101 protein-coding genes, 7 tRNA genes and 4 pseudogenes (1 of these 112 running past the window's edge) are annotated in these 115,343 nt (G+C 61.3%); 53 read left to right on the top strand and 59 right to left on the bottom strand.

Annotated elements, in window-relative coordinates:
• Nucleotides 1–557 carry the 3' portion of a creatininase family protein gene (locus EK373_RS22675; protein ID WP_129646230.1) on the top strand. The gene continues 250 nt to the left of window position 1, outside the view, so 557 of the gene's 807 nt are visible here — the last part of the coding sequence; its start codon lies beyond the left edge, outside the window; its stop codon occupies nucleotides 555–557.
• Here the strand turns inward: EK373_RS22675 and EK373_RS22670 are convergent.
• Complete coding sequence (locus EK373_RS22670; protein WP_129646228.1) at nucleotides 554–1,579, bottom strand: GTP cyclohydrolase II; 1,026 nt, start codon at nucleotides 1,577–1,579, stop codon at nucleotides 554–556. The two genes, EK373_RS22675 and EK373_RS22670, sit on opposite strands and share 4 nt — an antisense overlap.
• Before the next feature lie 206 nt (nucleotides 1,580–1,785).
• Between EK373_RS22670 and EK373_RS22665 the strand changes: the two genes are divergently transcribed.
• Nucleotides 1,786–2,715: a RibD family protein gene (locus tag EK373_RS22665; RefSeq protein WP_129646226.1), complete on the top strand. Its 930-nt coding sequence runs from the start codon at nucleotides 1,786–1,788 to the stop codon at nucleotides 2,713–2,715.
• On the opposite strand, the gene EK373_RS22660 is transcribed toward EK373_RS22665, so the two are convergent.
• The 4 genes from EK373_RS22660 to EK373_RS22645 are packed head-to-tail and all read right to left on the bottom strand — an operon-like array spanning nucleotide 2,696 to nucleotide 5,947.
• On the bottom strand, nucleotides 2,696–3,511 hold the full coding sequence (locus EK373_RS22660; protein ID WP_129646224.1) for a class I SAM-dependent methyltransferase: 816 nt from the start codon (nucleotides 3,509–3,511) through the stop codon (nucleotides 2,696–2,698). The genes EK373_RS22665 and EK373_RS22660 overlap by 20 nt on opposite strands.
• Nucleotides 3,508–4,575 (bottom strand): glycosyltransferase family 4 protein, encoded by a 1,068-nt coding sequence (locus tag EK373_RS22655; RefSeq protein ID WP_129646222.1) that lies wholly within the window; start codon nucleotides 4,573–4,575, stop codon nucleotides 3,508–3,510. Before EK373_RS22655 ends, EK373_RS22660 begins: the two co-directional genes overlap by 4 nt.
• A complete protein-coding gene (locus EK373_RS22650; protein WP_129646220.1) occupies nucleotides 4,575–4,973 on the bottom strand; it encodes a 6-pyruvoyl trahydropterin synthase family protein in 399 nt (132 codons plus the stop codon). The genes EK373_RS22655 and EK373_RS22650 overlap by 1 nt, the downstream gene beginning before the upstream one ends.
• A complete protein-coding gene (locus EK373_RS22645) occupies nucleotides 4,973–5,947 on the bottom strand; it encodes a zinc-dependent alcohol dehydrogenase (RefSeq protein ID WP_129646218.1) in 975 nt (324 codons plus the stop codon). Before EK373_RS22645 ends, EK373_RS22650 begins: the two co-directional genes overlap by 1 nt.
• Here EK373_RS22645 and EK373_RS22640 point away from each other — a divergent pair.
• Genes EK373_RS22640 through EK373_RS22630 form a run of 3 tightly spaced genes read left to right on the top strand, consistent with a single transcriptional unit; the run spans nucleotide 5,946 to nucleotide 8,958 of the window.
• Entirely contained in the window at nucleotides 5,946–6,686 is a 741-nt protein-coding gene (locus tag EK373_RS22640; RefSeq protein WP_129646216.1) for a CDP-alcohol phosphatidyltransferase family protein, read from the top strand. The genes EK373_RS22645 and EK373_RS22640 overlap by 2 nt on opposite strands.
• Complete coding sequence (locus tag EK373_RS22635) at nucleotides 6,686–8,338, top strand: sulfatase-like hydrolase/transferase (protein WP_129646214.1); 1,653 nt, start codon at nucleotides 6,686–6,688, stop codon at nucleotides 8,336–8,338. Before EK373_RS22640 ends, EK373_RS22635 begins: the two co-directional genes overlap by 1 nt.
• Nucleotides 8,339–8,382: 44 nt before the next feature.
• The gene (locus tag EK373_RS22630; RefSeq protein ID WP_198683557.1) at nucleotides 8,383–8,958 is read left to right on the top strand and encodes a YceI family protein; all 576 of its coding nucleotides are present in this window, start codon (nucleotides 8,383–8,385) and stop codon (nucleotides 8,956–8,958) included.
• 22 nt (nucleotides 8,959–8,980) lie between these two features.
• Here EK373_RS22630 and EK373_RS22625 read toward each other — a convergent pair whose 3' ends face one another.
• Both EK373_RS22625 and EK373_RS22620 read right to left on the bottom strand, forming a co-directional pair.
• Complete coding sequence (locus EK373_RS22625) at nucleotides 8,981–10,390, bottom strand: GTPase/DUF3482 domain-containing protein (protein WP_198683556.1); 1,410 nt, start codon at nucleotides 10,388–10,390, stop codon at nucleotides 8,981–8,983.
• The gene (locus EK373_RS22620) at nucleotides 10,387–11,859 is read right to left on the bottom strand and encodes a DUF2868 domain-containing protein (RefSeq protein ID WP_157994495.1); all 1,473 of its coding nucleotides are present in this window, start codon (nucleotides 11,857–11,859) and stop codon (nucleotides 10,387–10,389) included. The genes EK373_RS22625 and EK373_RS22620 overlap by 4 nt, the downstream gene beginning before the upstream one ends.
• Nucleotides 11,860–12,505: 646 nt before the next feature.
• Here EK373_RS22620 and EK373_RS22615 point away from each other — a divergent pair.
• Nucleotides 12,506–16,372, top strand: coding sequence for an NAD/NADP octopine/nopaline dehydrogenase family protein (locus EK373_RS22615; RefSeq protein ID WP_129646206.1), 3,867 nt, complete (start codon nucleotides 12,506–12,508; stop codon nucleotides 16,370–16,372).
• 21 nt (nucleotides 16,373–16,393) lie between these two features.
• Here the strand turns inward: EK373_RS22615 and EK373_RS22610 are convergent, their stop codons facing one another.
• Nucleotides 16,394–17,299 (bottom strand): LysR substrate-binding domain-containing protein, encoded by a 906-nt coding sequence (locus tag EK373_RS22610; RefSeq protein ID WP_198683555.1) that lies wholly within the window; start codon nucleotides 17,297–17,299, stop codon nucleotides 16,394–16,396.
• A gap of 427 nt (nucleotides 17,300–17,726) precedes the next feature.
• Between EK373_RS22610 and EK373_RS22605 the strand changes: the two genes are divergently transcribed.
• From EK373_RS22605 to EK373_RS34390, 8 genes are all read left to right on the top strand, one after another.
• Entirely contained in the window at nucleotides 17,727–20,420 is a 2,694-nt protein-coding gene (locus tag EK373_RS22605; protein WP_198683554.1) for a TonB-dependent receptor domain-containing protein, read from the top strand.
• A 17-nt stretch (nucleotides 20,421–20,437) separates the two neighbouring features.
• Nucleotides 20,438–21,550, top strand: coding sequence for an NAD(P)/FAD-dependent oxidoreductase (locus EK373_RS22600; RefSeq protein ID WP_129646200.1), 1,113 nt, complete (start codon nucleotides 20,438–20,440; stop codon nucleotides 21,548–21,550).
• Nucleotides 21,551–21,584: 34 nt separating this feature from the next.
• Nucleotides 21,585–21,827, top strand: a complete 243-nt coding sequence (locus tag EK373_RS22595) for a (2Fe-2S)-binding protein (protein ID WP_198683553.1) — start codon at nucleotides 21,585–21,587, stop codon at nucleotides 21,825–21,827.
• Nucleotides 21,824–23,254 (top strand): FAD-dependent oxidoreductase, encoded by a 1,431-nt coding sequence (locus EK373_RS22590; protein WP_129646196.1) that lies wholly within the window; start codon nucleotides 21,824–21,826, stop codon nucleotides 23,252–23,254. The genes EK373_RS22595 and EK373_RS22590 overlap by 4 nt, the downstream gene beginning before the upstream one ends.
• Complete coding sequence (locus EK373_RS22585; RefSeq protein ID WP_129646194.1) at nucleotides 23,251–24,654, top strand: sodium:solute symporter family protein; 1,404 nt, start codon at nucleotides 23,251–23,253, stop codon at nucleotides 24,652–24,654. The genes EK373_RS22590 and EK373_RS22585 overlap by 4 nt, the downstream gene beginning before the upstream one ends.
• A gap of 57 nt (nucleotides 24,655–24,711) precedes the next feature.
• Entirely contained in the window at nucleotides 24,712–25,290 is a 579-nt protein-coding gene (locus tag EK373_RS22580) for an RNA polymerase sigma factor (protein WP_157994494.1), read from the top strand.
• Between the two features lie 81 nt (nucleotides 25,291–25,371).
• Nucleotides 25,372–29,691 (top strand): hypothetical protein, encoded by a 4,320-nt coding sequence (locus EK373_RS33140; RefSeq protein ID WP_157994493.1) that lies wholly within the window; start codon nucleotides 25,372–25,374, stop codon nucleotides 29,689–29,691.
• Entirely contained in the window at nucleotides 29,688–29,942 is a 255-nt protein-coding gene (locus EK373_RS34390; protein ID WP_407676213.1) for a FecR/PupR family sigma factor regulator, read from the top strand. The genes EK373_RS33140 and EK373_RS34390 overlap by 4 nt, the downstream gene beginning before the upstream one ends.
• 12 nt (nucleotides 29,943–29,954) lie before the next feature.
• Here the strand turns inward: EK373_RS34390 and sctV are convergent, their stop codons facing one another.
• The 19 genes from sctV to EK373_RS22480 form a co-directional block, all read right to left on the bottom strand.
• Nucleotides 29,955–32,027 carry a type III secretion system export apparatus subunit SctV gene (gene sctV / locus EK373_RS22570; protein WP_129646190.1) on the bottom strand — a complete coding sequence of 691 codons (2,073 nt, stop codon included), beginning with the start codon at nucleotides 32,025–32,027 and terminating at the stop codon, nucleotides 29,955–29,957.
• A gap of 39 nt (nucleotides 32,028–32,066) precedes the next feature.
• The gene (sctU, locus tag EK373_RS22565; protein WP_129646188.1) at nucleotides 32,067–33,131 is read right to left on the bottom strand and encodes a type III secretion system export apparatus subunit SctU; all 1,065 of its coding nucleotides are present in this window, start codon (nucleotides 33,129–33,131) and stop codon (nucleotides 32,067–32,069) included.
• Nucleotides 33,128–33,922 (bottom strand): type III secretion system export apparatus subunit SctT, encoded by a 795-nt coding sequence (sctT, locus tag EK373_RS22560; protein ID WP_129646186.1) that lies wholly within the window; start codon nucleotides 33,920–33,922, stop codon nucleotides 33,128–33,130. Before sctT ends, sctU begins: the two co-directional genes overlap by 4 nt.
• A gap of 9 nt (nucleotides 33,923–33,931) precedes the next feature.
• Nucleotides 33,932–34,198 (bottom strand): type III secretion system export apparatus subunit SctS, encoded by a 267-nt coding sequence (gene sctS, locus EK373_RS22555; protein ID WP_129646184.1) that lies wholly within the window; start codon nucleotides 34,196–34,198, stop codon nucleotides 33,932–33,934.
• Between the two features lie 75 nt (nucleotides 34,199–34,273).
• The gene (gene sctR / locus EK373_RS22550; RefSeq protein WP_129646182.1) at nucleotides 34,274–34,927 is read right to left on the bottom strand and encodes a type III secretion system export apparatus subunit SctR; all 654 of its coding nucleotides are present in this window, start codon (nucleotides 34,925–34,927) and stop codon (nucleotides 34,274–34,276) included.
• Nucleotides 34,921–36,117, bottom strand: a complete 1,197-nt coding sequence (locus EK373_RS22545) for a FliM/FliN family flagellar motor switch protein (protein ID WP_129646180.1) — start codon at nucleotides 36,115–36,117, stop codon at nucleotides 34,921–34,923. Before EK373_RS22545 ends, sctR begins: the two co-directional genes overlap by 7 nt.
• A complete protein-coding gene (locus EK373_RS22540) occupies nucleotides 36,114–36,638 on the bottom strand; it encodes a hypothetical protein (RefSeq protein WP_129646178.1) in 525 nt (174 codons plus the stop codon). The genes EK373_RS22545 and EK373_RS22540 overlap by 4 nt, the downstream gene beginning before the upstream one ends.
• A gap of 28 nt (nucleotides 36,639–36,666) precedes the next feature.
• Nucleotides 36,667–37,149, bottom strand: coding sequence for a hypothetical protein (locus EK373_RS22535; RefSeq protein ID WP_129646176.1), 483 nt, complete (start codon nucleotides 37,147–37,149; stop codon nucleotides 36,667–36,669).
• Nucleotides 37,149–38,492, bottom strand: coding sequence for a FliI/YscN family ATPase (locus EK373_RS22530; RefSeq protein WP_129646174.1), 1,344 nt, complete (start codon nucleotides 38,490–38,492; stop codon nucleotides 37,149–37,151). The genes EK373_RS22535 and EK373_RS22530 overlap by 1 nt, the downstream gene beginning before the upstream one ends.
• A gap of 3 nt (nucleotides 38,493–38,495) precedes the next feature.
• On the bottom strand, nucleotides 38,496–39,143 hold the full coding sequence (gene sctL / locus EK373_RS22525) for a type III secretion system stator protein SctL (RefSeq protein WP_129646172.1): 648 nt from the start codon (nucleotides 39,141–39,143) through the stop codon (nucleotides 38,496–38,498).
• Nucleotides 39,137–39,883 carry a SctK family type III secretion system sorting platform protein gene (locus tag EK373_RS22520; RefSeq protein ID WP_157994491.1) on the bottom strand — a complete coding sequence of 249 codons (747 nt, stop codon included), beginning with the start codon at nucleotides 39,881–39,883 and terminating at the stop codon, nucleotides 39,137–39,139. The genes sctL and EK373_RS22520 overlap by 7 nt, the downstream gene beginning before the upstream one ends.
• Entirely contained in the window at nucleotides 39,864–40,694 is an 831-nt protein-coding gene (sctJ, locus tag EK373_RS22515; RefSeq protein ID WP_232831222.1) for a type III secretion system inner membrane ring lipoprotein SctJ, read from the bottom strand. The genes EK373_RS22520 and sctJ overlap by 20 nt, the downstream gene beginning before the upstream one ends.
• A gap of 10 nt (nucleotides 40,695–40,704) precedes the next feature.
• Complete coding sequence (locus EK373_RS22510; protein WP_129646166.1) at nucleotides 40,705–41,100, bottom strand: hypothetical protein; 396 nt, start codon at nucleotides 41,098–41,100, stop codon at nucleotides 40,705–40,707.
• 7 nt (nucleotides 41,101–41,107) lie between these two features.
• Nucleotides 41,108–41,641, bottom strand: coding sequence for an HrpB1 family type III secretion system apparatus protein (locus EK373_RS22505; RefSeq protein ID WP_129646164.1), 534 nt, complete (start codon nucleotides 41,639–41,641; stop codon nucleotides 41,108–41,110).
• A gap of 12 nt (nucleotides 41,642–41,653) precedes the next feature.
• Nucleotides 41,654–41,863, bottom strand: coding sequence for a hypothetical protein (locus EK373_RS22500; RefSeq protein ID WP_129646162.1), 210 nt, complete (start codon nucleotides 41,861–41,863; stop codon nucleotides 41,654–41,656).
• Between the two features lie 64 nt (nucleotides 41,864–41,927).
• Nucleotides 41,928–42,167, bottom strand: a complete 240-nt coding sequence (locus EK373_RS22495; RefSeq protein WP_129646160.1) for a hypothetical protein — start codon at nucleotides 42,165–42,167, stop codon at nucleotides 41,928–41,930.
• On the bottom strand, nucleotides 42,164–43,273 hold the full coding sequence (locus EK373_RS22490) for an FHA domain-containing protein (RefSeq protein ID WP_157994489.1): 1,110 nt from the start codon (nucleotides 43,271–43,273) through the stop codon (nucleotides 42,164–42,166). Before EK373_RS22490 ends, EK373_RS22495 begins: the two co-directional genes overlap by 4 nt.
• Before the next feature lie 180 nt (nucleotides 43,274–43,453).
• Nucleotides 43,454–44,275: a hypothetical protein gene (locus EK373_RS22485; RefSeq protein WP_129646156.1), complete on the bottom strand. Its 822-nt coding sequence runs from the start codon at nucleotides 44,273–44,275 to the stop codon at nucleotides 43,454–43,456.
• 130 nt (nucleotides 44,276–44,405) lie between these two features.
• The gene (locus EK373_RS22480; protein ID WP_198683552.1) at nucleotides 44,406–45,650 is read right to left on the bottom strand and encodes a hypothetical protein; all 1,245 of its coding nucleotides are present in this window, start codon (nucleotides 45,648–45,650) and stop codon (nucleotides 44,406–44,408) included.
• A gap of 152 nt (nucleotides 45,651–45,802) precedes the next feature.
• On the opposite strand from EK373_RS22480, the gene EK373_RS22475 reads away from it, so the two are divergent.
• The 4 genes from EK373_RS22475 to EK373_RS22460 all read left to right on the top strand — a co-directional run bounded on the left by EK373_RS22475 (nucleotide 45,803) and on the right by EK373_RS22460 (nucleotide 47,799).
• On the top strand, nucleotides 45,803–46,006 hold the full coding sequence (locus tag EK373_RS22475) for a hypothetical protein (protein WP_129646152.1): 204 nt from the start codon (nucleotides 45,803–45,805) through the stop codon (nucleotides 46,004–46,006).
• A gap of 626 nt (nucleotides 46,007–46,632) precedes the next feature.
• Complete coding sequence (locus EK373_RS22470; protein ID WP_129646150.1) at nucleotides 46,633–46,962, top strand: Arm DNA-binding domain-containing protein; 330 nt, start codon at nucleotides 46,633–46,635, stop codon at nucleotides 46,960–46,962.
• Nucleotides 46,938–47,501: a hypothetical protein gene (locus EK373_RS22465; protein ID WP_157994488.1), complete on the top strand. Its 564-nt coding sequence runs from the start codon at nucleotides 46,938–46,940 to the stop codon at nucleotides 47,499–47,501. Before EK373_RS22470 ends, EK373_RS22465 begins: the two co-directional genes overlap by 25 nt.
• A 67-nt stretch (nucleotides 47,502–47,568) precedes the next feature.
• On the top strand, nucleotides 47,569–47,799 hold the full coding sequence (locus EK373_RS22460; protein ID WP_129646146.1) for a hypothetical protein: 231 nt from the start codon (nucleotides 47,569–47,571) through the stop codon (nucleotides 47,797–47,799).
• A 19-nt stretch (nucleotides 47,800–47,818) separates the two neighbouring features.
• On the opposite strand, the gene EK373_RS22455 is transcribed toward EK373_RS22460, so the two are convergent.
• The 12 genes from EK373_RS22455 to EK373_RS22400 all read right to left on the bottom strand — a co-directional run bounded on the left by EK373_RS22455 (nucleotide 47,819) and on the right by EK373_RS22400 (nucleotide 58,334).
• Nucleotides 47,819–47,895 (bottom strand) — tRNA-Asp (locus EK373_RS22455).
• Nucleotides 47,896–47,954: 59 nt separating this feature from the next.
• Nucleotides 47,955–48,029 (bottom strand) — tRNA-Val (locus EK373_RS22450).
• A gap of 87 nt (nucleotides 48,030–48,116) precedes the next feature.
• Complete coding sequence (locus EK373_RS22445) at nucleotides 48,117–48,389, bottom strand: HU family DNA-binding protein (RefSeq protein WP_116811090.1); 273 nt, start codon at nucleotides 48,387–48,389, stop codon at nucleotides 48,117–48,119.
• A gap of 192 nt (nucleotides 48,390–48,581) precedes the next feature.
• Nucleotides 48,582–51,029, bottom strand: a complete 2,448-nt coding sequence (gene lon / locus EK373_RS22440; protein ID WP_232831195.1) for an endopeptidase La — start codon at nucleotides 51,027–51,029, stop codon at nucleotides 48,582–48,584.
• A gap of 287 nt (nucleotides 51,030–51,316) precedes the next feature.
• On the bottom strand, nucleotides 51,317–52,633 hold the full coding sequence (gene clpX, locus EK373_RS22435) for an ATP-dependent Clp protease ATP-binding subunit ClpX (RefSeq protein ID WP_129646144.1): 1,317 nt from the start codon (nucleotides 52,631–52,633) through the stop codon (nucleotides 51,317–51,319).
• A 256-nt stretch (nucleotides 52,634–52,889) separates the two neighbouring features.
• Nucleotides 52,890–53,519 (bottom strand): ATP-dependent Clp endopeptidase proteolytic subunit ClpP, encoded by a 630-nt coding sequence (gene clpP / locus EK373_RS22430; RefSeq protein WP_129646142.1) that lies wholly within the window; start codon nucleotides 53,517–53,519, stop codon nucleotides 52,890–52,892.
• 118 nt (nucleotides 53,520–53,637) lie between these two features.
• Nucleotides 53,638–54,930 (bottom strand): trigger factor, encoded by a 1,293-nt coding sequence (gene tig / locus EK373_RS22425; RefSeq protein ID WP_129646140.1) that lies wholly within the window; start codon nucleotides 54,928–54,930, stop codon nucleotides 53,638–53,640.
• 71 nt (nucleotides 54,931–55,001) lie between these two features.
• Nucleotides 55,002–55,086, bottom strand: a tRNA-Leu gene (locus tag EK373_RS22420).
• A gap of 250 nt (nucleotides 55,087–55,336) precedes the next feature.
• Nucleotides 55,337–56,227: a dienelactone hydrolase family protein gene (locus tag EK373_RS22415; RefSeq protein WP_129646138.1), complete on the bottom strand. Its 891-nt coding sequence runs from the start codon at nucleotides 56,225–56,227 to the stop codon at nucleotides 55,337–55,339.
• A gap of 54 nt (nucleotides 56,228–56,281) precedes the next feature.
• Nucleotides 56,282–56,746, bottom strand: coding sequence for a rhodanese-like domain-containing protein (locus EK373_RS22410; RefSeq protein ID WP_129646136.1), 465 nt, complete (start codon nucleotides 56,744–56,746; stop codon nucleotides 56,282–56,284).
• 174 nt (nucleotides 56,747–56,920) lie between these two features.
• The gene (locus tag EK373_RS22405) at nucleotides 56,921–57,712 is read right to left on the bottom strand and encodes a siderophore-interacting protein (protein ID WP_129646134.1); all 792 of its coding nucleotides are present in this window, start codon (nucleotides 57,710–57,712) and stop codon (nucleotides 56,921–56,923) included.
• A complete protein-coding gene (locus EK373_RS22400; RefSeq protein ID WP_129646132.1) occupies nucleotides 57,705–58,334 on the bottom strand; it encodes a PadR family transcriptional regulator in 630 nt (209 codons plus the stop codon). Before EK373_RS22400 ends, EK373_RS22405 begins: the two co-directional genes overlap by 8 nt.
• A 151-nt stretch (nucleotides 58,335–58,485) precedes the next feature.
• On the opposite strand from EK373_RS22400, the gene EK373_RS22395 reads away from it, so the two are divergent.
• Nucleotides 58,486–59,235, top strand: coding sequence for a sulfite exporter TauE/SafE family protein (locus EK373_RS22395; RefSeq protein WP_129646130.1), 750 nt, complete (start codon nucleotides 58,486–58,488; stop codon nucleotides 59,233–59,235).
• A gap of 1 nt (nucleotide 59,236) precedes the next feature.
• Here EK373_RS22395 and EK373_RS22390 read toward each other — a convergent pair whose 3' ends face one another.
• Entirely contained in the window at nucleotides 59,237–60,124 is an 888-nt protein-coding gene (locus EK373_RS22390) for an SPFH domain-containing protein (RefSeq protein WP_157994487.1), read from the bottom strand.
• A 227-nt stretch (nucleotides 60,125–60,351) separates the two neighbouring features.
• On the opposite strand from EK373_RS22390, the gene EK373_RS22385 reads away from it, so the two are divergent.
• From EK373_RS22385 to EK373_RS22350, 8 genes are all read left to right on the top strand, one after another.
• Nucleotides 60,352–60,428, top strand: a tRNA-Pro gene (locus EK373_RS22385).
• A 490-nt stretch (nucleotides 60,429–60,918) separates the two neighbouring features.
• On the top strand, nucleotides 60,919–61,260 hold the full coding sequence (locus EK373_RS22380) for a hypothetical protein (protein ID WP_198683551.1): 342 nt from the start codon (nucleotides 60,919–60,921) through the stop codon (nucleotides 61,258–61,260).
• A 434-nt stretch (nucleotides 61,261–61,694) separates the two neighbouring features.
• The gene (locus tag EK373_RS22375) at nucleotides 61,695–62,327 is read left to right on the top strand and encodes a dihydrofolate reductase family protein (protein ID WP_129646124.1); all 633 of its coding nucleotides are present in this window, start codon (nucleotides 61,695–61,697) and stop codon (nucleotides 62,325–62,327) included.
• Nucleotides 62,328–62,548: 221 nt separating this feature from the next.
• On the top strand, nucleotides 62,549–63,145 hold the full coding sequence (locus tag EK373_RS22370; protein WP_129647329.1) for a TetR/AcrR family transcriptional regulator: 597 nt from the start codon (nucleotides 62,549–62,551) through the stop codon (nucleotides 63,143–63,145).
• The gene (locus tag EK373_RS22365; RefSeq protein WP_129646122.1) at nucleotides 63,142–64,014 is read left to right on the top strand and encodes a haloalkane dehalogenase; all 873 of its coding nucleotides are present in this window, start codon (nucleotides 63,142–63,144) and stop codon (nucleotides 64,012–64,014) included. The genes EK373_RS22370 and EK373_RS22365 overlap by 4 nt, the downstream gene beginning before the upstream one ends.
• Nucleotides 64,015–64,258: 244 nt before the next feature.
• Nucleotides 64,259–64,663, top strand: a complete 405-nt coding sequence (locus EK373_RS22360; RefSeq protein ID WP_129646120.1) for a YciI family protein — start codon at nucleotides 64,259–64,261, stop codon at nucleotides 64,661–64,663.
• The gene (locus EK373_RS22355) at nucleotides 64,660–65,946 is read left to right on the top strand and encodes an RNA polymerase sigma factor (RefSeq protein WP_129646118.1); all 1,287 of its coding nucleotides are present in this window, start codon (nucleotides 64,660–64,662) and stop codon (nucleotides 65,944–65,946) included. Before EK373_RS22360 ends, EK373_RS22355 begins: the two co-directional genes overlap by 4 nt.
• 10 nt (nucleotides 65,947–65,956) lie before the next feature.
• Nucleotides 65,957–66,403, top strand: a complete 447-nt coding sequence (locus EK373_RS22350) for a nuclear transport factor 2 family protein (protein ID WP_129646116.1) — start codon at nucleotides 65,957–65,959, stop codon at nucleotides 66,401–66,403.
• Nucleotides 66,404–66,770: 367 nt separating this feature from the next.
• Here the strand turns inward: EK373_RS22350 and EK373_RS34385 are convergent.
• Nucleotides 66,771–67,514 (bottom strand): annotated as a pseudogene (locus tag EK373_RS34385) (LysR family transcriptional regulator); the annotation flags it as partial.
• Between the two features lie 299 nt (nucleotides 67,515–67,813).
• Here EK373_RS34385 and EK373_RS22340 point away from each other — a divergent pair.
• From EK373_RS22340 to EK373_RS22330, 3 genes are all read left to right on the top strand, one after another.
• Complete coding sequence (locus EK373_RS22340) at nucleotides 67,814–69,187, top strand: MBL fold metallo-hydrolase (protein ID WP_129646114.1); 1,374 nt, start codon at nucleotides 67,814–67,816, stop codon at nucleotides 69,185–69,187.
• 329 nt (nucleotides 69,188–69,516) lie between these two features.
• The gene (locus tag EK373_RS22335) at nucleotides 69,517–70,065 is read left to right on the top strand and encodes a hypothetical protein (RefSeq protein ID WP_129646112.1); all 549 of its coding nucleotides are present in this window, start codon (nucleotides 69,517–69,519) and stop codon (nucleotides 70,063–70,065) included.
• Between the two features lie 793 nt (nucleotides 70,066–70,858).
• Nucleotides 70,859–72,397: an SDR family NAD(P)-dependent oxidoreductase gene (locus EK373_RS22330; RefSeq protein ID WP_129646110.1), complete on the top strand. Its 1,539-nt coding sequence runs from the start codon at nucleotides 70,859–70,861 to the stop codon at nucleotides 72,395–72,397.
• 481 nt (nucleotides 72,398–72,878) lie between these two features.
• Here EK373_RS22330 and EK373_RS22325 read toward each other — a convergent pair whose 3' ends face one another.
• Both EK373_RS22325 and EK373_RS22320 read right to left on the bottom strand, forming a co-directional pair.
• Nucleotides 72,879–73,157, bottom strand: coding sequence for a hypothetical protein (locus EK373_RS22325; RefSeq protein WP_129646108.1), 279 nt, complete (start codon nucleotides 73,155–73,157; stop codon nucleotides 72,879–72,881).
• Between the two features lie 171 nt (nucleotides 73,158–73,328).
• Nucleotides 73,329–73,544: a CsbD family protein gene (locus tag EK373_RS22320; protein ID WP_129646106.1), complete on the bottom strand. Its 216-nt coding sequence runs from the start codon at nucleotides 73,542–73,544 to the stop codon at nucleotides 73,329–73,331.
• A gap of 470 nt (nucleotides 73,545–74,014) precedes the next feature.
• Here EK373_RS22320 and EK373_RS22315 point away from each other — a divergent pair, with 470 nt between their 5' ends.
• From EK373_RS22315 to EK373_RS22300, 4 genes are all read left to right on the top strand, one after another.
• Complete coding sequence (locus EK373_RS22315; RefSeq protein WP_129646104.1) at nucleotides 74,015–74,452, top strand: hypothetical protein; 438 nt, start codon at nucleotides 74,015–74,017, stop codon at nucleotides 74,450–74,452.
• A 9-nt stretch (nucleotides 74,453–74,461) separates the two neighbouring features.
• Nucleotides 74,462–74,917 carry a hypothetical protein gene (locus EK373_RS22310; protein ID WP_129646102.1) on the top strand — a complete coding sequence of 152 codons (456 nt, stop codon included), beginning with the start codon at nucleotides 74,462–74,464 and terminating at the stop codon, nucleotides 74,915–74,917.
• Nucleotides 74,918–75,140: 223 nt separating this feature from the next.
• Nucleotides 75,141–75,413 carry an RNA recognition motif domain-containing protein gene (locus EK373_RS22305; protein ID WP_129646100.1) on the top strand — a complete coding sequence of 91 codons (273 nt, stop codon included), beginning with the start codon at nucleotides 75,141–75,143 and terminating at the stop codon, nucleotides 75,411–75,413.
• Nucleotides 75,414–75,473: 60 nt separating this feature from the next.
• Nucleotides 75,474–75,701 carry a hypothetical protein gene (locus tag EK373_RS22300; protein WP_129646098.1) on the top strand — a complete coding sequence of 76 codons (228 nt, stop codon included), beginning with the start codon at nucleotides 75,474–75,476 and terminating at the stop codon, nucleotides 75,699–75,701.
• Between the two features lie 27 nt (nucleotides 75,702–75,728).
• Here the strand turns inward: EK373_RS22300 and EK373_RS22295 are convergent, their stop codons facing one another.
• Nucleotides 75,729–76,055, bottom strand: a complete 327-nt coding sequence (locus EK373_RS22295; RefSeq protein WP_129646096.1) for a hypothetical protein — start codon at nucleotides 76,053–76,055, stop codon at nucleotides 75,729–75,731.
• A 545-nt stretch (nucleotides 76,056–76,600) separates the two neighbouring features.
• On the opposite strand from EK373_RS22295, the gene EK373_RS22290 reads away from it, so the two are divergent.
• Nucleotides 76,601–77,023 (top strand): hypothetical protein, encoded by a 423-nt coding sequence (locus tag EK373_RS22290; protein WP_129646094.1) that lies wholly within the window; start codon nucleotides 76,601–76,603, stop codon nucleotides 77,021–77,023.
• Nucleotides 77,024–77,210: 187 nt separating this feature from the next.
• Here the strand turns inward: EK373_RS22290 and EK373_RS22285 are convergent, their stop codons facing one another.
• Complete coding sequence (locus EK373_RS22285) at nucleotides 77,211–77,789, bottom strand: hemerythrin domain-containing protein (protein ID WP_129646092.1); 579 nt, start codon at nucleotides 77,787–77,789, stop codon at nucleotides 77,211–77,213.
• A gap of 325 nt (nucleotides 77,790–78,114) precedes the next feature.
• On the opposite strand from EK373_RS22285, the gene EK373_RS22280 reads away from it, so the two are divergent.
• Together EK373_RS22280 and EK373_RS22275 are read left to right on the top strand one after the other, a co-directional pair.
• Complete coding sequence (locus EK373_RS22280) at nucleotides 78,115–78,507, top strand: BON domain-containing protein (RefSeq protein ID WP_129646090.1); 393 nt, start codon at nucleotides 78,115–78,117, stop codon at nucleotides 78,505–78,507.
• Nucleotides 78,508–78,550: 43 nt separating this feature from the next.
• A pseudogene (locus EK373_RS22275) lies at nucleotides 78,551–79,063 on the top strand (DUF3341 domain-containing protein); the annotation flags it as partial.
• Nucleotides 79,064–79,301: 238 nt separating this feature from the next.
• Here the strand turns inward: EK373_RS22275 and EK373_RS22270 are convergent.
• On the bottom strand, nucleotides 79,302–79,613 hold the full coding sequence (locus EK373_RS22270; RefSeq protein WP_129646088.1) for a BON domain-containing protein: 312 nt from the start codon (nucleotides 79,611–79,613) through the stop codon (nucleotides 79,302–79,304).
• Between the two features lie 216 nt (nucleotides 79,614–79,829).
• Here EK373_RS22270 and EK373_RS22265 point away from each other — a divergent pair, with 216 nt between their 5' ends.
• Complete coding sequence (locus tag EK373_RS22265) at nucleotides 79,830–80,360, top strand: hypothetical protein (RefSeq protein WP_129646086.1); 531 nt, start codon at nucleotides 79,830–79,832, stop codon at nucleotides 80,358–80,360.
• A 222-nt stretch (nucleotides 80,361–80,582) separates the two neighbouring features.
• Here EK373_RS22265 and EK373_RS22260 read toward each other — a convergent pair whose 3' ends face one another.
• On the bottom strand, nucleotides 80,583–81,284 hold the full coding sequence (locus EK373_RS22260) for a hypothetical protein (protein ID WP_129646084.1): 702 nt from the start codon (nucleotides 81,282–81,284) through the stop codon (nucleotides 80,583–80,585).
• Between the two features lie 237 nt (nucleotides 81,285–81,521).
• On the opposite strand from EK373_RS22260, the gene EK373_RS22255 reads away from it, so the two are divergent.
• Complete coding sequence (locus EK373_RS22255) at nucleotides 81,522–90,083, top strand: GH36-type glycosyl hydrolase domain-containing protein (protein WP_129646082.1); 8,562 nt, start codon at nucleotides 81,522–81,524, stop codon at nucleotides 90,081–90,083.
• Here EK373_RS22255 and EK373_RS22250 read toward each other — a convergent pair.
• The 4 genes from EK373_RS22250 to EK373_RS33460 are packed head-to-tail and all read right to left on the bottom strand — an operon-like array spanning nucleotide 90,057 to nucleotide 92,887.
• The gene (locus EK373_RS22250; protein ID WP_129646080.1) at nucleotides 90,057–90,305 is read right to left on the bottom strand and encodes a BON domain-containing protein; all 249 of its coding nucleotides are present in this window, start codon (nucleotides 90,303–90,305) and stop codon (nucleotides 90,057–90,059) included. The two genes, EK373_RS22255 and EK373_RS22250, sit on opposite strands and share 27 nt — an antisense overlap.
• Nucleotides 90,306–90,340: 35 nt before the next feature.
• On the bottom strand, nucleotides 90,341–90,709 hold the full coding sequence (locus EK373_RS22245; protein ID WP_129646078.1) for a response regulator: 369 nt from the start codon (nucleotides 90,707–90,709) through the stop codon (nucleotides 90,341–90,343).
• Between the two features lie 14 nt (nucleotides 90,710–90,723).
• Nucleotides 90,724–92,502, bottom strand: coding sequence for a PAS domain S-box protein (locus EK373_RS22240; protein ID WP_129646076.1), 1,779 nt, complete (start codon nucleotides 92,500–92,502; stop codon nucleotides 90,724–90,726).
• On the bottom strand, nucleotides 92,396–92,887 hold the full coding sequence (locus EK373_RS33460; RefSeq protein ID WP_198683649.1) for a hypothetical protein: 492 nt from the start codon (nucleotides 92,885–92,887) through the stop codon (nucleotides 92,396–92,398). The genes EK373_RS22240 and EK373_RS33460 overlap by 107 nt, the downstream gene beginning before the upstream one ends.
• Here EK373_RS33460 and EK373_RS22235 point away from each other — a divergent pair.
• From EK373_RS22235 to EK373_RS33445, 4 genes and pseudogenes are all read left to right on the top strand, one after another.
• Nucleotides 92,862–93,719: a sensor histidine kinase gene (locus EK373_RS22235; RefSeq protein ID WP_232831220.1), complete on the top strand. Its 858-nt coding sequence runs from the start codon at nucleotides 92,862–92,864 to the stop codon at nucleotides 93,717–93,719. The genes EK373_RS33460 and EK373_RS22235 overlap by 26 nt on opposite strands.
• A gap of 279 nt (nucleotides 93,720–93,998) precedes the next feature.
• Nucleotides 93,999–95,778: pseudogene (locus EK373_RS22230) on the top strand (SLC13 family permease).
• A gap of 286 nt (nucleotides 95,779–96,064) precedes the next feature.
• Nucleotides 96,065–96,253, top strand: a pseudogene (locus EK373_RS34380) (fatty acid desaturase); the annotation flags it as partial.
• A 73-nt stretch (nucleotides 96,254–96,326) separates the two neighbouring features.
• Complete coding sequence (locus EK373_RS33445; protein WP_198683546.1) at nucleotides 96,327–96,986, top strand: fatty acid desaturase; 660 nt, start codon at nucleotides 96,327–96,329, stop codon at nucleotides 96,984–96,986.
• A gap of 1 nt (nucleotide 96,987) precedes the next feature.
• Here EK373_RS33445 and EK373_RS22220 read toward each other — a convergent pair whose 3' ends face one another.
• The 4 genes from EK373_RS22220 to nhaA all read right to left on the bottom strand — a co-directional run bounded on the left by EK373_RS22220 (nucleotide 96,988) and on the right by nhaA (nucleotide 100,117).
• Nucleotides 96,988–97,707: a Crp/Fnr family transcriptional regulator gene (locus EK373_RS22220; protein ID WP_129646072.1), complete on the bottom strand. Its 720-nt coding sequence runs from the start codon at nucleotides 97,705–97,707 to the stop codon at nucleotides 96,988–96,990.
• Between the two features lie 172 nt (nucleotides 97,708–97,879).
• Nucleotides 97,880–98,098, bottom strand: a complete 219-nt coding sequence (locus EK373_RS22215; RefSeq protein ID WP_129646070.1) for a hypothetical protein — start codon at nucleotides 98,096–98,098, stop codon at nucleotides 97,880–97,882.
• The gene (locus EK373_RS22210; protein WP_129646068.1) at nucleotides 98,095–98,688 is read right to left on the bottom strand and encodes a hypothetical protein; all 594 of its coding nucleotides are present in this window, start codon (nucleotides 98,686–98,688) and stop codon (nucleotides 98,095–98,097) included. The genes EK373_RS22215 and EK373_RS22210 overlap by 4 nt, the downstream gene beginning before the upstream one ends.
• 100 nt (nucleotides 98,689–98,788) lie before the next feature.
• Entirely contained in the window at nucleotides 98,789–100,117 is a 1,329-nt protein-coding gene (gene nhaA, locus EK373_RS22205) for a Na+/H+ antiporter NhaA (RefSeq protein WP_129646066.1), read from the bottom strand.
• 405 nt (nucleotides 100,118–100,522) lie between these two features.
• On the opposite strand from nhaA, the gene EK373_RS22200 reads away from it, so the two are divergent.
• Nucleotides 100,523–100,930, top strand: coding sequence for an OmpA family protein (locus EK373_RS22200; RefSeq protein WP_129646064.1), 408 nt, complete (start codon nucleotides 100,523–100,525; stop codon nucleotides 100,928–100,930).
• Nucleotides 100,931–101,047: 117 nt separating this feature from the next.
• Nucleotides 101,048–101,218: a hypothetical protein gene (locus EK373_RS33125; RefSeq protein ID WP_157994485.1), complete on the top strand. Its 171-nt coding sequence runs from the start codon at nucleotides 101,048–101,050 to the stop codon at nucleotides 101,216–101,218.
• Here EK373_RS33125 and EK373_RS22195 read toward each other — a convergent pair.
• Nucleotides 101,208–101,996, bottom strand: a complete 789-nt coding sequence (locus tag EK373_RS22195; RefSeq protein ID WP_198683544.1) for a Crp/Fnr family transcriptional regulator — start codon at nucleotides 101,994–101,996, stop codon at nucleotides 101,208–101,210. The two genes, EK373_RS33125 and EK373_RS22195, sit on opposite strands and share 11 nt — an antisense overlap.
• 76 nt (nucleotides 101,997–102,072) lie before the next feature.
• Here EK373_RS22195 and EK373_RS22190 point away from each other — a divergent pair, with 76 nt between their 5' ends.
• The 3 genes from EK373_RS22190 to EK373_RS22180 are packed head-to-tail and all read left to right on the top strand — an operon-like array spanning nucleotide 102,073 to nucleotide 104,976.
• On the top strand, nucleotides 102,073–102,678 hold the full coding sequence (locus EK373_RS22190; RefSeq protein WP_157994484.1) for a DUF4398 domain-containing protein: 606 nt from the start codon (nucleotides 102,073–102,075) through the stop codon (nucleotides 102,676–102,678).
• A gap of 31 nt (nucleotides 102,679–102,709) precedes the next feature.
• A complete protein-coding gene (locus EK373_RS22185) occupies nucleotides 102,710–103,519 on the top strand; it encodes an OmpA family protein (RefSeq protein WP_157994483.1) in 810 nt (269 codons plus the stop codon).
• Nucleotides 103,516–104,976 carry a GAF domain-containing protein gene (locus EK373_RS22180; RefSeq protein ID WP_129646058.1) on the top strand — a complete coding sequence of 487 codons (1,461 nt, stop codon included), beginning with the start codon at nucleotides 103,516–103,518 and terminating at the stop codon, nucleotides 104,974–104,976. Before EK373_RS22185 ends, EK373_RS22180 begins: the two co-directional genes overlap by 4 nt.
• Here EK373_RS22180 and EK373_RS22175 read toward each other — a convergent pair.
• The 3 genes from EK373_RS22175 to EK373_RS22165 form a co-directional block, all read right to left on the bottom strand.
• On the bottom strand, nucleotides 104,934–105,326 hold the full coding sequence (locus EK373_RS22175) for a hypothetical protein (RefSeq protein WP_129646056.1): 393 nt from the start codon (nucleotides 105,324–105,326) through the stop codon (nucleotides 104,934–104,936). The genes EK373_RS22180 and EK373_RS22175 overlap by 43 nt on opposite strands.
• 2 nt (nucleotides 105,327–105,328) lie before the next feature.
• Nucleotides 105,329–105,793: a hypothetical protein gene (locus EK373_RS22170; protein WP_129646054.1), complete on the bottom strand. Its 465-nt coding sequence runs from the start codon at nucleotides 105,791–105,793 to the stop codon at nucleotides 105,329–105,331.
• 713 nt (nucleotides 105,794–106,506) lie between these two features.
• The gene (locus EK373_RS22165; RefSeq protein ID WP_129646052.1) at nucleotides 106,507–107,025 is read right to left on the bottom strand and encodes a PAS domain-containing protein; all 519 of its coding nucleotides are present in this window, start codon (nucleotides 107,023–107,025) and stop codon (nucleotides 106,507–106,509) included.
• A 206-nt stretch (nucleotides 107,026–107,231) separates the two neighbouring features.
• Here EK373_RS22165 and EK373_RS22160 point away from each other — a divergent pair, with 206 nt between their 5' ends.
• From EK373_RS22160 to EK373_RS22140, 5 genes are all read left to right on the top strand, one after another.
• On the top strand, nucleotides 107,232–108,812 hold the full coding sequence (locus EK373_RS22160) for an arylsulfatase (RefSeq protein ID WP_198683542.1): 1,581 nt from the start codon (nucleotides 107,232–107,234) through the stop codon (nucleotides 108,810–108,812).
• Nucleotides 108,813–109,666: 854 nt separating this feature from the next.
• Nucleotides 109,667–109,743: transfer RNA gene (locus EK373_RS22155), tRNA-Arg, on the top strand.
• Between the two features lie 131 nt (nucleotides 109,744–109,874).
• Nucleotides 109,875–109,950: transfer RNA gene (locus EK373_RS22150), tRNA-His, on the top strand.
• Nucleotides 109,951–110,070: 120 nt separating this feature from the next.
• Nucleotides 110,071–110,146 (top strand) — tRNA-Lys (locus tag EK373_RS22145).
• A gap of 904 nt (nucleotides 110,147–111,050) precedes the next feature.
• Nucleotides 111,051–115,094 (top strand): NACHT domain-containing protein, encoded by a 4,044-nt coding sequence (locus EK373_RS22140; RefSeq protein WP_129646048.1) that lies wholly within the window; start codon nucleotides 111,051–111,053, stop codon nucleotides 115,092–115,094.
• Nucleotides 115,095–115,343 lie beyond the last annotated feature (249 nt).

Below are 115,343 nucleotides of genomic sequence, written 5' to 3'. Positions count from 1 at the left end.
TGAGCATCGCAGCTGAACCGTTGCTTGCCGCCTGGCTGGAGATCGGCCGCAGTGTGGCGCGAGCCGGTTTGCGTAAGCTCATCATTCTCAACACGCACGGCGGCAACATTCCGCTCGTACAACTCGCGGCGCTTCGTTTGCGGCAGGAACTGCAAATGCTGGTCTTGCGGGCCAATTACTTTTCGTTTGGCAGCCCGCCCGGGCTGTTCAGCGACGAAGAATTACGGCACGGCATCCATGGCGGCGAGATGGAAACATCGTTGCTGCTGCATCTCAGGCCGGATCTGGTTCGCCAGGAGCTATTGGCCGATTTCAGAGCCCTCACTCACGGCATGGCAGCGCGGAACCAACTGCTCGGCCCCGAAAAACCGATCGGGTTCGGCTGGATGAGCGAAGATCTCCACGAACATGGCGTCTGCGGAAATGCAGCGCGAGGCGATGCGAAGCGTGGCGCGATTCTGTTGTCCCATCTGGCCGAGCAGTTAGCCGCGCTGATCGCCGAGTGTCAGTCCACTCCTCTAGCCACGTTGCGACCGCAGCCCGATCGCGGTGACTAAAGAATCTCGTCGAGATTGATCGCGGGCATGAGGTGGCCGGCGCGCTCGCGCTTGGCATGCACGTAGCGGGCGTTGTGCCGATTCACGGCGCCGATCAAACGTTGACCGCCGACGACTTCGATGCCCGCACTTCGCAGCGCTTCGATTTTCTCGACGTTGTTGGTCAGCAGTTGGATGCGGGTCATGCCTAGATGTCTCAACATGCTCGCCGCCACGCCGTAACTACGCTCGTCCGCACCGAAACCCAAGCGACCATCGGCCTCGATGGTATCCAAGCCGGTATCCTGCAACTCGTAGGCGCGCAGCTTGTTTGCCAAGCCAATGCCGCGCCCCTCTTGCGCGAGGTACAGCAGCACGCCGCCGCCGGCCGCCGCCAGCTGCTTGACCCCGCTGCGCAATTGATCGCCGCAATCACAGCGAAGACTGGCGAGCAGGTCTCCAGTTAGACAGGCCGAATGCAATCGCACCGAGACCGGGGCGGACTTCGGCGCGCCGATGAGCACGGCCACGTGCTCGGACCCATCGCGGCTGTCCCGAAACAACACCAGCCGGCAATCTTCGTGACCCGCCAGAGGAACGCGCGCTTCGCTGATGCGCTCCAGCTCGACGTTCGTCGACGGCTCCCATCGCTCCAGCTGAGCTGTTGTGATGGTCAACGCGTGATCGAGCGGCGCCGACGGGACCAACAATACCGCCGGCAACAGACGGGCTTGTTTGGCGAGTTTCATGCTCGCGGTGGCGATGGCATCGGCCGCCTCCACCGCCAAGCGGCGATCCAATGCGATCGGGCCTGAATCGCTCGGCAGAACGCCAGCGAGTTGCTTCACAAACGCTACGGAGCTCAGCTGCGATCCTCGCAACAGCAGCGCACCTTGCTCAGCACTCGATGAAGAAGACGAGGCAAGCCCCAGTGCGTTACCTCGTTGGCGCGTAATCGCCAGCGACAGCCCGTCTTGCCCTGCCAATCGTTCCAGGTGCACAAGCAGAGTTGGCGTGGCTGTCTCGACGGCTGCGATGAGCATGCCGCGCCGAACTGCCCCGGAAGGCTTCGTCTCGCAGCAGTACAGAGCCCGGCCGCAACGTAATTCGTAGATGGCGCGCTCGATGGCAACTAGCGCCGGATCACCGTTAATTTCCTGCACTTCTGGGTCTTCGCAATGGTAAGGACGTGCTCGTTGACGTAGCCTCCCTGCGAGGGTCAGCGTACCGCGACCCGCCGACCGGGTCTATGACGAATCTTTACACGCAGGCATGGCCGCTCATTCGCGCGGTCGTGGACATTGCCCGCAAGGGCGAGCGCATCGAGCACGGTGCACGCTTCGCCTTTGACGGCCAGGCTCTGATTGCGACGACGACCGGCGCAAATCCGCCGATCCTGGCGTTCGATCACGGCTGGCAATCGCTGTTGCCGGGCTCAGACCCGCGCCAGGTCTACCTGGACCTCTACCTGCCGCTAATCGCAACTCGCACCGATCCACCCCTCGTACTTGCTCAACTCGGCCAGAGCCTCGATGGTTTCATTGCCACTGCAACGGGGCATTCGCACTTCGTGACCGGGCCTGCGAGCATCGCGCATCTGCATTGTCTGCGCGCGCTCAGCGATTGCGTAATCGTCGGTGCGGGCACGATCGCCGCCGACAATCCGCGCCTGACGACACGATTGGTGGATGGTCCGAATCCCGCTCGAGTTGTGCTCGATCCGCAGCTACGGCTGCCGATGACGCATGGCGTGTTCATCGATGGTCAAGCACCAACGCTGCGAGTTCGTGCGCGCGGGGTGTCCCTACCGCCCCGGCTGTTCTCCGACAACGTCGAGGATCTCGAAATCGATGCTGTCGCCGGCAAACTCGATCTGCGTGCGCTGTTGACTGAGCTGCGCTTACGCGGCATGCGCACCGTTCTCGTGGAAGGCGGCGGTGTCACCGTTTCGGCATTTCTGGCTGCTCAGTTGATCGATCGTATGCATATCGTGATCGCGCCGTTCGTCATCGGCGAAGGGCGGCCCGGGCTGCGCATCCCTTCGCCCGAAATGCTTCACGATTGCGTGCGACCGCCGCCGCGGGTCTTTGCACTCGGCGGGGATGTGCTGTTCGACTGCGACATGCGCAACGATGCGCCGCTCGAGGACGTCCCGACTCTCATCCGGCGGATGATTTAGGCCACGCCATGAAGTCCTGATGGCCCACGCTGATCAGCAACTCGCCCGCGTCCAAGTGCGCCTCGCGCCGTCTGCCCCATCGATCGATGCGCTGACACTCGGCAGGCGCTACTTCGCGAGCCGCACCCATCCAGCCTGCCATCAGTTCCCTCTGCATTGCCCGTTCCGCAGAGTCGATCTCCCAATCGCTCGGCACTACGCGCCATTCGTAGTTCAATGCTGCAAACACCTGGCGCGCATGCTCCGTGGCGTCAGGCCCCAACGCAGGCCCGAACCCTTTATCGCCTCGCTGATGCAAGTTCACGAGGCCGATCAACCACTCGTCGTCCGGATCCCGTGGTAGACACTGCACTCGCCCGTCGTAGCTCAACGAGAACAGCACCGTCGCGCCCAGCGCCGCGCATCGCGAGGCCAGCAAGGCGAACCAACTGGCCGAGACCAGATCTAGCAACGCCGAAGCAGTCACGAGCTGGCAACCCGAAAGCGGCAGCGAGCTGAGATCCGCGACGAGATCCAGGCAACGCGACGTTACGCTGCATTGAAAGCTTGCCGACTCGATGGACGAAGGTTGCCGCTCAATCAACTTCGGATCGTTGTCGACAGTGATCCAACGCTGCTCGCCGCCGAGGAGTGGGGCCATGTAGCGCACGTTCGCACCGGTGCCCGCGCCCAGGTCGACTACTTGCAGCGGTCGCAGCGGCAGCAACGAACGCAAGCCGATCACCAGCTCCTGACTGCGAGCACGAACATCGCAAGGTTCACGCAACTGCAGCCACTCGAGGCTGAACCCGGTCACCGCAACGCTCCGGCCAACCCTTCGGACATTCGCTCGGCAGCGACTCTCCAGTCCGGAAGTCGGGTGCCACGACGCCGCGCGCCATCAGCAAGGCGGCGGCGCAAATCAGCATCGACCAGTACTCGTGATAGCGCCGCCCGCAACCCCGCACGGTCGCCGGGCTCTACCAGCATGCCGGCCTCGGGCGGCACCAATTCCTCGATCGCTCCAGTGCGAGTACTGATAATCGGCAATCCGTGGACGAGGGCTTGCGCCACGGCCATGCCATAGCCTTCGTAACGGGTGGCGAGCACGAACAGATTGGCCGCACGGAACTGTCGCTGCAGCGTGGCTTCGTCAAGTTCACCGGTCAGCACGACTCGATCTTGCAAGCCGAGCGTCTGGATTTGCATTTTCAATGCACGCACGATCGCGGGGCTGCGATCGACGCTGCCCACGCAGGTGAGCGTCCAACTTTGATCCCTCAGTTCGCTGAGCGCATCGATGAGCAAGTCATGGCCCTTGCGCTCAGTGATGGTGGCGACACATAACATGCGCATCGAAGCGGCTGCGTCGTCGACCCGACCATCAGCCGCGTGCGCTCGATCTACGCCTGGCTCGACCACGACCATGCGGTCGGCCGCGACATCGTAGTCAGCCAATGCGTTCCGGGTGCGCTGACTCGTCACGACGATGAGGCGCATGGATTGCAAAGCACGACGTTCCGATATGAACAGTTCCCGTGCCAGATCGGGCGGCAATCCGGTTTCCGCCGCGAGTGGATGATGGACCAAGCCGACCATGCGCAACCGATCTTTGTGAGCGTGCACTACGTCCGGCATCGCGCCCAACGCGAGCCCATCGATCAACACCAGACTCTGTGCGGGCAACGCGGAGAGCTGTCGTTGCGCGTCGGCCAATGCCGCCGGGGTCGGAATGGGAAAACTGCTATCGAGCGCTCCGACCTGAGCGCTCCAGCCGAGCTGTCGCAACCCTGCGAGCATGCGTCGATCGTACTCGTAGCCGCCGGTGGCGGTGAGCGGATCGCCCGGCAGCAGGAGCGTCAGCGTACGCTCGTCGAACATCAGAGTTTGTTTTCGTAAGCCGCCCAAGCAACGTGCGACTCATGCAGCGTCACGCGCAACGCCTCGATGCCGCGCGCGCCGTCACCGAGCTTGCCCGCATGCACGCTGGCCGCGAGCCGATCGAAAATCACTTTGGCGAGAAACTCGGTCGTCGTGTTGCGCCCGCTGAACTCGGGCACGTCATCGAGGTTGCGATAGTTCAGCGCCGCCACGATCGCTTTCAGCTCCTCGCCGGCGCGCCCGATATCCACCACGATCGAATCCGCATCGAGCTCGCGCCGGCGGAACTCGACATCCACAACGTAAGTCGCGCCATGCAGCCGCTGCGCGCGCCCGAACACTTCGCCCCTGAAACTGTGCGCGATCATCATGTGCTCGCGAACGCATACGCTATACATCAGTCGTACCTCACCCGGTGCATGATCACCTCGCCCGGCGCGCTGCACAGCTGCTCCATGGTCCGCGGCAGGTCCCTGAAACGGCCTTCCGAGTTGATCAGTCGATCGAGAGCAGCATCACTCAACAGCGACAGGGCGAGTTGTAGCCGCGATTGTAGCGTGCGACGTGCGCGCCGCGCGGTGGCGACCGCACCGACTTGTGACGATTTCAGTACCAGACGGCGCGAGTGAAATGCTTCGCCAAGCGGCACGCTGACCTGTCTATCGCCATACCAGCTCAGCTCCAGAACGGTGGATTCGAAGCCGGCGAGCCGCAGCGCGAGCGTGAGGCCCGCATCCGAACCGCTCGCATGGATGACGATGTCGGCTTCGCCACGCGCCTCATCAGGCGATGCGAAGCCCGCGCCGAGATCGTATGCGATCGCTTTACGCGCCGGATTGACGTCCACCAGTTCCACCTCGCACCCGGGAATGCGAGCGGCCAGCCACGCTACCAGGCACCCGACGCTGCCTGCGCCGATGACGCTCACCCGATCACCGGGAAGAACGCCGGCGTCCCAGACGGCGTTCAGCGCCGTTTCCATGTTAGCCGCGAGTATGGCGCGCTCGGCGGGCACGTCCGGCGGCAAAACCTGCACGGCCGAGCTCGGAACCACAAAGCGATCTTGATGAGGATGCAGGCAGAAGACATCGCGCCCCTGGTAATTCGCGGGACCTCGCAGCACCTGGCCGACCATGCAGTAGCCGTACTTCACCGGTGTCGGGAAGTCACCTTCCTGGAAGGGAGCGCGCATGCGGGAGTATTCCGACGGCGGCACTAGACCTTTGAACACCAGCGACTCGGTCCCGCGACTGACACCACTGAAGCGCGCCTGTACGATGAGCTCATCGACCCCGGCGGCGCCGAGCGGCGCTTGCCGGATCTCGCCGCGAGCCGGCCCGGTAACCCAGAACGAATGAGAGCGATCTGACATGCTGGAAGAGTGGCCGCGGCCGCTGCTGAAAAATGCGCTGCTTGGCATTCTATCGATAATGCTGCCCGCGGTGATGCTGGCTTGGATCATGGACACTGCGCTCGAGCTCGCCGGCACGCTGCTTTCCAGAACTGTGGTTCTGATTGCCATCGGCGCCCTGCTGGTGCTACGTCCGTTGCGAGAGCATCACCCGTTCGAGCGCATTGGCGCGGCCAATTACATCACCATGGCACGTGGCTGCCTGGCGCTGCTGCTGCTGGGCATGTTGGGCATCGAATCGACACCCCAGCTCCAGGCTGCCGCGTTGGGCATCGCGATGATCAGCTCGTCACTCGACGCAGCGGACGGCTGGGCGGCGCGTCGAACGCAGATGAGCAGCGCATATGGGGCACGCTTCGACATGGAAACCGATGCCCTGCTGATACTGACATTGAGCCTGCTCGCGTGGCAGTTCGACAAGGCCGGTGCCTGGGTGCTCCTTTCGGGCTTGCTCCGCTATGGCTTTGTCGTCGCCTCTTGGCTGCTGCCGTGGCTGCAGCAGCCGCTGCCACCGAGCTATCGTCGCAAGACCGTGGCCGCACTACAGACCATAGCGCTGGTGATTGCGATCGCGCCATTCATCCAGAGGAACATCACTGCGCCGCTGTGCGCGTGCGCTCTCGCCATCCTCGTATGGTCTTTCCTCGTGGACATCGTGGCGCTCAACCGGCGCAGCTCGAATTCAACGGCGATCAGTTGATGACTCGTCTACTGCATGTCGCGGCGGCCTTGGCCGGCTTGTGGCTACTCAATGCATTGGTCACGTTTCATAACGTCTGGCCGACCGTCTTCATCAGACCCTCGAGCGAGTTGTCGATCGAGCTGGCCGGCATCCTGTTGCTGATGGCCGCTTGGATGCAGCTGGGCGGCAGGATACCGGGGCGAGTGCTTGCCGGCCTCGCGGTGCTTTTCGTCATAGGCGCGCTAGGTCGCTACGCTGAGGTGACCGCGCCCGCACTCTACGGGCGAGAGGTCAACCTCTACTGGGATCTGCCGCATTTGAGCTCGGTCGCTGCGATGCTGACGCGTGTCGCATCTCCAGGTCTGCTCGTTGCGGGGCTGCTCGCAATCATCGCGGCGCTGGCGTTGCTGTATTTCCTTGCGTTGTGGTCGTGGCGAGGCGTAAACGGCGCGCTGCAGTTGCCGGCGACTCGCTCGGTGGTCGCCCTCGCCGCGGCCGGCGTCATCATCGGCTTCACATTTGAGAACCTGGCCGCGCAGCGTCCCGCGATTCCGCGATTCTCGATGCCCATCGCCAAAACCTACGGCGAACAGTTTGCGAAAGTGGGCGCGGCGATGCTGGAACGCGGCACCGTGCGGCAGCTACCGTCTTCACCGGTCCTTTCATCTACCCTGTCTCGCATCCAGGGCAGCGACGTGTTGATCGTGTTCGTTGAGTCCTATGGGCGCGTCGTTTACGACAACCGCGGCATCTTCGAAACACTCGCACCTGCGCGCGCCGAACTGGCTCGCGCCATCGACGAGACGGGTCGGGCGGTCGTCTCCGGCTACGTGGAGTCGCCCACCTTCGGCGGCGGCTCGTGGCTTGCGCACTTGAGCTTTCTCACTGGCATCGAAATGCGCGACGCCAGCCGTGCGCAATTGCTGATGACGCAAAGCCGTCGTTCGTTCGGCCACGCCATGGCCGAGCACGGCTATCGACGAGTGGGCTTGATGCCGGGATTGAAAATGCCCTGGCCCGAAGGCGTGTTCTACGATTTCGACCGCATATATGACGACGCCGCGCTCGATTATCGCGGCCCGGCTTTCGGCTGGTGGCGCATCCCCGATCAATTCTCGCTGGCTGCGCTGACGCAACTGGAGCTGACAGTGCGAACCGGCGCGCCGAACGATCGCAAACCGGCTTTCATATTCTTTCCGACCGTTACCACGCACACGCCGTTTCGGCCGACGCCGCCCTATCAAGCGGACTGGTCGCGCATGCTGAGCACCGACCCCTTCGATGAACCGTCGTTACGCAATTCATTATCGCAATTGCCCGAATGGAACAACCTCTCGCCGAGCTATACGGACGCGGTCGCCTACGAGCTGCAGACTTTCGCGGGGTACTTGCGCACGCAACCTCGGAACGATCTGATCGTGGTGATCGTTGGCGATCATCAGCCTCCGGCCATGGTGAGCGGAGCCAACGCGTCCTGGGACGTCCCGGTTCACGTCATCAGCAGCAATCGAGCTTTGCTGGATGTGCTCGGCAAGTGCGGTTTTGTTTCAGGCCTCACCCCGGCGCCCGAGACGCTGGGTCGCATGCATCAGCTGGGACCTGCTCTGCTCCAAACATTCGGGACGTCCGCGTCGCGCTGTCCCATGGAATACCAGGAACCGAGGAGTTGATTGAGATGCTTTCGTACAGCACATCCGCTCGCTGGCTCTGCGTTGTGTTTTGGACCGCACTGCTCGGAGCGCCATCGACACATGCTGCCGATGCGCGTTATGAGCTCGACCCGGAACACTTGACCATCGGTTTTCTCGTCAGCCACATCGGCTACGCGGATGTCCTGGGCTTCTTCACGAAAGCCACCGGCTCTTACACGTTCGACGAAGCGACGCGGACGCTCAAGGACGTGCGCGTCGCGGTTGAAAGCAAGAGTGTGTTCACAGGACATGACAAGCGCGACGGTCACTTGCGCGGCTCGGACTTCCTCGATGCCTCGCGGGCGCCGCTGGTGGTCTTCACCGCCGATTCCGCGGAATGGCGCGATGACAAGACATTCGTCGTCAACGGTGAGCTGGAGCTTCTTGGCAAACGGCGTCCGCTGCGACTCACCGGCACGTTGAACAAGAGCGGCATCTATCCCATCGGCGGCGCCTCGAAGCCCTACGTCATGGGCGCCTCGCTACGTGCCACGGTGAAGCGCAGCGACTGGGACATGAACTACGCAGTCGCAAATGGCTGGGTCGGAGATGATGTCGAACTGATTATCGAATTTGAAGCGAGACGAACCGCGCCGTGAAAACCTTCAGCTCCTCGGGAGCTCATCGAACACCGCCCAACTCGTCCATCGCCGCGACGACGTGCGAGACCAATTCCTCTCGCTGATGAGTCGATAGGCCGCTCTGCTCGCGGATCCGCTCAAACAGCCGCGCCACATGACGTCGTCTCCCAGCATCGATCGTGCCAGCCAGATGCTCGCCGGCATCCACGTCCACCACCAGCGACTCGCGACGCGCGTGATTCGTCTCTGCGACCAATCGATGATGAAGGAGCGCTCGGCCGAGAATGACCCAGGGCAGATTGGGGGATGAGATCGGACCGACAATGAGCCGATGGCCGCCGAGCGGCGAGCCGAGCACTTGAACCTTCGCCAGCCGATTCGAGCCGAACATGACGCCCAGGCCGCCGACAATGGCGCCGATGCCGGCGCCGAGCAACAAAGAAGCGCCGCCTACGGCTGCGTCCACAGCCCCGCCGGCGAGTGCGCCTGTGACCGCTCCGGTCATCGAGAGCTGCGCGTTCGACAATCCGAACACTGAAAAGCTGCGCTCGGAAAACAGGTCCTCGGTGAGCAGATCGAACTCCGAGGACTGCATCTGCAAGGAGCGATGCCGATACAGATCCTGCACGACCCGTCGCGCCGAGTGTTCTCTTTGTCGAACGCGCTTGCGCAGTCGCTCAGTCAGCTCCTTGCTGAGCTGCGCTTGATCGGCGCCTTCGGCGCATGCGGCGGACTCGCTCAGTGCAAGTACTTCGATGAGCAGGTCCGCGATCTCGGTAGCGGCGCGCCTCTGTCGCGCCTTGCGATCGTTCTGGAGAACCTCGACCGCTTGCTCGAGCGATCGAGCCCACAACTGATCAACCTCGGAGAGCTCACGGAACGCACGCAGCAGTTCCAGACGCTTGGCAAAATCCGCGCGCAACGCGTCGAACACTCGCACGATTGAAAAATACTGATTCAGTGCGCGGCGCCATTCCTCCACGTGATCGCCCGGCCCGATCATATTGATCAGCGCCATGCGCGGTTGTCCGGTCCAGCGCAGGATCTCCATCTCCGCTTCGTACTCGGCTCCGTACGGATGCGCGCCATCGACAACATAGAGGATGCCCGCGCCCGCCAAGATCGGACGCAACAACTCGCATTCGTTCTGGAAGCGCGGGTCGCCTTCGTGAAGTGCCACGAACTCACGCACCACCGCCGGCCGTTCGCTGGCGCTACGTTCGTGCGATTGCAGCCATTCGATCAGCGCTCGCGGCCGCTGAAACCCCGGCGTATCGATGAGCTCATAGAGAACACGGTCGTCGTTCTGCATCCGAAAGCCGCGGGCTTGTCGTGTGGTGCCGGGATCGGGCGAAACTACGACGGTTTCATCTTCGGCCAGCGTGGCGACGATGCTGCTCTTGCCTTTGTTGGGATGGCCGACGACGGCAAACGTGGGATGTGTGCTCACGCGCCGCTCTCCAGATACAACGCAGGATCTCCGACCCGCGCCGTCCAACGCGACCATGTCGATCGCTGCGACTCGCTGGCGACATCGCCGTTCGCGCCGACCGGTACTACAACCACCGAGCACTGTGGACCAACCTTCGCGCGCAGCGCCTGGATGAAATCCTGCAGTTCGAGAAGCGGCGCCTCCCAGCCACGAACGAACACGATCACCGGGTTCATTTGGAGAGTCGCCACGCGATCGATCACGGCGGCGTCGGCCGCGATGGTTCGACTCCCGGCCTCTAGTGTCTCGACCACTCGCCATCGCAGATGCTTCGCCGTCCAAGGTGCCACGTCGGGCATCCGCAAGGCACCAGACCAGACAATGACGACGGCATCTCCACTCATGGCCGGCGCGCTCTGCGCGTTCCGATCTGGGAACGCCGCAGCTGTTTCCTCTACGTTCGAGCCTAGCTGCATCTCCTCCGCGTTCATTCGGTCAAGCAACGCTCGGACACGCGGATCATCCAACAGCAGATTGCGAGTGGCGGCTCGCAGGCGGAAGACGGCGAGCAGCAACAAACAGCAACGCGGAAACAAACCGTAGGTCGTCACGGCCGCGAGCAGAAATGGCCACCAACCTGTCAGTTCGGATGCAGCGATCGCGGTCGGCGCGGACGCGGCTAACCGGAAGAATCGCGACTGCTCGATCAGCTCGGCGGTTGGAACGGCGGCCGGCCAGAGGTCGCGCCAGGGCGTAGACAGCAGCCGAGTCAACCGAAGGATGTCTTCGCTGTCGAAGCGCAACGTCGAGCTCCAGCCGAACGCGAGATCGGTAAATGTGATCAAGCCGAGCGCACACACCAGCGCCGCAACGTTGAACGCGACTGCCGCGCACTGCGACCAAACCACTATCTGCCAACGGGCAAACCGGCTCGCGACAGGCCCCCGAGCTTGGTGCAAGACCAACAGGCTCGCTCGCTGGTCGTGTTGCCGCCCCACTCGCCTGTATGCGGCCGCCGCGATGGCCGCGGGGTTGAGGGCACCGAGTACACTCTGCAGGGCGCGCAGCCCCGGAATCCTCGGCAACATCAAAATGAGTGTCGCTGCGATCAGCGCGATCTGCAGCAGCACCAGGACGGCGAACGCCGTAACAACGTTTATTGGCCACGTGCCGTCGTATCGGAACACCGCCAGGCTGGCGCCCGCACCAGCCAGCGCGCCAATGAACAGCATCGAGAAAGTGATGATGACCCGAGCTCGCGACAGGCGGGTCGCAAGTTCGGTGTCATGGGCCGCGGATGGCGTTTCCCTCCGAACGACCTGCCACCAATGGCGCACTCGATCGACCGTGTCGGAATCGGAAATGCTCGCTGCAATCTTGCGATCCCGGTGCAGCCTTTGATCGAACGGCCGGTCCCGGTCGGCTTCCAACCAAGCAGAGATCTCCAGGGCCTCCTGGAATAGTGAGCCACGCCGGGCGTTGTGCATCCGGCGATGATACCAGGGCTGCGACCCACGCCGATTCGCGACCCGATGGTGAGGAAGTACGCCGCGCGGAGGAATGGCGCGACAGAGAGAGACTAACGAAAGCACTTCACCACAAAGGACGGGCGGAGCGGACGGGGCTCGAACCCTCGGCGGCGCTGGCGCGATCAGCAACCTGTTGATCCTACTAGTTCGTTTCGACCCTACCAGCCAGTAAGCTGAAGCGCTACACAAACTTGCGGCCGGAAAAAGTGCGAGAACTCCCGGAGGCGGTTGAGAGCAGCGCTGAAGTTCCGAGAAAAAAAGCACGTCGATCGCTTCGCCAAACTCTGCCAGGAAGCCGAAGAACGTGTTGCTCATAGGAGAAGCCTCAAGGGGCCTCTTGCCACAATGCGCTGCACGTTGTCGCGCGACGTTGCTTTGTGTCGGACAACCCGGATTGAGGGACCGGAGACTCCACCCTGGGCAACGCGGCGTTCTTTCCGAAAGCGCGCTGCTACGAGAAGAAGAAAAAGCGCGCGCCAGGGAGAGACATCCGGACCGGCGACTTGCGTAGAGTGATCGTGCAGGGCGCGTCAGCACGGTGCACGCATCTTCGCCACATCACCACGGCGTGCCTTCGGTAGCAACCACACTTGGAGAGCAGCTGATGGGCGCGCCCGTTGAAGCCAGAACCTGGAATCCCTTCGGTGGCGACGTTTATGGAGCGCCGCCGGCCACACACAACTCGGGCTCTAACGGGCCGAGCACCACGTATGTAGGTTCTTCCTCGGCAACCAGCGGCAACAACGGAACGTATTTTCAGGGATACAGCCATCCCGTCACATCCTCCACGACGGCCTGGCAACCCGTGCTCCCCGAGGACATGGCGGCCGAAGCTCGCACCCTCGCCGGCAGAGCTGGCAACGCCCCCGCCGACGATTCCTACGCACAGCTGATCGCGCTGAGCCGACTGACCCAGCAGGTCGACGGTCAGCTGGAAACCATGCTGCAACAACCGGTCGACCTCACGGCCGCGCAAGGTCAGGTCACGACGGCACAGGCCAACCATTCGCAATTTCTCAAGCATGTCTATGACAGCCTGCCGCCCGAGCAGCGACAACAGCTCTACACGCTCAACACGGCAGTCGAGCAGGCAAAAGGGCCGCAGCAGCAACAGGCCCTGGTGAATTTCAATCAAGCACTCGATGCCGTGCTGACGCCCGAGCAGCGAAAGACGCTGCTTGCACTGGAGCGCACTGTCCAAGATGCGCAGATGAACTTGCAGGGCCAGCAACTGGTCAAGCGCATCCTCGACGCGCGAGCTGGCGCAGCCGCGCCCGGACCCTACGGCGGACCGGGTAGCAAAGGCGAGCAGACACTTTCGCTTGCGATGGCCGATGGCCGCGCCTTCGTTGCCATGCGCATGCAGATCAAAGCCGATCGCAAAACGCAGGATGCATACACGCTGCTCTTCACGCCGCAGATGCGCCAGCAGCTCGCCCCGGCGCAGCAGGAACTGCTTGCGGCCACTGAAGTGCTCCAGAGCAATCCAAACGCGACCTGGGCGCAGACGCGCTTCAACCAGGCAAAGGCGGATTTCGATCGAATCTTCGGCAGCCTGGTGAATGGACAGGACCGCGAAGTCCTGAACAACTTACAGACCTATCAGAGCGCGATGCAGAATCTCGCGGCGGTCATCGGCGAAGAAGCGAGCACAGAGCGCGGTTATTTCGAACTGCTCTACCCTTCCAACCCACCCGCCGCTGGCAGCGGCCCCGCGGATCCGAAGGTTCTGGAGATCGCGCGCGCGGGGTTCAATCTCGCCCAACACAATCGCAACATGCGCAGCCTGGCCCTGCGCGCAACCACGGACTGCAACCAGGATCTACACAATCAAGCCACCGAAGCGCTGGTGCAATCGCTGCGCATGACAGCCGACTTGGACGTCATGCGCGCTCAACACAACTACGACCAGGCGCTGCTCCAAGGTCCTCGAGGGGGTCAAAACAACGGCGGCGCGGCTCCGAATGGGATGACGCTCGTTTCTTATTCCACAGGAACCGCCGCAACGGGCGGGGTGCCCGGTTCTGAGCAGACAATCGCTACCGCCAAGCAGCTTCTCGATAACGCCCAGCAATGGCGACAAGAGGTCCATGCCGCACTCACTCCTCCACCGCCGCCACCAAAAAAGAGCGGCTGGGATTACGCGCTCGATATCACCATGGGAGCGCTGCAGACGGTAGGTGGTGTCGCGATCATGTGGCTGGCCGGCTGGACCGGCGTCGGCGCCGTCGTCGGCGGTGCAATGGCTGTCGATGGCGCGGTTCGACTCGGCCATAGCATCAGCGATGCCGCCAACGGCACTGTCACCGATGCGCCCATCAGCGCCGGACTGCAGAAACTCGGCATGTCGCGTCGATGGGCCAACACTGCCGACACGGGCGTCGGTCTCATCGTCACCGTACCGGCCGGCGGTTACGGAGCTTATGCCGGCCTCGTGAAAGGGGGCATGGCGTTGAAGACGGCCAGTGGCGTCGGTCTGCTCACGATGACGGACAGCACCGTCGCCGCGGGCCGCTACATGGTGACCGGCGAAGCCGCTCATCCGTTCGCTGTGGAAGGTCTCACCGCCGTTGGCCTCACACCCACGCAGGCGAATTACGCGGTGTTCGGTGGCAATCTGCTGCTAGCAGGCGGGGCTGTGAAAGGTCTGCGTCCAGGCAACGCAACCGCGGCGCCGACCACTGCCGCGGCGGCAAGCACATCGAAGAAGACGACCACGCTCGCAACGACTACATCCACATCAAATAAAGTGATCACGATCACGGGCCTCCGAGCGCCTGGGGCACCCGCGACAGTGACGACCAACACGGGAGCCACATCGATTCCGGTGGTGGCTACCGGCACTCATGTCGGAACGACCGGCGGTGCGCCGCGGGCGCCGGCATTGGTCACCAGCAGTGGCGCATCCAGCACCGGTACTTTGACTGGCACGCGCCCGCTCATCACCGTGCGAATCGGAAATACCCTCGCCCCGCTGGATGAAACATCCTGGCAGGCGCGCCATCCCCCGCGCTGGTCTGAGAACGAGCAGCAGCGGGTCTACGCCGACGGACGCCCACGCTCTAATTCCACGAACATTGCAAGCACGACAGGCTTGCAGACGCGCAGTTCACCCTTGTTCTTGCCGAGCTCGGCAGGTCTGCCGGATGTCACGATTTTAGGCAATGGACACGTTGCGATAACGCTTGCTGCGGACATCAGGATGAGCTCGAGCCTGACCCCGGAAGTGCTGATGAGGCCCAAGGGCGCGGACCGGATCGGCCCCTACACCGGCGAGTATTTGTTCAGAGAAGTGCTGCATAAGACCTGGCATGAGACGGAGTTAGGTCGCCAGCACTTCGGTTACTTGGGCACGGACGAGGCAGTGGCGGCGATGCGGAACTCGAATACCGTCGTGATCACCATTCCCGACCAGCCGCGTGTCCGACTGCAGCTCTTCGAGTTCCTGCAGCAGCAGGGATTGGTGAACGATCCGTCGAAAACATTCGTCCTCATCCGCGGCGGCCAGGCTGGCCAGCCCGCACTCTCGCAGATGATCCGCAACAACCCGGATTGGCGAGCGAACGTGGTGCTGGTCGAGGATTCTCCGTACGGAACGCGCGTGGCCAGGGGCCCGAGCAATGGCTTCCTTGTGAATGAGGAGGGGCTGCCGATTCTAGGCCCGGATGGAGAGCCCATCGTGCTTGGCCCCAATAAGCACTACGTGCAAGCCAAGCGCAAAGAAGAAGTGGAGATTTCGGTTCTGGGTGAGCACGGCAATCGGGCCCCGGGGACCCTGGCCACTCAGGATCTGTTCCCCCGGGGCGCGGAGATCGGGAAACCGTCGTGGCCCGATTTCACCGTGGTCGACGGCGTCGCCATGCCGTGGAGGTTTGGCCATGCGATTCACCCCGGCGTGGCGTTCCATCCAGTGAATCTGGCGAGGACAGCGCGTGGAGAGGTATATCTGCACTACGTGCAAGGCGTGACTCGCGAGATCGGGGAACAGCTCGCGATCCTGGATCAAGAGAAGATGCAGCTCGCGGCGACCTACGGTGCCCCGCCCGAATCATTCCCGATGAAGCTTCATCGGCAGTTCGGGCTGGAGCTGATCCCGGACGAATCCTTCTACGACACCATGCAACGCACGATTGAACAGGCGCACATCCCGTACTCCAAGAAGATCTACACGTCGAAGTCGTACCCGTCGATCGAAGATCTCATGAATTCGCGCTACCCGCAGGAGGATGTGCCCGGCGTGTTCACGATGAACTGGTATGCGGAGCGGGCCGGTCTCTATTTACCGGGGCACGTGCAGTTCGAAGCTGCGCTGAGAAGCACATTGAACCAGCTCAGCCTCGATCTGGGCCGGTCTCCGGAAGCATTGACGTACCAGATCGACGGCTACTTACCCATCCTCAATGAAATTCCAGGTGGCGTTCAGGAGATCGCGCAGCTTCTCAACACGCCGCACATCCGGCGCTCGGCATGACCCGATGATGCACCTCACGCGTCAGGCGCGCTTGCGTCCGCGTGAGGTGGCATCGTTTGCAATCTGCTCCGTCAGCATTTCAACCAGCGGCGAATAGACCCGGTGCCGCGACCGGAGCAGATAAACCGGCTGCTCTATCCTGGGCTTGAGGGGACGCGTCTCGATCGCGAGATGCGCGTGCTCGCGCGCAACGACGGCAGAAACGATCGACACACCCCGCCCGGCGGCGACCAGATGACAAACGGCGGAAGCCGAGCTCGCCTTCAGCGCCGCATCACCGATGTCCCGGCCGGCGATGATGTTGTACTGGGAGGAAACCGGGCTGGATTCCGCATTGATGAGCCCGATCAGCTTCTCGCCCTTCAGGTCCGAGACCTGGATGGCCCGATGCCGGCACAGTTCGTGCGTGCGCGGCAGAACGCAGACGCTTTCCATGACCATGAACTCGCGACTATCGATCGTGTCGCTGGCGGATGCGAACAACGAGATACCCAGGTCGACGCGCTTGGCATCCACCGCCTCGATAACGTCCTTGGAAGCGCGTGTCACGACGGATAGATGGATGTCCGTGTAGCGCTGTGTGAACTCGCTGATCACCGCCGCGATCCACGAGTTCGACAGCGAGGGAAACACGGCCAGCGAAACGTGGCCTCGGCGGAAGTTGCTGATCTCCTCGGCGACCCTGTTGAGGTGATCGATGCCACGCTGCATGCGCAGGACCTCCTCGTAAAACATCCTGGCGGCGGCGGTCGGCATCAAGCGGCGCCCCTTGTGCTCGAATGCTTTGAAGCCCGCGAGCTGCTCGAAGCGGGCGAGGATGCGGCTGACCGAGGGCTGCGAGATACACAACCGGTTGGCAGCGTCGCTCAACGTGTTCGCTTCCATGACTGCCTGGAACACTTCGATCTGGCGGCCGCGCAACTTCATTCGGCGACTCCCACGCTCTATTCCTGCTGAACGTTCCCTAAATATAGCGCGGCTGCATACGATCGGCACGGGAGCAAGATCGGCCGGCGCTCGCCTTTCGGCAAGCCAAGCGCAGATCGCATGAATTGCGGGCGAGGCAAAGCATTCCATGCGCGTATGAATAGCCGCCAAGAAGGGATTATTTTTCCTTTTCGTCTGCCCCTACCATCGTTGTGAGTTCAAGCAGTACAAGAACCTGCTGAGGGCGGTCATGGATACCAGGCACACCAGAGGTATCAGCCATATCAGGCAGACCTCTAAAACGAGAACCATCCTGTGCGCCGGCGCGATTACGCTTGCTAACGGCACCGCCGGCCTTCATGCCCCGAGCGTTCAGGCACAAGAGCCGCCACCCGAGTCGCGGGAGGCAGAGCCGCTGGAACAAGTGGTGGTCACCGGATCGCTGCTCAGACGCTCGCAGTACGCGGAGAAATCGCCGCTGCAGATTTTGACGCGAGAAGATTTTGCAACCTCGGCGCCGGATACATTCCAGGATATCGCGAAGAACCTGACGGTTGCCGGCGGCGCCGAGTTTCAGAACGAGACCGGCAATCTGATCGGCATGTCGCAACTGAACTTGCGCGGCCTGGGCCTGGGCTCCTCGCTGGTGCTGATCAACGGACGCCGCGGCGGCATCTCCACGATCGCCGACGGCGGCGGCAATCAGTTCTTCGACATCAACCAGCTGCCGCTCGCGATGATCGAGCGCATCGACGTGCTGACCGACGGCGCTTCGGCAACTTACGGCTCGCAGGCGGTCGCAGGCGTCGCCAACATCATCACTCGCAAGGGCTTCGAGGGACTGGAGGTTTCGGCAAAGTACGCGGACTCGGTGAACGAGTCGCAGATCGTCAATCTTGCCGTTGGCAGCAAAACCGACAAGGGCACGCTCGATCTCTATGCGAGCTATCAGGATCACACGCGCGTCGACCGCACAGACCTCGACTGGCTGTTGCAACGGCTGCATCACACCGGCGATCTCAGCCAGTCCGTGCTGCTGTCGAATACCGGAGCGCCCGGAGCCTACCAACGCGCGTTGTTCGACCCGGCAACCGGCACGTATTACACGGCGCCGGGCACCAACACGATTGCCGATCCAAACTGCGCCGCTGCCGGTGGCGTGCCCAGCCCGACCCGCTGTCGCTTCGACTTTTCGGATCAGACCTCCATCATTCCGGAAGAGAAGCGCTTTCAGGTGTTCACGGAAGGCAGCTACAACGCCTCCGAGCAGCTCGAGCTGTATTTCGAGAGCAGCTTCTCGCGCAACCGGATCAATCGAACGCTGACGCCGTCGCTGTTCGAGCAAGGTCTGGTTTCACCCCGCACCGTGCCCGGCGCGGTGTCGCCTTCCAACATCCTCATCCCGGCCAGCCACCCGTTCAACTTCTTCGTTCAGGATCCGGCCAATCCGAACCGGATCGTGTACATCGACCCGGCGCAGTGGGACAACTCGATTCATCGGGCTGTCGACGTGAGCGCCATTGCTCGCCCGCTGGGCTCGCAGTTCAAGGACATCGACCGCGAGATCGGCATCGACTATTGGCGCGGCGTGGGCGGCGTGGACTTCGACCTGACCGAGCGCTGGAACACCAACTTCTCTTATATGTATGCGTCCTCCAAGCGCACCGACGATCGTGCGTACGAGTTCGTAAAGCAAAACGTGAACGAGCTGCTGCTGAGCGGGCAATGGAATCCGTTCGGCACCTCGGTTTCCAACCCGTCGTTGATCTCGCCGAAGGATGGCACGAGTGTCGCCGCCAACAGCGACGAGGTGCTGCGCTCACTTTGGCGCACGGCGCGAGACGAGGCGGAAACGACGCAAACGGTGTTCGACCTGGTGGTGCGCGGTGAAGCGTTCGAGTGGTTCGGTTCGCACATCGGCCTCGCTGTCGGCGCTCAATATCGCGAGGAGAGCTTGACGAGCTTCATCGATGCACTCACGGCTTCCGGGCAAGGGTCGTTGCAATCGACGGTGACCACTGCACCGGTTCGCGGCACGGACAAAGTCACATCCTACTTCGCCGAAAGCGTGATGCCATTCGGTCGCGCGGTGGAGCTGCAGATGGCCCTGCGCCACGAGAGCTTCGATGACGCCGGCTTCGATACCACGGATCCAAAGATCGCCGCGCGTTGGCAAGCGGCGGATTGGCTGGCGTTGCGCGCTTCGTTCGGCACATCCTTCCAGGCGCCGTCGGTTAGACAGAAGAGCACCTCGCTCGAGTCCGCGTTCATTCAGGATTCGGCGCGCATCAACGCCACGACGGGCACGCTCGAATGCGTCCCGCGGAACATCTCGAATCCGAACGTCGCTAACAACACGGTCGTGCGTGTCGTCGGCAGCGACGATCTGAAACCGCAAGAGGCGGAGAGCTATACGTTCGGGCTCATTCTGCAGCCGGCCGGCGGGCTGGATGTGAGCCTGGATTACTGGCGCTTCGACTACAAAGATCTGATCACGCCGGATGAGGGAGCGCAGGCGATCGTCACCAATGACTGCGCGGATGGCGTTCCAGACGATCCACGCATCACTCGCGATGCTGGCGGGCAGCTGCGCACCGTGAATTCGCTGTTCATCAACGCCGGTTCGGTCCTGACGCAAGGCGTCGACCTGGCCGCGAGCTACGAGTTGCCCTGGCGCCGGCTCGGCGAATTTGCACTCGGCGTGAATGCGACCTGGCTCCACCGGTTCGACATCCAGCTGGATGAGAACTCACCCAAGATCGATGGGCGCGGCAACCGCAACTTCACGAACCCGTTTCGCTCCACGCCGGTGTGGCGCGCGAACACCTCGCTGAGCTGGCACAGCGGCGCCCATGACGCGAACCTGACGGTGCGTTACATCGACAGCTATCGCAACGATCAAGGCAATACCGAAGTGGCCGACTGGACGACGCTCGATGCGCAGTACGCGTTCACGCTCTCCAACCTCCTCGCCAGCAAAACGACGTTGACGATCGGCGCGAACAACTTGCTGGATGAAGATCCGCCGAGCCTGGGCGATCGGATCCGCCCCGGTTACGACGATGTAGTGCACGACGTGCGTGGGCGCATCGCGTACGCCCAGATCGAGGTCTCGTTTTGAGCGCGCGTGCCGGATCGATGAAACACTACGACATAGTCGTCGTGGGCGGCGGAGTCGTGGGACTGGCGAGCGCGTACGGGATGGCGAAGCGTCATGCTCAGATCGCCGTGCTCGACGAGGCGGACATGGCGTTTCGCGCTTCGTGCAGCAACTTCGGTCTCGTCTGGTTTCAAGGCAAGGGCCTCGGCAATCCCGCGTACGTGCACCTGCTCGCGCTGAGCACCAACAGCTGGGCACATTTCGCTCGCGAGTTGCGCGAGACCAGCGGGATCGATCCGCACTACCACCAGCAGGGGGGCTTGAGCCTGTGCGTCGGTGAAGCCGCGGCGGAACGACGCCGAGCTCACATCGAGGCGCTGCGCAAACAATCCGGTGCCGACGGCTATCGCTGCGAGTTTCTCACTCGGGGCGAGCTGGAGCAGCTATTCGCGCCACTGCGCTTGAGCGATGAAGTGCGCACAGCCTCGTATTGCGAAGCCGATGGTCACGTCAATCCGCTGTATCTGTTGCTGGCGATGCAAAAGCGCTTCGTCGATCTGGGCGGGCACTACCACGGCGGCCACACTGTCCGAGACATCATTCCGCACTCCGGTGGCGGTTTCGTCCTGAACACCGACCGAGGTTATATCGGCTGCGATCGACTGCTGCTCGCGGCGGGCCTCGGCGTCACCGAGCTCGCACGCAAGATCGGGCTCGAGGTGCCAATCCGGCCCGAGCGAGGCCAGATCATCGTGACTCAACGCACGAAGCCGCTGTTTCCGCTGCCGATGAACGGCTTCCGCCAGACGCAGGAAGGTTCGATTCTGCTTGGCTACTCGAAGGAAGACGTCGGCCTCGACGACACCACCTCCGTCGCCGTCACCGCCAGGATCGCGAACAACGCGCTCAAGGCCTTCCCGCAGCTCGCATCGCTGCGCGTGGTTCGCACCTGGGCGGGTCTGCGCACGCAATCGCTCGACTCCTATCCGATCTACGCAGCGTCCCGTGAGTGGCCAGGCGCTTACGCGGTGATCTGCCACAGCGGCATCACGTTGACGGCCGCGCACGCGGAGGTGATTCCGGAATGGGTCCTGAATGGAAACACCCACGAGTTCATCCGGGAATTCGGCTTGGAGCGCTTCCGTGTTTAGATATTTGCAGGGCTGCCGCGGACAGCGCCCATCCGTGGCCATCACGATCGATGGAGTTGCAACAGAAGTGCCGGCGGATGAGACACTCGCGGCGGCGATGCTGCAATCAGGGCGGCTGGATCTTCGCATCACACCCATTGGGGGCAAGCCGCGCAGCGCGTACTGCATGATGGGCGTGTGCTTCGAATGTCTCGTCACCGTCGATGACCAGCCCAATCAGCAGGCATGCATGACGCCGGTGCGACCCGGGATGCGGGTGGAGCGCGGCAGACCATGAAGCGCAACTATGACGTCGTCGTGATCGGCGCCGGACCGGCAGGCCTGGCTGCCGCAACCACTTGCGGGAATGCGAGAGCGAAGACTCTGCTGCTGGATGAGCAGCCCGCGCCCGGCGGTCAGATCTATCGCAGCATCGAACGGCCGGCAATCGCGGATCGTGAGGTTCTCGGGCCGGATTACTATCGAGGCGAAGCGTTGGTTAGAGCGCTGCGCCAGTCGCCGATCGAGTATGTCAGCTCGGCAAGCGTGTGGCAGGTCACAGCCGAACGCGAGATCGGCGTGTCGGTGAGTGGCAACTCGCGCATCGTCAATGCCAAGCACGTCATCATCGCGACCGGCGCGCAGGAACGGCCTTTCCCGATTCCGGGCTGGACGCTGCCGGGCGCGATGACGGTCGGCGCGGCGCAAATACTGCTCAAGAAATCGGGCATCGTCGCTGACGGTGCAGTTTTCGCGGGCACGGGCCCGCTGCTCTATCTCACTGCCCGCCAGTACATCCGTGCGGGAGCCAAAGTCACAGCCGTGATCGATACGACTCCGGCGCGCAACTACCGGCGTGCCCTATCGCAAGGACTCGGTGCACTGTCCGGCTTCAAATATCTGCGCAAGGGCTGGCGGTGGATACGGGAGATCAAAGCTGCCGGCGTCCCGGTCATCGGCGGAGTCGCAGAGTTGAGAGTGCGCGGTGAGGAATGCGTGAGCGGCATCGAGTACCGCAGCAATCAGCACTGGACGACGTTGCAAACGGAACATGTATTTCTGCATCAGGGCGTCGTGCCGAACATCAACCTGACGATGTCGATGCGGTGTGAGCATGCGTGGTGCGACAGGCAGATGTGCTGGCGGGTCGTAACGGACGCCTGGGGCGGCACCAGCTTGCCGGGTGTAATGGTTGCCGGTGACGCAAGTGACATCGGCGGCGCGGTGAGCGCCCAGCATCGCGGCACGCTTGCGGCACTACGAGTGCTGCAGCGTCTCGCACTCATTGACAAGCGCACTAGAGACTCCGCTGCCGCGCCTCACCTGAAAGTCCTCACGGCGGAACACCGGTTTCGCTTGTTTCTGGACGTCTTGTTCACGCCCGATGAGCAGTTCATCGAACCGCAAGATCGGCAGACGCTGGTCTGTCGCTGCGAGGAAGTCTCGGCCGAACGATTGCGAGAAACGATTGCCGTCGGCTGCCAAGGTCCCAACCAGCTCAAGAGCTTCACCCGCTGCGGCATGGGGCCGTGTCAGGGCCGGCTGTGCGGACTCACCGTCGGTCAGATGCTGGCCACCCAGCTTGCCCGGCCGATGGCCGATGTCGGCTATTACCGTTTGCGCCAACCGGTCAAGCCCATTGCCCTGGGAGAGCTGGCGGCGCTGGCTCAGCCCGAGGCCGCTGCGACCGCCCCCGCTTCATACTCGAAGGTCATGTCATCGTGAATGCAGTGCTCATCGGCGTGATCGGATTGTTGCTGGCGGGCATGCTCGTCATCGGCTGGGCCGCCTCGCGCAACCAAACGACGGCGGCGGATTTCATGATTGGCGGCCGGCGCTTCGGACTCTTCATCTCGACTGCGACGCAGATCGCGGCCACATTCGGTGGCGGCGTGATGCTCGCGCAAGTCGGAATCGGGTATCGCTGGGGTTTCGCGGTGATGGTGTACTCCAGCATCGCTGCACCGCTCGGCGTGTTTCTACTCGCACGCTACTTCGCGCGCTGGTTGCGCAGCCAGGATTTCTATACTACGACCGACTGGATGTGCCAGCAGTACGGCGAGTCCAGGCTGCTGCGTGGACTCACTTCGACCGTGGTCTCGCTCTATGCGGTGGCGGCAGCGGTCGCGCAACCGATCGCAGCGGGCAAAATTCTCAGCGTTACGACCGGCCTGCCCTTCGAGCTTTGTCTGATATTGGCGGCGGTCGTCGTCATCATCTACACGACAGCAGGCGGCATCATCGCCGTCGCCTATGCGGACGTCGCGCAAATGGCCGTGATGGTGCTGCTCATCGTCGGCCTGCTGCCACTCGCGATCATCAAGGCCGGCGGCCTCTCTGAGATATTCGCCGCCGTGCCGCCGCAGAACCTGACGCTGTTCGCGCCTGGCGATCACGTCCTGCTCGGCTGGTTCCTGGCTGTACTGCCCGCCACCATGGTGAAGCAGACCTATCACCTCCGCATCTTCGGCGCAAAGAACGAGCAGATCGCGGCGCGCGGTCTGTACAACCTCGCGCTCGCCGGCTGCTTCATCGGCGTTTGGGCTGCATTGATGGGGATGTCGATCTACGCGATCAATCCGGGGCTCGAGGATCCGGAGCACGCGACCGTATGGATCGTGCAAAACCTGTTGCCGCCGTGGCTGATGATCCTCGTTCTGGGTGCGATGGTCGCTGCCATTGCAGCGGCCGCCGACTCCGCGTTACACAGCTTCAGCAGTTCCTTCACGCGCGATATCTACCAAGTGCTGTGGAACCCGAATGCAACCGATCGGCAGCTGCGCCGAGTTTCGCAGATCAGCGTCGTCGCGGTCGGCCTGGTGGGAATCGTGATCGCGATCGCGGTGCCGGTCGTGCTCGACGCGCTGCTGCTCGGCTACAGCCTCACCGCCGCCGGCTTGTTCTTCCCGTTGATCGTAGGGCGATTCTGGAAACAAGCGACACAAGCGGGCGCGATCGCGGGGATCGTCGCGGGTGTCTCGGTCACGGTGCTGTTTCATATCGTGGGCGCGTTTGGCGACCACGTACCGGCGGTGGCGGGCGGGCTCGCGGCTTCGTTGATCGCGTTGGTGGTCGTGAGCAAGTTTCACCCTGGCACCAAAGTGCCGGTTTTACAGAGGTCATGAACGATGCTCACCTGGCTTGCGGTGCGGCCATGGCGAGCGACACGGGAGGTCACGGAAATGAGCTCTAGCGATCTGCGGGTGAGGAGTCAGACAGCAGTCGATGCATTCAAGGGACGACTACTGCGATATGTTCGCCGCCGCGGCGCCAGCAGAGAAGACGCCGAGGACGTGATCCAGGAAGCGTATCTGCGTCTGCTACGGTACTCGGCCGAACACGAAGTGCAAAGCGAGGAACGCCTGCTGCTGATAGCCGCCAAAAATCTCGCGCTGGACAGCATTCGACGCCGTCGTGCCAGAGACAAAACCGCGGTCGAATACGCCGTCATCGCAGCGGCGGCGCAGAACTGGCCTGCGCCGGATGAAGAGCTGTACTCGCAACAGTGTCTGCACAACCTGCAAGACGCCTTGGCCATGCTGCCCGAGCGCTGTCGCGAGATTTTTCTGCTCCATCGCATCGACAACCTGACCTACGGCGAAATCGCTCTTCGTTGTGGGATCAGCGCGAGCGCCGTGGAGAAACACATCGCGCGCGCGTGCCTGCTCATCGATGCACGGATCAATCCCGAAGTCGAATGCCCGCCGGTTTCGAACAAAACGCGGGGCAACCGGAGACTTCCGGACCGACGATCCGCGTAGAGTCGTAACGGCGGCCGCCGCGCCGATCTCGTCGTGTGCCGCTCGAGCGTGATGGGCCATGGATGATCCGGAGGGCAGCTGATGGGCGCGCCAGTTGAAGCCAGAACCTGGAATCCCTTCGGTGGCGACGTGTATGGGGCCCCGCCGGCCACGCACGGCTCAGGCTACAACTCGCCTGGCGCAACGTATGTAGGGTCGTCATCGGCAACGAGCGGCACCAAAGCGCCGTATTCTCAGGGATACACCTATCCCTCTACCTTCGTCACCACGGCTCACCAACCCCTGCTGCCGGATCAGATGGCGGACGAGGCTCGCGCGCTCGCCGCGAGAGCCGGCAACGCGAATCCTGACGACGCGTACGCACAGCTGATCGCGCTGAGCCGACTGACCCAGCAGGTCGACGGTCAACTGGAAACGTTGTTACAACAACCGGTCGACCTCACGGCCGCACAAGGCCAAGTCACAACGGCACAAACGAACTATTCGCAGTTTCTCGAGCAAGTCTATGACAGCCTGCCGCCCGAGCAGCGACAGCAGCTTTACTCGCTCAGTACTGCGGCCGAGCAAGCGCAAGGTCCGCAGCAACAACAAGCCTTGGTCAACTTCAATCAAGCACTGGATGCCGTGCTGACGCCCGAGCAGCGAAAGACGCTGCTTGGACTGCAACGCTCGCTCGAAGATGCGCAGGTGAACTTGCAGGGCCAGCAACTGGTCATGCGCATCCTGGATGCGCGAGCTGGCGCAGCCGCTCCTGGACCCTACGGCGGACCGGGTAGCAAAGGCGAGCAGACACTTTCGCTGGCGATGGCGGATGGCCGGGCGTTCGTGGCCCTGCGCATGCAGATCCATGCCGATCGTAAGGTGCAGGACGCTTACTCCCTGATCATCACGCCGCAGATGCGTCAGCAGCTTGCACCCGTGCAGCAGGAGTTGCTCGCAGCCACCGACATCCTCCACAGCAATCCGAACGCTGCCTGGGCGCAGACGCGCTTCGATCAGGCGAAGGCGAACTTCGATCGAGTGTTCGGCAGCATGGTGAACGGGCAGGACCGCGAGGTACTGAACAATTTCGAGACCTATCAGGGCGCCGTGCAGAACGTCGCGGCGACCCTGGGTGAAGAAGCTAACGCCGAACGCGGTTACTACGAACTGCTCTATCCTGCCAACCCACCGGCGACTGGCGGCGCCTCGGATCCGAAGGTTCTGGAACTCGCGCGCACCGAGCTCAATCTCGCCCAGCACAATCGCAACATGCGTAACCTCGCGTCGCGCGCCACGACTGACTGCAACCAAGATCTACACGAACAGGCCAACGAAGCGCTCGTTCAGTCGATCCGCATGACCGCCGACCTCAACGTCATGCGCGCTCAATACAACTACGACCAGGCTCTGCTGCAAGGTTCTCCGGCCGGCCAATCACACAACGGCTTGGCTGCCAATGGAATGACGCTCGTTTCCGATTCCACCGAGCCCACGACGGCCGGCAGCGGTGTCCTTGCTCCCGAGCAAACGATCGCTGTCGCCAAACAGCTTCTAGATACGGCCCAGCAATCTCGGCAAGAGGTCTACCTCGCGCTGACGCCTCCTCCGCCTCCTCCGAAAAAGAGCGGCTGGGATTACGCACTCGACATCGGCATGGGCGTCGGTGAAATCATCGGCGGCGTGGCGCTCGGCATCATGACGAGTTGGAGCGGCGTGGGTCTCGTGGCCAGCATCGCCATCATCGCCGATGGATCCGTGCGACTCGGCCACAGCATCTCGGACGCAGTCAACGGCACTGTGACCGATGCTCCCATCAGCGCTGGCTTGCAGAAGCTTGGCATGTCGCGCGACTGGGCCAATAGAACGGACGTCGGCATCAGCTTCGTCGCCACGGTGCCAGTGGCGATCACCGGCGCGGCGCTCACCGCAGTGCGCGCAACGAGCTTGCTCATGAAGGGCGTCAACGTGCTGGGCGGAGCACTCGTGGTGGACGGCGCACAGGCGCAGGTCCGCTATGTCGCCACCGGTGATCACTACACTCCTCTTTCGGTCCAAGGGCTAACGGCCGCGGGCCTCACACCCACTCAAGCCAATTATGTGCTGGTCGGCGGCAACTTGATTGCTGTTGGTGGAATCGCCACGGTGGCATCGGGCCGCGGGCTCACCGGTCGCTCGGAGCTGGCCTTCAAGGAGTTCAGCGCAACCGACTCAGCGCAATCGACGCGCGTCGCTGACTGGTATAGCCGAGGTGCTCCACGCGACGTGAGAAATGCGCTTGCGGCGGAGGCTCTCGGCCCGAGTGCATCCAACCGCGCCATCGCTCGTCATGCCGCTACACTTCGTGGCAAGACCTTGGTGGTCGTTCGCGACGGCAGCGCTACCACCGCGCCCAATGAGGGAATCGTGGCCTCGGCGGTGCTGAAGCTCGACTCCCGAGGTTCGCTCGGACGCGATCCGCTGGGTAACAAAGTTGGCAATAAAACAACGCAGATCGTGCACGTGGCTGGAGACGAGCTAGGCAGGAAGCAGGCGATCGCGGCGTCCGTCGTGGGCACCCAGAATTTCACGCGCCAGCTGGCGCTCAACTGGTACACCACCAGCGCCGCGGATTCGAGGATGGCGCCGGGCGCAGTCGTCGCCAATCGTCGGGTCCGGCGCGACGCGGTCGAATTATTCGAGCAAATCCCTGCTGCACAACGCCCGGATAACGTCAACGTTGCGCTCAGCTCATCGCTGTCTCAAGAAGGACAACTGCGCGCGTTGAGCGAGATTTCCACCAACGACCGCTACTCCTGGGCCGACGGTACGCAGGACCTGCACTACCAGAAAACGTTCAAACGTCCGCCGGTCGCAATCGGCAGTGAGTTTCTCGGCAAGCTCTTGCATCCCATGCATCGCGATTCGTTCGTGAGTCGGGCGAGTCGATGGGCCAATCCCACCCGGCGCGTGATCGATTGGTGGGAGACGTCCCACCGACGCATGGATATGGTGCGGATGTTCCCAGCCGAGGATGGCAGCCCGGCCATGGTGGCGATAGTGAACAAACCGCACTCGCTCAGCGAGTCCACGCTGTATGAAGTTGCGAGCGCGTACGTCGAAGGTCATCCGACGCTCGCGAGAACGCCCGAAGGCCTCAACCAGACGATGGACAAATTGCGCGGCGAGCATTTCGTCACGGTCGTGGACACCGACGGCAACGTGATCGCCGGCGGCGCGCTGTCGAGACAGTTGGATGAGACGAATGCTCCCGCGGGAACCTCGCCGCCCGGCTCTCAACCTCGCGCTCCGGCGGGTACTCACTATCTCACCCACACTTTCTCCACGCGCTTGGATGGCTGGTCGCCCCTGTGGGCTGCCGCGGACAGTGTCGCCGGCCAACGCGGCGCGCGCTACCTCGTCGCCGATGCCACGATGCCCGAGGTTCTCCTGCCGATCAGCTATGAGTTGCCTCGAGTCCAGACATTGGGTTGGGGAACACTCAACCGCACATTGCAGGGCTGGGGAGTGTTACGCAATGCCGGCGCAGCCGCGAAGAACGCGGTATCCAGCTTCGCAGCGCCGGTGACCACCCCCATCACGAGCTTTGGCCGCTGGGTAATGAGCGGCGTCAACCCATACAGCTATCCCAAAGGTATCGCGCCGGGCGCCCTGCGCAGTGGGCTGCAGAAGTTAGGTTATGCCATTCCGTACATTGCGAGCGAAGTCACGCAGACCGGCGCGGGTGCCGTGCGAGTCTCGCTCATCCCGCAAATCGCCACCGGCAATGCACACCTGGTCACCAACGATGACCGCACCGTGCTTCCGTTCAACGGTTTGCGAGGCAGCCCGTCGGCCGCTCTTTATTTCTCGTGGACGGGCACGATGGTCACGCTCTGGGGCAACGGCCCCAATCTGCGCGGCCCCATGCCGGCGGATCCCAACGGTCTGCCTCCGCTGCTGCGAGTTCGGCCAGCACTGCACGATCCGCACGGCCCCAACAGCGCGGGCCTGCTGGGCACTGCTCGACTCATCCTCGGCGGCGAGGTCAATTTAGGCATGCGCTACTTCGGAAGTAACAACGGCATCTCCGCACAGTCGACGTACTCGTTCCGTGTGGGTCGCGTGAACTCCAACGTGCGCGGCGACATACCGATCCAGTCCGGCGGCCCGAAGGGGCTGTCGCTGATCGGATCGATCACCGCATTCGCACCCAGCACCAGTCACGCCATCTACTTCGGCCCGATGGGCGTAACGTTTCGCACTACGCGAGTCACGATGGCGGGAAGCACTCAAACGTCCATGCTGGATTCGGCCGCGCAGGCCAGCGGCTATCGCGTGGGCTCGCACCACACGCTGGGCGCGACGGATGTTTCGGGAGGAAGCGGCTTCTATCTGACGATGAATCCGGCGTACGGCGATCCAGATTTCCGGCCGGGGTGAGCGGCGACCATCACCTGCGGTGCACGGCGGAAACGGTGACGATATCAGCGGTGAAGAAGCCAACTCATGAGGACGACGAACTCGTGCGTGCCGAGGCCGCCGTGTGGCTGGCACGGCTTCGATCCGACCAAGCATCGCCACAGATGCAACGCAGCTTCACGGCCTGGCTCGCGGACGATCCTTCTCACGCAGCCGCGTTTCTTCGTCTCATGAGAACGTGGACCGCGGCAGGCAGCTTGAGAAGAAGGTGAGACAGAAACGCTTTAGAGGGCCACCGAGGCCAGCGTATTCACCCGGATCGTCGGCACCAGTTCCTGATAAGACAACACCGGCACGCGCCACAGCTCGATCTCGGTGAGCTTGCGCAAATGTGGCCGCAACTCCAGCAGCGTGAGCAGAACCACCGCTGTCGGCGCGTCGTTCGCTTCTACAAACGGCTGTAACACCCGGCGAATCTGCGCGGCGATCTGTTGGCTGGTCGCCGGGTTGAGCATCAATATCGTGCCTGCCGGCGTCTGCCGCAACGCCTGCCGCATCTGCTCCTCGACAGTGGGATGCAGCACAATCGCCGACAGCGAACCATCCGCGTTGGCGAAACGATGCGATATGTACCGTGACAGGGTGGTGCGCACATATTCGGTCACGAGCGCGGTGTCTTTCTCGCGGGGCGCCCACTCGATGAGGCCATGCGCGATCTCGCGCAGATTGCGGATCGAAATATCTTCGTGCACGAGGCGTTTGAGCACGTCGGTCAACCGCGGCAGCGGTACGTTACGCTGCAGCTCGCGCTCGAGGTCTGGATATTCGTCCGCCAGACGACGCAGTAACAGTTGCGCCTCCTGGATCCCGATGAACTCGTCCGCATGCGTCCGCATGACACGCAAGAGGTTCTGCGCAAGCATGTGCTCGGCAGCTGGCTGATTCGCGTTCGGCGCCGAACGCTGGCCAACTGGTATCGGCGACGTCTGCTTGAACTGTGGCTGCGCACCGGCGTTGACGTGCCCCGTCATGGCGCCAAGCCGGTTGCGGCTGTTAAGCGTGTCGCGCCACACAGGAATCTCATTGATGGAAATCGTGTATGCGCCGTGCGCAAGCGCGGCTTGCTGGCGCATGACGATGCCGGGGAACGGCACACCCAGATCGCTCTCGAGACTGTGACGAACTCGCCGCAGCTCCAAATCCAGCCGCTGAGGCGCGATGAGTCGCTCGATGCCCGAGCCGACTTCCACCAGCACGGGCACGGTCAGCGCATGGTCGCTCGTATCGAGCCATGGCCGCACGATGTTCGTACCGGCCCGCTGCATCGAAGGCATGGGTGTTTCACCCGCCGTGCTATAGCGGCGCCGGCCAGGCAGCAATGTGTACCCCAGAAATCCGACGGCCACTGCCAGCACCAGGAACTGCACTTTCGGGAAGCCCGGCACCATCATCAGGCCCACGACCACGACCGCGGCAATCAGCAGCGCACGCGGATGGACGCGAATCTGCTCCACGATCTCATTGCCAAGGCCGACGCCCTGCCGTCGGCTCGGGTCGGCGACGCGTGTGATCAGCACGCCGGCGGCAATCGAGACGAACAACGAGGGGATCTGCGAGACCAACGCATCGCCGATCGTGAGCACCGAGTAGGTATCCAGCGCGGTGCCGAGATCCATGCCCTTGCGCAGCGTGCCGACGCATAGACCGGCGATGATGTTGACCGCCGCGATGATCAGCGCTGCGATTGCATCGCCTTTGACGAACTTCATCGCGCCGTCCATGGCGCCGTACAGATGACTCTCACGCTCGAGCTCGCTGCGACGAAGACGCGCCTCGTCCTTGTCGATCAATCCGGCCCGCAGATCGGCGTCGATGCTCATCTGCTTGCCGGGCATCGCATCCAACGTGAACCGTGCGCCGACCTCGGCGACGCGCTCCGCGCCTTTTGCGATCACGATGAACTGCACGATGGCGATGATGAGGAAGACGACGAGCCCGACGATGATGTCGCCCCCCACGACCAGGTTGCCGAAGGTGAAGATGATCTCGCCGGCGTCGGCGTGCAGCAGGATCTGCCGGGTCGCGGCGATATTGAGGGACAGACGAAACAACGTCGTGAACAGCAGCAGCGAAGGGAACGTCGAGAGTCCGAGCGGTGAGCTGATATACAGCGACACCATCAACAGGATGACCGAGGCGGCCAGATTGATCGCGATCAAGGTGTCGAGCATGAAGGGCTGCAGCGGCAGGATCATGAGGCCGATCACCGCCACGACCAGCAGCGCCAGCAGCAGATCGTGCTGTCGGAGCAAGCTCCGCCAGACAGAGCTCTTGGATGCGACCATTACGCTTGCCATAGGCTGAACTCCAATACGAAATTACTCGGCGCCAGTGCCTCACGGCCTGCCGAGGTCGCGCGCCCAGCGTAGAACCGCGGCCACGGGCTGGATGAGCTCCTCGGGAATGTATTGATCGACGGGCGCGTCGGCACGCAGCCGCCGTGCCAGATCGACGTCGTGAACGATCGGAATGCCTTCTTCCTCGGCGACTCGGCGAATCGCGCGAGCCAGGTCCCCTTCCCCTTTCGCAACGACGACGGGCAGATCCGTCTCGCCTTCCTGGTAATAAAGCGCGACTGCGATGTGCGTCGGATTGACCACCACGACACTGGCCTTGCGCACATCCGCCAACATGCCGGCTTCGGCGGCTTCGCGATGCAATTGCCGGCGGCGACGGCGGATGTGGGGATCGCCCTCCATCTCCTTGTGTTCGCGCCGCACCTCCTGGACGCTCATGCGATTGCGGCGCAGGAACTGCCACTTTTGATACCACAGGTCGAACGCAGCGATGGCGATGAAGCACACGACCGCAGACCAGCACAGGATCTCCACCAACTGAAATGCCAGCGGCAGGATGCCGGAGAGCGGCAGCAAGTGAGATTGCAAGAGCGTCGGCAATGCACTGCGCGTCGTGAACCACACGACCGCGGCGAGCACGGCAGCCTTGAGCAGGAGCTTGAGCAGTTCGACCAGCGTGCGGGTCGAAAAAACGCGCTTCGCGCCCGCGATCGGATCCACTCGCGACAGCTTCGGCTTCACCTGCTCGCCGGAGAATACCGGCCCGACTTGCAGGAACCCGATCAACGCCGCGATCACGGCGAGAGTGAGCACGATCGGCACGGTCAACCAGATGACCTCGAGCAACATCTGCGAAGTCCACTGCCCTAACAATTTTGTATCGTCGAGGGCGCGGAAATCGGCGCTCGCGGCGCGCTCCAGAATGCGGTTCAACCGATCGATCATGTGCTCCCCAGCAAGCAGCATGAAGCAGACTCCGCTGATGACAGCCGCGGTCGCCGGCACGTCGGCGCTTCTCGCAACTTCACCTCTGCGCCGCAGATCGCGCAACCGCTTCTTTGTCGGTGGCTCCGTCTTCGCTTCATTCGTCTTCTGCTCTCTCATCGCCACGCCTCCTGCAGCTGGCGCAGCGAGTCGCTGAAGTCCGCCAGCGGCAGCGGTGCCGCACCGCTTGCTATCACCATCCCGTACAACAACAGCATCAGCACGAGCGCGAGCACTTTCAACGGCAGCACTACGAAGAAGACATTCAGCATCGGAGCGAAACGCGACAGCAGGCCGACTGCAATCTCGATCAGCAGCATCATGATCAAGAAGGGTGCAGCAACTTTCAGAGCAATCGCCAGCAGCTCAGCCAGAGCTCGCAGCATCAGCTCCACCAACAGCGGGCTCGCCACCGTCGGGAGCATGCTGGACACGGGCCACACGACGTAGCTCTCGAACAGCAGCCCGATCAGCGCCAGCAGTCCGCCGGTGACCAGGAACAGCACCGTAAATAAGCGCATCAGGAACGTGCCGAGCAGCGATTCCTCCTGCCCGGTCAATGGATCGATCGTGGCGGCGAACGCGAGGCCGGACTGGTAGTCGATCATCACGCCGGCTACGTACAGCGCCCAGAAGCCGACGCTCGCGAGCAGCCCGAGCGCAAGACCGATCGCCGCTTCCTTGGCCAGATAGATCGGAACGCTCGCCAGTGGCAGCGAGGTGAGCGCATCGTCCGCGAACGCGAGCGGCAACAGGGCGAACGCCAGCCCAGCGACGAACACCGTGCGCACGACCACTGGAATGCCGCTGCTGGCAAATAACGGAATAATGGAGAAGGTCACGAGCATTCGGGACATGAGCAGCGCCATTACCATGAAGATCGACTGCCATTGCTCCTCTGGATCGAACACCCGTAACCCTCACTTGATGTCGGCGATCGCGAGGAACAGCTGTTCGGTGAAGTTCATCAGCTCCGCGCCGAGCCATACCGAGGTGAGTGCGATCGCGGCCATGGTTGCGAGCAGCTTGATCCCGAATGAGATCGTCTGGTCCTGAACCTGTGTCACCGCCTGCAGCACGGCGATCACCAGCCCGACGATACTTGCCACCAGCACCGGCGGCAGCGTCAGCCACAGAACCAGTAGCAGCGCTTGCTTGACGTAGGTAACGAGTGCGGCGAGCTCCATCACGGCTCCTCGAATCGGGGTGCCTTGCGCGATCGGTTCATCGAGCTTCCAATAGCAGACGACATCGGCCCGTGCTCAGCGATAAGTCAGGATCAGTCCGTGGATCAGCTTCGCCCAACCGTCGAGCAGCACGAACAGCAACAGCTTCAGCGGCACCGAGACGACGGTCGGAGAGAACATCACCATTCCGAGCGCGACCAGCACGTTGGCGACGACCAGATCGACGATGACGAACGCCAGATAGATAATGAAGCCGATCTTGAACGCGGCCGTGAGCTCGCTGACCGTGAACGCGGGCACCAGCACCATCAGGTCATCGTTTCGCAGCGCCTTCGCCTGCTCCTCCGGCCACAATTTGTTTGCTGACTGTACGAAGAACTCGCGCTCGCGCGGCTGCGCATGCTTCCCCAGAAACTGCTGTAACGGCGCGCGTGCATCGGAGATGATGCCGAACAGCGCTTTGGGCTCCAGGGTGCCGGTGGTCATGCGCGCCTGCGCGGCATCCGCAAGCTGCAGTGCCAGCGGCGCCATGATGTAAATCGACAGCACCAGCGCCAATCCGTTGAGCACCAGGTTCGGCGGAATCTGCTGCAGCCCGAGCGCATTGCGAACCAGCGACAGCACGATCACGAGCTTTGCAAACGAAGTCACCATGATCGCAATGAACGGCGCCAACGCCAGAAAACCTAGCGTCAGCAGGACAACGACCGGATCCGGCGTGTTCAGCATGGGCCGTTCGGTTGTGCTGCTTCTCGCCGTACCGCGTCGGGCCGAGCCGCATCCGGATGATTTTCGTCCGACTCGTGCGGGGCCGTGATCGTGCCGATGCGAACGCCGAGACGTTTGCCAACAGCGATCAGCGTACCTTCGGCGATGCGCCGACCGGCCAGGCGCAGCGCCACCGTCGCGGTTGCGACGTCCTGCTGCAGCTCAACGATGTGACCGGGCTGCAGCCGCTCGAGATCCACGATCTTGAGGTGAAGCTCGCCAAGGTCGAACGTGACGGGTACATCCAGCTGCCATCGCTGCGAGTCCATCGGCTGTGCTCCTGTTGATGCATGCAGTGCGGACGAATATTCCGGTTGAAGCGTCGAGCTCGTTGCCGTGTCGATTCTGAGATCCTCGGCGGTGACGATTCGCAGCGAATGCCGCTGCGCTCGGCCTCGCCAGAGACATCGACCCGCCGAAGCGTGCAGTTCAACTGCGATACCGTCTCGCGCGATGCTGCCGCTTTCGATCCATACGACGTCTCCGGGTCGCAGATCTTGCAGCGAGTGCGCGGCGATACTCGAGTGGCCGAGCGAGAGCCGTAGCGGTACACGCAAGCTCAGGCGAGCACGAGTCGACTGGGCATCGATCGGCAACAGGCCGTGGAGCCACTTCAAGCCCAGCCAGTTTTCGAACAAGAGACAGCCCGTCGACTGCGTACCCTCACTACGCCGACGCAACACGAACGGCAGTCGGCAGGGCCAATCGGGAAGCTGCTCAACGTTCCAATGCAACGCGCGCAGCTCCAGAGCATTCGCCAGTGCTGGAACGCGCGTGAGGGCACGAGCGACGAGTCGATGCACCGCCAGGTCTCGCAATGGCGCGGGCATGAGAGTGAACGGCTCGCCGACGAGCAGCGGGTCGAGCGCGGCGAACGAGTCGAGAGCCACAACGGCACGATGCATTCCGGCACCCACCTCCGCGGCGACATGCCAGTGAGCGGCAGCACTGTCGAGCCAGTTGAGCTCGAACTCGTCGGCGCCAATGTGGAAAACGGGCGCGCCCCGCCGAGTCAACCATTCATTCAACGCATCGCGAGTCGCCGCATCTATGGTGAAAAGCGCGTCATCGATGCAGCTGAGCTGCCAGATTTCCTCATCCGCTTCGCGATGCATGGGCTCCAGCTCTTCCAGGTCGCGCGCGCTATTCACTTCGAGTCCCCCGAAGGATCGCCGTCGCAATGGAGCCCGGGCGCACCATCAACGACAACTACATCCACGCTCAGGTGACTGCTGCCCATGGCCGCGAGCAGACTGGCTCGCTGCGATGTCATCAGCCGCAATGCAGTCTGCGTTCGTGCATAGAGTCGAACGGTCAGATGCGCGCCTTCGCGAACGATTTCCGCGGCCGCGCCCGGCAGCACGTGATCGAGCATCAAGACGATGCGCTGACACTTGATGCTCTTCTCGCCGACGTACAGTGCTGAGCACGCACGCTCCAGCAAGGTGACGAGCTCGGTGCTCGACTCGGATCGCGAATCCGATAGCGCATGGCCGGTGTCACCGGACAGCGCTCCTGCGGCCCGCGGATGAAAGGCATGCGAAGGCGTCGGCTCCTGCAGCGCTCGGCGAAAGCGACTCTGCAACAGTGGATCGCCCGGACGCGACGGCACACCCGTAACAGAGTGCGTTGGCACCGTCATTGCTCGCTCAACCGTTTTGGAGTAATCCATTGCCGATCTCACTGTCGAGTGGGCCAGGTCATACCGCCGCGCGCCGCGGCACCGAGCCTGCAATGGCCTCGTCTTGCGCACGTGAATCGTCCAGCGCAACTCGCTGGACCACCCGCTGCCGTTGCATGTCCTGCAGCTGCTGCCGCAAGGCTTGTACTCGTTGCTCGGCCTTCAGCAGCCGTTGCCGAACTTGATCGACTTTCTCAGCCGCTTGCTCGCGACGAATCGAAGCCTCCGCACGAGCTTGCATCGCATCCTCCTGCCAGGCGCTCAGAGCTACGTGCGACAAGTTGTAGTCCTGCCCATGCTGCAACACACCGTCTCGATGCAGCCACTGCTGCCATTCGTGTTCCCAAAGCACTCGCTGCCTGGCGATCTGCGCAAGTTCGCTGTCGATGCTGGCGAGCTCTTCATCGACCAGCGCGAGCGCCGCGCGCTGGCGTGCGAACTCGTCCTGCAAACGCCGCAGTCGTATCTCACGAATCTCCAGCAGATTGCGCAGCTGTTCCATCAGCGACTCAAAGCCCAGCGCAGTTGCAAGACGGTGTCATCCATCGACGATTGTTCGAGGTGATCCTGGCGTAGAAACTGCAGCAGCCCCTCGCGACAGCGCAACGCCTTGTCCGCCGCAGGATCCGCGCCGTCTCGGTATTCGCCGATCTGCACCAGCATCTGGACAGAGTCGTACTTGGCCAGCTGGCTACAGGCTTGCGCGGCAAGTTCGCGTCGCTGCGCATCGACGACCTGTGGCATCACGCGGCTGCAGCTGGCGAGCACATTGATCGCCGGGTAATGACCTGCCGAGGCCAGCTTATTCGACAGCACGATGTGTCCATCGAGCGTCGCGCGCACTTCTTCGCCGATGGGATCGCCGGCCTCGTCGTCGTCGACCAGCACCGCATAGAACGCCGTGATCGAGCCGTTCGCACCCTGCCCTGCTCGCTCGAACAACCGAGGCAACGCTGTAAACGTCGAGGGTGGATAACCGCGCCGCGTCGGTGGCTCGCCAGCGGCGAGGCCGATCTCTCTCAGAGCTCGTGCATATCGCGTCACTGAATCCACGAGCAGCAGTACGCGAGCACCTTGATCACGAAAATACTCGGCGATCGCCGTCGCCACGTTGGCAGCTTTGGCACGCTCGATGGCGGGGCGATCGGACGTTGCGACTACATAGACGCAGTTGCGGTCAGCATTGGTTTCCCGCAGTGAGCGCAAGAACTCACCGACTTCACGGCCGCGCTCGCCGATGAGTCCAACGACAGTCACATCTGCGCTCGTGCCACGCGCAATCATGCTGAGCAGCGTGCTCTTGCCAGCACCCGAAGGGGCGAAGATACCGACGCGCTGCCCCTCACCGCACGTCAACAATCCATCAATGACCCGCACGCCCGTTTGCAAACGATGTGTCACTGGCTGACGTGACAACGCATTCGGCGCTGGCGCGCGCACGGGGTACTCCGCGACCGCTTCATATGCACCGTTCCCGTCGGCAGGCTCGCCAAAACCGTCGAGTACCCGACCGATCAAGGCGGGCCCGACTCTTACGGTCTGCACGCGACCAAGGTTGACCATCTCCGTTTGCGCCGAGATGCCGTCGAGGTCGCCGAAGGGCAGCAACACAGTCTCCTGCTTGGAAACACCGATCACCTCCGCGCGTAGCGACCAGGTGCTGCCCGGGTTTCTCAGCTCGCACAGATCTCCGATTCGTGCCGCGAGGCCCGCGGCCCGGACGAGCGTACCGACCGCATCGACGACCCGGCCGCGCGCTTCCATCGGCGCAACGTCCGAGAGTGCGTGGTCCAACGCGGCGGCCAGATAGTCCACTCGCAAGTGCTTTTGACTGTTGCTCGCCATCGCTCACTCTCGCGCCGCCGCGGCGGCGACTCGTCTATCGATGAAGGCGCTCATCAGCCCGCGCCGCACAGCTGCCAGCTGCACGTCCAGGCTCGCATCGATCGCGCCGAATTCGCTTTCGAGAATGCACGTGCCGGGCGCAGCGGCGGGATCCTTGAGCAGGTCGATGAACTCGACATCCGGGAACTCACGCAGCACACCCGCGAGCCACTGATTGATTGCATCGAACTGCACGGCTGCCACGCGCAGGCGCAATTGCTTGCGATGGCGCGCTTCACCGAGCACTCGCCGAATCAGCTGCTCCATCAGCCCTCGCTCGTCGATCTGGCCGAGGATCTGTTGCAAGGCGCTCATGACGGTGTTGACGATGCGCGGTTCCAAACGAAGGAACGCCAGCTCCATCTCCGCCACGGTTTCAACGACGGTCGCGGAGAACTCGGTGCGGGCCTCTTGCGACCCAGCTTCGTAACCTTCGCGGCGCGCTGCTTCGACTTGGTCATGCATTTCCGCTTTGATCGTCTCGGCATGCCGCTGCGCTGCCATGACGATCTCCTGCGCTGTGATCAACGCGGAAAATTCCTCGCCCTTGACCACGGCAGCGGTTGCGGCCGCGAGCTTTCGCTTGTCGATCGCGACCGTCATGCTCAGCATCGCGCTGCTCCTGCCTCGAACGAACCTGATTCGAACAACCAGCTCCAGTGCGGGGCCGCTCGAGAGATCACGCCGATGACCAGCTGGGTCAGACCGATACGTAGCGGCTCCGTCAACAGCGGTTGGCGCGGCAACTCCCAATCTCGGGGAAAACGCATCCGCAGCCGGCCGATCACACCGGTGGCGTGACTCGGCAGGGCTGTCATCAGCAGGGCGACGCTGGTTCTTTCCCACACTGCGCGTCTCGGCCAGACCTCCCTCTCGAGGACGGGAAAATGCGGGGGCAACGGGCCGGTCCAGCTCACCGCGAAGGCATGCGCTTCTGATCCCATGCAACTGCGGATTGCGCTCACGTCCGTTTGCCGGATCGCGCGCCTGAGCTTTTCACGCTGCAGCGTTGCCGAAACGAGGCCAGCGATGCGCGTCAAGGTTGCGACATCGAGTAAGGCCAGTCGTTTGGCGGGATCGAAGAAATCGCAGTCGAAATACTGATCCAGCTGCTCCCGGCGCAGCAACTCGGTCGATAGCGCCCGGATCCACAGCGGCGAAGCATGCAGCTCACGCGCTTCCTCCCCGGTTGGCATCGCGTATCCCAGCGGCGCGAACCAGCTCGCATGCGCATACGTGGCAGCATACAAATTGAATGCCAGCTGCAGATCGAACAGCCGCTGTTCCTGATCGGCCGCTGCGGTTTCCATCGCGACATCCGGCGCCGAGGAGTCATGCGGCCTGGCGTTCATCGCTGGGCACCTCCATGCCATCGGGCACCTCGCCTGTACGGCGCATGCGGCTTCGTTCGATCCAGCGCGTCACCGCTTCGCGTACGCGAGTCGCGTGCAGCAGCATGACGGTGAGCAGAGCCACGAAAATCCAGGGCACGATGAACACGATCCACAGCGTCAGCACGCTGCTCGAAGCGACCAGCGCACCGAAGAACCGCGTGACGGGCACCTGTGCCGGCGGCGTAATCGTCGCGCGTGCAGGAAACAAACTTACCGAGACACCATCCGCGCTCAAGCCTTCCACGCTGCGCACCACCAGGTCCTTCACGGCCGGCACGACCAGTTGCATGTTGATGTCGGCACGGTGTTTCAAGAACACCGATGCGGAGGATGGCTCGGCCGCGGCCTGGAATGGATCGCTCGCGGGCACGACGATGTGAACTCGTGCCACCAGCACGCCGTCGATCTGCGACAGCGTCTTGGCCAACTCCTGCTGCAACCCGTAGATGAAACGAATGCGCTCTTCGGTGGGCGAGGACACGAGACTGTTGCGTGCGAAGACCTCGCCAAGATTGCTGTAGTGCTCGGAGGGCTGAGCATCGGCGCGCAGCAACTCGATCGCCGTGGCAATCTCCGCCTCGGGCACCAGGACGCTGAAGGTTCCCTCCTCGCCCGCACGCTTTTGCGCATCGACGCCACCCTTGATGAGCGTCAACAGCACGTCGTTCGCTTCCGCCTCGGACAATTGCGTGTAGATCGGTTGCTTGCAAGCGGCTAGCGCTGCCAGGCAAAGCATCAACAGACAAGTCGATGCGCATCTTCGCAGCATCACGTGCATATCAGCTGCCACGATGAATCAGCGTCTGCACGCCGTTCTCGAATGTCGAGGCGCACTTGGAGGTGATCTCCATGTCCACCGTGCAGTTGATCATCGCCAGATGCGTCTCGACCAACTCTGCGCTCGTATACTTGCCTGATGCGGTCAGACGCTCGAGCGCGCGCTGCCCCGACTGCCAGCGGTCCGACAGCTGTTCGAAGTAGTAGCGCAGGCCGCTACGTTCCGGCGTGGCGGGCGCCGCCAGTCCCGCGTTACTCGCCTGCGCCGACGGTGAATACATGAGCATTGCGAACTTCTGCGCAGCGCCAGGTGAAGCCGACATGCGGCCCACGCCGTTACCCTGCGACTGGACGTCGGGCACGTAGCTCAGCGGGTTCGGTGTGATGGAGCTGTCCATGGGAACCTCAGGGTCGAACGTTGTAGTGACGGAAATACTCGACAGCGGCCGCCGGCCGCGCCTCGACGGGCTCCGGCTGTCCGCGTTGCAGCTCGAGATAGCTGGTTGCAACACTCACCGCGCCGTGATCATTTCCCCGCGCAATCACATCTTCGAGCAGCTCGTATCCGGCGGGATCCTTGATGTGAATCAACATCGTGCCCAACACGGCGCGTGCCAGCTCCGAGTCCGGATGGCGCTCGATGACATCGCGGATCGCAGCGATCGCCTCCGACATTAGGCCGCGATGTGCCTGCATCAACGCGAGTGCGACGAGCGGCGAAGGCTTGCCCGGCTTCAGCTGCGCGAAGCATTGGAAGATGCGTTCGGCTTGCTCATGCAAGCCGAACTCCGTGGCCAGGAAACCGACCTCCGCAAGGCGCTCGAGCAGAAGTGGATCGGGCGCGCGACGTCGCCGCGAACCAGCACCGACGCTCGGCGCCAGATCTGGCGACGCCGATGCGTCCGATCCGAACGACTGCTCGAGCTCTTGCTTCGACATGTGGCGCTTGCGTCAGCGACGCGACGGCGCCAGCTTGGCCTGGCCGTCCTTCTCGATCACAGAGTTCACCATCGACGCGATGATGTTGTACTTGGTGATCGCCAGGTTGGCTTGCGTCAGCTGTGCGGCCGTCGCATCCGCGGTGAGTCCATTGGTCGCCGCACCAGCGGTACTCTCCGCGGCCCCGACCAAGCCCGGCAGTCCATTCAGATTGATAGACATGATGCTCTCCTCAGAAACTTTCCATCGCCAACTCACACACTCATCGACTATGTCACGCGCATCCTCATGGATGCAGCGCATTCCACACCGCTTCGATCACTTCAGTGCACTGCTGCGTTCCTGTCACGAGCGCCGCGGTAGTTTCGAAATCCGGTGCCGGCAGCGGCTCGTGCAATCGCCGGCGAGCCTCGCCTTGCGCAGCGTTGAACATGTCGCAGTACTCGCGTTTCACGGCCCCGCTGTCATCCGCTTGCAAGCGCGTCGCGAGCTCGCCCAACGCCACGCCCGTCGGGACGGTGATCATCGCCGGGTCCTCAACGCTGCGACGTAGAACTCGAACTCGCGTCCGTCGCGCTCGAACTGGATCTTGTCCAGCGCAATGCGGTTGATGGTGAAGCCGTCGAACTGCTCGCCCTCGGTGTAGCGCTCGCCCCAGGGGCCGATCAGATAGCGCTTGTTTCGAAACATCAGCACCGAGAACTTCTGCGTCAGGCGCGCCGGTTGTTCGGCCGGCAGTGTGGCGACGGGAGCCGCGGCAACAGCAGCCGGAGGCGGCGGAACGACCGAGACCTGCAGCGCTCGCAGACCCGGAACGTCATGCGCGAGCACGCGAAGCTTTCCAGCAATCGCCTCGCTCGAGACCGCCGTCGCGCACGCGAACTGACCGGAGCCCTGATATTGGGGTTCGCACTCGACTTGAGCGAGCCGCGACATCCGCTGCACCGATTCCAGCATCTCTTCGACGCTGTAAATCTCCAGGCGCGGCGCGAAGCCCGAGGCGCGGCTCGCGCTCAATAGGCCGTCAGCCTGTTGCCGGGTGGGAACATAACCAGTCAGCAACAACTCTTCGCGCGACGTAGTGCTCGCTCCGATGGCCAACTCGCTGCCTGACGGCGCCACTCGCTTCAGCCAGGCGCGAGCCTCTTCGATCCTATTCGCCGTCAGCTCGAACGTCGGCTCGGACAATGTCGCATACGCCAAGCCGATGACACCCAAGATGCCCAGCAGCACCATCGCAAACAATGCATATGGGTTGAGCTGACGCAGGGAACGAACGGCCTGCAGCTTCGCCTTGGGTGGCTGCAAGGCGCGCTCCGCGATCGTCCAATCGCCGTTCTGCGGACCGACGGCGAAAGCCGCTTCGCCACAGCGCACCGGCACGAAGTCACCGAGGCTGGCGACTTCACCCGCCGCGATCTTGCGCTCGCCTACAGTCATCGGAGCGTCGAGCGCGCGACAGGTCAGTCCGAAATCGTCGATCTGCACCAGACAATGGCGAGGCGCGACTTGTGAATCGAACAACACCACCGAGCATTGCGGCGCCGAGCCGACGAGACAGCGCTCTTGATCGTTGAGCGCGAGATCGGCTCCTCGATGCACCCCGCTTAGAATTCGTAGTTGCCTGCTCATGCGCTCCGCCATCCGTTATCCGTGCGCCTCAAATCCTCTGGATATGACTTTGACGCAGCTGATGAGCGGTGCATCACGTTTTCGCACAACATGAGCGTTGACCCGGACGGATTCGGACCACCGCTTCAGAGGCTCGACCCGAACGAGCGGCGCGGACGTCCGCACGAGGCTTGATCGCACTCATGCATTTAGCCATACAGACGGCCGCGTCACACCGCTGCCGCGACTTCGCGCGCTGGCTCGTTCATCTCCGACGACCGGCAGCTTCAACTCGCTGATCGCCGTGGTGTTCATTACCTCGTGCAGCAGCGCTCTGAGGTCCTGACCACGCTGGTTGAAGCGCAGGCACGCCTCGGCAAGATAGAGCGGGAAAAACTTCATCGGGATTTTTCGGAATGTTTGCAAGTGCACGCGCGCATGACACCAGAACGCTTCCGCAGGATGCAGCACGAGCGCCGCACGCGTCGTTCTCGGCACGATGACGTACTCGCCTTGTACCTGGAGACAGGCGTATGCCTGCGCGTCATCGACTTGAACCACACCGCCGACGGCTACGCGTTCTCGCAGCATCGGCAGGATGCCAGCTGCCGCTCCTGGCGGAGCGGATATCTGAATGGCAGGGCCGCGTTCGGTGATGCCGACGATGATCACGCCGTGAGTCGTAGACCATCCGCGCATCATGGTGCGAGCTCCACGCGGCGGCGGCTTGCACTCAACGACGTTCAATCCATCGCAGGGCAGCCTTTCGAACTTCGCGCAGCACGCACGAGCGAGGCGATAGAAGCGCTCGCGACTGTCGGTGCACGCGTGCTCAACCGTGCATTGTGCGGCAGGCACCCCGAGCACGAATGCATCGAGCAATACTTGCTTGGCCTGCTCGCTCAGCCGCATCGAATCCCACACGGACTTCCATCGGTAGCGGCGCCCGCAGGACTGACACTTCAGTCGTCCATCGCCCAGCATCCACGCGTCCATCGATTCGCAACGCGGACATCCCTTCATGACAGCCCCTGTGACTTCGCGAGCGAGCGGTGTCGTCATCGCTCGACGCTGCGGCTACGTCACACACTCGTGTGTCCCTCCTCTTAGACGCACCGCTCCCGCCAGCACCCCAGTGGCTGAGCCGTCCTTTTTATTTCAACGTCCAGTTCATCTTGATTCCCGGCCAATTCTCATTGATGAACTTGAGCACGAAGCCGCTTTGCTCGGCGGACTGCTGCGTTCCCGTGACTTCGTTCAGCTTGTACGCCGGGTTGGTGAGCACCCTCTGATACAAGTGCATCAGGATCTGCTGGTCGTATGGAATGGGATCGGGCCCCGGCTGCCCCTCCGCGACGAAGCTGAGCGGTGTGTAATCTTCGCCCGTTCCCTTGCAGAAGAATTCGCGCGTGAAGCTACGCATCACGTCGAGCACGTGCGCTTGCTGCGCGGCTCCCAGCGAGCTGAAGTTGTACTTGGGGTCGCCGACGACCTTGTCGATGACGACCCGGAAGTTGTAATCGCTCTGATAGCGATTCAGCAGCGCCTGCTGTTGTCCGGCGTTCAGCTGCGCGAACCCCAGCGTCGACATCAGCTTCAGCTGCGCGGCTGCCGCGTCGTTCTCAATGGGTTGTTGCAACAGCCCGTCGATGACACCGAGCAAATCGTACGACGTGCTCGGGCCCATCTGCGGATGCTTGGGACCTTGACTGGCTCGCGTGAACAGCGCGAGCAGTTGGATCTGCTCCTGCGGTCGCAATCGATTGTTGAACTGAGCACTGCCCAGCATCGTGACGAGCTTGTTCGGATCCGCGCCCGCGGAATACGCCGTGATCACCGCCGCCTTGAGCGGCTCGCTCATCGTCGCAAAACCAGGAATCGTCGCGAGCCATGCATCGAGCTGTGCTTTCTTGGCCAGATTCACGCCACCCTGGTCACCCCCGACTGCGGCGTTGTATGCGGTCCCCGATGGCTGACCATCGACGACGGCAGGAGCCTGCTTGTACAGCGTGGAGGGATCGATGCGCACCTTGATTTCGGCGCCCGTGTTGATCACGTGCGGGTTGCTGGTGCCCGGTCCGGTGCCGTCGATGCGACGAAAGCCGTTGTCGTCGCACACGATGTCGAGTTGCTTGATGATCTCCTTCGGGTTTTGCTGAACGTGGCGTAGCGCAGTGGGAAAATTCTCGCCCGTCGTTTTCATGCGCTCGAGAACCGCCTGCTCCGTCGCGATTCGCCACAGACAATCATGGAAGGGCGCAGTAGGGTCCTGGGTGGTCGGTACCGCGGCTGCCCACTGCGAAACCCGCACGTACGGGTCCGTTGACGCGGTATTTGCCGCCGGCAAGGTATCTTGCGTCCGGTACTGAACTGGAAAGTCAGCAGCAGAGAAGGCCATCGCTTGCTCCTTGCAACTCGCTTCGCGTATCGGATGTGGCCGATGCGAATCGAGTGTAGCGAGCAGGCATGGCGGTATAGCGCGGTTACGCGTATGCGAGCGAAAATATTCTCACTGCCCCGACGATACCGGACCGCTGACAGCAGACGCGAGTGCTCGCCGATCAGGTCGAGTTCTTTTCTGCTCACCTGATCGATCAGAACTTCGATGCGGCGCGTGTTCTCGACGCCCTTCTCCCGTACGCGGACACAGGCATGGGGTGTGGAGTCCACGATGGCGTGTGGTACGAGCTGGACATCGTCCACAGCGGGAGGAGATTCGTCATCAGCGCGAGCAATCCTGATCAGTGCAAATGATGAGGGCTCAGCGGCGGTCAACTCCCTACTCGAAGCCACGTATCAACGTGGATGATCGTGCTCAACTATCTGAGCCGCGCATCGAGTAGAACCGCAGTACACGACAAATCGAGTCACCCCGACCATTGGTTACTAAAAAATGAATAGCTGACCGATGCCGCACCAAGCGAGCTCATTGACGACATGCATGAGGCTGTCCTCAAACGCGGCGGCATCGGCTATCTCGACCTGGAGCAAAACTGGGGGCGGTCCGTTGGATCGATCGCAGGCGCGTCAGAAGGAACAACCTGCTGCCGAGCCAATGTTAATGATGCAGCCAGACCACTTGCCTCGGCGCATCGCCGACCCGTTGCTGACTCCGCCCTTCGGCCCGAGTCATTGAAAGAAATCTGCCCTCTATAGAGGACATTCTGCATCGCCGGGCAGCCTGCGCGAGCGAAGCGTTCATCCATTATGTTTCTCTCTCACACTGGCGTGTTGCGAGATCTCCATCATCGTTGCTTCACTGGCGTCGAACACCGTCAAAGCCATGCAGCGAAAGATCGACGGGGTGATTGGGTGGAAGGAAAGGTGTGGGTGATGGCGCCCGATGGTCGCATCCTGATCGGCATGGTGGGGTACCACAAATGAGCCGAAGGTCGTTAGACAAGGGCTCGGTCCGAGCCATCGGCAAGGATCGCATCGAGTTCATGATCTGGATTGAAGGCAAGCGCTATCGACCGTGGGTCAAGTGCACCGCCAGTGAGGCGAACCTGCGGCGTGCCCAACGACAGCTCGAGCAGAGTAAAGATCGGATCGCCGAGGGCACGTTTAATCTGGCGGAGGAGTTCCCGAAGTACCGCTTCAAACACAAGCTGCCAGCACGATCACTTACTCGCGCCTGGCGAGGATCGCCCCGGAGCACGTCGGCTTCACCGCCGGCACGCTCAACGTGGATGGCGATCTGTCACGCCTGAGGCCGAAGACCAAGAAGACCTATAACAACCTCGTGAGCGCGATCCGCTGCTGCTTCGAGCACGGCTACAAAGACCATCCGCACCACCACAACCCGGCGAGCGGGTTGAAAACCTTTCGATTGGGCAAGAAGGACCATCGCCCGCCCGACCCGTTCACCATCCAGGAAGCCGAAGCCAACATTGCGCGCTCCCATCGCGAGTTCGGCGAGGCGCACGGCTGTTACGAGGAGTTCCGGTTCTTCTCAGCGCTGCGTCAGTCCGAACAAATCGCGCTCACCCTCCAGGATTGCGATCTGATCAACGGCAGGATCCGGATCACGAAGGGCGTTGTGCTTGCCCGCCACAAGGATTGCACGAAGACGGGCGAGGATCGGGAAATTGAGCTGTGCGGCCGCGCGCTCGAGGTGTTGAAGCGCCAGCTTGCGCTACGAGGGACCTACCTGCGCGCGGGTCGAATCAATCATTACTTCGTGTTCTTTCAAGACAGCGGCGCAGCGTCAAGGAGCATCAGTACGCGTACGGTCGATGGCTGTATGTGACCGAGCAACTGCGCGTGCGCTATCGCAGCCCTATCAAGCGCGCGCCTCATACATCAGCTGGTCGCTGATGATTGGCAAGAACATCATCAAGCTTGCGCAGGAAGATGGTCATAGCATCGAGACGATGTTGAGGAATTACGCCGCGTGGACGAAGGGCGCGACGGAGGCAGACATTGCGGTGATCAAACGAGCGATGGAAGCATCGCCCAAGCCGCCAGCGCACGATCTCAGCGGCACCCAACGCTCCCCATTTTCTGCCAGTAGCGGGCTGGGGCCGGCTCTCGTGGAGAAAACGTAAGGAATTCAAACAAAGGAACTGGCGGAGCGGACGGGACTCGAACCCGCGACCCCCGGCGTGACAGGCCGGTATTCTAACCAGCTGAACTACCGCTCCAGCCGCTAGAACCTTTGTTAAAACTTCGACCCTTGCGGGTACAACTCTTGTCAGGGAGTTGGTGGGTGCTGAGGGGATCGAACCCCCGACATTCGCTGTGTAAGAGCGACGCTCTACCGCTGAGCTAAGCACCCGTTCGTACTGGTCAGTACTCGCGTAACCCGCTCAATCAGAACCCTGATGACCGAGAGGTTGTTTAGACCCCCCGTTTCGAAGGCGCGCTAATTTACAGCATCCTTTAGAGCCTTACCAGCTTTGAAACCAGGAACTTTCGTTGCTGGGATCTCGATCGGCTCATTGGTGCGCGGATTACGTCCGGTGCGGGCCGCACGGGCCTTCACTACGAACGTGCCAAAGCCCAACAGCGACACCGAGTCGCCTGCCTTCAGCGCGCCCGTGACGGCGTCGAAAACCGCATCGACGGCACGCGTGGCCTCGGCCTTCTGCAGGCCCGTCTTGGTGCTCACGGCGTCGATCAGTTCCGCTTTGTTCATATCCGGTTTCCTTCTTGTAGAAAGCCTCGCTCCAGACGACTACGTCAGGAACGGGGGCGCGTTATAGCAGCGAGCGGCCGAGAAAGGAAGCGCAGTGCCGCGAATGCTGTCGGGTAATTCTAGACGCAACGCAGACCAAACCGGGCCGGAATCGTGCAATTTGCCCTGATTCCGGACCCGGTGTCGAACTGGTTAATGCGCCCTCACCTGCTTGTTGGAGCGCTTGGCGACGCGCCGCGGGCGCGGCTTGTCATTGCCACGCGACGGCTCTGGAGCGGCCGTGATCGGTGCGGGCATGTGTTTGAGTGCTACCTGCAACACCTCGTCGATCCACTTCACCGGCTTGATCTCGAGGTTGTCCTTGATGTTCTGCGGGATCTCCGCCAGGTCCTTGGTGTTGTCGTCCGGGATCAAGACCGTGCGAATGCCGCCACGGTGCGCAGCGAGTAATTTTTCCTTGAGACCGCCGATCGGCAGCACCTGTCCGCGCAAGGTGATTTCGCCCGTCATCGCGACATCCGAGCGCACCGGCACCTTGGTGAGCGCCGAGACCAGCGCCGTGCACATGCCGATACCCGCGCTCGGTCCGTCCTTGGGAGTTGCGCCTTCGGGCACGTGAATGTGTACGTCGACCTTCTGGTAGAAGTCCGGATCGAGGCCGAGCACAGCAGCACGGCTGCGCACGACCGTCATCGCGGCCTGAATCGACTCCTGCATCACCTCGCCGAGCTGGCCGGTGTGCGTGAGCTTGCCCTTGCCGGCAACGATCGCAGACTCGATGGTGAGCAGCTCGCCGCCCACTTCGGTCCACGCCAGGCCCGTGACCTGGCCGATGTGATCCTGCTCCTCGGCACGGCCGTAACGGAAGCGACGCACGCCGAGATACTTCGACAGATTCTTCGGCGTGATCGTGATGTGGTCCGGCTCGCCCTTGGTGAGCAACTGCTTCACGGCCTTACGACACAGCTTCGAGACTTCGCGCTCGAGGTTACGAACGCCCGCCTCGCGCGTGTAGTAACGAATGACGTCGAGCACGGTGCTTTCGGAAACCTTCAGCTCGTTGTCCTTCAGGCCGTTCTGCTTCATCTGCTTCGGAATCAGATAACGCTGCGCGATCGCGCTCTTCTCGTCCTCGGTGTAGCCGGGCAGACGAATGACTTCCATACGATCCAGCAGCGGCGCCGGAATGTTCAGGCTGTTCGCGGTACACACGAACATGACTTCCGACAGATCGAAGTCGACTTCGAGATAGTGATCGTTGAACGTCGAGTTCTGCTCCGGATCAAGCACCTCGAGCAAAGCCGACGACGGATCGCCACGGAAGTCCATGGCCATCTTGTCGATCTCATCCAGCAGGAACAGCGGATTGTGCACGCCGGTCTTGACCATGTTCTGGATGATCTTGCCGGGCATGGAACCGATGTACGTGCGGCGGTGACCGCGAATCTCGGCCTCGTCACGCACGCCGCCGAGCGACATACGCACGAACTTGCGATTGGTCGAACGCGCGATCGACTGGCCGAGCGACGTCTTGCCGACGCCCGGAGGTCCGACCAGACACAGGATCGGACCTTTCAGCGTCTTCACGCGCTGCTGGACGGCGAGGTACTCGACGATGCGCTCCTTCACCTTCTCCAGGCCGTAGTGATCCTCGTCGAGCACTTTCTCGGCCAGGTTGATGTCGTTGTGGACCTTGGTCTTCTTCTTCCAAGGCGCCTTGACCAGCCAGTCGACATAGTTGCGCACGACCGTGGCTTCGGCGGACATCGGCGACATGAGCTTCAGCTTGTTCAGCTCGCTCATCGCCTTGTCGCGCGCTTCCTTCGGCATGCCGGCCTTCTGAATGCGCTGCTCGAGCTCGGCGAGCTCGTTCGGCGCGTCTTCGATTTCGCCGAGCTCCTTCTGAATGGCCTTCATCTGTTCATTCAGGTAGTACTCGCGCTGGCTCTTCTCCATCTGCTGCTTGACGCGGCCACGGATGCGCTTCTCGATCTGCAGTACATCCATCTCGCCTTCGATCAGCGCGAGGATGTGCTCGAGACGCTTGCGCACGTCCTGGATCTCCAGAACTTTCTGCTTGGCGTCGAGCTTCAGCGACATGTGCGCGGCGACGTTGTCCGCGAGACGGCCGGGCTGTTCGATACCTGCAAGCGCGGTCAGCACTTCAGGCGGCACCTTGCGGTTGAGCTTCACGTACTGCTCGAACTGCGAGGTGACCGAGCGCGCGAGCACGTCCATTTCGCGCTCGTCGTAATTCTCGATGTCCTTGAACGGGCTGATGTCGGCGGAGAAATACTGGCCGGTCACCAGCTTCTCGATCTTGGCGCGCTCGGCGCCTTCGACCAGCACCTTCACCGTGCCGTCGGGCAGTTTCAACAACTGCAGAATGGTGGCGACCGTGCCGAGGCGGTACAGGTCCTGTGCACTCGGATCGTCCACATCCGCCTGCTTCTGCGCGACCAGCAGGATCTGCTTGCCGGAGCGCATCGCCTGATCGAGCGCGAGAATGGATTTCTCACGGCCGACGAACAGCGGAATCACCATGTGCGGATAGACGACGACATCGCGCAACGGCAGGACGGGCAGCGCCGCCGCAGGAGTCTTGTCGGATTCGGGAGCGTCAGGGGTATCGGTGCTCACGCGCTTTACCTTGTGGTGAGCGCCGGCACGAATCCACCGGCGCCGCGAAAAAAGAAAGACTCTAAAAGGAGTCTGGGTCGAACCGAAAATACCGGAAGCAAAGCAGCCCTGCTAGTTCTGTGCCACGCAAAAGCCAACGGGTTTTCCGATGTATGGAAAAACTGTGAGGCGGTGCGTGTCGCGACGAATGCGAATTACAGGGTTGGGCCTATTGAAATCAAAAAGGCGCATGCCCGGATAAAGAAAAACCCACCGCCTCATCGCTGAAGCGGTGGGACTTTTACTTCTTAATGATCGCTGCCGGTCGGACGGCGCTCTTCAACGGCCGCGAGACGACCATCGTCGGCGTTACCGTACAGGACATACGGCTTGCTCTCTCCAAGGATGACCTGCTCGTCGACCACAACTTTCTGCACGTTGCGCAATGACGGCAATTCATACATGGTCTCGAGCAGCACGTTCTCCAGGATCGTGCGCAGACCGCGCGCGCCGGTCTTACGTTGCATGGCCTTCTTCGCCACGGCCTTCAGCGCGTCGGTGCGGAACTCCAGCTCCACGCCTTCCATGTCGAACAACTTGCGATACTGCTTGCTGAGCGCGTTCTTGGGCTCGAGCAGGATCGACACCAGCGCCGCTTCATCCAGCTCATCGAGCGTCGCCACTACCGGCAGACGGCCGACGAATTCAGGAATCAAGCCGAACTTGATCAGATCCTCGGGCTCCACATCGTGGAACACGTCGGAGCCGTGCGGACGCTCGGCGGTCTGACGTACGTCGGCGGTGAAGCCGATGCCCGTCTTCTGCGTGCGGTTCATGATGATCTTTTCCAGACCCGCGAACGCGCCACCGCAGATGAACAGGATGTTGCTCGTGTCCACCTGCAGGAATTCCTGCTGAGGATGCTTGCGACCGCCCTGCGGCGGCACCGAGGCGATCGTGCCTTCGATGAGCTTCAACAGCGCCTGCTGCACGCCCTCGCCCGACACGTCACGAGTGATCGATGGGTTGTCGGACTTGCGCGAGATCTTGTCGATTTCGTCGATGTAGACGATGCCGGTCTGCGCCTTCTCGACGTCGTAATCGCACTTCTGCAGCAGCTTCTGAATGATGTTCTCGACGTCCTCGCCGACGTAACCGGCTTCGGTCAGCGTCGTTGCGTCGGCAATCGTGAACGGCACGTTCAACAGGCGAGCGAGCGTCTCCGCGAGCAGCGTCTTGCCGCAGCCGGTCGGGCCGATCAGCAGAATGTTGCTCTTGGCGAGCTCGACTTCGTCCTTGGCGCGTGCCTCGGAAGTCTTGGTCTGCAGACGCTTGTAGTGATTGTAGACGGCCACCGACAGCACCTTCTTGGCGCGCGGCTGGCCGATCACGTACTCGTCCAAGACCTTCTTGATCTCGTGGGGGCGCGGCAGTTTGTCGCGCGTGCGCTCGGCGCGTTCTTCGAGCTCTTCACGAATGATGTCGTTGCAGAGCTCCACGCACTCGTCGCAGACGAACACCGACGGGCCGGCGATCAGCTTGCGTACTTCGTGTTGGCTTTTGCCGCAGAACGAGCAGTACAGAAGCTTGCCGTCGTCGTGTTTGCCGCGTGAATCGTCGGACATGCATTACCCTCGAAAACCGGGACAAATCAACCACTTCTCCATCGATCGTGGTGCCCCAGCGTATTACGAAATCGCGTCACGGTCGCGACACTATTGCGTCCGGGCTATATAGCACGCGCCGCCATCAGGCTGCAAAGACGCCCTTTCCGGGCTTTTTGCAGGCTTCTCCCCGGTTGGAGAGCCCAGGGAAACCCCGACCTGACTCGCCCTATACAGGACCCTGCATGAGGCCGTCAGAGGCGGCCTTCAACGGGTCTTAGCGACCGAGCGCCGCGGCTGCCGCCAGTGCCGGCTCGCCCCGCTTTTCCATCACGCGGTCGATCAGGCCATAGCCCACTGCTGCCTCGCCGCCCATGAAGTTGTCACGGTCGGTGTCCTTGCTGATGCGTTCGACCGTCTGGCCGGTGTGCTTGGACATGATACGGTTGAGACGCTCGCGGGTTTCCAGCACTTCGCGCGCATGGATGTCGATGTCCGAAGCCTGGCCCTGAAAGCCCGCCAGCGGCTGGTGGATCATCATCCGTGAGTGAGGCAGCGCGTAGCGCTTGCCCTTGGCGCCGCCCGCCAGCAGCACCGCCCCCATGCTGGCCGCCTGACCGACGCACATAGTGCTCACGTCCGGCTTGATGAACTGCATGGTGTCGTAAATGGACAGGCCGGCGCTGACCGAGCCGCCCGGCGAGTTGATGTACAGCGAAATGTCCTTGTCCGGATTTTCCGATTCCAGGAACAGCAGCTGCGCCACCACCAGGTTCGCCATGTGGTCCTCGATCGGGCCCACGATGAAAATCACGCGCTCTTTCAGCAGCCGCGAGTAGATGTCATAAGCGCGTTCGCCGCGAGCGGTCTGCTCGACGACCATCGGGACAAGGTTCATGGTGGCCATCTATGAGTGCTGATTTTCAGTAAGTGAGGAAAGCGGGACAGCGATGTGTGGGGGCTAGTTTAGAAGAGGCAAGAGCCCCTGCAATAGCGACCGTCTCACGCCGTCCCGCTGCTCGAAATTAGGCGCCGAAATTCATGATTTCCTTGAAAGTCGACGGCTTGTCGGCGACCTGGGCGCGCTGCGCGAGCCAGTCGATCACCTGATCTTCCAGCACCGCCGCTTCCATCTGCCGGCGGAACTGCGGGTTGGAGCGGTACTGCTGCAGGGCCTGACCCTGGTCCGGATATTGAGCGGCCAGCTCTTCGAAACGCGACTGCACCTGGGCCTGGTCGACCTGGATATTGGCGTTGCGAATTACCTCGCCGATCAGCAGCGACAGCGCTACGCGGCGGCGAGCCGTGTCCTGAAAGCCTTCCGGGGGCGGAATCTGCGAAGCGTCGCGGGCGCCCATACGACGGGCCGCGTCGAGCTGCAGATCACGCACCTGGGCATCGACCATGGACTTCGGCAGCTCGATCGGATTGGCCGCGAGCAGCCCGTCCAGCACCTGCTTCTTGACGCGCGCCTTGATCGCCTCGTTCAGCTCGCGCTCCATGTTTTCCTGAACTTCCGAGCGCAGGCGCTCGATGCCACCCTCTTCCACGCCGTAGACCTTGGCGAACTCTTCGTTCAGCTCGGGCAGCTGGCGTTCTTCGATCTTGTGCACGGTGACCGCAAATTTGGCCTGTTTGCCGGCCAGATTGGCGGCGTAGTTGTCCGGGAAGGTCAGCTCGATGTCCTTCTTGTCGCCCGCCTTCGCGCCGCGCAGGCCGGCTTCGAAGTCGGCCAGCATGCGGCCGGCGCCCAGGTCGACCGGGAAGTTCTCGGCCTTGCCGCCTTCGAACGGCGTGCCGTCGATGGTGCCCTCGAAATCGATGGTGACACGGTCGGTGTCACGCGCTTCGCGCTGCACTTCCGAGTAGCTCGGACGCTGCTCGCGCAGGTTCTGAATCATGGCATCCACGTCGGCAGTGCTGACCGTCGCGGCCGGGCGCTCGACGCTCAGGCTCTCGACGCCTTTGAGCTCGATCTGCGGCAGAACCTCGAAGATAGCGCGGTATTTCAGGTCACCGCCCTGCTCGAGGTTGATCGGCTCGATGCGCGGGCCGCCGGCCGGCGTCAGCTTTTCCTGCACAACGGCTTCGTTGAACGTGCTCTGCATGACATCGCCCAGCACTTCCTGGCGGACCTGCTGGCCGAACTGCTGGCGCACCACCTTTACGGGCACTTTGCCCGGGCGGAACCCCTTCAGACGCACCGTGCGGCTCATGCGCTGCAGCCGCTCGTCGACGGCCTTTTCGACGCGTTCGGCCGGAACCTGCACTTCCATCCGGCGCTCCAGGGCCCCGGTCGATTCAACTGAAACCTGCATGGTCGAAACCTGCCTCAAGTCACGAATGAGTAATGTCTGCGGCGCCCGCCTCGATCCGAAGCACGCCCGGTTGGTGCGAAAGGAGGGACTCGAACCCTCACGGGGTTACCCACTGGAACCTAAATCCAGCGCGTCTACCAGTTCCGCCACTTTCGCGATCCCCGCCCCGGCTCACGCCCACCCACCCCCACATATATAAGGTATGAGTTATGGGACATGAGGCTTGGGCCGGGTCGGCCTTTGGCCGACCCTCCCTCGCGGGGCCGCGGAGTATACCCGAGCAGCCTCTGCCATTCGAGAACGCCGGAGAACGGGGTCGAATTTGGGTGGATTGGGGGTTCCCACCCGGTCGGAAGGACTCAGACAAACCCGGCGACGCAGGCCATGACCTGCGCCGCCGGAGAGATCACGAAGCGCGCAGGTTCTCTTTGAAGAACTCGATAGTGCGCTTCCAAGCCAGATCCGCAGCTTCCTTGTTATATCGCGGTGTCGTGTCGTTGTTGAACCCGTGCTGCGTGCCCGGGTAAACGAACGCTTGATACTTCACACCCGCCGCCTTCAACGCAGCCTCTGACGCGGGCCACGCCGCGTTGATGCGCTCATCCGTCTCCGCGAACTGAAGTAACAACGGCGCCTTGATCTTGCCCGCCTCTTCTGGCGCGGGCGGTGTGCCGTAGAACGGCACGGCCGCAGCGAGGTCTGGCACGCGAGTGGCGAGGAAATTGGCAACTCCGCCGCCGTAGCAGAAGCCGGTGACGCCGACCTTGCCGGTTCCTTGCGGCAACTTCTTCAAATAGTCGACCGCCACGATAAAGTCCTCGCGCGTCTTCGCTTGATCCAATTTCTGGAACTGCTCGCGCGCCTTGTCTTCATCGCCGGGATAGCCGCCGAGAGGAAACAACGCGTCCGGCGCGAACGCGATGAAGTTCTCGAGCGCGACACGACGAGCTACGTCCTCGATATGAGGATTCAGACCACGGTTCTCATGCACGACGAGCACGGTGGGCAGCTTGCCTTTCGCAGACGCCGGCTTCACCAGATATCCACGCAACTTTCCGTACCCTGGCGCAGGAATCTCCACGTACTCAGCCTTGATGCGCGAATCGGTTGGCGCAATCTGCTGCGCCTCGGCGAATTTCGGATTGAGCGCATCGAGAATCGCCGCGCCGCTCATGCCAGCGACCGCATACGCAGACGCGCGGTCGATGAACTCGCGTCGCGAGATCCCGCCGTGCACGTATTTGTCGAACAGCTTCCAGACTTCAGGCGGAAATTTTTGTGCTTCGTTGTTGCTCATGATGCTGCCTTCACCTCGTGGGCTTGAGTCCTTCGCGACGTTCTATAACACACTTCAGTGTTGGGCCGCGGCCTGCGCATTTTTCTGCTGTCCGGCCGGCGCCCTGGGCGCAATCTTGGTGAGCTTGCCGCCCTCTTGCTCATAATTTTGCACGCCGACCCGGCCGACCACGTTGAAGCCCTTGGCGGCGAGCAAGTCGCCTGCCCTGCCGGCGCGGCCCGAGTGGTTGGAGACGGTCACGATCTTCCGATCCTTGGGAATCCACGCCAGGCTCTTTTCCAGATCCGCCGCCTGAATGCTGAGATAAACCGGCAGGCCGCCGATCGTCGTGAGCTCATCCGGCCGACGCAGGTCGATGATCAGCAACTGCTCCGGCTGAGCCAACAGTTGATCGAACTGTGAACGCGTCAACAGGGGTGTCTTCGACTCACCTTTGCTTTGAGCAAACGCGACCGACACCACCAGGCTCACCAGCAGCACGGACCAGGAACGCAACGAGAACGAACGTGACAATCGCATGACAGACTCCAGCGGATGTAAGAAACATTCGCTCAGTCTAAGGACCCCTCACGCACCAGCGTGAGAGGTAACAATGCATTTACAGATAACGTTTCCGAGGAGGCCATGACGACATTCGCAGTTACAAATGGGTCACGTCGAGATTTGGAAAAACCGCGCCGCCCCCCGGGACGATCAATCGTCAACCACCACGTGCGAGCCGACCGCACCGCGCTGCCAATAACCCGCCGCTTTCACCCAACGCTTGTCGAAGCCACGCCCTTCGACGAGATATCGACGAATCGCACGCACCGCTTGCGTCTCGGTCGCCGCCCAGGCGAAACAACCTTGATTCATGATCGGCAGGTCGTCGAGCGCGCCGAGTAGGAACTCACCTGTCACTGCGTTCGGATCGGTTCTCCGCACCCACACCACTTGCAGGTTGGCGCGGCTTGACAGCGGCAATTCAAAACCAGGCTCGACCTCGGCAACGACCATGGCGCTCGTGCTCGCCGGCAGCTCTTCCAAACGACGAGCAATGGCCGGCAGTGCAGTTTCATCGCCAATGAGCAAATGCAGGCCGATGCCGTCAGTCGAAATGATCGACGAGCCTCGCGGACCGCCGACGCCGAGCACGCTGCCGACCTTCGCATTGGCCGCCCAAGTCGTCGCAGGGCCGTCGTCGTGAATCACGAAGTCGACCACGAGCTCTCCAGCGGCGGCATCGAAGCGGCGTGGCGTGAAGTCGCGCATGACGCGATCCGACGCACCTTCGGCGCCGGGCGGCGCAAGGTTGAGCTGACCGTCCGGCCCTGGAAAGATCAATTTGACGTGATCGTCGAAGCCGAGCGCTGCAAAGCCGCGCAACTCGTCGCTCTTCACGATGACGCGCTTCATCTTTGGCGCAATCATCTCGACGTGCGATACGGTTGTGTGCCGCATGCGCACCTCATGCCGAACGCGAGTGATGTTGGGCAGATTACTCATTGTCTCTTCCTTGTGAGATTTCCTCGGCAGCAGCCTCGATGATTCTGCGCACGCGCTCAGTCTCCTCTTCGGTCCAACCGCCGCGATGAAACATCAGCGCCGCGCGCAACGTGTGCATGGCGTGATGGAGATCTTCCGGTGGCATCTCGCCTGAAGCGGCGCGCGCAGCCATCGCCATGCGCTTTTTAACGCTGGTCAACATGGCTTCGTTCTCGCGCAGATACTTGCGGCCTTCATCGGTGATCTCGTACAGGCGCTTGCTGCCTTCCGTCGTGGTGGAGCGAACGTGCCCGAGCTCCTCGAGCAGGGTCAGCGTGGGATAGACGGAGCCCGGACTCGGCGCATATGCGCCCCCGAACTTCAGCTCCAGCTCTTTGATCAGCTCGTAACCGTGGCGCTGCTTCTCTTCTATTAAGGAGAGCAACATCAACCGGAGGTCGCCGGGCCCGAACCTGCGGCCACCGCCGCCGCCTCGTCCGCCGCGACCGCCCATCGGCCCACCGAAGAACATGCCGCGGTGTCCACCGCCACCTCGTCCGCCGCCCCAATGCCCGCAACGATGGCCGTGAGGATGGTGACCGTAACTCTCGCCCCATCGACCCCAAAAAACTCTGTGAAACATGGGCTTACTACCTTTTATGGCTCTTGAGTGGTGCACAAACGATATATCGTTTAGATGTATCTTTCAAGAACATCTTTTGAGCGTATGTGCCGTAGGCTTAGCTCGGTGGCAAGATGCGCCTCCTGCTGAGACGGCATCGCCCGATCGTTGAATGCTCACGGACCCGACGTTTTATTTGCTCGCCATCCCCGCGGTGATCCTGCTCGGACTGGCGAAAGGTGGCTTCGCCGGCGTCGGCGCCATCGCCCTGCCGCTGCTCGCGCTACGAATCTCGCCAGTGCAGGCGGCCGCCATTCTGTTGCCGGTACTGGTCGTTCAGGACGCGGTCGGCGTCTGGGCGTTTCGAAAGAACTGGGATCGTGAAGTGCTGGCCCTGATGATTCCGTCCGCGATGGTCGGCATCGTCGCGGCGTACTTCCTGGCAGCGAAAGTCTCTGCAACCGTCGTGCTCGCGGTGCTGGGCGCGATCTCGGTCGTGTTCGCCTGCTATCGCTTGTGGATTTCCCGCGGCGGTCGCGTGCCCGTTTCCAGCAACGCGCCTCGCGCGCTCGGCGCAGCGCTTGGATTTGCATCGGGCTTCACATCGCAAGTCGCGCACGCAGGCCAGCCCCCCTTTCAAATGTGGGTGCTGCCGAAGGGACTGTCGCCTCAGGTCCTGGTGGGAACCACGGCGATCTTTTTCGCGGTGATCAATTTATTCAAGATTCCGGCGTATGTGGCGCTCGGCCAGTTCACGCACGAGAACCTGATGGCCGCGGCGGTGCTGGCGCCCCTCGCGATTGCGTCCACGCTGCTCGGCGTCTGGCTGGTCCGCCGAGTCAACGCCGAGCGCTTCATCACTATTATCTATGTGTTGATGATCGTGGTCGGCGTGCAGCTGCTGTACAAGGCGCTGAGCTGAATTACTTCGCCGCTGACGCCGTGGGCTGAGACGTATTGATCAACGGCGCCACGGACATTCCGGCCGGCAAGATTACCGTGCTGGCGTTGTCGCTCTCGGCGAACTTCAACAGTGCTTGATTGGCCTCGTGCTGCAGATACTCGCGCGTGAGGCTGCCCGCGATGATCCTGTTCGACTCGGCAATGCCGCGAGCTTCGGTCACTTTGATATCTGCTTCCTTCTGCGCGATCTGCGTCTGCACTTCCATCGCTTCCAAGCGCTTCTGATTCGCGACGGCGTTGCGGATCGACTCCTCGATCGACGGATCGGTGCTCACCGCTCGCACTACGACGCGCGTGACCTTGAATACACCCGGATCAGACTCCTCGAGCTCCGCTTGCATGTTCTGGTGCATGGCGTCACTGAGCTCTTCGCGACGTGTGTGCATGATGAGCGAATCGAGCTTGGCCACTTCTTCGTAGGCGGTATTCCGCGCGACACGTGCGACCAGTCCATAAGCCGGCACCATGTAGCCTTCGTCAGACCGCTGCGACTGCCCAGCATACTTCGCATACAACTCGGCAATCGCGCCCGGCTCGGCGCGATAGTAGACGGTGATATCCATATCCCGCAGCGAGAGGTTGTCGCGGGCCTTCGGTGTGAGGTCCGTGAGATCGAGCGCCACTTCCTTCGCCGTGAATTCATCGACACGCGAAATCAGCGGCCACTTCATGAACACGCCCGGAGTCACCTCGTCCTGATCCATGACGCCGAGCGTGGTGCGCACTCCGACGTTGCCCGTAGCAATAGTGCCGAAAGAGCCGCCGGTGAACAGGACTAGCAAGGCGACTATGAGGAACAACGGCCCGAGCTGACGGAACACGGCGGTGTTGGGGTTATCGAACGACAAGATCAGGCTCCGGCGACTCCATGCCAGGATTGGCGAGCGGAGCCTAAACGGCCGCGATACGGCGCCGCCGTGATTGGAGTCACGAGGATGGCGGCCTCGGGCGCCCGACTCGGCCAGCCAAAGCCCACTGGTCTGGGAGATATTTTTACGCCCGATCAGTGCGTTAGGCTCACATTGACGGGTTGTAGTAGCGAGCTGACGCGAAGCTGTTAACATGCGCGTCCCGTCGGGGCATGGCGCAGTCTGGTAGCGCATCTGCTTTGGGAGCAGAGGGTCGCAGGTTCGAATCCTGCTGCCCCGACCAGTTCACTTTATAAATCAGCAACTTATCCCGATTCGAACCTGCGGTTTTGCGGAGTCGTCAGGTCATATCGAGCATCACTCGACTCGGAAGCAGTCCGTGGGCACTGTGCGCAACGATCGGAAACGAACCCGTACTTCCATCGAGTTGTTGTTTCCCAGTCTGCGCCCGTGCAGCGCTCTCTTAGTTGCCGCCGAGAGCTTCCTTTAGAAGCTCTTATCCATTTTCGACGTGCTTCGAAACTATTCAGCGCCTCAAGCTTCTACTTCTTTCGGAGCATCGCCGCCGTAGTGGACCACTCGCTCCGTTCGAGATCATCCCCTACCTACGTCCTGAACCGCTGAATGCCTCTCTGACAGATCGCGCGATGGTCGAAGTCAACCGCGGCAGATCGAACATCCGGCGAAGCGACCATCCACGATCAGATCTCCCTTGGTTCCGTTGATCTCAAGTTGGTAGTTGGTTCCACGTGATAATCCGCCGCGATAATGTCGTGGCCGCAGCACTCGAACTCGCTCGACCGAACCCGCCTCCTCGCCCGACATGGATCCCGAGTGATTTTCTCACGCACCACAAGGTAGCCGCATTCACCGACATGCCTGCGTGGCTGCCAGAGGGCGGTGAGATGGGCGGTCTGCATCTGACACGCGTCGACCGCGCACTCAAGGCCGGGCTGCAGATCTCACCGCTGCGAAAGACTACCCGTGACACCCTCGCGTGGCATCTCGCTCGCCCTGCGGCTGAACGAGAAAAGTTGAAGGCAGGCATCGACAGTGAGCGCGAACGTGAAGTGCTCACCGCGTGGCATGCGAAAGATCGCGGAACACCGGGGTGATATTGCAGCGATGCGACCGTACGGCCGCCTTCACTCGGAGCGCTGCGAGTCCGTCATCGCTGACTAACATCCGGCTTTGCCGCGCAGTCTCGCGCTCGGCTTGTCCCATTTCGCCGCATGGCATCGGCTCGATCCCCGCCTTCACCATGATTTCCTGCAGCCGAGAAATGCTGACCTGCGCACGGGCGCTGACCGAACCTATTAACTTCGGCAGCAGCGACGATCCGCACGAAGCCGCGCTATCGCGGCCTTACCGGTTGGAATACTTTCTACAGGTGGCCAAATCTTTGTGAGCATTGCCGAGCGTAATTCTCTTGACGATTTCTGTCGATGTTGCGGTCCCTCGTTCGTCGAGTAGTCGGAGCAACTCGATTAAGGGGAAAAACGGTGTAGCTCAGAAGTTGGCCGAGATTGAAACTCACGAGCGGAGAACCATGAGCAAAGTATTCGTCAACATTGGACTTAGCCTCGATGGCTACATGGCACCGGAAGGGATGACCATCGAGAATTGGCATCAGCCTGAGCGTTGGGGCGCCAAGTGGGGCGCGCTGATGGCCTGGGCCCTCAATCAAAAGTATCTCCGCGAGATCCTCGAGTTTGGACCCGGGGGAGAGATTGGGCCAGTCAACGACATGGTTCGTTACACCATGGAACGCACCGGCGCGAACATCATGGGGAAGCGAATGTTCGAGCAAGGCGAGATCTCATGGCCCGAGGAAGCTCCCTTTCACACGCCGGTCTACGTTCTTACTCACGAGAAGCGCGAGCCTTGGATGGTACCTGGAGGCACGACGTTCCACTTCGTCAACGATGGCCCGGAGAGCGCCCTTGAGCAGGCTAAGGAGTCTGCGGGCGATCGCGATGTTCGCATCTCGGGCGGCGCGGATGTGATCCAGCAGTACTTGAACCTAGGTGTCGTCGAGCAGCTGGAAATAGCTTTGGCACCCGTGTTGTTCTACGGCGGGCGGCGCCTCTTCGAGAACCTACGCGAGACCGGCCCGCAGTTTCGCATCGACAGCGTTCTTGATGATCCAGCCGCCACACACCTGCGCTACGTGCGTCCATGAGGCGGTCTAACGCCTGGGCCGGCTGTCCACTTCCGCTGTGAGTCGAATAGCGTTCCATGAGCAGGCATACGTGCTTGCCAAGGGCCGCCCTCAGAAACCGACTTGCGGGCTCGACGACGCGCAGCCGCGGGAGTACAGCTGCAACGTCGTGCATCCCACCATTTCGACTTGTTACTACAGTCGTATTGATTTCCAATACGATCGTGCGTATTCTGGTTGCCATGGCTAAGATTTCCTTGCGAAACGACATCGTCGCCGCCGGGCTGCGCACTATGTTCCGCACCGGCTTCAATGGCTGCGGTGTGCGGGACATCGTTGCGGAAGCCGATGCACCGCAAGGCTCATTCACGAACCATTTCCGTTCGAAGGAAGCCTTCGCGGCAGAGGTACTCGAGCTATATTTCGAGCACGTCAAAGCAATCGTCAGGGAAACGTTGGAGGACGACAGCCGGCCTGCGCGCGAACGGCTGAAGCGCTATTTGGATGTCATTACACGGCGCTTGAAGGCCGACGGCTGCACGCGCGGGTGCTTGATCGGCGACTTTAGTGTGGAGGTGGTGCAGCAAAGCGAGTTGCTGCGAGGGAAGCTACAGGCGATCTATGCCGAGTGGCTGAAGCCTTTTGCTGCATGCATTGCGGAGGCACAAAAGGCAGGTGAGCTCGCCACCGATTTCAAACCCCTGGATCTTGCTGACTTTCTGATTTCGTCGTGGGAGGGTGCCATTCTTCGTATGAAAGTTGAGCGTAACTCGGCACCGCTCGAACGGTTCAAGCGCATCGTGTTTCATACCATCTTCGCCGAGCGAGTTGAGCGATGACCGACGACATGACGTTGGCAAAATGTGATGTGCTCGACGCATCGATGGCCTATCGCGAGCTCGGCCGGCACGGTGACCCGGTCGCACTGTTCCTGCACGGTAACCCGACTTCGTCCTATATCTGGCGTCGCGTAATGACCGAAGTTGCACCGGTCGCGCATTGCATTGCGCCTGATCTGATCGGGTTCGGACAGTCCAGTAAACCCGCCTGCGAGTACCGGTTCTTCGATCACGTGCGTTACTTGGATGCATTCATCGCGAACAGAGGCATCGAGTCTGCTTACCTCATCGCGCAGGATTGGGGAACCGCGCTGGCCTTTCATCTCGCGGCACGGCGTCCGGAGTTCGTGCGAGGGCTGATCTTCATGGAGTTCATTCGCCCGATGGCGAGTTGGCAAGACTTCCATCAATCACAGTCTGCTCGCGATCTTTTTCGCAGATTCAGAACACCCGGCGAAGGCGAGCAACTGATTCTCGAGCAGAACGTGTTCATCGAGCGCGTACTGCCCGGCTCGATCGAGCGCCAACTCACCGAGGCGGAGATGGCTGTCTATCGCGCGCCATTCCAGACGCCCGAATCGCGCCGGCCGATCTGGCGTTTGCCAAACGAGCTGCCGATTGCAGGCGAGCCAGCGGACGTTTGGCAGACGCTGAGCGCCGCTCACAGCGCGCTTGCGGGCTCCGATTATCCGAAGCTCCTGTTCGCTGCAGAGCCCGGTGCCCTCGTATCACGCGATTACGCCGAGCGCTACGCAGCGAGCCTCAAGGGATGTCGCCTCGTGCACTTGGGTCGAGGTCGTCACTATCTGCAGGAAGATCATGGCACGACGATCGGCCGTGAAGTGGCAGCATTCATCTCCACAGCGTGAGCCTCTGGAATCTACTCGATTTTCGTGGTCACCACGGACGCGGGATAGCGACTAGCGCTTCACCTTCGATCATTCAGTGAAGTTTCGCCGCTTTTCGGTCGACACTCCTTTTCCAGTCAATTCGGAGACCATCACTGGTCACGCACGACTCCCTGGCGGACGTTCGTTGCCCTGTCGATTTCTGTCGATTTTGCGGTTCCTCGTTCGTCAAGTAGTTGGAGCAACTTGATTAAGGAGCAAACCAATGCGTTTTATGATGCTGATGATCCCCGGCGGATACGCGTCCGCGGCGCCAGACAACATGCCCAGCGCCGAGGGGGTTGCGGCGATGATGAAATACAACGAGGAGCTGAAGAAGGCCGGCGTGCTGTTGGCGCTCGAAGGCCTGCATCCGCCAGCTTCCGGGGTTCGGGTCAGCTTCAAGGGTGGCAAGCCGACCGCCGTCGACGGTCCATTCGCCGAGGTCAAGGAAGTGTTGGGGGGCTACTGGATGATCGATGTGCGTTCACGCGAAGAGGCGGTCGAATGGGCACGCCGCTGCCCGGCTGGGGACAGTGATGTGATCGAGATTCGCCGCGTCCATGAGGTGAGTGAATTCCCCCAGGAAGTCCAGAAGATGGCGGAAGATTTCAGCAAGCTCACGGGGTGAGTGCCACAGGTGAGATTGACGCAGTCTGGCGCATCGAGCAGCGGAAGCTCGTCGCCAGGCTGGCCCGCTTACTGCGCGACGTCGGCTTAGCTGAAGAGATTGCGCAGGATGTATTTGTGCTGGCCTTGGAGTGCTGGCCTCGTGAGGGCATCCCGAGCAACCCGGCCGGCTGGTTGACCCAGGTCGCCAAGAACCGGGCACTCGATCGGCTGCGCCGCACTTCGCTGATCGAAGGCAAACACCGCGAACTGGCGATCGACTTGGCCGAGCTGGAATGCGAGACGCCCGGCATCGATACCACTCTCGACGAAGACATCGACGACGATCTGCTGCGACTCATTTTCACCGCCTGTCATCCGGTACTCCCCGCCGAGCAACGCGTCGCTCTCGCTTTGCGTCTGCTGGTCGGAGTGTCGACGCCTGAAATCGCGCGCGCATTCCTGGTGCCCGAGGCCACCATTGCCCAGCGCATCGTACGGGCTAAACGGACCTTGCGTGATGCTGCCATTCCGTTCGAGACCCCGCGCGGTGCAGAGCGGCGGGAACGCCTCGGCGCCGTCCTTGAGGTGGTCTATCTGATTTTTAATGAAGGCTATGTCGCGACGGAGGGCTCGCATTGGCTGCGCGCCGATCTGTGCAGCGAGGCTTTACGCCTGGGGCGCTCGCTGGCCGCGCTGATCCCGGGGGAATCGGAGGTGCAGGGACTGGTGGCGCTAATGGAGTTGCATGCCTCGCGCTTCGCCGCCCGCATCGACAAGGCAGGCAATCCGATCTTGTTGCTTGATCAGGATCGCAGTCAATGGGATCACTCGTTGATACGTCGCGGCCTCGACGGCCTAAACCGCGCGATGGTCCTGACGCTGACACCCGGTCCCTATGTATTGCAGGCAATGATCGCGGCCAGCCATGCCCGAGCGGTGACTGCTGCCGACACCAACTGGATCGCCATCGCCGCCCATTACCAAGCACTCGCCTTTGTGGCGCCTTCGCCCGTCGTCGAAATCAATCGAGCGGTGGCGGTCAGCATGGCTTTCGGACCTGCCCAGGCCCTCGCCGTCGTTGACGCGCTGAGAGGCGAGCCGCGATTGAAGGGCCTGCATCTGCTACCCACAGTGCGCGGTGATTTGCTGGCGAAGTTGGGCCGAACCGCAGAAGCTCGCGCCGAGTTCCTCCGTGCCGCCGAATTGACCGGCAACGACAGAGAGCGAGCCGTGTTGCTCGCTCGCGCCAACTGCAGCATGCGAGGAAGTGAGGTGATCTCCATCGAGCAAAGATTCACATGAGGATGCCTAAGTGAAATTCGTCGTACCGCCGTCGATCGTGACCATCGCGCTGCTATCGGGCTGTGCCACTGTTGCGCCATCGAAGCCCTCTGCCCCTCCCCAATCGGTGATCGAGGCCAAATTCGCAGCCGTCAATCGACATGCCCTCGACGAGATCGTCAATCTCTATTCGCCCGAGGCGCAGATCACCGCATCGGACTTCTGCCAACCGCGGCACGGACGCGAGGACGTGCGGCGTACCTACAAGGCTCTGTTCGACGCATTTCCCAACATCAGCGTGGAGGTACACGAATATGTCGTGCAAGGCGACCGTGTCGCCGTGCGCGTCAACATCCGGAACAAGCCGCCGGGCTTCGCGTTCGACGTGCCGATCATGAACTTCTTCACTGTGCGCAACGGGCTCATCGAGAGCGACGAGGGCCGGTTCGACAACGGTGGGCGTCGCTGCTCACCGTAGAGCCTCACCGCTATCGGCGGGTCCGCCCCTGCAATCCGACTCGAATCGGCACTGCAGAACATGTGTAGCGCTAAGTCACCTCACGCGTATCCGCATCCGGGCTGCAGGAACAGCGTGTAGCCCTTCAGCGGAATTATCTGCATCCATTGAACGCCACCGAGCGCTCAGGAGCGCTGCACCGGCCGGCTGCTTTTGCCCCCAGAGCGGTCACCTTCAATTTTCGAAAGCGCACATTGCGAAATTGCAAACGCGCTAAGCGGACCATCGCCGCCGATGTGCCGCGAGCAAAGGTGCATTACTTTTGCGAGCTGGAACCAGTGACTTGTCAGGCGACATCAATGGCAGCGCTCTATCGTAACGAGCATGCCTCTCTCGACGGAGGCGGATCCGGTGTGTCGATTCGCTGCACCCCAGCTAATGCATCGCCAAGCGGCCTTGGCAGCACTGCGATGCCCATGCTTCGCAGGCACATCTGCGCCTGAACGGTTCGGCTCGTGCTTGTGAAGACACGCCGTGAAAGCGGGAACTTATCAAGTAGCCAGGCGACATCAGGAAAGTGGGATTGAGCCGTATTCATGAGAATGAGCCCCACTGATGCCGGATCGGCCTGAACTGCACGTGCGGTTTCGGCCGAGCCATAAAGCCGGTATGGCATTCTCATCAGGCGGCGCTGAACAATGTCTGGCTCGCTAAAGGGGCACGATACGAAACGCTACGTCGGCGTCACGACGTGAAAGATCGAGTAATCGGTAGCTCGCGATCACCTCCGGCACAACAGCTGGGTGACGGCGCCCCATTCGGCCAGGACAGGAGCCAGAACATAGCCAGCAAACCAATCCGCTGACGATATCCGCAAGATTCCTTCGAGGCGTTCGTGGTTGCCGGCCAGGCGACTTTCCATGGAGAGCGCAGAATTTTCCATGGATTCCGCTAGAGCCAGCACGGCGTCGCCGGCGTCTGTGAGCACGAGTCCGTCCTGCGTCCTGCGGAAGAGCGGCTGTCCTGCTTCATCTTCGAGCGCCTTTATCCGGCGACCCACCGTCGAATGGCTCACGCCCAGGCTCCGGGCGGCCTCGCCGAAGGATCCGCCGCGGGCTACCGCCAGAAAAATTCGAACGTTCGCAACGGACCGATTCTAGCCGACAGGCAGAGCTCTCCTGGTCACCGCACGCGTACACGCACCGGCAATGCAGGAACAGCGTGTAGCGCTTCACCCCGTGCAAGCCGTCCATCCCATGAGAAACGTCGCCGATGCCCAAGCGCACCTAGAGCTCGAGCATGCTCGAGGCAAAACAGTACTGAGCGTTTCTAGTTCCGCCCCACTTTGTCCTTATGGAGCCGCCATCGGCGACGCGCGTATGCTGCTGCGGCTCCTTGAACTGCTATGTTTCCTCCGACCGGATGCCCCGTGTGAACCTCGGATTCGAGACGTGCGGCAACGCAACCCTCATCGTTTATGACCGGGGGATCCCGGTGCTCGTCACGGATCCTTGGATCGAAGGTGCTCAATACTTCGGATCCTGGGTACTGCCGTATCGCTTCACCGAGCAACAGTTGGCAGCGTTCGCATCGACAACTCATGTCTGGGTTTCACACGGCCATCCCGATCATCTCAACCTCGAGTCTCTGGCGGCGTTCCGAAACAAGACGCTGCTGATACCGCGCCACCAGGGTGGGCGGATCCTCCGCGACCTGGGCGAGGCCGGTTACCGTGCTCACGAGCTCGAGGACAACCGCTGGCTGCAAATCTCGCCGCAAGTCAGCATTCTGTGTTTCGCCGATTGGAATCAGGATGCCGCGCTGCTGATTGCATTGGGCGAGGATTGCCTGGTCATCAACCTCAACGACAGCTCGGCGCTCGGCACTCGGGCGAAGCTGCTGGCGCAGGCGAAGCCATTCAAGCGCCGGTTCGTATTCAATCTGTTCAGCTACGGCACTGCAGACATGATCAACTTCTTCACGGAAGAGGGGCATCGGATCGAACCGCTGCAGGGCGAGAAGAAACCCCTGGGATATGCATATACGGCGCTGCTAAAGAGTTGGCAGGGCACGCACACCGCGCCGTTCTCGTGTCATCACGTATTCGGGCGGACGGACTCGCGCTGGGCGGCGAACTATGAAACCCCGATCGAGGCCCACGGCGAGTGTTTCAAGCGCGATCGCGGAACGTTTATCCCCGGATATTTTTCATACGATGTCGGCGCGGATCGGATCACCGAGACTTCGATGGAGCCGGTGCCGAGAGTATTCCGCGAGCCCGCGGAGTTCGGCGACGACTGGTCGGAGCCGCTCGATCGAGACGACATCGCAGCGGTGCGCGCGTACTTTCAGAAGTTCGAGCATCTGCGTCGGAAGTTTCAATTCATCAAGGTGCGGGTCGGCGGTCAGGAGCACTGCGTCGATTTGGGCGGCCCGAAAGGTCGCGGCATCACGTTCGAAGCGCCTCGTCACTCCTTCATGACCGCGATCCAGTACGAAATATTCGATGACCTGCTGATCGGCAACTTCATGAAGACGGTGCTGCATGGCGGAGTGCGCAAGCTCTACCCCGACTTTACGCCCTATGTGGCCAAGTATGGCGACAACGGCCGTGCTTTCAGCATCAGCGAGCTAGATGCCTATTTCCGAGGGTATCGCAACGCCTCGGGCTTTCAAGGCTGGCTCGACCAGGTCCGCATAAGCTCCTCCCGCAAGCTGCGCCGGCAGGTCCTCACTGCGTTCAACTCAGCGAGTCCTGCCCTCTACCGAATCGCACGTCAAGGTTACAGACGTTTTCTTGCCTGAGGGCCAAGCAGCGTCCGCTGACCATGAAATGAACCGTTCGATTCGCAGCAGCGTCATACCACTTGAGCGCTAAGCTCATCACACGATCATCATAGGCACGGCCGCCACGTGGATTTCGCGGTCAGTGAGATGCACGGTTCCGCTGAACCGCTGCCAGACGAGTCACGTGTCAGCTCATGCAACGGCTATGGCTGTAGCGGCATGTCGATCTCGCGACTGGTTGTATCGCATACCTGTGGTAGTGGTTAGACTGAGCGCCTGGCCAGAAGGGATCTGCGCGATTTCAGCCACGCAGATCCCGGCGCGGCAAATGTCGGGATGAGATCACGATGAAGCGCCCTACTACGACGATACTTTTTACGTTGACTAGTGCAATGTCGGGTGCTTGCCTCTTTGTGCCAGGCGTCGATGCTGCTAGCGGCTTTAGCCCTGAGGCCCTGCAAACGGCGTTTGGTCAGGCGAATGATCTGAAGCTCATCATGAGCGTTGCAGGCATCCCTGAGGATGGACAGCAAAAACTGCAGACGCTCTTTCGACAGCAGGCAGCATCTCCAACCACGATCCCTCTGGCAGAGATTGGTATGGATTGGTCCTCCAGTGACGCGAAGATCCCAAATCTTCCTTGGGGACAACACAGATTTACCGCGGTATCGGACTCGCTTATCGCCATTGTCTTCGTCACAGGAGGATCGGACATCAGGTACAACGTGATACTCGCACCCCGCCACTCTCCTGATTTCTGCTTGTTCAACATCCCTTCACTTCACGAGAGCAACTTACGACTATCCGTTGTGCAGGACTATCTTCGACCCGACCGAGATCAGACGATCTCGAGCACGCCAAAATGCGTGATGGTACGCGGCGGCAATGATGACTAGTCCGCGCCCTGCGATTCCTTCACGCAACCTGACAAACGGATCATCCCTAGACAACTCCTTCGGGCCATCGAGATGGGCCGGACGAAGCTCGATATGTATCCGACGTCGTACCGCTGGGCTAATTGCGCGCGTCACTCGCCCGTCAGGCGTGACTTTTTCTGATCACTCTATGCGCCTCCTTTCGACCAACGTCTTCCATCTTGCAAGGCCAGTGCGGGCCGCCATCCACGATGGCGGCTACAGGTGATGGCGTAGTGCTTGAAAAGTCCACACTCCACCGAGTCTCTCCCGGCAGCGGGCCATCGGTCCCTGCTTTGCCTGCCGTCGTGAAGCGCCGAACAGTTTCGGGATTGCTGGAGAAGCGTCACACGCGACCCGCAGGCGTCCGCCAACGCAATCGATGCCATCCTGCGCAGTGAGCGGATGGAACACGGCCGCGCATCCACGAGCTGCCTTCACCGCTTTCCCAACTTCCCGATGGCGTGATGGTGGTCGCCGCAGGATCGGCGTTTACGCTCGTGGCCGGAGCTACCTACCGATGGACGAATGAAGGCTACGCCCCAGCCGAGCGGCTCCATCACATCGATGGACTGCTGACCCCACCCTCGACGCTCAGGACGCTGGCATGCGGTTACCGAGTGGTGTTGCATCCCTCGATCAACCGACGGCGGTAGTTGGCGAGTTCGACCGCAAGGCGCGGCTCGGCCTCATCAACTCATGCGCCAATTGACTTGCGGTCCGCGTATCCCTGCGGACAATACGCTGCGCCCCGCCCATCGCCCGTCGTTACCAGATGAACCCTACCGCCCCCGCCTCCGCTACGCTGCTCCCTGCCGATGACGTACTCACCTGCATACGTGTTCTGCGCGAGATCGAAGCCAACCGTTCGCATCTCACACAGCTCACCCGTGAGCAACGCCGCGAGTTGCTGACACTGGCCGGCCTGGTCGCAAAACCTGAGCGTCACGACTTGGTGAAAATGGCCAAAGCGTTTCGTAAGGCCGATCGGTCCGCGCGCAAGGAGCAGGACCGCAAGGTCGTCGAACAGACCGGCCTGCGCACCCAGCGGCGCTCCTCAGTCTATACGCCGCTCTGGCTACCGCCACCAGAGGGGGCTGCGTCGGTCGATGCGCCCACGCTGAATCGCGAGCGCAACTGCTATGTCTGCAAACAATCGTTCACGACACTGCATCGCTACTACGACTCCATGTGCCAGACGTGCGGCGACTTCAACTATGCCAAGCGTGAACAGACAGCGGATCTGAGCGGCCACTACGCACTCGTGACCGGTGCGCGAGTCAAGATCGGCTATCAAGCGTCGCTGAAGCTGCTGCGGGCCGGCGCGCACGTGATCGTCACGACACGGTTTCCAATCGATGCCGCCCATCGATATTCCCAGGAAGCCGACTTCGCGGAATTTCATGAGCGGTTGGAGATCCACGGGCTAGATCTACGGCACACGCCGAGTGTCGAGCTGTTCGCGCACTATTTGGCGGATCGATTGCCGCGGCTGGACTATATCGTCAACAACGCATGTCAAACCGTGCGACGGCCGGCGAACTTCTTTCAGCATCTGCTGGCTCGCGAAGCGACCGCGTTTAGTGCACTGCCTGCTTCCTGGCGCGGCACGCTGGCAGGTCACGACCAGTTGTGCCGCACGTTGCGAGACTCCGCGCAGCCCGAGGCCGGGTCGCTTCTCTCGATTGCGCACCACAACCCCGCTGAAGGGTTGATCCACAGCGCCGCCCTCTCGCAGCGACACTACCTCGATGAGGACTATCGTGGCGGTGAAACGCTCTTTCCTGCTCATCGTTACGATGAGGATCGTCAGCAGATCGATTTGCGAGAGATGAACAGCTGGCGACTGCGGTTACACGAAGTGCAGACACCGGAATTGTTGGAAGTGCAGTTGGTGAATGCGATCGCACCCTACATCCTGAACGCGCGCCTGAAGTCACTGATGATGCGCACGCCTGGACAGCACAAGCACATCGTGAATGTCAGCGCGATGGAAGGTCAGTTCTATCGAACCTTCAAGACCGACAAACATCCGCACACCAACATGGCCAAGGCCGCGCTCAACATGATGACGCGCACCAGCGCGCCGGACTTCGTGAAGGACGGCATCCACATGAATGCCGTCGACACCGGCTGGGTCACCGATGAGGATCCCGCCGCGCATGCTGCCCGCAAGGCCCAGGAAGGCTTCTCGCCCCCGCTCGACATCATCGATGGCGCTGCACGCATCATCGACCCGATCTTCGTCGGCCGACTAACCGGCACGCATGTCTGGGGGCAGTTCCTGAAAGATTACAAACCCGCGCCCTGGTGAGCCTCACAGGCTCGTTCACGAGCCCGCCTTCAAGGGCACCTTCGTCGACACCCAAGCTGTCATGGGGCGATGCGCACGTCACAGGTGAGCGGCAAGGCGTTACCGCGTGAACGACGGTCCGACCTGCCACCGGATGGCAACCTGCGATCGCTTGCCGAGCGCAAATTCAACTGCTTGTGCCTGCGAGACTGCGATACAGATTGTCGATGCAGGCTGGCAAGTCGTTGGCCCCTCAGCCACGGTGGCGAGCGCTCTAGAGCTGATCGAAGCTTCGACAATCGACGGTGCGGTGCTGGACATCCATGTTCGAGACGGAGAGCGATCACTGCCAATAGCTGCGGCACTTCGCGACCGCCACATTCCGTTTTTGTTTGCGAGCGGACATGTCTCGAAGGAGCAGCGACCTCTAAGGCTACGCCCTCTGCATCATCTGGCGAACCGTGAACGCTGCCGCACCGTCGCAAGCGCGCACGGCGCAAATCTAGGAATGCACGCTCTCGTACGCCACTAAACGAGACCTGAGTTTCGCGATCGCGGCTCCCAACTCCGCACGGGCGCTCGGCGAAGCTGGCAACTTCCGCCTGAGAAGCTGATCCGCGGCGTCATGAGCCATGCGCGCCTTCTTGTAGTACTTTCGCTTGGTCGCGTGGTCGCGGGCGTGGCTGGACAGGTCCATGAACTCGAGGGCGCGCCGAAGATCCTCTGCGATGGATTCGTTGATGCCTCGCTGGATCACGAGTAGCTCTGGAGTGTATTGCATTCGTCTTCTCCAGCGGCGTTGGCGGCGACAAGCCAACAAATACGCAAGCCATTTCTCCACGATAAGAATCGACCACCAGTGTGCGCGTTTCCGCCAGCTTTAGATACACAAATATATTTGGAACCTGCGTACGCTCAACTGCGCACTGATCGCTGGGGATCGGGTCAGCCGCTACTTTGGCCGATAGCTTTTGTTACGTGCCTCGAATGCGCGGATCTCTCGTTCCGCCTCGCTACGGTTGATGCCGTAAACCTCCTGGATCGCGCTGAGCAGCGAGGCTCGCTTGCCCGCGATCGCTTGCAACTGCTGCCCATCGAGCTTCAGCCAGCGCGCCTTCACCGTACCCTGGAACTGCGCCCAGTTGTTCTCTACCAAGATCCAATCCATATAGTCATCTCTGCTCGAAGAAAGAGGGCGCGCAGCCTACTACCGTTGGCAAGCACGTCCCAGCAGACTTGGCGTAGCCGGCCGCCTACGGCGCGATTTATTGATCTGTCTGTATCTATTTATACCGGCAGGGCGCACACTGCTTCGAGATTGCGGAGTCATCCGCATTCAGCCGGTGGCAAGAATCTCCGGCCACCACCCGCGCAGCGCTGCGTGTCGCTCGAGACGTGGCCGAGCTTACCCTCTCCTCGCGCGCTTCCTTTAATGCCGGAGACTTCATGAACATCTTCAGATTGCATTGGGGCGTCGATCGCGCGCCAGCCCGAGCGAGCGGAATAGCTCGACGGCCTCCCGCAACAATCCGACGAATCGATCTCGAAAGCATCGGAACTTCCGCAGGTCTCTGGACCATTCCCTCAATCTCTAATGCGAACATCGCTTCGCAGAGCCGCGATGATTGGCGCCACCGCGTGCTGGCGGCACGAGGCGAGCAGATTCACAGTGCAAGCCTGCATCGGAACGAGCGCAGCGCCATAGCAATCCTCGATGCGAGAGGCATCGTGATTTCCTGGCACGACAACTTGCCACGTGCCCGTCCCTACGATCCTGGCGTCCTGAGCCGCCATGTGTCGCAGTTCTATCTGGCTGATGATGTTGCGTTACACGTCCCCGCTCGCCACTTGGCGATTGCAGCTGAATACGGCGTGGATACGCAGCGCGGTTGGCGACGCCGGCCCGCCGGAGAAATATTCTGGGGAGTGACCATCATGCAGAGCATCCTGCTGAGCGACGACGAACTGCTGGGGTATTCGCACGTGACGCGGTTCGTGCGCGCGCCGGCACAACATCTCGCCCGCCCACTTCGAGCAGAACTACAGCACGCGACAGATCTCGCCATACCGGCGTAGTGCGACGACATGAGCTCGCAGCAGCGCAGGAATCAGCAGGAGACAGTGCAAGCGGGCACCGTCGTGGAGCTGTCCAGAACCAGCGGCGATGAACTGTTCATCTGCTCTCTGGCAGACTGGAATTTCATCCGCGATCTCGGCCGCACGTTCGGGTGGCACCCCGCGGGAACCACCTACCTGCCCCAGCAAGGCGAGCGCGCGCGACTCAACCCGATCAAACATGACTATCACCCCGGCGACAGTCAGGACAGCAAGCGTGTCGAAGTCGATGACTGCGCACAATGGGTTGCTGCGCTGGATCGAGCGAGGCGGTCGCCGTTCATCGCAGGTATGCTCCGAACGCACGCCCAATTGCAGGGTGCGAGCGGGACGCTCGCCGAGCAATCGTTGTATGCACAATTGCAGAGCTTCAGCGAATTTGCGCGTCGCGGAGCATTCACGATCGCGTTCAGAGATTCGCAGTAAGCACGGCCCGGAAGAAAATCGAGCGCGCGCGTCAATCAGCATGTATAGTGACTTCGGCTCGTAACCTTTCTCTTTATCTTAGTCTGGTCACCGCCGCCCGGCGCTTCTCGACCACTCGATCTAAATCGAATCGTTCTCGAACCTTGCAGGCAGCTTCATCGACGCTGTCACGTCTACCAACGTTCTTTCGATTCGATCGAACGCATTCTTTGGAGAGTTACGAATGAGCAAGATATACGTTGGCAATCTGCCCTTTTCCGTCACGGAAGACAGCTTACGCACGCTGTTCTCACAACATGGCGTGGTCGAATCGGTTGCATTGATCAATGATCGCGACACCGGCCAGCCTCGCGGATTCGGATTTGTCGAAATGCCTCGCACCGACGCAGCACGCGCAATTCAGGGCTTGAACGGCCAGGACATGGGCGGCCGCGCACTCAAGGTCAATGAGGCGCAGGACAAACCTCGTGGCGGCGGCAGCCAACGACGCTGGTGATTCGGGATGGCCCGGGACTTCGGTCCCGGGCCATCGCTCATAGGCGAAGTGCAGGGCCCGATGATCAAGCTTGAAACATCGTCGATCGAACAGCCTTTCCGCATCGATGAGCTCGTTCGCGCACCCGCGCCGGACGGCAGCGATTCGATGTGGCATCGATATGTGATTTCCCAAGGTACGAATACCATTGCAGGACTGCGAGCAGGCAAGCACGTTGACGTACTCTCGCAAGTCGAAGCGATGGTCGAGCGTTTGAATCAGCGCCGCATGGGCAAGAGACCGAAATGACGACTCCTTGATCTCGGAGCGTAGCTCCTACGTTGGAGCACCGGCTTCGGACGGTACGGACCGTGCAACTCTGCGACGCTGTTCCTCGCGCACCTGAGCGACTGTCAGGCGAGTCTGGGTAGCGATTACCGTGAGCAGCAGGTGGTCAGGTGTGCGTGGCAGGCGCAAGGCATGCAGCCGCTCCCAGATTTCGATGCGCTCGCGCGGTTCCTTCCCGGGCGATGCCTGATGTTCCAGCTCGCTTTCCCGCAGCGCCGCGCGTTCCTGCTCAGCTCTTTGAACTTGCAGGCGGCGCTCCACGGGACTGTCATGGAGAATGGCGGACGGCTGGTAAGGATGTCTATCGAAAGTCATCGTCGTACTCCTCTGCGCTACTTGTTCCTATGCTGCGCACCCCCGACCATAGAGCAGGCCGACCGTGGTGACTGCAACAAGCAGTAGCTCCATGCAGTGTGCGCGCATCCACCGCGTTTAGATAGGTGAATATTCTGTAGACCGCGTTCTTGGCGCCATTTCCGGATTCCACAGGGCGTTCAGAAAAGAGCAGCCGCCGTCGAGAAAATCGCGCCGCTGAACGTTTTATGTATCTATATGCGCCAGCCAGGCGCATAGTGGCCTCAGCTCGGCCCACCGCTCACTCCGGCCCGACTATCGCATCCGCAATGACACGGCGGCGGCACCCCTACCGTCTCACTCAAGCGGAGCTATCCATGCTGAACCACCTATCGCGCCGACTGCGTCATGTACTGAAAGCGGCCAGTCGCTCGATCTCCGTATCTCTGGAATCCCAGCGCACGCGCCAACACCATCACTTCCGACTGCCGATCGTAGCCATGACTCGCCGGCATCCTGGACCGCAAGCCTGGGCGCAACGCCTGTTGATCAGGCAAGGTACCCGAATGCATGCGACCAGCCTGGAGCGTGGTGACCATTGTTCTATCGCCATACTGGACAGCCGCGGGATGGTCGTCGCCTGGCACGACAATCTGCCTGGTGCGGCAATGTTCGATCACAGAGTCATCGGCACTCACGTGTCACAGTTCTATCCTGCAGCGGACGTGGCGCTCCAGCGAGCCGATCGGCAGCTAAAGATCGCATCCATTCTCGGCGCGGATACCCGCGAGGGATGGTATCGCCGCGCTAACGGTTCGGTCTTCTGGGGCGTTACTGTGATCGAGGCGCTGCAGCTGAAGAACGGAGAACTGCATGGCTACTCCCATGTGACACGCCACTCCAGAGATCCTCGTGGATGCGGCCACATGACCGCGGGGCGCGTCTCACGACAATTGTTCATGTGCACTGGTGTAGCGGCGGTTGCGTGAGATGAAGAATGCGTGTGAAGCGTGCTGTAAAGTCACCAATCGCTCGCCTTACCCGATGCTGCATCCGGCGCGAGCCCGCATCGCGCGCGGTGGCGAGCTTTTCGGGAATCGATGAGATCGGCCCCAGGAATATGGGGGCCCTGCGTCGGCTGGATCACGAACGATGGCGTCGGCTGTGGACGGAGCGCTAACGTCCTGCCTGCACGGGATCACGCACGTCTCGCTCTGTTCGCTTTCCAGGGATGGCTGCCATGTCGGTACCGAGCTCAGCCATGAGTTCCTGCTTGCGGCCCGCTAGTTCGACCCCCATCGCCTCCAGGTCCAGATCGCTGTCCTGAAGCAGAGGAAACAGTTCTGTTTCTTCCTCTTCGACGTGGTGTTTGACGTACTCGCCCAGGACTGTCACGGTCGCCTTGTAGAACTCGTCGGTGGCATCCATGTCCTCGAGCTTGACGATCAGGTCTTTGACGGTCGCATGTTCGACGGCGGCTTCGTTGACCAGATCCACGTCGTCATCCTCGAGCAAATCCTTGGCGGCGGGATAGAGAATCTCCTCTTCGATCTGCGCGTGCACCGTGAGCTTGCGGCAGATCTGCTCCGCCAGGCCTTGCTGTTCGGCTGTGTCGGCGGATTCGAACGTGTCGAACAGCTCAGCGACCTCTCCATGTTCCGCCGTCAGCAGCTCGACTGCATTCGCAGCCGCAACGGCTTCCTTCGCTTGCGCTTGCGGCTTCGACTTCTGACTCGACTTCGACTGCTTGACCACGGGCTGGCTCCTGAATATTGGCTGGCCTATAGAAAGGCGAGCGCGGCGGAGTAGTTCCTGAATAAGGCCCCCGGGCGACGATTAAAACAGCGTTCGACTGATCTCCTGCGCGGACCGCGCCCGACCGACAGCGGATTACTACAACGAAATAAATGAGCCGCTGCGCTAATACTCGAGGAACAAACATCTACTCGAGGAACAAACATTCGGCCGCGCCGCCAGTCAGTGCGCAGCAGGAACTTCGTCTCTTGCCGGCCGTTAGTCCGGCTCACGGGAGGTTCTCCATGCGGTCATCTCGATCTCAGCCATCCGCGAGGACCTCTCCATGTTCAAGCCATTTTCATTTTCGACCGCACTACTTGCCGGGCTCCTCACAGTCACCGCAGTGAATGCGCAGACGACCGAGTCGGCAACCAAGCGCGAAGCGGCCGACAACACCAGGTCGAACGCGACAGACCGGAACACGGATGCGAAGACCCCAGTCGATCAATCGAACGACAAGGACGCGATTGAAGTGACCGCCGGCATTCGCAGAGCCGTGCTGGACGACAAGTCGCTATCGACGTCAGCGCACAACATCAAGATCGTTACCGATGGAGATGTCGTAACCCTGCGCGGGCCGGTTGAGAGCGCCGACGAGAAGAAGCGTGTGGAAGCGCTGGCGATGAAGGCAGCGACAGGCAAGCAGGTACGCAACGAGATTTCCGTTGCTCGCTGAGCCGAAGCCGCACCTGAATTTTTTTAATCATCGAGGAATCTTTATGAAGAACGCAGTCTATGGCATTGCCAGCACCCCTGAGCAGGCCGAATCCATTGTCACCCGGCTTCAATCCTTGGGCATCGAGACTTCCGACATCTCGGTACTCTTCCCGGACAAGGCAGGCACACGCGACTTCGCCCATGAAAAGAACACCAAAGCCCCCGAGGGCGCGACGACCGGCGGACTCGCGGGTATGGGCGTCGGCGGCACCCTGGGACTGCTCGCAGGCATCGGCGCGCTGGCTATTCCCGGCGTCGGACCTTTGATAGCGGCTGGCCCCATCATGGGTGCCCTCAGTGGCGCGGCCATTGGCGGCGCAACCGGTGGACTCATCGGCGCCCTGGTCGGACTGGGCATTCCTGAACTGGAGGCCAAGCAGTACGAAGGGAAGATTCGAGCAGGCAATATTCTGATTTCGGTGCACACAGAGAGTGGCGACGAACGTTCGCGTGCCAAGCGAGCGCTCGAAGAATCCGGCGCAACCGACGTGAGCTCCACGAGCGAAGCCAGCGTTCCCAAGGACTCACGCGCCTCTGCGAAAGTCGTCAGGCCGGAATTCAGCGGCGAGGTGACGCGGGGTTCCAGCGACGTGGGCGTCACCGGTGCTGATGAAATCGACGACGGGCGCGCAGCGACCAACAGCGACCGCTCGGCTATTCCGACGAGCTCGACTCGACGCCCGCTGTAAAACAAAACAACGATAACCAAAGTCGGAGCGCCAGCGCGGCGCTCCGACTGCAGTTATGTTCCGATCACTTGAGTTGCATGTCGTTCTTGACGGACGTGACTCCGCTGACGTTGCGCGCCACCTTCACTGCAGCGTCCATATCCTCGCGTGAGCTCACGAAGCCGCTCAGTTGCACCACGCCCTTGAACGTTTCGACATTGATCTCGGCAACTTTCAAGCCGGGCTCGCCCAGAATGGCCGTCTTGACTTTGGCGGTGATGACGCTGTCGTCGATGTACTCCCCCGTCCCCTCCTTGGTCTGCGAGGACGCGCAGCCGAGAGAGGTCATCAACAGGAAAGTAGCGAACAGTGCGCTGAGAGACTTGACTACGTACATGGAAGGACACTCCCGACAGATGTGAAATGAAGGCACTGGTCGCGATGTGACGGATCTTTCGGCCAGCCACCAGGAGTACGAGCTTGCGCTCGCCCGCAACTGACGTCGGTGCGCAACCGTACATAGATCGGCGCTGACGCTCGTAATGTTCGCTAGCGCACCGAGCATTCAGCTGCGACGGAGGAGACTCCCAGAGGCAAATCCGGAGGAGCTCCCATGGATGCCGTTCATTTGACTCACGTAGCGCTCGCGGAAGTAAAACCCGGGTCACTGCTTCTCATCGGGCCGACCGACACCGATGTCGAGCAATATTTCGCCCTCGCCGTCGACGGCGCCGGGGAGCCCTCCGCGGTCCGCCTGGTGTCCTTCCGGGCCGATCGTGGCGCCCTGCGGGCAGTGCAAATCGAGCTTTCGCCCGTACAGAAGCCCGAGCGCCTGGTGCTGGATCTGGGACGACAATTTACCCTCGAGCCCAATCTATATGAGCAAGTCCGGACCGATTTTCGTGAGCCGTCTGCGCTCAAGCCAGGTGACTTGCTCGTACACGGCGCACAACAGCTGCTGGTGGTAGCGCAAGCGACAGAGACTCGGCCGCTGGCGGTTGACCTGGCCGGCGCAGAAGTGATCGAGCTATCGGTGGCATCGGTAGCGGTCATCACCCACTGGAACATCTATGTTCGTAACGCGGACGGTCAGAGAGTTTGCCTGGTCGATACCAAGTCTCACAAACAAGCGAGCACGCACTGATCTCGCGAGTGCGATCGTCCGCTTCCCGGCCGTGACCACGCCTTCGTTCGGCGTCGGGCGCAGCCTCTATATGAAGTTGCGCGCCGCGGCTCGTGCTGCCCTTTTGACTTTCTTCGCCGCACGCTTCTCCTCGAACGTCTTGGTCGGCTTTTTCTTCTGGTCTTTTCTTCGATCCTGGCCTTTGCTCATAGGTCACCGCTTCGATCGTCAGCACATTGGATGTCAATCATTGACGCAGGCCGCGCCGTGGAGATGAAAGCCCTTGTCGCATTTCCAGGCGTCGCCGGAGTAATCCAGGTGAGCATTCGCCGGCACTCGGACCGCAACGCAAGCGGCGCCCTCCCGGCGGAAGCCACGATCACATTCCCAACTGCTTCCAGCGCGTGACAGGAATGCATTCGCCGGCAGCTCGATGGGCACGCAGGCCGCCTGCGAGGACTGGAAACCGGAGGACTGGAAACCACGATCGCACTCCCAACCCGGACCGTATGACGAGTCGACCGAGTGCGCGTTGCTGGGAACCTCGATGGCCACGCATTGGCCTTGCGCCTCGCGATAGCCGCGCTCGCATCGCCATCCGCTACCGAATGAATCATCGAGATAGGCATTCTGCGGCACTTTGACTGCAGTACACGCATCGTTCATCCTGAGGTATCCCCGGTTGCACCGCCATTCATCCCCCGATGCATCCAGGTAAGCGTTCGCCGGCACGGCGATACGCGAACAGCGATTGGCGATCCTCTCGAAGCCGGTCAAGCATTCCCAGCCATACCCGGAGCCAGTCGTCATGGCGTTATCCGGCGGGGCTTCCGGCGCTTCCGCGAGGGATGGGGCAACGAAGGTCGTGAGCGCAGTCAGCAGCATCGCCAGCAAGCTTCTGCGTGTCGAGCGCATCGCAATCCCCGCAATCGGCTTGAAAGCCATTGAATGCTCCTGAGACCGGACCGCAGTGTGCGTTCAGTGCAATACAGTGTCGGTGCGCTAACGAACATAGTCCGCGACGGGATCGTCACCGGTGCAGCTCTCTAAGTTCGCTACCGCACTGACGGTTGGGCAGGCTAGCGTGCAAAGTCGCCGTTTGAATCTTTCGCTGGAGTGACGCGCGCGATCGATCTCACCTCCACGCGCACCAACAGAAGTACGCCATGGAGCAGACCTTCCTTGAAATCGTTTCTGTCTCGCCTGCCTCGATGGCAGCGGCCCACGCCGCCCTGGAACAGCTCCGCGATCATCCGTGAGGAGTTGTTCAGCATCACACGACTCGAACAGCACGCTGAAAGCCTGGCGCAGTCACAACCCGTTACCACGCAGCCACAACGCAGGCGCTCGCTCAATGCGCGTCTCAGCAATAACGAAGCGGTGCTGCTCGGGGCTTATCGAACCATTACCTTGGCGGCGAGCAAGGGCGGCAGCATCACGCCCGCCGGCGAATGGCTGGTCGACAACTATCATGTGATCGAACAACAGATCCGCAAGATCCACAGCGACCTTCCGCCGAGCTTCTATCGACAGCTGCCGAAGCTCGCTGACGGCCCCTTCACCGGCTATCCGCGTGTCTTCGGCATGGCGTGGGCCTGCGTCGCGCACAGCGACAGCCGTTTCGATCTGGACGCCTTAATTCGTTTCGTGCGCGCTTATCAAGTGGTGCAACCGCTGACAATCGGCGAGTTGTGGGCGATGGCGATCACGCTGCGCATCGTGCTGGTAGAGAACCTGCGACGCGCCGCCGAACGCATCGTGAGCGGCCGAGCCGAGCGCGAGCAGGCTGATCGGGTTGCCGATCGGCTGCTCGGAGTGAATGGACTCACGATCGATCGACAGGCGCTGTTCCGATACTTCCAGAAGCACGGCGAGCTGCCTGCATCGTTCGTGGTGCAGGTGGTGAAGCGCTTGCGCGATCAGGACCCACGCGTAACGCCGGCGCTGCAGTGGCTGGAAGAGCAGCTCATCGCGCAGGGAACGACTTCCGACCAGATGGTTTACGACGAGCATCAGCGCCAGGGCGCGACCAACGTCACCGTGCGCAACATCATCACCAGCATGCGCCTTATCTCCGACGTGAACTGGGCGGAATTCTTCGAAGCTGTGAGCCTTGTCGAGGCGGCTCTGTGCAGGCAGACCGATCTGGCACAAATGGATTTCGCCACTCGCAACTTGTATCGCAGCGCCATCGAGACCTTGTCCCGTCGGTCCGCGTGCAGCGAGTTGGAAATAACGCATGCCCTGATCGCCGCCACTCAATCAATCGCCGCCTCCGACCCCGATGAGCCTCGCAAGCGGGACCCTGGCTATCATCTCTTGGGCCGCGGGCGACGCTCTTTTGAAGTCGTCGTTGGCTACCGCCCACCGCTGAGCCATTGGCCGCGAGCCCTGAGCGACGCAGTCGGACCCATGGGCTTCATTCTTTCGGTCCTGCTGCTCGCTGCGCTCATCATCTCGATACCGCTGGCCGCACTGGCGGCCCAGGGGATCGCGCGGGCGCATCTATTGGTGTGCGCACTGCTGGGAATGATTCCCGCCATCGACCTCTCGGTCGCCCTGGTCAATCGTGCAGTTACGCGCGGATTCGGCGCAACGATGTTGCCTGGGTTGTCGCTGCGCAAGGGCATTCCGGCGAGCATGAGAACCATGATCGTAGTGCCGGCGCTGCTGACCACGCGCGAAGCTATCGAAGCACTGCTCGAACGACTCGAAGTTCACTACCTCGCCTCCTCTCACGGCGAGCTGCATCTCGCGCTGCTGCTGGACTGGACCGACGCGGCGACCGAGCACACCGCCGACGACGCAGCTCTGTTGCAGATCGCAGCTGACGGCATCGCTCGTCTCAACCGAGTCCACGAGGCTCCGTCGCAGGGCGCGCGCTTCTATGCACTGCATCGCCATCGCATCTGGAGCGAGAGCCAGCAACACTGGATGGGTTGGGAGCGCAAGCGAGGCAAACTGCACGAGTTGAACCAGCTGCTGCGCGGCGCCGTCGACACGACGTTCATCGCCGCTGATACCCGGATGCCGCTGGTGCCGCCCGATGTTCGCTACGTCATCACACTCGACGCAGACACACGCTTGCCGCGAGAAGCCGTGCGACGCCTGGTCGGTAAGCTGGCGCATCCGCTCAATCACGCCCGATTCGATGCGACCGCCGGCCGAGTCGTCGAAGGCTATGGCGTACTCCAGCCACGGGTGACGCCATCGCTGCCGATCGGTCGCGAAGGCTCGCTGTTCCAACGCACCTTCTCGAGCATGACCGGCATCGACCCGTATGGCGCGGCCGTCTCGGACGTGTACCAGGATCTGTTCGGCGAAGGTTCGTACGCCGGCAAAGGCATCTACGACGTCGATGCGTTCGAGGCGGCGCTGGCCAGCCGGGTCCCGACAGGCTCGCTGCTCAGCCATGACCTGTTCGAAGGAACCTTCGCACGCGCCGCACTCGCTTCGGACATCGAGGTCATCGAAGAGTTTCCTGCGCGCTACGACGTAGCGGCGGCACGCAATCATCGTTGGGTCCGTGGCGACTGGCAGTTGCTGCCGTGGTTGTTCGGTCGCCCCGACGCGGCTGGACGCGGCACGGGCTCGCTGCCGCTGCTCGGCCAATGGAAGATGCTCGACAATCTGCGCCGCAGTCTGTCCGCGCCGACCGCTCTGCTCGCTCTGCTGACAGGCTGGTTGCTGCCGCTGCACGCGGCCTCGATATGGACTGCGTTCGTGCTGACGGCGATTGCGCTACCGGCGCTCCTGCCGGTGTTGGCAGCGGTAGTGCCTCGACGCGGCGTCATCGCCCGCAGTCATCTGACTGCCTGGAGTCAGGACGTGGCGCTCGCCTGCACGCAGATCGGATTGCTCATCACCTTTCTCCCGCATCAGGCCTGGGTCATGGTCGATGCCATCAGCCGCACGCTGTACCGGCTGGCCATCAGTCGACGTAACTTGCTCGAGTGGGTCACAGCGGCGCAATCGCAGCTCGCCTCGCAACCGGGCCTGGCTGGCATCTACCGACGCATGAGCGCAAGCGTGCTCGCTGCGCTAAGTGCCATGGCGCTGGTTGCCTTCGGAAAGTTCGAAGCACTCTGGGTGGCGCTGCCGTTCGTGCTGCTGTGGAGCGCAGCGCCTGCGATCGCACGACGGATCAGCGAATCGCCGCTGGTCGCCGGTCGCGTGCCGGTCTCCGACGTCGACCGTCGCGGGTTGCGCCTGGTCGCGCGTCGCACCTGGCGGTATTTCGAAACGTTCGTCAGCGCGACTGACCACATGCTGCCGCCGGACAACTTTCAGGAAGATCCACAGCCCGTCGTGGCCCATCGCACCTCGCCGACCAATATGGGCTTGTATCTGCTGTGCGCCGTCAGTGCTCGCGACTTCGGCTGGACCGGAACGCTGGAAAGCATCGAGCGCCTGGAAACGACGCTGGCGACCATGCAGCGCCTGCAACGATTTCGCGGCCACTTCTACAACTGGTATGACACGCGCGACCTGCGACCTCTCGAACCGCAGTATGTATCCTCGGTCGACAGCGGCAACCTGGCAGCACACCTGGCCACAGTCGCCAATGCGTGTCTTGAGTGGATCCGCGTCCCGATAGACACCGCAGCTCATTTCGAGGGCATTGTCGATGCCATTCATCTGACCCGAGATGCCCTGCTGAAACTTCCCGATGAGCATCGCACGCAGGCACTCACGCGCCGCCAGCTCGCGGAGTCCTTGTCCGAACTAAGCAAAGCGCTCGACCGAAAAACTCCGCCAGCGGATATCACGACTGCGCTCGTCCACGCCGACACGCAAGCGACCATCCTGAGCGACGGCGCTCGAGCCCTGGCGAGCGAGCACGATGCGTTGGCATACCAGGATCTGCTGTTCTGGGCGGAGGCGACGCAGCGCTCGATCAAAAGCTGGCAACGTGACATGCAGGCCGCGGACAACGGGGACCAGAACATACCGGGACGACTGCTGGCACTGGCGGCCACCGCACGCACGCTGGCCCTGGCGATGGAATTCGGCTTCCTCCTCGACTCCGAACGCAAGTTGCTTGCCATTGGGTATCGCGTCCCGGACGGCGCACTCGATGAGAGTTGCTACGACTTGCTGGCATCCGAGGCGCGGCTCGCGAGCTTCTTCTCCATCGCGAAAAACGATGTGCCGGCAAGCCACTGGTTCCGGCTCGGACGCGAAGTCACCCCGGTTGGACGTGGCGCGGCACTGATCTCCTGGTCCGGTTCCATGTTCGAGTACCTCATGCCATCGCTGGTCATGCGCGCGCCGGCAGGCAGCCTGCTCGAACAGACCAGCCGCCTCATCGTGCGCCGGCAGATAGGCTACGGTGCATCGCTGGACATTCCGTGGGGAGTTTCCGAATCGGCGTATGGCGCGCGCGATCTGGAGCTCACTTATCAGTATTCCAACTTCGGCGTGCCGGGCCTCGGGCTCAAACGCGGCCTGAGTGAGAGTCTCGTCATCGCGCCCTACGCAACAGGTCTTGCTGCCATGGTCGATCCGAAGGCGGCGATGCAGAACTATGCGCGCCTTGCCAGTGTAGGCGCACTCGGCGCGTACGGATTCTATGAAGCGCTCGACTACACACGCAGCCGACTGCCAGAGGGAACCGATGTCGTCATCGTAAAGGCATTCATGGCACACCATCAGGGAATGACGATCGTAGCCGCCGCCAATGTCTTGTTCGACGGCAGGATGCGTGCGCGATTCCATTCCGACGCCATGGTGCAGGCTGCCGAGCTGCTGTTGCACGAGCGGACGCCGCGAGATGTGTCCGTTGCTCATCCAAGAGCCGAAGAAGTGAAAGGCGCCGCGCGCAGCGACGACCAACAGCCCACGTTGCGACGGCTGCACACTGCGCACTCCGCCGCTCCCCAGACACATATTCTCTCGAACGGGCGCTATGCGGCGATGCTGAGCGCCGCCGGATCTGGTTACAGCAGGTGGGGCGAAATCGGCATCACACGTCTGCAAGAAGATGCCACACGCGATGACTCGGGTAGCTACGTGTTCGTGCGAGACGCCGCCAGCGGCGCCGTATGGTCGGCCGGCTTTCAGCCGAGCGGCGTCGAACCCGACAGCTATGAAGTCACATTCAGCGAGGACCGGGCGGAATTCGTCCGCGTCGATACGACGGTCACCACGACCCTCGAGGTCGTCGTATCCCCGGAAGACAATGCCGAGGTCCGACGTGTCTCGATTGCGAACACAGGCAGTAGCGCAATCGATCTCGATGTCACCTCCTACAGCGAGCTCGCGCTTGCCCCACCGGCGGCCGACACGGCTCATCCGGCATTCTCGAAGCTGTTCGTCCAGACCGAGTTCGCGACCAATCTCGGCGTCCTGCTGGCAACGAGGCGCCGACGCGCCAGCACCGAGCCGGAAATCTGGGCGGCACATCACGTGGCCGTGGAAGGCACGATCCTGGGGACGCTGGAATACGAAACCGATCGTGCCCGTTTTCTGGGGCGAGGCCGCGAAGTTCATGAACCGGTTGCAGTCATGGATGGCCGGCCGCTGTCGAATACCGTCGGTACCGTGCTCGATCCGGTGTTCGCGCTGCGACAGCGCGTTCGCATCCAGCCAGGCGCGATGGCGCGGCTATCGTTCTGGACTTGCGTTTCGTCGACTCGCGCCAGCGTGCTCGACCTGTTCGACAAACATCGCGACGCCAACGCCTTCAGTCGTGCCGCGACGCTGGCATGGACACAGGCGCAAGTACAACTACATCACCTGGGCATCACGGCGGAAGAAGCACACTTGTTTCAACGTGTCGCCGGCCATGTCCTGTTCGCCGATGCTTCCCTGAGGCCCTCCTCGACGGCGATCCAGCGCGGTGCTTGCACGCGGCCCGCTCTTTGGGCCCACGGCATCTCGGGCGATGTGCCGATCGTGCTGTTACGGATCGAGCATATGGAGGACATGGCAATCGCCCGGCAGTTGCTGCAGGCCCACGAATACTGGCGCTTGAAGCAACTCGCTGTGGATCTGGTGATCCTGAACGAGCGCGCCGCCTCTTATGTGCAGGATCTGCAAATTGCCCTCGAAGGGATGGTTCGCACGCGCCAATCGCAACCACAGCTTCATGTCGACAGCACCAAGGGGTCGATCTTCGTGTTGCGCACCGACCTGGTTTCCGCTGAGACACGTGCGACGTTGTCGTCAGTTGCGCGAGCTGTATTCATCGGCGCGCGAGGCGCACTTGCAGATCAACTCCACCGTCGCGCGGGCCCCGCGGATGTTCCGGCGGGAGTGCGGCGGCCGCGACTGAGTAACAGCCCTCGCACCAATGTATCGACGCCACCACTGGAATTCTTCAACGGCATGGGCGGCTTCGCCGATGACGGGCGCGAGTACGTAGTCACTCTCGATGCCGGACAGACAACGCCCGCGCCCTGGATCAACGTGATTGCCAATCCATACTTCGGCTTTCAGACCTCGGCCGATGGCGGCGGTTATACCTGGTCGGTCAACAGTCGCGAGAATCAGCTCACGCAGTGGTGCAACGATCCGGTGACCGACCGGCCCGGTGAAGTTCTGTATGTGCGCGATGAGGATACCGGAGCGCTGTGGAATCCGACGCTCGCGCCGGCACGCGATGAAGGCGGGCCCTATCATGTTCGTCACGGCCGGGGTTATAGCGTTTTCGAACATCGCGCGCATGAGATCGAGCTCGATCTGCTGATGTACGTGCCACTCGAGGACTCCATCAAGATATCTCGCTTGCGGATCCGCAATACCTCGAGGCGAAACCGGCACCTGTCCGTGACTGCCTACGTCGAATGGGTTCTGGGCACGTCACGCGCCGCATCCGCGCCCTTCGTGGTGACGGAAATGGATGCGCAAACCGGCGCGATGTTCGCTCGCAATCCATGGAATTCGCAATTCGCTTCACGCGTCGCCTTCGCGGATCTCGCCGGTCGGCAAACGCAGTGGACCGGCGACCGCTGCGAGTTTCTCGGGCGGCATGGCACGCTCGAGCAACCGGCCGCACTGGGCGTCATCCCTCAGCTCTCCGGGCGTGTCGGAGCCGGGCTCGATCCCTGCTGTGCGCTGCAAACGTCGATCGCGGTCGAGCCAGACGAATGCATCGAGATCGTTTTCCTGCTCGGTGAAGCAGCGAGCGCGACCGATGCACGGTCGCTGCTGAAACACTATCGCAACGCCGATCTGGGTGCCGTACTCACCCACGTCAAGGATTTCTGGGACGAAGCCCTCGGCACGGTTCGAGTCAAAACGCCGGACCGCTCCATGGATCTGATGCTGAATGGGTGGCTGCTTTATCAAACATTGGTTTGCCGTATCTGGGCGCGTTCGGCGTTCTACCAGGCCAGCGGTGCATACGGATTCCGCGACCAGTTGCAGGACGGGATGGCGATCGTGACATCGCAGCCAGCGCTCACCCGTGAACATCTGCTGCGCGCAGCCGGCCGTCAATTTCCGGAGGGCGATGTGCAGCACTGGTGGCTGCCGCCGGCCGGGCAAGGCGTTCGTACGCGTATCAGCGACGATCGCGTGTGGCTCGCGTACGCCGCCGTGCACTACCTCACCAGAACCGGCGATACCGCGATCCTGGACGAAAGCATCGCGTATCTCGAAGGCGGCGCGCTGGCCCCAGGGCAACACGATGCATACTTCCAACCGAATGTTTCCGATACCGTCGCGACGTTCTTCGAGCATTGCGCTCGTGCACTGGACGATAGCCTCGCACTCGGCGCACACGGCTTGCCCTTGATGGGAACTGGCGACTGGAACGATGGCATGAATCGCGTCGGCGAAAAGGGCCGCGGCGAAAGCGTCTGGCTCGGATGGTTTCTGCACGCAACGCTTTGTGCCCTCGCACCGTTCGCCATCGCCCGGCGCGAGATCGCGCGCGCCGAGCGCTGGTTGGCGCACGCCACGACTCTACGGGAATCGCTCGAACGCGAAGCTTGGGACGGCAACTGGTATCGACGCGGATACTACGACGACGGCACGCCGCTGGGATCGGCAGCCAGCGACGAGTGTCGCATCGACTCCATTGCACAGTCCTGGAGTGTCATCTCGGGGGCGGCCGATGCCACGCGCGCCGCTCGAGCCATGGCAGCGGTCAATGAACACCTCATCCGACCGGACGACGGTCTCGCGTTACTGTTCACACCGCCGTTCGATCGCACGGCGCTCGATCCTGGCTACGTCAAAGGGTATCCACCCGGCATCCGAGAGAATGGCGGACAGTACACTCACGCTGCTGCGTGGTCCGTCATCGCCTTTGCACGGCTGGGCCAGGGGAACGAAGCAGCCGCATTGTTTGCGCTATTGAATCCGATCAATCGCACGAGCACACGGACCGCGGTGCGCCGCTACAAGGTGGAACCCTATGTAGTCGCGGCCGATGTTTACTCAGTGGCGCCGCACGTCGGACGCGGCGGCTGGACGTGGTACACCGGCTCCGCAGGATGGCTGTATCGAGCCGGTATCGAAGCCATTCTCGGTCTGCACGTACAGGGAACGCAGCTACTGTTGACGCCTTGCATTCCGAAAGAATGGCCGCGCTTCGACGTAGCCTTCAGATATCGATCGGCACGCTACGATATTGCCGTCGTCAATCCCGACGGAGTGTGTCAGGGCGTGGCTGCGGTCACTCTGGATGGACTTGCGCTGCCCTCAGGCGAGCCACGCATACAGTTGCTGGACGACGGAACCCTCCATCGCGTCGAGCTGATTCTCGGTTCAGCCGAGGTTGCGCACGTCCAATAAATCCTCGACTCGCAGCACCCCGCGGACGTGCTCCGCAACGTGCAGTGCTTCGATGTGTACGATTTCCGTGTCGACGAAGCCGCTGAGCTCGACAATGCCGGCCAGCGTCTCCACGCAAATGTCATAGCGGGCGGTGATCGGATCCTCTCCCAGCGCCGCCCTCACTTTTGCTGTGATAACACCATCCGTGATCGCCTCTCGTGTCGACTGTTGCGTGCTCATGGCGATCTCCGCTGTCACATGTCACCGAACACCACTTATGCGCCTTCCGCGGCGGGAATGCCAGGGTTCAACAGTTGTTCGATCACGGTCTTCAGCGCTCCGCTCTCGATCGGCTTGCGCATCACCGTCACGCCTCGGTACTTGGGATCGACACCGCCACTGCCATAGCCGGTCGCGAAAGCGAACGGAATGCCCTGCGCCGCGAGAGCGTCGGCAACCGGATAAGAGAGCGAGGCGCCGAGATTCACATCGAGAATCGCCACATCGAACGGCAACGTCTTGAGTGCGGCCAGGGCATCGTTGCTGGTGGCATAAGCGTGCCCGTCGAAGCCGAGCTCCTGCACCAGATCTTCGAGCAGCATGGCGATCAGCGCTTCATCCTCTACGATCAACACACGTACCATTCGGCAGCTCTGGATCAAGTGGGAGGCGTTGCCGTGGATAGCGGCATATCCATCTCGAAAAGCACCCCGGAGGGCTGGAAGGTCAGCTTGCAATCCGCACGCAGCTCATGCGTCAGCCCTCGCTCGAGCAACCGCGTACCGAAGCCCCGACGAGTGGGCGTCTGAACGGGTGGTCCGCCCAACTCGGCCCAACGCAGCTTCAAGCGGGTACCGCCTGCCAAGCATTGCCATTCGATGACGATGCGGCCGGCGGGGTCCGTCAGTGCGCCGTACTTGGATGCGTTGGTGCAAAGCTCGTGGATGGCCATTGCCAAAGGCACGACCGCTCTTTGCGGAAGCAACACGCTTGGGCCCTCGACGGTCGCGCGTTCTCCGGCATCGCAAGCGAATTCGATCAGCTGTGAGATGAGCTCGCGAATGTCGGCGCCGCGCCAGTTTCCGCGCGTCAGGATGTCGTGAGTCTTCGCCAGCGCAATGAGTCGCTTCTCGAACCGCTGCTTCAGCTCCTCATCCGCCTTGCCAGTGAAAGTCTGGTGAGCAATCGACTGGATGGTGGCCAGCGTGTTCTTGACGCGGTGATTGAGCTCGTTGATGAGCAGTTGCTGGCGGCGATGGGCCTGCTTCAGGTGGGTCAGGTCGATGAGCATGTTGACCGCCCCGACCAGACGGTGCTGCGCATCGTGCAGCGGCGTCGGGTACGGCATGAAAGGCACGCGCGTGCCGTCGGGCCGCTCGGCGAGCGCTTCGACGTTGCGCACCGACCGGTTCTCTTTGAGCGCGATCGCCATCGGACACTCATCGTGCGGCACCGGCGTGCCGTCGGGCCAGAACAGCCGCCACGATCCGCACCAGTAGCTCGTGCCCAGCTCGGGGCGTACGCCCCAGAGCTCGGCCGCCGCCTCGTTATAGAAAGTAATTGCCCCGTTTCTGTCCGTCGTATACACGGCGGCAGGCAGCGCTTCCAGCAACTCTCGCGAGCGCCGTTCGCTCTCCTGCAAGTCGAGCTGCGCCAGGTGTCGCTCGGTCACATCCAGGGTAAAGCAGCGCGTGTGGACGAATTCCCCGTCTTGCGAATAGACGTTCGAGCTGATGAGCACATGGCGTATTTCACCGCTCTTGGTGCGCAAGCGGGCAGGATACCGTTCGAGTTTCTGGTGGTATGACAAGCGGGCGAGGAGATCGTCGATGACCGCGCGGTCGGCATGGAACTCGGCAATGTGCCGGCCGACGTACTCCTCGCTTTCATAACCCAGCAAATCGAGCTCCGCCTGGTTGGCGCGCAGAATGCGCCCGTCCGGCCCTACCCAATGAAGCGCAACGACACCATTCTCGAAAAAGTCTTCGAGATCACTCTGGCTGTCACTCAACTGCTCCGCTGGGCGCTTCTCCATGACTTCGAAACAAGCGGCCCCGCCGACCAGGCCGCCTTCCGCTGCGTGCAGCAGGTTGATCCTCACCACCGCGGCGACGCGTTCACCGTTTGGCCGCTCGATGACGACCTCCTGATCGCCTGCCACCCTACCCGTCAGCGCCGCCGCCATGGGTGACTCGGCGTGGCTCATGCGGAGTCCGTTCGGCCAGTGCAGTCGATGCGATCCACAGAACCGATCCGCGTCAGGCCCCATTCGTGGCCGACGCCCCCACAATTCGATTGCTTGCCGGTTGCAGCGGACGATGCGCCCTTCGTCATCGCACACGTAGGCCGGCGTTGGCAGTTGATCGAAGATGATGTCGTCGCTTGCGATCGAAGGGGACTGCGCCGATTTCGCGGCGATTGTCGTAGGAATGCTCATGGACTCGGTTTGGCCCGCAATGAGCCTGAGGCAGCATCAATGCGCCGTGCGGACGCGAGTTCCGGGGCCGCTGAAAATCCTTCAAACGTCCCACAGCAGCGGCCAATGGTCGGCAGTCGCCCGCTTCCTCGAACCCTCGCCCGGGACCGCGAGCCTGAACCTGCTCGGCATCGTCCGAAAGGCGCTGCGCCCGGCGGTACGGGCCGCCCTGCAACGGGCGCACCGGACAGAACAGGCTGTGACCAGCGAGCACCCGATGCTCAAAATCGACGGCAAGAATCGTTCGATCAAGGTCATCGTCGAGCCCCTCGCCGATGAGCGCGGCGCCGAGGGCCGAGGCGATCGGCCAGCCGTTCTCGATGTTGATTCCGCCGGACCAGGGCAACGATGTGCCGCAGATCCTGAACAGAGTTAAGCGAGGCGAACGGGTCGAACACTTCGAGATCGATCGAATCCGTAAAGACGGCAAGCAGATCGATGTCTCGCTCACGCATTCCCCGATCAAGGATGCCAGCGGCAAGATCGTCGCCGCCTCGACGATTGCGCGTGAGTTCACCGAGCGCAAACTGATCGAGGATCATCGGAAGCTGCTCGTCGCGGAGCTGGATCATCGCATCAAGAACACTCTCTTGGTCATCAGCTCATTGATCGCTCAAACCGTCAAGAGCGCAGCTTCGCCGGCGGACTTTGCACGAATCGTCCAAGGCCGCATCCGCTCGTTGAGCCGGGTCCACGATCTGCTCAACCTGCATCAGCAGAGCCATGCCGAGTTGCATGACGTGGTGTCCGGCCAGCTGGCCGCATACCGCCCGGGCAAGGAAGATCGCATTCGCATCCTCGGCACGCAGCGCATATGCCTGACGGCGAAGGCAGCCCAAACGCTCTCGATGGCAATGCACGAGTTGTGCACCAACGCAGCCAAGTATGGCGCATTGTCGACGTCCGCAGGCCAGGTCGATGTGAGCTGGCAGGTCACGAATTCGACGCCCGATGCCCGTCTGTCGCTCGAGTGGATCGAAGGTCGGTGGAAGGCAAGTTGCTGCCGTTATGCTGCTCATACCACTCCGGCATCGCGAGGGTTGGTAGAGAACTACCTGGCCTGCGAAGTTGATGCGTCGGCTTCGGATGAGCATGCGTCGCGCAATTACGATGAAGCGATGTACGCCGATCGCGGGACCGCCCGTGGCTCCGCCGACCCGGCGCGGTTTCGGCAGTGAGTTGATCGAGCGTATCGTTCAGTATGAGCTGAGGGCCAAGGTGCAGCGCGACTTTTCCAGCCGAGGCGTACGCTGCGCGATCGAGTTTCCGCTGAACGACCGGAACGGTTACGTCATGATGACCAAAGGCGGCGCCAGTCAGCGGTCAGTGACGCCCGCTTAGCGACGAACAGCCGAGGTATGCCTGGCAGGAACTTTCCTGCAAGCAGGCAATTGATTCCCGTGTTCCCTGCTGCAGCCGAGGTATTCACGTGCCTTGCACCCTCGCGGAACAGAATCATGACGATGGCCCAGATCCTAGCCTTCGCGATCCTCGCCGGCATGATGGCGCTCTTCGTGTGGGGACGCCTGAGATATGACCTCGTCGCCGGTCTCGCCCTGCTCGCTGCTGTAGTCGTCGGTGTGGTGCCCGTCGAGGCTGCTTTCAGCGGCTTCAGCGACGATATCGTGATCATTGTGGGCAGCGCCTTGCTGGTCAGTGCGGCTGTGGCGCGCGCCGGCGTCATCGAGGCCGTCCTGCATCCACTCGCACCGAAGCTCACCTCGACCCGTGCGCAGCTGGTCCTGCTGGTCACCATCGTGACCGTGCTGTCTGCATTCGTAAAAAACATCGGCGCGCTCGCGATGATGCTGCCGGTCGCGTTCCAGATGGCCAAGCGCTCCAAAACCTCGCCATCGGTGTTTCTGATGCCCATGGCATTCGGCTCGCTGCTCGGCGGACTCACGACGCTGATCGGCACCTCGCCGAACATCATCGTTTCTCGCTTGCGCGCCGAAATCACGGGCGCGCCGTTCGCGATGTTCGACTTCGCACCCGTCGGTGTCGGACTCGCCGCCGCCGGCATCGCATTTCTCGCAATCGCATACCGTCTGCTGCCGCTCGATCGCGCCGGAGCACCGACGTTGGCCGAAGCCATGGACATTCATGACTATCTCACCGAGGGTCGTGTACGGGCCGAGTCGACGATCGCCGGCAAGACAATGGCCGACCTGCGTGGAGCCGCGGGCCCGGAGGTCGTCGTGACAGCTGTCGTTCGCGACGGACAGAAAACATCGCCGCTGCCCGACATGGTGATGCGAGAGAACGATATCGTGCTGCTGCAAGGGGAGCCGGCGGCTCTACAGCAAGCGGTCGCTCGGGTGGGCCTCGAACTGGAAGGCGAGGATCGCAGCACGAGGAGCGACAAGGCCAACGAGGAGATCGGCGGCGTCGAAGCGGTGATCGGTCCTGACTCGCTGCTCATCGATCAGGCTGTCGGAAGTCTGGCCTTGCATGCGCGCTTCAAAGTAAATCTGCTCGCAGTGAGTCGCAGCGGTCAGCGGTTCACCGAGCGACTGCGCGACATCAAGCTTCGTGCGGGAGACATCATCGTCCTGCAGGGCTCGCTCGGCGACATGCCCGCGCTCCTGCGTGAGCTTGGATGCCTGCCGCTGGCAACCCGCGAGATCAGGCTCGGCAGTGTCCGTCGCGGTGTGATCCCGATTTTGATTCTGGCGGGCGCCATGTTGTTGGCGGGCGCGGGTCTATTGCCGGTCGGGCTGGCGTTCTTCGGCGCTGCATTCCTCGTGGTGCTGTTTGGCTCGCTGTCGTTGCGTGAGGCTTATGCGACCGTCCCGTGGCCATTGCTGGTCATGCTCGGCGCTCTGATTCCGGTCAGTGAGGCGATTCGTACGACGGGGGGCGCGGATCTCATTGCGACCTGGCTGTCGACACATCGCTCATTCACTGCCGCCCTACGGAGCGCTCGCATTGATCATGGCAACAGCCATGGCGCTGACACCCTTTTTGAACAACGCGGCAACCGTGCTCGTCATGGCGCCCATCGCCGCGAGCTTCGCTGATCGCCTTGGCTTTCAGCCCGATGCATTTCTCATGGCCGTTGCCGTGGGGGCCGCTTGTGACTTCCTCACACCGATAGGGCACCAATGCAACACGCTCGTGATGGGACCGGGTGGATACAAGTTCGGTGACTATGCACGGCTCGGTGCGCCGCTATCCCTACTCGTTCTCGCGCTGGGGGTGCCGCTCATCATGATCACATGGCCTTTGACGCGATGAGGTTGCCGCGTACTTCGTATGTGCGCTACCGCACCGAGGGCAGCGAGGCGCCGGCGCATTCTCGGGATCTCTCGGAGAACCGATATTGCCCACTGATACCGCGACCGATCGCCCTTCAAGCACACCTCCGCCACGCGGAGCCATCGCGAGTCGCAGCGGCGAAAGCGAGGGCTCGCATACGGCCGATTTGAAAGACGTGCTCGCGGCACATCAGAACGCGTCCACGAAGCGCGCGCTATGGCAGCTCGCCAACACCTTCCTACCGTGCTTTCTCCTATGGTTCGCGATGTACTGGGCACTGGAGGTGTCGCTGTGGCTCACCGTGCCGCTTGCAGTTCTCTCGGGCGTGTTGCTGGTGCGCATTTTCATCATCTTCCATGACTGCACGCACGGTTCCTACTTTCGTTCTCGGCGCGCGAACGACATCGTCGGTTTTATCGCCGGCGCGCTGACCTTCAGCCCGTACCAGCACTGGCGCTGGGAACACGCCATTCATCAACGGCAGCGCCGGCAATCTCGATCGCCGCGGAACCGGCGACGTATGGACGATGACGGTCCAGGAATATCTCAGCGCGTCGCGCCAGCGTCGTCTTCAATACCGGTTGACGCGCAATCCACTGGTGCTGTTCGTGCTCGCGCCGCTGTTCGTCTTCGTGATCAAGCAGCGTTTTGCGTCCGCGAACGCGCAACGGCGACAACGCCGCTCGGTGTGGTGGTTGAACGTGACGCTGCTGATCAGCACGGCGCTGCTGAGCTCGCTATTCGGCCTGGGCTCTTACCTGCTGATCCAAGCGATCGCCATGACCGTGGCTGGCGCGGCCGGACTGTGGCTCTTCTATGTCCAGCATCAGTTCCAAGGCGTCTACTGGGAACGCAGCGACAAGTGGGATTACACGGCAGCCGCCCTGCGCGGCAGCTCCTACTACAGGCTGCCGAAGGTGCTGCAATGGATCTCGGGCAACATCGGCTTTCATCATATCCACCATCTCAACCCGCGCATTCCCAATTACAATTTGCAGAAGTGCCACGAAAGCGACCCGAGATTCGGAGCGGTCACGTCGCTGTCGCCGCTGTCGAGCCTGCAATCGCTGAAGTTCCGCTTTTGGGACGAACAGGCCAGGCAGCTCGTCGGCTATGCGCACATTCGCAAACTCGAAGCGGACCGGCGCGCGGACAGTCAGTCGGACTGCGCACGTCCGGCCATTTGAATCAATACTGAGTCATGGCCGGCAGCAGCCGATCGAATTCCTTCTTGACCACGGCGTAGCATTCGCAGGTCCTCGCCTCCAGGCCCGCGCGATCGAGCACCTTGATGCGGCCACGGCTGTATTTGATCAGTCCGGCGCTTTGCAGATTGCCTGCCGCCTCCGTCACGCCTTCACGACGCACGCCCAACATGTTGGCGATCAATTCCTGCGTCATCACCAGCTCGTTGCCAACCAGACGATCCAGACTCAGCAACAGCCAGCGGCACAGTTGCTGATCGACCGAGTGATGTCGATTGCACACCGCCGTCTGCGCCATTTGCGTCAGCAGCGCCTGCGTGTACCTCAGCAGCAGATGCTGCATGGGCCCCCCAAGCATGAATTCTTCCTTGAGAAATTTTCCGAACCACCGATAAGCATAGCCGGCGCTCTGCACCACCGCCCGGCTCGGGGTAGTTTCGCCGCCCATGAAGAGCGACACGCCGACGACCCCTTCGTTGCCGACCACGGCAATTTCCACTGAGGAACCGTCCGCCAACGTATAAAGGAGCGAAACGATCGCGGTCGTCGGAAAGTACACTGCCGGCTGACGACTACCGGATTCATACAAGGCTTCGCCCAGCGGCAACTCCACGAGTTTCAGACTTTTGCTCACGCGCTCCAGATCCCCCGCCGGCAACGCGGCCAGGAGATAGTTCTGACGAGGATCGTGAGCTGCCGTCATCGAGATGAGCCCTGGCGTACTTGAGCTCCGCGCCACCGGATTATGTGCGTTATCGTACACAACTTCACGTCGACGCAGCATCGAATCATGCAGCGCGGCGTAAGATGAAGCTTTACAACGGTGTGGGCGCCCAACGTCTGGCAACGCCGCGTTGAACATGGGGCCGCAGCGCCTAGTGCACCCCGTTTACAGAGCGACCCTCCGACAAATTCCACAGAAACAGCCAGAGCGTCTGCACGACCTGCTCCCCTTCCTGTCCGTCCGCGATGAGTGCATCCCGGTACGCCGTGTAGCGAGCTTGCGCCGGACGCGGGAGCGCCGCGTCAGCGACCTGATCGAGGGTCACGAGCTTTGCTGACAGACCGGCGCTCTGGCGATTCACGCTGTTCACGCTGAAGCGCTCGCCACGTAGCTGAATCCCTGCACGCGCCCGTCTCGAAGCACCACCGGTTGGATGTCGAAAAAGCCCAAGAACGCGCTTCCGTCTCTCCGGCGCCGCCACCCTCGCCGCGTGATACGGCCCTCGATGACCGCCGCACGCAAATCACGATACGGCTGTCGCTTTCCGACGTCCTCGGAGACATAGAACTGTGACAAATGACGGTCCACGACTTCCTCGGAGGTGTAATCGCGCCCATCCGGGCTGCCGTACCAGCAAACCACGACTCCCGTCTCGTCCAGCATGGCCAAAGAAGTCGACTGCCCATCCGCGCTCATCTTCGTGTGCAGCCGCGCCCCACGCTTCGACAACGCTCGTCGCCGCCACAAGCGAATCTTCTCGGAGCGGCTGTCAGCAAGTTTGTCTTGATCCCACTTCGATATGGATAACGATGACCAACCTGGCGGCGAGTCGCTGGCGCCTTGGAGCTTCGGATCGGAGCCTTGCCGCGCGCCGACCGACATCAGATCGGGATTGCTGTCGGTCGAGACCGCGACAACGTTCTGCCGGAGGTCGCTTGGCATTCCCCGCTTGACTTTCATGTGTTCCTCCATATGAGAACCTGTCCGTACTGTGCGCTGACGGGCATCTTCGATCAGTGCGCTAGCGAACATTGCGCCGTGAAGGCCTGATGACGCGCGCCTAGCATCGCGAACCACTGCGCGACACCCACGCCAATAGCGCAACGCCGAGTGCGCCCGAGACGATCGATGCCGCGAAAATCCCCGCCTTGGCGCTATCGATCAGATGTTGGTCGAACGCGCGACCCGCGATGAAGAGCGCCATCGTGAAACCGATACCGCCCAGCACGCTGCCGCCCGCCAGTACTCCCCAGCTCAGTCCGGGCGCACGTGCTGCGATTCCCATGCGAACGGCCAGCCAGCAAAACGTCAGTATTCCTGCTGGCTTGCCAACGACGAACGCCAAGAAGATGGTCGTCGTGAGCGACACCTCCAGACCGGTGAAAGCGATAGGCAAGCCGGCGTTCGCGAGTGCAAACACCGGCATGACGACGAAGCTCACCCAGGGATGCAATGCAATCTCGAGGCGTTCGACCGGAGGAAGGGTTTCGCGGGCAGCGGTGGCCGCTACCTGCAGCGTCTCCCGATCCTTGGTATCGCCGCTATCCGCCGCGGCATCCGGATGTGCGACCACCTCATCGAGTATTGCGTACAGCCGTTCATCGCTCACCCATCGGCGAGCCGGTGTCAGCAGCCCGAGAATGACTCCCGCAATCGTGGCATGAATGCCCGAGGCATCGATGGCGAGCCAGACGAGCACGCCCATTGCAAAATACGCATGCATGCTGCGCACTCCAATCCGCGCCAGAGTTGCTATGCAGATGATGCATACGACGGCGAATGCGACTGGCAACCACGCAATCTGCTCGCTGTAACCAATGGCAACGACCAGGATTGCTCCAATATCGTCGACGATGGCCAGTGAGAGCATGAACACGCCCAAGACCGGCGGGACGCGTCGGCCTAGCAGCGCAAGACAACCGATGACGAACGCAGTATCAGTCGCCATCACCGTGCCCCATCCCGCGCCGCCGGCCTGACCCGCCTGGAGCAGCAGATACAGCGCCGCTGGCATGATCATGCCGCCGAGCGCACCGGCGATCGACAACGCCGCTATGCGCGGATTGCTCAACTCGCCCAGCACCAGCTCACGCTTGAGCTCGACCGCAACCAGGAAGAAGAACCCCGTCATCAGGGCATCGTTGATCCACTCCCTCAGCGAGCGGACGAACTCGAACGTGCCGAATCGCAACCCGACCGGCGACTCCCAAAACTCAGCGAACGTGTGCGCCCAGGGAGAGTTGGAAAGCACGAACGCAATGAGCGCGGCAACCAACAAAACCATGCCGCCGAGCGTCTCGATGCGCAGGAACCTGCCGAACGGATGGGTCAGCCGATCCACAGGCTCTGGCGGCAACCTGGCCAGGTCCGAGAGCCGGCTTTCGTTCATGCTCACTGGGCACGCGCCGATGCGCGATGCGGGTTGTAACTTGTAGCGGGGAGGCTGTTGCGAATCTGGATCATCTTGGATGCAGATGGATCCGGATGCAATCCTGTGTCCGCGCAGTGGCGAGATACTACCGAGCCGGCCGCACTGAGTTAGCTACCGCACCGACGGCAGCAGATTTCCGGCGCACAGTTACGCTTTCGAACAGGAGTACGTTCGTTGGCCTCGCTCGATCGCCGTTTGCCTGTTACTGCCCTCGCTCTGTCAGGCGCGGTATTGCTCGCGGTATGGGGGCCAGTCAGCGTCGCAGACTCCCAGACCGAAGCGAACGAACAAAGACAAAAGTTGGAACATCTGCGCGATGTGAACGCCCAGGCACGCGATAACGCGACAGAATTACGACGTGAAATGAACGAATTGCAGGCGGAAGCAATCGACCGTGGCCTGCTGCTGACGCTGGACGACCTGTTGTTCACCACGAACGGTGTTGGATTGAGCATCCCCGGTCATCGCCGGCTCGAGGCCTTGGCCGAGTTTCTCGAGCAGCATCCGGAACGCAACGTAGCGATCGATGGTTATGCGGGTGCGGACAGGTATCGATACGATCAAGCCTTGTCCACTCGCCGCGCCGATGCTGTCAGGACGTATCTGACGAGACGAGGCATCGCTCCAAATCGATTGACCGCGCGCGGCAACGCCGACTCAACGCAGGACGATGACTACGACTTTGCGCCACGGCAACGTCGCATCGAGGTGATCATCGAAGATCCAGTGACCTCGGCGCCGCCGCTCGATGTGACAGCGCCAGGAACATAGCAATACACCCTCTTCAGAGAGCACTTACTCATGCGTCGCACTACGATCGGAAGCCGCTGGATTACCCCTGGCCGGCGCTACTCAGGCGCCTGGCGCCAGAATCCATGGATCAATGCCATGAGTAACACTTTGCACACTCGAAGTGAAACCGAAAGCGGTTCGGCCGAGGACCGCAAGCCCGCCGGCCAGCCTGGGCCGGACGACCGGCAGCAAAGAGCTGCTGTAAGGACTTGGGAAAATGAAGGTGGCAGCCTCGGCGCCAATCCGGATCGCACGCTCAGTTGGTGAGCTTGTGCGCCGTCCGCCGCGTTGATGCCGGGTCGGCGCGACGAGGCCGACGAGGCCTCGGCACGGGCAATGAGCCCAAAGCTCGCTCATACATGTCGTTTGCTCCTCGATAACATGCGCAGGACGCTAGCTCCAGCGCAGGCCCGTCCAGGATAGTGATGGCGCCACGTCGGTAGTCGATCAAACCTTCTTCTCGCAACGAGTTCGCGGCGTTCGTGATTCCCACCCGCCGCACGCCGAGCATGTGTGCCAGGAACTCCTGGGTGACATGAAACTGATTACCGCGCACCTGATCGCGATTCATCAGCAGCCGCCGCGCCAGACGTGCTCGCACCTGGTGGTAGTGCGAACAAGCCGTCGTCTGGGCCAATTGTCCCATCAGCACGTACATGTAACAGTTCAGCCGCCGGCGCAGAGCGACGTTCTTACGCAAATGCCGCTGAAAAACCGCAGCACCGAGCCGCCACGCCGTTCCGGACCGCTGGACTATCGCATGCTGTGCAGATGTGTTGACGCCCAGGATGAGCGACGAGCCCAGCATGCCTTCGTGGCCGATGCTGCCGACCTCCAGACGCGATCCGTCGCGCAGCGCGGTTACCAAGGAGATGATGCCATCGGTCGGGAAATACACGTGCCTGATCCACTCGCCCGACCCGCAGATGACCTCTGCGGAACACAGCTCGACCCTCTCGCAGTCCGCAAACAAGCGCTGCCGATCCGGCCCGGCCAATGCCGCCAGCAGACGGTTCTCGCCCGCACTTTGTTTGAAAGAATGCAATGAGTTCTCGGCTACGGCCGGAAGATGTTTCAGCCTCGCGTTGAGGGTATCCGCACCGGCGTCAGCGCGATGTACGTTGGCGCACACCCGGATGAATATTCCAAGCTGGGTCGGCGCTGCCATCGCGCACTCCACCTATGTGCGCCAACGCACCGAGATCCCCAGCGCGCCGGCGCATTCTCACCGACAGTACGAAGCTGCCGACCTGGCAGGCCTCGACCTAAACGGAGAACTTTCAATGCGCCCCTCCTCGGTTGTTCTAGGAAATGTTTACTCGCACTTGATTGTTGCAACACGTGTACACCGAAAGAGTGCGGCGCTGGTCATCGGCGTGAGCCTCCTCGCGACGCTCGCTGCATGCGCCAACACGTCGGCGCTCACGAAAGAGCGAGTCGCCCAAAGCGACGCATCGCTTCAGCAGGCACAACAGGCCGTGGGGCGATCGGAGGCCGGCGCGATAGAGCTGCAGCAGGCCAGAGACAAACTGAACGCGGCCAAGGCTGCGCTCGCCAAAGACCAGCCCCAGGAGGCGGAGCGCTCGGCCGCGCAGGCGCACTTGTACGCCGAACTTGCGATAGCGAAATCGCAGACTGCCAGCGCACGCAAGGCGGCTGACGAAGTACTCGCCAGCGTCGAGCTCTTGCGCACAGAAGCCGAGCGCACATCCCCGACGCAACGCTGATATTCCCAATCATAGGCATGAGGTCATGGACATGAAATTCAACAAACGCATCGTGCTGAGCGTGGCAGTAGCCGCGATACTCAGCGCGTGTAACGCCACCCCTGAACGCAACGAAACGCTGGAACGAGCACGAACCCTAGTGCCGGAAATGGAACAGTCGCCGCGCGCGGGTATAGCAGCAGCCGATATCGCCAATGCACGCACTGCACTGGACGCGGCGAATCGGCTCGCCGAATCCAAGAGCAGAAAAAATGATATGGAATTCGAAGCCACGAACGCCGTGCTCAGCGCGCAAATCGCCAACGAGAAGATTTTGACCGCGCAGGCAAATGAACAGGTCGCCGCTGGCACGGCTCAGCGCCAGACGGTCCTGCTTCAGGCGCGCGAACGTGACGTCCAACGCAGCGCCACTCATGCCAAGTCGCTCGAGGCAGAGCTGGCGGATATGAAACTGCAGAAGACCGAGAGAGGTCTGGTCCTGACTCTTGGCGACGTGCTGTTCGACACCGCGCAAGCGACGTTCAGAGCGGGCTCTGACGCGCCGCTCGATCGCCTCGCCGCGGCCTTGAAGGAGCAACCCGACCGCAAAGTGCTCATCGAAGGCCATACCGACGACGTGGGCTCGGACCAGAACAACATGGCCTTGTCGGAACGTCGGGCTCAGTCCGTGCAGATAGGCTTGATTCAGCGCGGCGTGGATCGCAGTCAGATCACCGCGGTGGGCAAAGGTGAAAACTTCCCTATCGCGAGCAATGACAGCGCCGCAGGCCGCCAGACGAACCGTCGAGTCGAACTGATCTTCACCGACAGCGTCGCGCCTGTCGCGACGGGATCCGGATGACCGCCCTGCTGGCTGGACGGGGCGCTGCCGCATGCCCAATGCACTCGCACGCCGGAGCACTATCGATGATCAGCCCGACCAGCGCGGAACGACGCAATCGATATCCCGACTGCTACGTTCCGGCACACACATTACCGCCACGGACGTCTCCTCCGAATCTGCGCGCCGAGTCAGCGGCAATCTGCGAGTTATCCAACTCCCTCGCCGAAAACCCAAGCGCAACCGTGCGACAGGTGCTCGACGTTGCGCAGGATCTTTGCGGCGCTGGCAGCGCCGGGCTGAGCCTCTTGCATCTGGATCAAACCGGTGCAGCAACTGTGCGCTGGGAAGCCGTTCGGGGAGCACTGTCCGCGCACGAGGCTACCGACACGCCTCGCGAAGGTAGTCCTTGCGGCCTCTGTTTAGACACTGGGATCGCCATTCTTATCTCACGGCCCCAGCGCGTGTTCGACGAGCTGGCCGATAAACTACCGTCGATCGCCGAGATCCTGACCATTCCACTGTACGACGGCGGGCGCAAGCAACTGGGCACGCTCTGGGTGGCACATCACGACGGCCAGGCGCACTTCGACAGCGACGACGTGCGTATCGCGGAACAACTGGCGGCGCAACTGTCACTGGCGCTAAAGCTGCAGGAACAAGCACGCGACCACGCCCGCGCACTGGCCTTGTTCGAGTCGCACCAACGGGCGCAGCGGAATCTGCTGACGTACGATCAGTACGAAGCGCGCGCGCTGTTCGAACAGACGGAGATCGAAAATCGGCAAGCACTCCGGTTTAAAGACGCGTTGATCGACGAGGCGCATCACCGCACCAAGAACACGCTGCAGATAGCCTCGAGTTTGTTGGCCATGCAGGCGCGAGCAAGCGCATTGGCGCAGGTGCGTGATGCTTTGCTGGATAACGCTGCCCGCCTGCATATCCTGGCAAGGGTTCACGAACTGCTGTACGCGAATGCCAACAGCACGCAGAGCGTGTTCATGCCGCAATTATTGCAGTCGCTGGGGAGCGCGTTAGGGCAATCGTTTGGCGGCACTCACCCGCACGTGACGTTGCAGATCGAGTGCGATCAAATCAAGCTGCCCGCCCAGGACGCGTTAGCGTTGTCGCTGCTCGCGAATGAGGCTGTAACAAACGCCTACAAGCATGCATTTGCGAGCGAACCCACGGGCCTGATCACGGTCTCGCTTCAGCGCACGCGCGAGAACGCCTTATCCCTTCGCATCGAAGACACCGGCAGTGGCTTTGCCTCTCCCGACGGCGGCGAGGGCACGGGGTTGAAGCTGATCCGTACATTCGCAGCTCAATTAAGTGGAACGCTCGATGTGGGACGTAGAGACATTGGCATGGGCACGCGGCTCACGCTTACCATCGCTGCCCCTGATCCACGCGCAGGCTCGGAGAGCACTGACGATCACTCGTCGCGGCTGAGCTTGAACTGCCTGACGAATCGATAATCGACCGCCGTGCCGAGACCGAGCTCCGTCGCTTTGTGCCGAACCGATGCAGGATCACGATGCAAGCGCGTTGCCAGCTGCATCACACACTCATCCGCATGTTGCCAGCTTTTGACCGTCTGGCCGTGCAAGAAGGATTTCAGCTCCACGATCTCGTGCTCCTGCCATTCCCCTTGCGACCGGGCAACCGACCGGCGATGCATCTCAGCCGCCTCGTCGTCGCGGATAGCCTGTGTCAACACTTCGATCAAAGTGGCTTTGTGTTCCGACGGCAGCTCGCTCGTGATCACGAATCGAAGCGCGGCATGCAACGCCGCCAACCGATCTGGATGTTTCATATCCTCGGGCACGGTCAACTCCCGGGCACGGCAACGCACGCCGCCTCTTGCTTGCGAAATCCCGCTTCACACGACCAGTCGTCTCCCGCGTAACCGATGAAGGCATTGGTTGGGACACGCACGGCGACACAACCGGCGCCTTGCTTGCGGAAGCCGCGCTCGCAGCGCCACTCGCTACCGCGATCATCGAGATATGCGTTCGTCGGGACGACTATGGGCGAGCACTGGTTGTCGATCCGCTGAAAGCCGCGCTCACACTTCCAATCATCGCCGGCGCGAACCAAATATGCGTTGGCAGGAACTTCGATCGCGACACATCGATCCTGCGTTTGTCTGAAGCCTCGATCGCATTGCCATCCGAAGCCGTGAATCGAGTCGAGCAAGTAGGCATGTGCCGGCACCTCGCCTTTCACACAGGATTCGCCGACCGCGCGATATCCGCGATTGCAGCGCCAGCCCTGATCGTAGCTGGAGTCCACGGCATAACCGTTCTGCGGCACTCGTACGGGCGTGCATCGCTGATTGTCATTGAGGAATCCGCGATTGCAGCGCCAAGACGTGCCCCGCGCATCTAAATATGCGTTCGCTGGGACGACCACAGCGATACAACGTCCCTCCGTCTCTCGATAGCCGCGCGCACACTCCCAACCGCTGCCATAGGCTTTCGGACGGGCATTCTCCGGAATTGCGGAATGAGAGCTTTGCGCCTGGGCGCTGGCTGCAATTTCAACGAGCAATAATGCCGTACATCCAGCAACGAGCCGACTAATCGCCCAACAGCGCAAGAGTTTCTCCAAGATACGAACCAGCCCCCAGTGTGCGCGCTTCGGTCACCTTTAGATAGGTAAATATATTTTGCGCGGGCTGTTTTGAACTAATGCACATCGCTGCGCATTGACAGATTGAGACTTCGCAGGGCGCCACGCATCGTGGGGACGCGAAGCAAATGAGCTGCAGACGTGCCGTCAGACGATTCCGATCACCGCATCGATGAGCTGCTGGAATTGGCGAGGCTGAATCCCCAAACCAGTTCGTCGACCCTGGTGCGGAGAGTCCTGGAGAGCATCAACTCCCGGCCACCACCGCAAACCGATACTCAATTCGCTAGATTGTTGCAGCAGATCTCCGAGCGTCCGCCCCACGTGTGATACCCACTACGTCCATCGATATGCGGTGTCACCCAGTCCTTTCTTCATCGAAGGCTGTGTTTAACCTGGTCTGGAGCGCTCGCTACATAGCTGAACCCCTGCACGCGCCCGTCCCGAAGCACGACCGGTTCGATGTCGATAGTGCCCCAGAATGCGCTGCCGTCGGGCCTGCGGCGCCACGCTTGTCGAGTGATTCGGCCTTCGATGACGGCGGCACGCAAGTCACGATCTGGCTGTCGTCTGGAAACCTCCTCCGAGGAATAGAACAACGACAGATGGCGGTCGACGACTTCCTGGGAGTCGTAATCGCGTCCATCTGGACTGCCGTACCAGCTGACCACGGTGCCCGCTTCATCCAGCATGGCTAACGACGCTAACGAATTTGATTGCGCATTCGCGACCATCGTCATGTGCAGCCGCGCCCCGCGCTTCAACAGCGCCCGTCGCCGCCAGGATCGAATCTTGTCGGAGCGGCGGTCAGCCGCCGTGAGCTGATCCGATTTCGACGGTATCGCAACCCCCCACTCTCGTTCGTCGCTTGGCACCGCTGGCTCGTGTTTCATACGCTTCTCCATATGACACCTGCCGGTACTATGACTTAGCGGTGCTCGCCTCTCGGTGCGCCAGCGAACATTGGGAACCGCATGCGCTGCTCGACGGGGGAATTGCCGGCACCAAACTCCCCCACTACTGACGCGAGCTCGGCGACAGCTGACCGACCATGGGGCATATGTCTGTTGTTCGGACGACGACGCCGGAAGGAGATGTCATGCCAGAGGCCAGTACGCAGAAGCGCAAGCCGAACATCGTTCTAATCTTATCGGACGACTTCGGCTATGGAGACGCGGGCGTTTATGGCGGAGGCGAGAATCGCGGCATGCCGACACCGAATCTCGATCGCCTGGCGGCTGAGGGCATGCAGTTCATGTCGTTCTATGCTCAGCCGAGCTGCACGCCGGGCCGTGCCGCCGTCCTCACAGGACGCATCCCGAATCGCAGCGGTATGACGACGGTCGCCTTTCAAGGTCAGGGCGGCGGCTTGCCCGCGGCGGAGTGGACCCTTGCGTCGGTTCTCAAGACCGCAGGTTATAAAACGTTCTTCACCGGCAAGTGGCACCTGGGTGAGTCGGATTATGCGCTTCCGAATGCGCACGGCTACGATGAAATGAAGTACGCCGGGCTTTATCACCTCAATGCGTACACCTACGCCGACGCGGAGTGGTTCCCCGATATGGACCCGGACCTGCGCAAGATGTTCGAGAAGGTGACTAAAGGGGCGCTCTCCGGAAAGGCAGGCGAGAATGCGAAGGAAGATTTCAAGGTCAACGGTCAGTACGTCAACACGCCGGACAAAGGCGTCGTCGGCATTCCGTTCTACGACGAATACGTCGAGAAGGCCGCGCTCGAGTACCTTGAGGCCAATGCCAAGTCTGCGGAACCCTTCTTCATGAGCGTGATGTTCATGAAGGTGCACCAGCCGAACATGCCGGCGCCGGAGTTCAAGGGCAAGTCGCTGTCGAAGTCCAAGTACGCAGATTCGATCGTGGAGAACGACACTCGGATCGGCCGCATCGTGGACAAGATCCGTTCGCTAGGACTGGACGACAACACCTATGTGTTTTGGACCACTGACAATGGGGCGTGGCAGGACGTCTATCCAGATGCGGGCTACACGCCCTTCCGTGGCACGAAGGGCACAGTGCGCGAGGGCGGCAACCGCGTGCCGTCGATTGCGTGGGGGCCGGGTATCAAGGCTGGCGTGCGCAATTCCGACGTCGTGGGTGGCCTCGACTACATGGCGACGTTTGCCGCTCTGGCCGGCGCGAAACTGCCGGAGAACGATCGCGAGGGCAAACCCATCATCTTCGACAGTTACGACATGTCGCCGGTTCTTTTCGGCACCGGCAAGTCCGAGCGCCAGAGTTGGTTCTACTTTACCGAAGACGAGTTGACGCCCGGCGCCGCGCGCGTGGGCCACTACAAAGCGGTGTTCAACCTGCGCGGCGATGATGGTGCGAGAACGGGCGGTCTTGCCGTCGACTCCAACCTCGGATGGAAGGGAGCCAACGCCTACGTCGCGACTGTTCCTCAAGTCTTCGATCTGTGGCAGGACCCGCAGGAGCGCTACGACATCTTCATGAACAACTACACGGAGCACACCTGGACGGTGGTGTCGATCAACGCGGCAATCAAGGATCTGATGAAGACGTACGCGAAGTATCCGCCGCGCAAGATTCAGAGCGAAACATACACAGGCCCGATCACACTTACCCAGTACGAGCGCTTCCAGCATTTGCGCGAGCAGGTCGCCAAGGGCGGCGTTGAGATTGGGCTGCCTTCCGGCAATTGAAGGGGTGCGCGTTGGATCTTGCCGAATTGCTGATCGGCGATCATCTCACTCCATTGAGTTGACGCAGCTGTACGAAGACTTGATCGAAGCTATCGACGCGCAACAATCCCAGCAGCGCGCTCACGAGCAGAACGAAGCCGAGCATGAGATAGATGGCGATCGGCCTGCACGATGAGGTCGCGCCGGTGCTCGAAGCTGCGCGGCGCCTGTGAATATGAATGCAATGAGCAGCCCCATCGCCCGTAGACCGCACCGTCGATTGCACCTACGCCGGCGATGGACTGCTCGCCATCCCTGCGGAGTCGCGCCCGCCCGACCCACCACCCGATGCGCAAGCACAACAGCACGTCAAGAACGGTACGCACGAGAAGATCGCTGCCTGGAGGATGGGCGTGGAACTCCTAAGCCCTCTGCGCTAGCTCGCGGTACGGCGCAGGGATCATCCCGCATGGGAGACGGCCGTCAGAGCGGCACCGCCGACGCACTGAGTGAAAGCCGATCCGCGGGCGCCAGGTCGCGGAGGCCGAAGGACTTCAGCCGACCGCACAGCGGCGCACCGATGGCGGCTCCCGGCAGTGATGATCCGAGCCTCATCGACGCGAGTTCGAGGGTCGACAGCGGTTGCGGGCTGACGCCGTATGCAATTTGGGCGTGCCCGCCAGCGCGTAAGCCATTGTCGGCAAACACCTTCTGGTTCGTGGAGGGGTAGTCTTCAGCGCTAGACCCGCAAGTTGTCCTAGTTTCACTGCCACCCTCCTCGACTTACCGTAACTGGACCCGTACCATCTGCGCCGCTGCTCGCAGGGACAGCGCTAATCGGGCTGCCCCGACTATTTCACCCTTTTTCCCGCGACGCGCCCGTAGCTCAGCTGGATAGAGCATCGGCCTTCTAAGCCGGTGGTCGGGGGTTCGAGTCCCTCCGGGCGCGCCAATCCGCCGCTCTCGTGTGCTCGAACTTCCTCCAACGACTAGTGTTCGCGCCGAGTTCGTATATACTCTGCGCCCCGCACGGCTGGGCCCTCTTGCAGGGTCGGCGAGCGGGAGCCACTATCGATTGCAATGGTGGACGTAGCTCAGTTGGTAGAGCCCCGGATTGTGATTCCGGTCGTCGTGGGTTCGAGCCCCATCGTCCACCCCACTCGATGAAGCACTGGTCTCGCTGTGGCTGCGTTGGGTAGTTTGGAAAGTTCTGTTACACTTTTACGTCTTCGTAGACGGCGCGGACATTCAGTCACTACGCCGCACACCACGATCACGTGGGCTGTTAGCTCAATTGGTAGAGCAGCTGACTCTTAATCAGTTGGTTATAGGTTCGAGTCCTATACGGCCCACCACTTTCCTGCTTTAGATTCCGCGACTTACGAGTTCGAGGCGACTACGAAAATTCCGCCTCTATAAAACTCTCTATAAAACTCCCTCTGTTTCGCCGGTTCGTGCGGGCTCGACCACCGCAACTTCGTGGTCATAGAGGTCGAGCATGGCGTCGGACTTGCGCCCCGCTCGCCTTCTTCTTATCGGCTCTTATGGCCTTTGCTATCGGCGATACCTCGATGCTTCAGGCCCGTGCAGCGTGAGCGCTCGCTGGCGATCATTGCGGCGATGATCAAGTTCTGCAACGCGCTGCCAAACCGTCGTCAACGACGTACCAACTCAACAGAAAATCAATCGCTGGCGGGTAGAATCGGAATGGATCGGGCCTAAGTTGGTTGATTGACCTGGTGCGTGCGCGCCAACGGCGAGAGCGGCATGCCGTGCGGGTCGCGGCTGGATGAAATGAAAATGGCCCCTAATGTTCACTTTTTAATGAATGCAGAAGGCGGCGGAATTCGCAAGCACCAAAGGCCAGGGCCGCCTCCGTCGTTTCCCGAAGAACAAATCATCAGGGGCGAATATCGCCACAATTCCGGCGTTACGCCAACGCAGGCAAGTCGGCGATCGCAGTGTCCAAGACTTCGATCTGCCTCCAACGGCTGTGGTGATCGGGATCTCAAGGCCAAAGAACGCATTCAACACGGCAACCGCGACCGACGCCTTGGCTGTATTGAGCCACGGATGAATGCCTCTACAAAATTCATGCTGGAATCCGCACGGTTTGTCCGCTATTTTGAATTCCGGCTGCTAGCCTCGCGATTTTTCCGATCGGTCGCTCTGACTGCTAATCGATCATGCGTCCGCGAGGCTATCTGACTTTGATGGGAAAATACCAATAACGCGAGTGCAAAATCGCGTCGGAACACTATGGATAATCTCTATGACCTTTCTGGTCTTGGCTCCCAGGCATTCGAGAATCTCGTTAATTTCCTGGCGTTGAAAACCTTGGGGCTCGGCGCGACCGGTTTCGGTCCAGGCGCCGACGGTGGGCGTGATGGATTCTTTGAAGGTGAAGCCCCATACCCGAGTGCAAAACAGCACTGGGAAGGCATTTGGTATATCCAATCGAAGTTTCTAAGGCCGCATCTCTCAAAAGATCCGCAAAAGTGGCTAATCGAGCAGGTGAAAGACGAGATTGCCGCCTTTACCGCCCCCCATTCAAGGCGCACTTGGCCGGACAATTGGATCATTGCTACAAACATCGAGCCCAGCGGCACACCTGAAACAGGAAGCTTTGACTCGATCCGGAAGCTGGTCCGGAAGTCGACAGGCGGGAGACGCATAAATGTGGCTGTGTGGGGCGGCCGCAAAATACTCGACCTGCTATCAACCAATTCAGACGTCGTTGACCACTTCCGCCATCTTCTGACGCCTGGGCATGTTCTGTCAGCGCTGTACAGCGAGATCGGGGACTCTCGAGCTTCACTCGAAGATATCGCTCGCTATTTCATCGTTGCACAGTTCTCCGAACATTTGTACACAAAGCTAGACCAGGCAAATTCTTCTACGGATGTGCGGCCAGGTGTTCATGACCTTTTTATAGATCTCCCGTTCAGGACGTCCGGTAATGCACGAGGGAATGGCATACTGGCCGAATTAACCAGCTCCGCCGCATTTTCGCACCGGTACAGCATTAGAAGGGAGATTCCTGAGTCCTGGGGCGCGTGGGCCCGCCAGCTTCGCAGAGCGCGAGTCGCATTGATTAAAGGTGGGCCAGGCCAAGGCAAGTCAACGATCGGGCAATACCTCTGTCAGATTCATCGCGCAAAGCTGATCCTCTCTGAGGACGCACCGCGCGTCAGCGCACAGCTCAAAAACCTCGCCAAGTCAATTCAGGCAGCTGCCCTTGCCTCCGGCTTCTGGCCCGATGCCCCTAGAATACCCATTCAGATCGAGCTGAAAGAATTTGCGCAGTGGTATTCGCGACGCAACGATTCGGAACAGCGCAGTGTTCTTGTCTTTCTGGCAGAGAAGATCGAAAGAAAGGTCGGAAGCGACGTCCTCCCGAAAACACTAAAAAGGGCGCTGTCCAAACGTTCATGGATTGTCGTATTCGACGGACTGGATGAGGTCCCAAACGACTCGAAAGATGCCATCGCCAGTGAAGTAATGGAGTTCCTAAATGACATTCTGATCGACATCGACGCTGATGCGCTTGCGCTTTGTACGTCAAGACCACAGGGGTATTCGGGCCAGTTCAGCGGCATAGACGGCCCCGTTGTTGAGCTCCTGCAGCTCGGGGAGAAAGAGGCGATCAAGTGTGCCATCCCGCTGCTCAAATTTGGACGTACGGCAGAGGAAGCAGAGACGTCCATCGCGACGCTGGAGGCTGCAATCAAATCGCCGAGCATTCGTGAACTGATGACGACGCCACTTCAGTCGCACATCATGGCCGTCATTGTAAGGGATGGAGGACGTCCACCCGAGAGGCGGTGGCAACTGTTCAGCGGCTTCTATCAGGTCATGAAGAAGCGCGAAAGTCAGAAGAACTTTCAGAATCCAGTGATTGCTCGCCTGCTTCGTGAGGAGGATCGGCTGCTCAAAGCGGTTCATATGCGCTTGGGCTTCGTCCTTCACGCAAGAGCCGAAGTTAGTGCCGGCGCCCAAACAACGTTAACGAGGGAAGAGTTTCGCCGGCTCGTGGAAGATGTCGTTAGGGAGCTAGTTGATGATGACGTGGCTAGCACAACGGCAGCTGTACTGGAGGCCACCACGGAACGGTTGGTTCTTGTCAACACGCCTGAAAGCGGTGAACACGTTCGTTTTGATATACGGCAACTTCAGGAGTTCTTTGCGGCCGAATTTCTTTATTCGGGAGTTGAGGCCAAGGAACTCGCGGATCGGCTTCGAGTGATCGGAGGAGACGCACACTGGCGCGAAGTGATGCATTTCGTGTTAAGCGCCCTTATCGAAAACCAGCGCCCGAGCGAATTCGCTTTATCGGTGCAGGTACTGCGAGGCTTCAACGAAGGCGACGAAGCAGACAGAAGCAATCTATATGCGCGCCGAACAGGCAGAGCGTGCCTCATAGCGCTGCGACTGCTTGCTGAAGGAGTATTGGAGCAAGATCGCCTTGACCGACAGCAGATCCGTCCATTGCTCGATCCCATTGGAGGACTTTTAGACCTTCGCCTATTACGAAAACACTCATCGCTGCGGCTCGAAAGATCGCGTCAATGGTTGATTGCTCTTTTGAGCGAAAAGATCGCAACGAACAGCGCTCGCGAGTACGTTGGCGCACTAGCATTGCTAGGCTGGATGTTGCCGAGCGGGGATCCGACAGGCGACTTGGCACATGTCTCACTAGTTAATTCACCCATTGAGTTGCAGCAACTTCTATTTAGCCACTGGGCTCCGCCGTATTCCTTGGAATTGCCAAGTCCCCGTCGGCTAGATATAGATAAAGAGGATCGGCCAAGCGCCTGGGTTTTGCGCGCCGCGCTAAGGATACTGAGTTCTGACAAGTACATACTTTACAGCACTGCGAGCGTAGAGCGCATGCTGCGAATCTGCGTTCAGGGAATTGATGTGCTCCCAGAAGTTGCAACGAGCGATGGTTTCGCTGAGGACATCACTGGCGCCATGGGCGCGTTTATGAATCTCTACGTAGATCAGCACCGACTCACCAGACGAGAGACTAAGGAAAACCGGACGAACTGTGGATTGGTGGTGGGGCATGTCCATCAAGCGAACTGGATTAACGGCAAGCTTCCGAAGTCATTGTCGAAAATTAGAGCCAACGCCAGCCAGGGACGGATTGGCGGTATTTTCGCCCTGATGTTCGCGTGCCTGCGGTTCGCTAAAGAAAGAACACCAGACGCACTTATGAGTTTTACTCAGCTCGCAAAAGTTGCGGGATCTGAGAAGACATGCCTGCTTCCATCGACACTGCTCGCGCTCGTTCCTGTTGCCAGTTCTTACGGACGCGATCCAGGTGGAATCAAGCACCTAATGAACGTTGATGATCCCTCAATCGAAGCACTTATTTCGAGACTTCGTGATTCAATAGACGCCCCGTTTTCACTCCTCGAGCTTTCTGACACTGCCAAGGACCCCACAGAGAGGGATTGCAGTTTACTCGCTCGCAAACTTCCATCGATTGCCATTAGCTGGGCATTCGACGTGGAGCATGACAACTGGCGCGGCCCGCTGAAATTTGTTCCCGAACTTATCGACACCATCACGGGATATCCTGAGGAAACTGTTCAGCACATCCTGAAATGGGGGGCACTTACCAGCGATCATCCAGATCTTCTACAAACAATTAAAAGCATGCCACGCAAGCTGAGCATTGAAAGCTCACGCTTAACATACTCCGTTGAAAGCCGTGTTCATCCCTTTCAATTGAGCCTCCCCGATGACATCGCTTTACTGCCGTTCCTCGCGGGTGCGCTTGCTGCCCGAGCAAGGCATGCGAAGGAAAACGATGTTGTATATAGAATGAGAAATCGCGACGTCTCTCTTTCGAAGCTGATAAGTGGATACGGACTCGATCAAATCTCCCTCAAATCTATTGCAGCATCAACTGCGTTCGATAGCGCAGCTAGGGCCGCTGCCACCGCACTGCGTTGGCTCACGCTGGCGGATGTCGAGAACAGAAGCGATGACGCCCCTCCAAAATTGCAGCTTGAGATCGATTTTTTCTTCGAGTTTCTATCGACCTCGACTGATAATTGGTTTGTATTCGCGTTTATACAAGGCGTGCTAACGAGCGCTTCGGAAAATGATCCACAAGCGAGGCACGCAGTGACTCGGCTGTTGGGCTGGTCATCGGATTCTGCGAGCAATAGAGAAGATCTAGTGGGTCTCTTGGAGACTTGGCGGGAGCGCTCGGATGCTCCGGTGCATAAAAAGCAGGCATTGGAGAAGTGGCTTGGATACGTTTTCTCGCCTCCGATCTACGCGGTCTAGGGATCTGACTACTGCCGGTCTGCTCATTCGGGGTGGGCGGGCGACAAGGGCTGGCGAGAAGCGCTCGGCTCTCGAGCCAGCGCCGTTGTCTCAGCAATGACGCAGCCGCCGTTCTGTCCAAGGGTAATCCTCCCGAAAATTAGGTGAGGCCAGAAGTGGAATTTTCTCGTAACCTTGACCGAGGAGATTCCCTTGAAGAAATCCCGATTTACGGACAGTCAGATCATTGCGATCTTGAAGCAAGCCGAG

The organism is Peristeroidobacter agariperforans (assembly GCF_004138335.1).
GTDB classification, from domain to species: domain Bacteria; phylum Pseudomonadota; class Gammaproteobacteria; order Steroidobacterales; family Steroidobacteraceae; genus Steroidobacter; species Steroidobacter agariperforans.
The sequence above is the reverse complement of the archived record's forward strand: the minus strand, read 5'-3'. Positions and strand labels throughout refer to the sequence as shown.

Excerpts from the sequence above, each read along its gene's own strand:
- EK373_RS22490 (WP_157994489.1), bottom strand. The coding sequence starts at position 43,273 with ATGAGCAGGCAACTACGAATTCTAAGCGGGGTGCATCGAGGAGCCGAT.
- sctL (WP_129646172.1), bottom strand. The coding sequence starts at position 39,143 with ATGCTGAGCATGACGGTCGCGATCGACAAGCGAAAGCTCGCGGCCGCA.
- EK373_RS22415 (WP_129646138.1), bottom strand. The coding sequence starts at position 56,227 with ATGAGCAACAACGAAGCACAAAAATTTCCGCCTGAAGTCTGGAAGCTG.
- EK373_RS22375 (WP_129646124.1), top strand. The coding sequence starts at position 61,695 with ATGAGCAAAGTATTCGTCAACATTGGACTTAGCCTCGATGGCTACATG.
- clpP (WP_129646142.1), bottom strand. The coding sequence starts at position 53,519 with ATGGCCACCATGAACCTTGTCCCGATGGTCGTCGAGCAGACCGCTCGC.
- EK373_RS22260 (WP_129646084.1), bottom strand. The coding sequence starts at position 81,284 with ATGGCTTTCAAGCCGATTGCGGGGATTGCGATGCGCTCGACACGCAGA.
- EK373_RS22250 (WP_129646080.1), bottom strand. The coding sequence starts at position 90,305 with ATGAGCACGCAACAGTCGACACGAGAGGCGATCACGGATGGTGTTATC.
- sctR (WP_129646182.1), bottom strand. The coding sequence starts at position 34,927 with ATGCTGAACACGCCGGATCCGGTCGTTGTCCTGCTGACGCTAGGTTTT.
- EK373_RS22305 (WP_129646100.1), top strand. The coding sequence starts at position 75,141 with ATGAGCAAGATATACGTTGGCAATCTGCCCTTTTCCGTCACGGAAGAC.
- EK373_RS22495 (WP_129646160.1), bottom strand. The coding sequence starts at position 42,167 with ATGATCACCGTCCCGACGGGCGTGGCGTTGGGCGAGCTCGCGACGCGC.
- EK373_RS33445 (WP_198683546.1), top strand. The coding sequence starts at position 96,327 with ATGACGGTCCAGGAATATCTCAGCGCGTCGCGCCAGCGTCGTCTTCAA.
- EK373_RS22640 (WP_129646216.1), top strand. The coding sequence starts at position 5,946 with ATGCTGGAAGAGTGGCCGCGGCCGCTGCTGAAAAATGCGCTGCTTGGC.
- EK373_RS22410 (WP_129646136.1), bottom strand. The coding sequence starts at position 56,746 with ATGCGATTGTCACGTTCGTTCTCGTTGCGTTCCTGGTCCGTGCTGCTG.
- sctJ (WP_232831222.1), bottom strand. The coding sequence starts at position 40,694 with ATGCTGCGAAGATGCGCATCGACTTGTCTGTTGATGCTTTGCCTGGCA.
- EK373_RS22470 (WP_129646150.1), top strand. The coding sequence starts at position 46,633 with ATGAGCCGAAGGTCGTTAGACAAGGGCTCGGTCCGAGCCATCGGCAAG.
- EK373_RS22460 (WP_129646146.1), top strand. The coding sequence starts at position 47,569 with ATGATTGGCAAGAACATCATCAAGCTTGCGCAGGAAGATGGTCATAGC.
- clpX (WP_129646144.1), bottom strand. The coding sequence starts at position 52,633 with ATGTCCGACGATTCACGCGGCAAACACGACGACGGCAAGCTTCTGTAC.
- EK373_RS22180 (WP_129646058.1), top strand. The coding sequence starts at position 103,516 with ATGACCGCCCTGCTGGCTGGACGGGGCGCTGCCGCATGCCCAATGCAC.
- EK373_RS22520 (WP_157994491.1), bottom strand. The coding sequence starts at position 39,883 with ATGAACGCCAGGCCGCATGACTCCTCGGCGCCGGATGTCGCGATGGAA.
- EK373_RS22510 (WP_129646166.1), bottom strand. The coding sequence starts at position 41,100 with ATGGACAGCTCCATCACACCGAACCCGCTGAGCTACGTGCCCGACGTC.
- EK373_RS22210 (WP_129646068.1), bottom strand. The coding sequence starts at position 98,688 with ATGAAAGTCAAGCGGGGAATGCCAAGCGACCTCCGGCAGAACGTTGTC.
- EK373_RS22265 (WP_129646086.1), top strand. The coding sequence starts at position 79,830 with ATGGATGCCGTTCATTTGACTCACGTAGCGCTCGCGGAAGTAAAACCC.
- EK373_RS22655 (WP_129646222.1), bottom strand. The coding sequence starts at position 4,575 with ATGTTCGACGAGCGTACGCTGACGCTCCTGCTGCCGGGCGATCCGCTC.
- EK373_RS22670 (WP_129646228.1), bottom strand. The coding sequence starts at position 1,579 with ATGCTCATCGCAGCCGTCGAGACAGCCACGCCAACTCTGCTTGTGCAC.
- EK373_RS22400 (WP_129646132.1), bottom strand. The coding sequence starts at position 58,334 with ATGTTTCACAGAGTTTTTTGGGGTCGATGGGGCGAGAGTTACGGTCAC.
- EK373_RS22645 (WP_129646218.1), bottom strand. The coding sequence starts at position 5,947 with ATGTCAGATCGCTCTCATTCGTTCTGGGTTACCGGGCCGGCTCGCGGC.
- EK373_RS22445 (WP_116811090.1), bottom strand. The coding sequence starts at position 48,389 with ATGAACAAAGCGGAACTGATCGACGCCGTGAGCACCAAGACGGGCCTG.
- EK373_RS22320 (WP_129646106.1), bottom strand. The coding sequence starts at position 73,544 with ATGGATTGGATCTTGGTAGAGAACAACTGGGCGCAGTTCCAGGGTACG.
- EK373_RS22365 (WP_129646122.1), top strand. The coding sequence starts at position 63,142 with ATGACCGACGACATGACGTTGGCAAAATGTGATGTGCTCGACGCATCG.
- EK373_RS22485 (WP_129646156.1), bottom strand. The coding sequence starts at position 44,275 with ATGAAGGGATGTCCGCGTTGCGAATCGATGGACGCGTGGATGCTGGGC.
- EK373_RS22395 (WP_129646130.1), top strand. The coding sequence starts at position 58,486 with ATGCTCACGGACCCGACGTTTTATTTGCTCGCCATCCCCGCGGTGATC.
- nhaA (WP_129646066.1), bottom strand. The coding sequence starts at position 100,117 with ATGAACGAAAGCCGGCTCTCGGACCTGGCCAGGTTGCCGCCAGAGCCT.
- EK373_RS22615 (WP_129646206.1), top strand. The coding sequence starts at position 12,506 with ATGGGCGCGCCCGTTGAAGCCAGAACCTGGAATCCCTTCGGTGGCGAC.
- sctU (WP_129646188.1), bottom strand. The coding sequence starts at position 33,131 with ATGAGAGAGCAGAAGACGAATGAAGCGAAGACGGAGCCACCGACAAAG.
- EK373_RS33125 (WP_157994485.1), top strand. The coding sequence starts at position 101,048 with ATGAGTAACACTTTGCACACTCGAAGTGAAACCGAAAGCGGTTCGGCC.
- EK373_RS22580 (WP_157994494.1), top strand. The coding sequence starts at position 24,712 with ATGAGCTCTAGCGATCTGCGGGTGAGGAGTCAGACAGCAGTCGATGCA.
- EK373_RS22600 (WP_129646200.1), top strand. The coding sequence starts at position 20,438 with ATGAAACACTACGACATAGTCGTCGTGGGCGGCGGAGTCGTGGGACTG.
- tig (WP_129646140.1), bottom strand. The coding sequence starts at position 54,930 with ATGCAGGTTTCAGTTGAATCGACCGGGGCCCTGGAGCGCCGGATGGAA.
- EK373_RS22200 (WP_129646064.1), top strand. The coding sequence starts at position 100,523 with ATGAACGAATTGCAGGCGGAAGCAATCGACCGTGGCCTGCTGCTGACG.
- EK373_RS22370 (WP_129647329.1), top strand. The coding sequence starts at position 62,549 with ATGGCTAAGATTTCCTTGCGAAACGACATCGTCGCCGCCGGGCTGCGC.
- EK373_RS22505 (WP_129646164.1), bottom strand. The coding sequence starts at position 41,641 with ATGTCGAAGCAAGAGCTCGAGCAGTCGTTCGGATCGGACGCATCGGCG.
- EK373_RS22280 (WP_129646090.1), top strand. The coding sequence starts at position 78,115 with ATGTTCAAGCCATTTTCATTTTCGACCGCACTACTTGCCGGGCTCCTC.
- EK373_RS22500 (WP_129646162.1), bottom strand. The coding sequence starts at position 41,863 with ATGTCTATCAATCTGAATGGACTGCCGGGCTTGGTCGGGGCCGCGGAG.
- EK373_RS22360 (WP_129646120.1), top strand. The coding sequence starts at position 64,259 with ATGCGTTTTATGATGCTGATGATCCCCGGCGGATACGCGTCCGCGGCG.
- EK373_RS22290 (WP_129646094.1), top strand. The coding sequence starts at position 76,601 with ATGCATGCGACCAGCCTGGAGCGTGGTGACCATTGTTCTATCGCCATA.
- EK373_RS22650 (WP_129646220.1), bottom strand. The coding sequence starts at position 4,973 with ATGTATAGCGTATGCGTTCGCGAGCACATGATGATCGCGCACAGTTTC.
- EK373_RS22310 (WP_129646102.1), top strand. The coding sequence starts at position 74,462 with ATGAGCTCGCAGCAGCGCAGGAATCAGCAGGAGACAGTGCAAGCGGGC.
- EK373_RS22160 (WP_198683542.1), top strand. The coding sequence starts at position 107,232 with ATGCCAGAGGCCAGTACGCAGAAGCGCAAGCCGAACATCGTTCTAATC.
- EK373_RS22665 (WP_129646226.1), top strand. The coding sequence starts at position 1,786 with ATGACGAATCTTTACACGCAGGCATGGCCGCTCATTCGCGCGGTCGTG.
- EK373_RS33140 (WP_157994493.1), top strand. The coding sequence starts at position 25,372 with ATGGGCGCGCCAGTTGAAGCCAGAACCTGGAATCCCTTCGGTGGCGAC.
- EK373_RS22220 (WP_129646072.1), bottom strand. The coding sequence starts at position 97,707 with ATGACGGCAGCTCACGATCCTCGTCAGAACTATCTCCTGGCCGCGTTG.
- EK373_RS22590 (WP_129646196.1), top strand. The coding sequence starts at position 21,824 with ATGAAGCGCAACTATGACGTCGTCGTGATCGGCGCCGGACCGGCAGGC.
- EK373_RS22245 (WP_129646078.1), bottom strand. The coding sequence starts at position 90,709 with ATGGTACGTGTGTTGATCGTAGAGGATGAAGCGCTGATCGCCATGCTG.
- EK373_RS22610 (WP_198683555.1), bottom strand. The coding sequence starts at position 17,299 with ATGAAGTTGCGCGGCCGCCAGATCGAAGTGTTCCAGGCAGTCATGGAA.
- EK373_RS22235 (WP_232831220.1), top strand. The coding sequence starts at position 92,862 with ATGTTGATTCCGCCGGACCAGGGCAACGATGTGCCGCAGATCCTGAAC.
- EK373_RS22335 (WP_129646112.1), top strand. The coding sequence starts at position 69,517 with ATGAAGCGCCCTACTACGACGATACTTTTTACGTTGACTAGTGCAATG.
- EK373_RS22295 (WP_129646096.1), bottom strand. The coding sequence starts at position 76,055 with ATGACTTTCGATAGACATCCTTACCAGCCGTCCGCCATTCTCCATGAC.
- EK373_RS22325 (WP_129646108.1), bottom strand. The coding sequence starts at position 73,157 with ATGCAATACACTCCAGAGCTACTCGTGATCCAGCGAGGCATCAACGAA.
- EK373_RS22240 (WP_129646076.1), bottom strand. The coding sequence starts at position 92,502 with ATGAGCATTCCTACGACAATCGCCGCGAAATCGGCGCAGTCCCCTTCG.
- EK373_RS22620 (WP_157994495.1), bottom strand. The coding sequence starts at position 11,859 with ATGCACAACGCCCGGCGTGGCTCACTATTCCAGGAGGCCCTGGAGATC.
- EK373_RS22165 (WP_129646052.1), bottom strand. The coding sequence starts at position 107,025 with ATGAAACACGAGCCAGCGGTGCCAAGCGACGAACGAGAGTGGGGGGTT.
- sctS (WP_129646184.1), bottom strand. The coding sequence starts at position 34,198 with ATGGAGCTCGCCGCACTCGTTACCTACGTCAAGCAAGCGCTGCTACTG.
- EK373_RS22540 (WP_129646178.1), bottom strand. The coding sequence starts at position 36,638 with ATGGATTACTCCAAAACGGTTGAGCGAGCAATGACGGTGCCAACGCAC.
- sctV (WP_129646190.1), bottom strand. The coding sequence starts at position 32,027 with ATGGCAAGCGTAATGGTCGCATCCAAGAGCTCTGTCTGGCGGAGCTTG.
- EK373_RS22530 (WP_129646174.1), bottom strand. The coding sequence starts at position 38,492 with ATGGCGAGCAACAGTCAAAAGCACTTGCGAGTGGACTATCTGGCCGCC.
- EK373_RS22535 (WP_129646176.1), bottom strand. The coding sequence starts at position 37,149 with ATGGAACAGCTGCGCAATCTGCTGGAGATTCGTGAGATACGACTGCGG.
- EK373_RS22635 (WP_129646214.1), top strand. The coding sequence starts at position 6,686 with ATGACTCGTCTACTGCATGTCGCGGCGGCCTTGGCCGGCTTGTGGCTA.
- EK373_RS22405 (WP_129646134.1), bottom strand. The coding sequence starts at position 57,712 with ATGAGTAATCTGCCCAACATCACTCGCGTTCGGCATGAGGTGCGCATG.
- EK373_RS22480 (WP_198683552.1), bottom strand. The coding sequence starts at position 45,650 with ATGGCCTTCTCTGCTGCTGACTTTCCAGTTCAGTACCGGACGCAAGAT.
- EK373_RS22270 (WP_129646088.1), bottom strand. The coding sequence starts at position 79,613 with ATGTACGTAGTCAAGTCTCTCAGCGCACTGTTCGCTACTTTCCTGTTG.
- EK373_RS22300 (WP_129646098.1), top strand. The coding sequence starts at position 75,474 with ATGATCAAGCTTGAAACATCGTCGATCGAACAGCCTTTCCGCATCGAT.
- EK373_RS22140 (WP_129646048.1), top strand. The coding sequence starts at position 111,051 with ATGGATAATCTCTATGACCTTTCTGGTCTTGGCTCCCAGGCATTCGAG.
- EK373_RS22185 (WP_157994483.1), top strand. The coding sequence starts at position 102,710 with ATGAAATTCAACAAACGCATCGTGCTGAGCGTGGCAGTAGCCGCGATA.
- EK373_RS22330 (WP_129646110.1), top strand. The coding sequence starts at position 70,859 with ATGAACCCTACCGCCCCCGCCTCCGCTACGCTGCTCCCTGCCGATGAC.